General features: G+C 55.6%; 100 protein-coding genes (1 of these 100 cut by a window edge). 49 read left to right on the plus strand and 51 right to left on the minus strand.

The annotated features are described in order from the left end of the window. Positions 1-248: 248 nt before the first annotated feature. Positions 249-2,102, plus strand: a complete 1,854-nt coding sequence (locus J4P41_RS02900; RefSeq protein WP_226993245.1) for a ribonucleoside-diphosphate reductase subunit alpha — start codon at positions 249-251, stop codon at positions 2,100-2,102. Between the two features lie 73 nt (positions 2,103-2,175). On the opposite strand, the gene J4P41_RS02905 is transcribed toward J4P41_RS02900, so the two are convergent. After that, positions 2,176-4,737 carry a hypothetical protein gene (locus tag J4P41_RS02905; protein WP_426066043.1) on the minus strand — a complete coding sequence of 854 codons (2,562 nt, stop codon included), beginning with the start codon at positions 4,735-4,737 and terminating at the stop codon, positions 2,176-2,178. 265 nt (positions 4,738-5,002) lie between these two features. Here J4P41_RS02905 and J4P41_RS02910 point away from each other — a divergent pair, with 265 nt between their 5' ends. Further along, the gene (locus J4P41_RS02910; RefSeq protein WP_023945411.1) at positions 5,003-6,025 is read left to right on the plus strand and encodes a ribonucleotide-diphosphate reductase subunit beta; all 1,023 of its coding nucleotides are present in this window, start codon (positions 5,003-5,005) and stop codon (positions 6,023-6,025) included. A gap of 21 nt (positions 6,026-6,046) precedes the next feature. Here J4P41_RS02910 and J4P41_RS02915 read toward each other — a convergent pair whose 3' ends face one another. Next, positions 6,047-6,979, minus strand: coding sequence for a tRNA1(Val) (adenine(37)-N6)-methyltransferase (locus J4P41_RS02915; protein ID WP_426066044.1), 933 nt, complete (start codon positions 6,977-6,979; stop codon positions 6,047-6,049). Between the two features lie 48 nt (positions 6,980-7,027). Here J4P41_RS02915 and J4P41_RS02920 point away from each other — a divergent pair, with 48 nt between their 5' ends. Then, positions 7,028-8,083: a polyprenyl synthetase family protein gene (locus J4P41_RS02920; RefSeq protein ID WP_010502434.1), complete on the plus strand. Its 1,056-nt coding sequence runs from the start codon at positions 7,028-7,030 to the stop codon at positions 8,081-8,083. A gap of 59 nt (positions 8,084-8,142) precedes the next feature. On the opposite strand, the gene murI is transcribed toward J4P41_RS02920, so the two are convergent. Beyond that, positions 8,143-8,979, minus strand: a complete 837-nt coding sequence (murI, locus tag J4P41_RS02925) for a glutamate racemase (RefSeq protein WP_426066045.1) — start codon at positions 8,977-8,979, stop codon at positions 8,143-8,145. 5 nt (positions 8,980-8,984) lie between these two features. Then, positions 8,985-9,731, minus strand: a complete 747-nt coding sequence (locus J4P41_RS02930; RefSeq protein WP_010502438.1) for an orotate phosphoribosyltransferase — start codon at positions 9,729-9,731, stop codon at positions 8,985-8,987. A gap of 174 nt (positions 9,732-9,905) precedes the next feature. Here J4P41_RS02930 and J4P41_RS02935 point away from each other — a divergent pair, with 174 nt between their 5' ends. Next, a complete protein-coding gene (locus J4P41_RS02935) occupies positions 9,906-10,142 on the plus strand; it encodes a hypothetical protein (RefSeq protein WP_010502440.1) in 237 nt (78 codons plus the stop codon). A 28-nt stretch (positions 10,143-10,170) separates the two neighbouring features. Here the strand turns inward: J4P41_RS02935 and J4P41_RS02940 are convergent, their stop codons facing one another. From J4P41_RS02940 to J4P41_RS02995, 12 genes are all read right to left on the minus strand, one after another. Continuing rightward, positions 10,171-11,472: a citrate synthase gene (locus J4P41_RS02940; RefSeq protein WP_426066046.1), complete on the minus strand. Its 1,302-nt coding sequence runs from the start codon at positions 11,470-11,472 to the stop codon at positions 10,171-10,173. A gap of 125 nt (positions 11,473-11,597) precedes the next feature. Next, on the minus strand, positions 11,598-12,113 hold the full coding sequence (locus tag J4P41_RS02945; protein ID WP_426066047.1) for a SixA phosphatase family protein: 516 nt from the start codon (positions 12,111-12,113) through the stop codon (positions 11,598-11,600). Further along, a complete protein-coding gene (locus J4P41_RS02950; RefSeq protein ID WP_099181292.1) occupies positions 12,113-12,427 on the minus strand; it encodes a chorismate mutase in 315 nt (104 codons plus the stop codon). The genes J4P41_RS02945 and J4P41_RS02950 overlap by 1 nt, the downstream gene beginning before the upstream one ends. Continuing rightward, entirely contained in the window at positions 12,417-13,103 is a 687-nt protein-coding gene (locus tag J4P41_RS02955; RefSeq protein WP_023945424.1) for a metallophosphoesterase, read from the minus strand. Before J4P41_RS02955 ends, J4P41_RS02950 begins: the two co-directional genes overlap by 11 nt. A gap of 113 nt (positions 13,104-13,216) precedes the next feature. Further along, positions 13,217-17,740, minus strand: a complete 4,524-nt coding sequence (locus J4P41_RS02960) for an AAA family ATPase (RefSeq protein WP_426066048.1) — start codon at positions 17,738-17,740, stop codon at positions 13,217-13,219. Between the two features lie 28 nt (positions 17,741-17,768). Then, complete coding sequence (locus tag J4P41_RS02965) at positions 17,769-18,407, minus strand: thioredoxin domain-containing protein (protein WP_426066049.1); 639 nt, start codon at positions 18,405-18,407, stop codon at positions 17,769-17,771. After that, positions 18,408-19,037: a thioredoxin domain-containing protein gene (locus J4P41_RS02970; RefSeq protein WP_426066050.1), complete on the minus strand. Its 630-nt coding sequence runs from the start codon at positions 19,035-19,037 to the stop codon at positions 18,408-18,410. A gap of 58 nt (positions 19,038-19,095) precedes the next feature. Further along, positions 19,096-20,034 carry a hemolysin family protein gene (locus J4P41_RS02975; RefSeq protein WP_034881238.1) on the minus strand — a complete coding sequence of 313 codons (939 nt, stop codon included), beginning with the start codon at positions 20,032-20,034 and terminating at the stop codon, positions 19,096-19,098. Then, positions 20,031-20,519, minus strand: a complete 489-nt coding sequence (gene ybeY / locus J4P41_RS02980; RefSeq protein ID WP_023945430.1) for an rRNA maturation RNase YbeY — start codon at positions 20,517-20,519, stop codon at positions 20,031-20,033. Before ybeY ends, J4P41_RS02975 begins: the two co-directional genes overlap by 4 nt. Then, entirely contained in the window at positions 20,488-21,681 is a 1,194-nt protein-coding gene (locus J4P41_RS02985; RefSeq protein ID WP_426066051.1) for a PhoH family protein, read from the minus strand. The genes ybeY and J4P41_RS02985 overlap by 32 nt, the downstream gene beginning before the upstream one ends. Then, positions 21,675-23,039: a tRNA (N6-isopentenyl adenosine(37)-C2)-methylthiotransferase MiaB gene (miaB, locus tag J4P41_RS02990; protein WP_426066132.1), complete on the minus strand. Its 1,365-nt coding sequence runs from the start codon at positions 23,037-23,039 to the stop codon at positions 21,675-21,677. The genes J4P41_RS02985 and miaB overlap by 7 nt, the downstream gene beginning before the upstream one ends. Positions 23,040-23,339: 300 nt before the next feature. Further along, the gene (locus J4P41_RS02995) at positions 23,340-24,296 is read right to left on the minus strand and encodes a lysophospholipid acyltransferase family protein (RefSeq protein ID WP_010502463.1); all 957 of its coding nucleotides are present in this window, start codon (positions 24,294-24,296) and stop codon (positions 23,340-23,342) included. 214 nt (positions 24,297-24,510) lie between these two features. Between J4P41_RS02995 and J4P41_RS03000 the strand changes: the two genes are divergently transcribed. Then, positions 24,511-26,610 (plus strand): autotransporter assembly complex protein TamA, encoded by a 2,100-nt coding sequence (locus J4P41_RS03000; RefSeq protein WP_415514681.1) that lies wholly within the window; start codon positions 24,511-24,513, stop codon positions 26,608-26,610. After that, positions 26,610-30,749: a translocation/assembly module TamB domain-containing protein gene (locus J4P41_RS03005; RefSeq protein WP_426066052.1), complete on the plus strand. Its 4,140-nt coding sequence runs from the start codon at positions 26,610-26,612 to the stop codon at positions 30,747-30,749. The genes J4P41_RS03000 and J4P41_RS03005 overlap by 1 nt, the downstream gene beginning before the upstream one ends. Here the strand turns inward: J4P41_RS03005 and J4P41_RS03010 are convergent. The 5 genes from J4P41_RS03010 to J4P41_RS03030 all read right to left on the minus strand — a co-directional run bounded on the left by J4P41_RS03010 (position 30,743) and on the right by J4P41_RS03030 (position 35,199). Beyond that, positions 30,743-32,326 (minus strand): tetratricopeptide repeat protein, encoded by a 1,584-nt coding sequence (locus tag J4P41_RS03010; protein WP_426066053.1) that lies wholly within the window; start codon positions 32,324-32,326, stop codon positions 30,743-30,745. The genes J4P41_RS03005 and J4P41_RS03010 overlap by 7 nt on opposite strands. Before the next feature lie 11 nt (positions 32,327-32,337). Next, positions 32,338-32,718: a response regulator gene (locus J4P41_RS03015; protein WP_023945439.1), complete on the minus strand. Its 381-nt coding sequence runs from the start codon at positions 32,716-32,718 to the stop codon at positions 32,338-32,340. A gap of 3 nt (positions 32,719-32,721) precedes the next feature. Beyond that, entirely contained in the window at positions 32,722-33,522 is an 801-nt protein-coding gene (locus J4P41_RS03020; RefSeq protein WP_211567317.1) for an SDR family NAD(P)-dependent oxidoreductase, read from the minus strand. 159 nt (positions 33,523-33,681) lie between these two features. Then, complete coding sequence (locus J4P41_RS03025) at positions 33,682-34,269, minus strand: CarD family transcriptional regulator (RefSeq protein ID WP_010502469.1); 588 nt, start codon at positions 34,267-34,269, stop codon at positions 33,682-33,684. 54 nt (positions 34,270-34,323) lie between these two features. Beyond that, entirely contained in the window at positions 34,324-35,199 is an 876-nt protein-coding gene (locus tag J4P41_RS03030; RefSeq protein WP_426066054.1) for a bestrophin family protein, read from the minus strand. Positions 35,200-35,434: 235 nt separating this feature from the next. Between J4P41_RS03030 and J4P41_RS03035 the strand changes: the two genes are divergently transcribed. The 3 genes from J4P41_RS03035 to J4P41_RS03045 are packed head-to-tail and all read left to right on the plus strand — an operon-like array spanning position 35,435 to position 38,174. Beyond that, positions 35,435-36,550, plus strand: a complete 1,116-nt coding sequence (locus J4P41_RS03035; RefSeq protein ID WP_426066055.1) for an S-(hydroxymethyl)glutathione dehydrogenase/class III alcohol dehydrogenase — start codon at positions 35,435-35,437, stop codon at positions 36,548-36,550. Between the two features lie 2 nt (positions 36,551-36,552). Beyond that, positions 36,553-37,398 (plus strand): S-formylglutathione hydrolase, encoded by an 846-nt coding sequence (gene fghA, locus J4P41_RS03040; RefSeq protein WP_426066056.1) that lies wholly within the window; start codon positions 36,553-36,555, stop codon positions 37,396-37,398. Further along, positions 37,395-38,174, plus strand: coding sequence for a ribonuclease T2 family protein (locus J4P41_RS03045; protein WP_426066057.1), 780 nt, complete (start codon positions 37,395-37,397; stop codon positions 38,172-38,174). Before fghA ends, J4P41_RS03045 begins: the two co-directional genes overlap by 4 nt. Here the strand turns inward: J4P41_RS03045 and hisI are convergent. From hisI to J4P41_RS03060, 3 genes are all read right to left on the minus strand, one after another. Beyond that, complete coding sequence (gene hisI, locus J4P41_RS03050; RefSeq protein ID WP_023945453.1) at positions 38,162-38,572, minus strand: phosphoribosyl-AMP cyclohydrolase; 411 nt, start codon at positions 38,570-38,572, stop codon at positions 38,162-38,164. The genes J4P41_RS03045 and hisI overlap by 13 nt on opposite strands. Continuing rightward, a complete protein-coding gene (locus J4P41_RS03055; protein ID WP_426066058.1) occupies positions 38,569-39,378 on the minus strand; it encodes a YgfZ/GcvT domain-containing protein in 810 nt (269 codons plus the stop codon). Before J4P41_RS03055 ends, hisI begins: the two co-directional genes overlap by 4 nt. Positions 39,379-39,513: 135 nt before the next feature. Continuing rightward, positions 39,514-40,386, minus strand: coding sequence for a hypothetical protein (locus J4P41_RS03060; RefSeq protein ID WP_426066059.1), 873 nt, complete (start codon positions 40,384-40,386; stop codon positions 39,514-39,516). A gap of 277 nt (positions 40,387-40,663) precedes the next feature. Here J4P41_RS03060 and J4P41_RS03065 point away from each other — a divergent pair, with 277 nt between their 5' ends. The 5 genes from J4P41_RS03065 to J4P41_RS03085 are packed head-to-tail and all read left to right on the plus strand — an operon-like array spanning position 40,664 to position 46,298. After that, positions 40,664-42,982, plus strand: coding sequence for a cache domain-containing protein (locus tag J4P41_RS03065; RefSeq protein WP_426066060.1), 2,319 nt, complete (start codon positions 40,664-40,666; stop codon positions 42,980-42,982). Then, positions 42,979-43,794 (plus strand): MlaE family ABC transporter permease, encoded by an 816-nt coding sequence (locus tag J4P41_RS03070; protein WP_426066061.1) that lies wholly within the window; start codon positions 42,979-42,981, stop codon positions 43,792-43,794. The genes J4P41_RS03065 and J4P41_RS03070 overlap by 4 nt, the downstream gene beginning before the upstream one ends. 1 nt (position 43,795) lies before the next feature. After that, a complete protein-coding gene (locus J4P41_RS03075; RefSeq protein ID WP_426066062.1) occupies positions 43,796-44,524 on the plus strand; it encodes an ABC transporter ATP-binding protein in 729 nt (242 codons plus the stop codon). Beyond that, the gene (locus J4P41_RS03080; RefSeq protein WP_062015926.1) at positions 44,524-45,477 is read left to right on the plus strand and encodes an MlaD family protein; all 954 of its coding nucleotides are present in this window, start codon (positions 44,524-44,526) and stop codon (positions 45,475-45,477) included. Before J4P41_RS03075 ends, J4P41_RS03080 begins: the two co-directional genes overlap by 1 nt. Then, positions 45,474-46,298 carry a hypothetical protein gene (locus J4P41_RS03085; RefSeq protein WP_426066063.1) on the plus strand — a complete coding sequence of 275 codons (825 nt, stop codon included), beginning with the start codon at positions 45,474-45,476 and terminating at the stop codon, positions 46,296-46,298. The genes J4P41_RS03080 and J4P41_RS03085 overlap by 4 nt, the downstream gene beginning before the upstream one ends. Before the next feature lie 29 nt (positions 46,299-46,327). Here J4P41_RS03085 and J4P41_RS03090 read toward each other — a convergent pair whose 3' ends face one another. Together J4P41_RS03090 and J4P41_RS03095 are read right to left on the minus strand one after the other, a co-directional pair. Then, positions 46,328-47,632 carry an Hsp70 family protein gene (locus tag J4P41_RS03090; protein ID WP_426066064.1) on the minus strand — a complete coding sequence of 435 codons (1,305 nt, stop codon included), beginning with the start codon at positions 47,630-47,632 and terminating at the stop codon, positions 46,328-46,330. A gap of 115 nt (positions 47,633-47,747) precedes the next feature. Beyond that, complete coding sequence (locus J4P41_RS03095; RefSeq protein WP_234930781.1) at positions 47,748-48,068, minus strand: winged helix-turn-helix transcriptional regulator; 321 nt, start codon at positions 48,066-48,068, stop codon at positions 47,748-47,750. A gap of 197 nt (positions 48,069-48,265) precedes the next feature. Here J4P41_RS03095 and J4P41_RS03100 point away from each other — a divergent pair, with 197 nt between their 5' ends. Further along, a complete protein-coding gene (locus J4P41_RS03100; RefSeq protein ID WP_426066065.1) occupies positions 48,266-48,820 on the plus strand; it encodes a flavodoxin family protein in 555 nt (184 codons plus the stop codon). Positions 48,821-48,867: 47 nt separating this feature from the next. On the opposite strand, the gene bioB is transcribed toward J4P41_RS03100, so the two are convergent. After that, positions 48,868-49,893 carry a biotin synthase BioB gene (bioB, locus tag J4P41_RS03105; RefSeq protein WP_426066133.1) on the minus strand — a complete coding sequence of 342 codons (1,026 nt, stop codon included), beginning with the start codon at positions 49,891-49,893 and terminating at the stop codon, positions 48,868-48,870. Between the two features lie 116 nt (positions 49,894-50,009). Here bioB and J4P41_RS03110 point away from each other — a divergent pair, with 116 nt between their 5' ends. The 4 genes from J4P41_RS03110 to J4P41_RS03125 all read left to right on the plus strand — a co-directional run bounded on the left by J4P41_RS03110 (position 50,010) and on the right by J4P41_RS03125 (position 54,539). After that, positions 50,010-50,831 carry an acyl-ACP desaturase gene (locus tag J4P41_RS03110; protein ID WP_034881254.1) on the plus strand — a complete coding sequence of 274 codons (822 nt, stop codon included), beginning with the start codon at positions 50,010-50,012 and terminating at the stop codon, positions 50,829-50,831. A 94-nt stretch (positions 50,832-50,925) separates the two neighbouring features. After that, positions 50,926-51,558: a Dabb family protein gene (locus J4P41_RS03115; RefSeq protein WP_426066066.1), complete on the plus strand. Its 633-nt coding sequence runs from the start codon at positions 50,926-50,928 to the stop codon at positions 51,556-51,558. A gap of 14 nt (positions 51,559-51,572) precedes the next feature. After that, positions 51,573-53,732, plus strand: a complete 2,160-nt coding sequence (locus J4P41_RS03120; protein WP_426066134.1) for a M13 family metallopeptidase — start codon at positions 51,573-51,575, stop codon at positions 53,730-53,732. Positions 53,733-53,807: 75 nt separating this feature from the next. Continuing rightward, positions 53,808-54,539 (plus strand): glycine betaine ABC transporter substrate-binding protein, encoded by a 732-nt coding sequence (locus J4P41_RS03125; RefSeq protein ID WP_062502383.1) that lies wholly within the window; start codon positions 53,808-53,810, stop codon positions 54,537-54,539. 47 nt (positions 54,540-54,586) lie between these two features. Here the strand turns inward: J4P41_RS03125 and J4P41_RS03130 are convergent, their stop codons facing one another. Next, on the minus strand, positions 54,587-55,366 hold the full coding sequence (locus tag J4P41_RS03130) for an acetoin reductase (protein ID WP_426066067.1): 780 nt from the start codon (positions 55,364-55,366) through the stop codon (positions 54,587-54,589). Positions 55,367-55,795: 429 nt separating this feature from the next. On the opposite strand from J4P41_RS03130, the gene J4P41_RS03135 reads away from it, so the two are divergent. From J4P41_RS03135 to mltG, 8 genes are all read left to right on the plus strand, one after another. Then, complete coding sequence (locus J4P41_RS03135; protein ID WP_426066068.1) at positions 55,796-57,262, plus strand: carbohydrate porin; 1,467 nt, start codon at positions 55,796-55,798, stop codon at positions 57,260-57,262. Between the two features lie 118 nt (positions 57,263-57,380). Beyond that, positions 57,381-58,268: a class I SAM-dependent methyltransferase gene (locus J4P41_RS03140; protein WP_426066069.1), complete on the plus strand. Its 888-nt coding sequence runs from the start codon at positions 57,381-57,383 to the stop codon at positions 58,266-58,268. Between the two features lie 23 nt (positions 58,269-58,291). Further along, positions 58,292-59,038: a hypothetical protein gene (locus tag J4P41_RS03145; protein WP_426066070.1), complete on the plus strand. Its 747-nt coding sequence runs from the start codon at positions 58,292-58,294 to the stop codon at positions 59,036-59,038. A 71-nt stretch (positions 59,039-59,109) separates the two neighbouring features. Continuing rightward, positions 59,110-60,054, plus strand: coding sequence for an ACP S-malonyltransferase (gene fabD / locus J4P41_RS03150; RefSeq protein ID WP_426066071.1), 945 nt, complete (start codon positions 59,110-59,112; stop codon positions 60,052-60,054). A 12-nt stretch (positions 60,055-60,066) separates the two neighbouring features. After that, on the plus strand, positions 60,067-60,807 hold the full coding sequence (gene fabG / locus J4P41_RS03155) for a 3-oxoacyl-[acyl-carrier-protein] reductase (RefSeq protein ID WP_426066072.1): 741 nt from the start codon (positions 60,067-60,069) through the stop codon (positions 60,805-60,807). 204 nt (positions 60,808-61,011) lie between these two features. Beyond that, entirely contained in the window at positions 61,012-61,251 is a 240-nt protein-coding gene (locus J4P41_RS03160; protein WP_010502512.1) for an acyl carrier protein, read from the plus strand. 121 nt (positions 61,252-61,372) lie between these two features. After that, positions 61,373-62,656, plus strand: a complete 1,284-nt coding sequence (gene fabF, locus J4P41_RS03165) for a beta-ketoacyl-ACP synthase II (protein WP_010502513.1) — start codon at positions 61,373-61,375, stop codon at positions 62,654-62,656. An 18-nt stretch (positions 62,657-62,674) separates the two neighbouring features. Further along, positions 62,675-63,712, plus strand: coding sequence for an endolytic transglycosylase MltG (mltG, locus tag J4P41_RS03170; protein ID WP_426066073.1), 1,038 nt, complete (start codon positions 62,675-62,677; stop codon positions 63,710-63,712). Between the two features lie 43 nt (positions 63,713-63,755). On the opposite strand, the gene J4P41_RS03175 is transcribed toward mltG, so the two are convergent. The 3 genes from J4P41_RS03175 to J4P41_RS03185 form a co-directional block, all read right to left on the minus strand. Next, on the minus strand, positions 63,756-64,631 hold the full coding sequence (locus J4P41_RS03175; protein ID WP_010502517.1) for a lipid-binding SYLF domain-containing protein: 876 nt from the start codon (positions 64,629-64,631) through the stop codon (positions 63,756-63,758). A gap of 90 nt (positions 64,632-64,721) precedes the next feature. Next, on the minus strand, positions 64,722-65,510 hold the full coding sequence (locus J4P41_RS03180; protein ID WP_426066074.1) for an inositol monophosphatase family protein: 789 nt from the start codon (positions 65,508-65,510) through the stop codon (positions 64,722-64,724). Between the two features lie 11 nt (positions 65,511-65,521). Next, positions 65,522-66,049: an MmcB family DNA repair protein gene (locus J4P41_RS03185; RefSeq protein WP_026017481.1), complete on the minus strand. Its 528-nt coding sequence runs from the start codon at positions 66,047-66,049 to the stop codon at positions 65,522-65,524. 81 nt (positions 66,050-66,130) lie between these two features. Here J4P41_RS03185 and J4P41_RS03190 point away from each other — a divergent pair, with 81 nt between their 5' ends. Beyond that, a complete protein-coding gene (locus tag J4P41_RS03190; protein ID WP_426066075.1) occupies positions 66,131-67,021 on the plus strand; it encodes a glucosamine inositolphosphorylceramide transferase family protein in 891 nt (296 codons plus the stop codon). Here J4P41_RS03190 and J4P41_RS03195 read toward each other — a convergent pair. The 6 genes from J4P41_RS03195 to J4P41_RS03220 are packed head-to-tail and all read right to left on the minus strand — an operon-like array spanning position 66,987 to position 72,783. Beyond that, the gene (locus J4P41_RS03195) at positions 66,987-68,087 is read right to left on the minus strand and encodes a glycosyltransferase (RefSeq protein WP_426066076.1); all 1,101 of its coding nucleotides are present in this window, start codon (positions 68,085-68,087) and stop codon (positions 66,987-66,989) included. The genes J4P41_RS03190 and J4P41_RS03195 overlap by 35 nt on opposite strands. Further along, positions 68,084-68,839, minus strand: coding sequence for a nucleotidyltransferase family protein (locus J4P41_RS03200; protein WP_426066077.1), 756 nt, complete (start codon positions 68,837-68,839; stop codon positions 68,084-68,086). Before J4P41_RS03200 ends, J4P41_RS03195 begins: the two co-directional genes overlap by 4 nt. After that, positions 68,836-69,633, minus strand: a complete 798-nt coding sequence (locus J4P41_RS03205; RefSeq protein WP_010502528.1) for a sterol desaturase family protein — start codon at positions 69,631-69,633, stop codon at positions 68,836-68,838. Before J4P41_RS03205 ends, J4P41_RS03200 begins: the two co-directional genes overlap by 4 nt. Further along, positions 69,630-70,730: an LptF/LptG family permease gene (locus tag J4P41_RS03210; protein ID WP_426066078.1), complete on the minus strand. Its 1,101-nt coding sequence runs from the start codon at positions 70,728-70,730 to the stop codon at positions 69,630-69,632. Before J4P41_RS03210 ends, J4P41_RS03205 begins: the two co-directional genes overlap by 4 nt. Further along, the gene (locus J4P41_RS03215) at positions 70,727-71,878 is read right to left on the minus strand and encodes an LptF/LptG family permease (protein WP_211567294.1); all 1,152 of its coding nucleotides are present in this window, start codon (positions 71,876-71,878) and stop codon (positions 70,727-70,729) included. The genes J4P41_RS03210 and J4P41_RS03215 overlap by 4 nt, the downstream gene beginning before the upstream one ends. After that, positions 71,875-72,783, minus strand: a complete 909-nt coding sequence (locus J4P41_RS03220) for a metallophosphoesterase family protein (protein ID WP_426066079.1) — start codon at positions 72,781-72,783, stop codon at positions 71,875-71,877. The genes J4P41_RS03215 and J4P41_RS03220 overlap by 4 nt, the downstream gene beginning before the upstream one ends. A gap of 124 nt (positions 72,784-72,907) precedes the next feature. Here J4P41_RS03220 and J4P41_RS03225 point away from each other — a divergent pair, with 124 nt between their 5' ends. Together J4P41_RS03225 and J4P41_RS03230 are read left to right on the plus strand one after the other, a co-directional pair. Further along, entirely contained in the window at positions 72,908-73,858 is a 951-nt protein-coding gene (locus tag J4P41_RS03225; protein ID WP_426066080.1) for a diacylglycerol/lipid kinase family protein, read from the plus strand. Further along, complete coding sequence (locus J4P41_RS03230; RefSeq protein ID WP_426066135.1) at positions 73,851-74,789, plus strand: hypothetical protein; 939 nt, start codon at positions 73,851-73,853, stop codon at positions 74,787-74,789. Before J4P41_RS03225 ends, J4P41_RS03230 begins: the two co-directional genes overlap by 8 nt. Before the next feature lie 46 nt (positions 74,790-74,835). On the opposite strand, the gene spt is transcribed toward J4P41_RS03230, so the two are convergent. The 5 genes from spt to J4P41_RS03255 all read right to left on the minus strand — a co-directional run bounded on the left by spt (position 74,836) and on the right by J4P41_RS03255 (position 80,631). Further along, entirely contained in the window at positions 74,836-76,029 is a 1,194-nt protein-coding gene (gene spt / locus J4P41_RS03235) for a serine palmitoyltransferase (protein ID WP_023945511.1), read from the minus strand. Then, positions 76,026-76,280, minus strand: coding sequence for an acyl carrier protein (locus tag J4P41_RS03240; protein WP_007282203.1), 255 nt, complete (start codon positions 76,278-76,280; stop codon positions 76,026-76,028). Before J4P41_RS03240 ends, spt begins: the two co-directional genes overlap by 4 nt. 105 nt (positions 76,281-76,385) lie before the next feature. Continuing rightward, positions 76,386-78,194, minus strand: a complete 1,809-nt coding sequence (locus J4P41_RS03245) for a fatty acyl-AMP ligase (RefSeq protein WP_231868523.1) — start codon at positions 78,192-78,194, stop codon at positions 76,386-76,388. Next, positions 78,194-79,324: a sensor domain-containing protein gene (locus J4P41_RS03250; protein WP_426066081.1), complete on the minus strand. Its 1,131-nt coding sequence runs from the start codon at positions 79,322-79,324 to the stop codon at positions 78,194-78,196. The genes J4P41_RS03245 and J4P41_RS03250 overlap by 1 nt, the downstream gene beginning before the upstream one ends. Next, a complete protein-coding gene (locus J4P41_RS03255; RefSeq protein ID WP_426066082.1) occupies positions 79,321-80,631 on the minus strand; it encodes a lipopolysaccharide biosynthesis protein in 1,311 nt (436 codons plus the stop codon). Before J4P41_RS03255 ends, J4P41_RS03250 begins: the two co-directional genes overlap by 4 nt. 529 nt (positions 80,632-81,160) lie before the next feature. Between J4P41_RS03255 and J4P41_RS03260 the strand changes: the two genes are divergently transcribed. After that, positions 81,161-82,648 (plus strand): glycosyltransferase family 4 protein, encoded by a 1,488-nt coding sequence (locus tag J4P41_RS03260; RefSeq protein ID WP_426066083.1) that lies wholly within the window; start codon positions 81,161-81,163, stop codon positions 82,646-82,648. Next, complete coding sequence (locus tag J4P41_RS03265) at positions 82,648-84,060, plus strand: glycosyltransferase family 4 protein (RefSeq protein ID WP_426066084.1); 1,413 nt, start codon at positions 82,648-82,650, stop codon at positions 84,058-84,060. The genes J4P41_RS03260 and J4P41_RS03265 overlap by 1 nt, the downstream gene beginning before the upstream one ends. Before the next feature lie 21 nt (positions 84,061-84,081). Here the strand turns inward: J4P41_RS03265 and J4P41_RS03270 are convergent, their stop codons facing one another. The 3 genes from J4P41_RS03270 to J4P41_RS03280 form a co-directional block, all read right to left on the minus strand. Further along, positions 84,082-86,724 (minus strand): hypothetical protein, encoded by a 2,643-nt coding sequence (locus tag J4P41_RS03270; RefSeq protein ID WP_426066085.1) that lies wholly within the window; start codon positions 86,722-86,724, stop codon positions 84,082-84,084. 148 nt (positions 86,725-86,872) lie between these two features. Next, on the minus strand, positions 86,873-87,448 hold the full coding sequence (locus J4P41_RS03275; RefSeq protein WP_426066086.1) for an HD domain-containing protein: 576 nt from the start codon (positions 87,446-87,448) through the stop codon (positions 86,873-86,875). A gap of 78 nt (positions 87,449-87,526) precedes the next feature. Beyond that, positions 87,527-87,652 carry a hypothetical protein gene (locus tag J4P41_RS03280; protein WP_023945527.1) on the minus strand — a complete coding sequence of 42 codons (126 nt, stop codon included), beginning with the start codon at positions 87,650-87,652 and terminating at the stop codon, positions 87,527-87,529. Between the two features lie 194 nt (positions 87,653-87,846). Between J4P41_RS03280 and J4P41_RS03285 the strand changes: the two genes are divergently transcribed. The 6 genes from J4P41_RS03285 to J4P41_RS03310 all read left to right on the plus strand — a co-directional run bounded on the left by J4P41_RS03285 (position 87,847) and on the right by J4P41_RS03310 (position 95,179). Then, positions 87,847-87,993, plus strand: coding sequence for a hypothetical protein (locus J4P41_RS03285; RefSeq protein ID WP_426066087.1), 147 nt, complete (start codon positions 87,847-87,849; stop codon positions 87,991-87,993). A gap of 142 nt (positions 87,994-88,135) precedes the next feature. After that, complete coding sequence (cysG, locus tag J4P41_RS03290; protein ID WP_426066088.1) at positions 88,136-89,533, plus strand: siroheme synthase CysG; 1,398 nt, start codon at positions 88,136-88,138, stop codon at positions 89,531-89,533. A gap of 58 nt (positions 89,534-89,591) precedes the next feature. Continuing rightward, positions 89,592-90,530 carry a glutaminase gene (locus J4P41_RS03295; RefSeq protein WP_426066089.1) on the plus strand — a complete coding sequence of 313 codons (939 nt, stop codon included), beginning with the start codon at positions 89,592-89,594 and terminating at the stop codon, positions 90,528-90,530. Positions 90,531-90,914: 384 nt separating this feature from the next. Further along, a complete protein-coding gene (locus J4P41_RS03300; RefSeq protein WP_426066090.1) occupies positions 90,915-93,005 on the plus strand; it encodes a TonB-dependent siderophore receptor in 2,091 nt (696 codons plus the stop codon). Positions 93,006-93,290: 285 nt separating this feature from the next. Beyond that, positions 93,291-93,587, plus strand: a complete 297-nt coding sequence (locus J4P41_RS03305; protein ID WP_023945537.1) for a hypothetical protein — start codon at positions 93,291-93,293, stop codon at positions 93,585-93,587. Beyond that, positions 93,584-95,179 carry a PepSY-associated TM helix domain-containing protein gene (locus tag J4P41_RS03310; protein ID WP_426066091.1) on the plus strand — a complete coding sequence of 532 codons (1,596 nt, stop codon included), beginning with the start codon at positions 93,584-93,586 and terminating at the stop codon, positions 95,177-95,179. The genes J4P41_RS03305 and J4P41_RS03310 overlap by 4 nt, the downstream gene beginning before the upstream one ends. Before the next feature lie 5 nt (positions 95,180-95,184). Here J4P41_RS03310 and J4P41_RS03315 read toward each other — a convergent pair whose 3' ends face one another. Both J4P41_RS03315 and J4P41_RS03320 read right to left on the minus strand, forming a co-directional pair. After that, entirely contained in the window at positions 95,185-97,440 is a 2,256-nt protein-coding gene (locus J4P41_RS03315) for a TonB-dependent receptor (RefSeq protein ID WP_426066092.1), read from the minus strand. A 32-nt stretch (positions 97,441-97,472) separates the two neighbouring features. Beyond that, positions 97,473-98,858 carry an Nramp family divalent metal transporter gene (locus J4P41_RS03320; RefSeq protein ID WP_426066093.1) on the minus strand — a complete coding sequence of 462 codons (1,386 nt, stop codon included), beginning with the start codon at positions 98,856-98,858 and terminating at the stop codon, positions 97,473-97,475. A 142-nt stretch (positions 98,859-99,000) separates the two neighbouring features. Between J4P41_RS03320 and mntR the strand changes: the two genes are divergently transcribed. Continuing rightward, on the plus strand, positions 99,001-99,504 hold the full coding sequence (gene mntR, locus J4P41_RS03325; protein WP_023945545.1) for a manganese-binding transcriptional regulator MntR: 504 nt from the start codon (positions 99,001-99,003) through the stop codon (positions 99,502-99,504). Here the strand turns inward: mntR and J4P41_RS03330 are convergent. Further along, the gene (locus J4P41_RS03330) at positions 99,501-99,809 is read right to left on the minus strand and encodes a hypothetical protein (protein WP_426066094.1); all 309 of its coding nucleotides are present in this window, start codon (positions 99,807-99,809) and stop codon (positions 99,501-99,503) included. The two genes, mntR and J4P41_RS03330, sit on opposite strands and share 4 nt — an antisense overlap. A gap of 480 nt (positions 99,810-100,289) precedes the next feature. Continuing rightward, the gene (locus J4P41_RS03335; protein WP_034881268.1) at positions 100,290-101,108 is read right to left on the minus strand and encodes a DeoR/GlpR family DNA-binding transcription regulator; all 819 of its coding nucleotides are present in this window, start codon (positions 101,106-101,108) and stop codon (positions 100,290-100,292) included. Between the two features lie 274 nt (positions 101,109-101,382). On the opposite strand from J4P41_RS03335, the gene J4P41_RS03340 reads away from it, so the two are divergent. The 10 genes from J4P41_RS03340 (at position 101,383) to glpK (ending at position 113,684) form a co-directional block, all read left to right on the plus strand. After that, positions 101,383-102,975: an FGGY-family carbohydrate kinase gene (locus J4P41_RS03340; RefSeq protein WP_426066095.1), complete on the plus strand. Its 1,593-nt coding sequence runs from the start codon at positions 101,383-101,385 to the stop codon at positions 102,973-102,975. Beyond that, on the plus strand, positions 102,972-104,681 hold the full coding sequence (locus J4P41_RS03345) for an FAD-dependent oxidoreductase (protein WP_426066096.1): 1,710 nt from the start codon (positions 102,972-102,974) through the stop codon (positions 104,679-104,681). The genes J4P41_RS03340 and J4P41_RS03345 overlap by 4 nt, the downstream gene beginning before the upstream one ends. A gap of 3 nt (positions 104,682-104,684) precedes the next feature. Further along, complete coding sequence (locus tag J4P41_RS03350) at positions 104,685-105,668, plus strand: hypothetical protein (RefSeq protein ID WP_426066097.1); 984 nt, start codon at positions 104,685-104,687, stop codon at positions 105,666-105,668. A 183-nt stretch (positions 105,669-105,851) separates the two neighbouring features. Continuing rightward, positions 105,852-106,634, plus strand: coding sequence for a triose-phosphate isomerase (locus J4P41_RS03355; protein WP_211567273.1), 783 nt, complete (start codon positions 105,852-105,854; stop codon positions 106,632-106,634). Beyond that, the gene (locus J4P41_RS03360; RefSeq protein ID WP_426066098.1) at positions 106,631-107,455 is read left to right on the plus strand and encodes a DeoR/GlpR family DNA-binding transcription regulator; all 825 of its coding nucleotides are present in this window, start codon (positions 106,631-106,633) and stop codon (positions 107,453-107,455) included. The genes J4P41_RS03355 and J4P41_RS03360 overlap by 4 nt, the downstream gene beginning before the upstream one ends. A 112-nt stretch (positions 107,456-107,567) precedes the next feature. Beyond that, positions 107,568-108,509 carry a YncE family protein gene (locus J4P41_RS03365; protein WP_426066099.1) on the plus strand — a complete coding sequence of 314 codons (942 nt, stop codon included), beginning with the start codon at positions 107,568-107,570 and terminating at the stop codon, positions 108,507-108,509. 172 nt (positions 108,510-108,681) lie between these two features. Continuing rightward, positions 108,682-109,467: a DeoR/GlpR family DNA-binding transcription regulator gene (locus J4P41_RS03370; RefSeq protein WP_426066100.1), complete on the plus strand. Its 786-nt coding sequence runs from the start codon at positions 108,682-108,684 to the stop codon at positions 109,465-109,467. Between the two features lie 120 nt (positions 109,468-109,587). Then, positions 109,588-111,168, plus strand: coding sequence for a glycerol-3-phosphate dehydrogenase (gene glpD / locus J4P41_RS03375; RefSeq protein WP_426066101.1), 1,581 nt, complete (start codon positions 109,588-109,590; stop codon positions 111,166-111,168). 37 nt (positions 111,169-111,205) lie between these two features. Next, complete coding sequence (locus tag J4P41_RS03380; protein WP_211567268.1) at positions 111,206-112,108, plus strand: MIP/aquaporin family protein; 903 nt, start codon at positions 111,206-111,208, stop codon at positions 112,106-112,108. A gap of 25 nt (positions 112,109-112,133) precedes the next feature. Beyond that, on the plus strand, positions 112,134-113,684 hold the full coding sequence (glpK, locus tag J4P41_RS03385) for a glycerol kinase GlpK (RefSeq protein WP_426066102.1): 1,551 nt from the start codon (positions 112,134-112,136) through the stop codon (positions 113,682-113,684). An 85-nt stretch (positions 113,685-113,769) separates the two neighbouring features. Here the strand turns inward: glpK and mqo are convergent, their stop codons facing one another. Next, positions 113,770-115,266, minus strand: coding sequence for a malate dehydrogenase (quinone) (gene mqo / locus J4P41_RS03390; RefSeq protein WP_426066103.1), 1,497 nt, complete (start codon positions 115,264-115,266; stop codon positions 113,770-113,772). A 40-nt stretch (positions 115,267-115,306) separates the two neighbouring features. Continuing rightward, on the minus strand, positions 115,307-115,343 hold the 3' end of the coding sequence (locus tag J4P41_RS03395; protein ID WP_426066104.1) for an FAD-binding oxidoreductase. 1,382 nt of this gene lie beyond the right edge of the window; only the last 37 of its 1,419 coding nucleotides appear in the window; its start codon lies off the right edge, out of view; its stop codon occupies positions 115,307-115,309.

The following is a 115,343-nucleotide window of genomic DNA, read 5'->3' on the forward strand; positions in this document are numbered from 1 at the left end:
TGGATGACTCCAAATTCACAGGTCTCTCCATTTTGCAAGCGAAGAGTTCGCTTGCAGTGAGCCCGGCGAGTGTGGAATTGGAGGGTCATCAAATCGAAAAAAACAGACCGCCGGAGCAGAGCGCAATGACACTTCATGACGTGACGATGGACACGCCACACACGGCCGACCGACCGCATGACGTGCTACCGCCTGTTGACCATCCTGTTGGTGAGCCTGCTGTTGGGGAAGGGGACGAAACGCCGGATATGTTCGACGATGTCGTCCAGCTTCCCGGTCACCATGCCGTGCGGGTGGATCGTTCACGTGACGCCCTGCTGACGGATTTCGGTAAGGCGACGCTGGACAATCGCTATCTGCTGCCCGGTGAGCATTATCAGGATCTGTTTGCGCGCGTTGCGTCCTATTACGGTGCCGATCAGGGCCATGCCCAGCGCATCTATGACTATATTTCCCGTCACTGGTTCATGCCAGCCACGCCGATCCTGTCCAATGGTGGCACGTCTCGTGGTCTGCCGATCTCCTGCTTCCTGAATGAAGCTGAAGACAGCCTTGAAGGCATTGTTGGTCTCTGGAACGAGAACGTCTGGCTCGCCTCCAAGGGCGGCGGGATTGGGTCCTATTGGGGCAATCTGCGTTCGATTGGTGAGAACATCGGCCGTAACGGCAAGACGTCCGGCGTGATTCCTTTCATCCGCGTGATGGACAGCCTGACATTGGCCATCTCACAGGGCTCCCTGCGTCGTGGGTCTGCGGCTGTGTATCTGCCGGTCTGGCATCCTGAAATCGAAGAATTCACGGAAATGCGCCGCCCGACGGGTGGTGATCCGAACCGTAAGGCCCTGAACCTGCATCATGGCGTGCTGGTTACGGACGCCTTCATGCGGGCCGTCGAGGCTGACGAGGAATGGGCTCTGCTCTCCCCGAAGGATCACAGCATTATCCGCAAGGTCTCGGCCCGCGCGCTCTGGATCCGTATCCTGACGGCCCGCATGGAGCAGGGCGAGCCGTACGTCATTTATTCGGACCATGTGAACCGCGCCCGTCCGGAGCATCACAAGCTGGCCGGTCTTGAGGTCAAGACCTCCAATCTCTGCGCAGAAATCACGCTGCCGACCGGGATTGACCATCACGGCAAGAATCGTACGGCTGTCTGCTGCCTGTCTTCCCTGAACTTGGAAACTTGGGACGAGTGGAAAGACGATCCGCAGTTCATCGAGGACGTCATGCTGTTCCTCGACAACGTCCTACAGGACTTTATCGACCGTGCGCCGGATGACATGGCGCGTGCCAAGTATGCTGCTGCTCGTGAGCGGTCTGTTGGTCTCGGTGTGATGGGTTTCCATTCCTTCCTTCAGGCTCGGATGATCCCGTTCGAGAGCGTGATGGCGAAGGTCTGGAACAAGAAGATCTTCCAGCATATCCGCGCCCAGGCCGATGCAGCTTCAAAGAAGCTGGCGGAACTGCGTGGCCCATGCCCGGATGCCGAAGAATACGGCTTCATGGAGCGTTTCTCGCATAAGCTGGCGATTGCTCCGACGGCCTCCATTTCCATCATTACAGGCAATGCCAGCCCGGGCATCGAGCCGATCAGCGCCAACGTTTTCCTTCAGAAGACGCTGTCCGGCTCGTTCTCGGTCCGTAACCGTCATCTGACCACGATTCTTGAAGAGCGCGGCCAGAACACGGACAAAGTCTGGTCTGACATCACTCTGAGCAAAGGCTCAGTCCAGCATCTGGACTTCCTGACACAGGATGAAAAGGACGTCTTCAAGACGGCCTTCGAACTGGATCAGCGCTGGGTTGTCGAACATGCCGCAGACCGTGCGCCGTTCATCTGTCAGGCACAATCGGTCAATCTCTTCCTGCCCGCAGATGTGCATAAGCGTGACCTACACCAGATCCACTTCCAGGCGTGGAAGAAAGGCCTGAAGTCTCTGTATTATTGCCGTTCCCTGTCGGTGCAGCGTGCTGATGCGGTCTCCACGCTGGCCGTGAAGAGCGATATTCTGGAAGACGAGAAGTATGAAGCCACGGCACAGGCTGCTCCGCGCGGCAAGATGAGCAGTGGTGATTACGAAGAATGCCTCGCCTGTCAGTAAGGTCAGTCGACACAATCTGCTGAAAAATCCCAGTTCCTCATTCGAGGGCTGGGATTTTTTTGTGCAGGGCGTTTCAGGTCCGGTGAGTGCGGCGGCGGAACCCCATGATCAGCAGGATCATCCCCAACGCTGTGGCGATCCATGCCAAGGTTGCTCCGGGAGGGGCAAAATGGAAGTGGATCTGGCTGTTACCAGCAGGGAGAGGGATACGCTCAAACAATCCATCCCATGTTCCTGGAATGATGGAAGTCCCGTTTATGTCTGCTTTCCAGCCTGGCAGCATGATTTCCCGGCGGATCAGATGAGTAGGTTTCTCGCATTGTGCAGAAAGAGTCTCCCGGTCCAGCGGCGTTAAAGCGCAAGGCGCTTCGGTCTCGAAATAGGGAGCCGGGTTCTTCAGTCGGACCAGGTCTCCGGCGGCTGTCTGTAAAACGGGTATCATAGTTTCGCGCACTGCTTCTGTTTCGAAACGAATGCGTGGCCAGGCGATCTGATCTTTCACAGTGGACCAGATCATCACGCCTGTAGTTGCGTTCTTGAGACTCAATGTCAGGGTCCGGGCATCGGGCGGGATCATTCTGTCCAGCTCAATCGCTGCTAGACCGTTATCCTTTGCCTGTTTCAATGCAGCTTGACCCGTAGCGCATTCCTGATCGGAACAGATGGACAGGGCGAGAAAGCCGTCTGAATGACCGCTGTAGGTTCCCAACTGGAGGAGGGCCAGTTTGCTGGAAGGCTTTTCCCAGGAGGAAATGTCAATTCTGACGTCTGACGATGTTGGAATCAGGGGAAATCCACCAGGCTGACGATCTTTTAGAGAAAAGGGTGTGATGCTGGGCAGACCCTGCCCCGGCATGACCAGAAGGGCCGAGACGCCAAGCTTGGAAAATAGATCCGGGCGGTTTGCCAGAAAAGTTTCCAGAAAGGCGTCCCCGCTTTCGGTAAATGGGTAGGACCCATTGAAGGTTACGGAATCGACCTTGGAACCGAAATCCTGTCTCAGTCGCTGGATCCATGCTTTTGGCGTTGGGATGGCATTATGGTTGATGGAGGCGATGCCAAGATATGCACCATAATTTGGTTCGACCGGGCCTATAGTGACGAAACGTTGAAGTCCGGTTTCTGCTCGAAGGGCGGTGATGAGGGATTGATCGGGACGGGGGGCTTCCGGGTAGGCGCTGAGAAGAGGAAAACCGAACAGGGCAAGGCTTTCACAAAGGGCCATAAGTCCCAAGGCCATGGGAGGCTTTCTGCACCAGGAGAGTGCCAGAGCGGCAATGAGGCAAAGCAGTCCAAAAATTAGCGAGCCTGTTGCATAGGTGTGTGAGGAGAACGGGGGGGCGGAAAAAGAACGAAGTCGTTCCAGTGCCGAACGGTCCAGAAGATACGCCACTATAACCAGGGCACTGAGTATAAAAGCGGAGAGCACAAGCGCATTGCGCCGCCATATGCCCCGAAACATGTCATCCAGCGTAAAAGCCGCCAGCAGGATCAAACAGCTTTCCACCATGGGTTCGCACAGGCGGTAGAAAACCGTGTGTCCCACCCCTGGAATCAGATCCACAAGCTGGGTCAGAAAAGGAACGCCAGCCTGTTTGCTAACGACAGCGATGATGATGCCAAGTAGCAGGAAGCGCAGTGCACGTTCTTTCTTCCCCCCTGTTGCACACAGGGCCAGAAATGGAACAACAAGACCGCAATATCCCCCCAAGGCATACCATGCATCCAGTTCCGCCCCATAAAATATGGGGCCGTTGATGTAAGGGAAGAGCAGCATGGCCCATGTCTGATGAGGGAGCGCATCATCATTGATCCCGGCATGAAAGCCAACATCGGCATGAGGCAGAAAAGTCAGGAAAGCCAGAAGCTGTGGAGCAGCAATCAGGCCCGCCGTGATGCCGCCAAGGGTAATATGCAGGGCAAAGCGTAACTTGCCTGAGCCCGTCTGGAAAAAGCGGAGAACCGCCTGCCCAAGAGCGATCAGTCCAAGAAGAAAAGCCGTTTCCGGAAATCCCGCCAGAAGAAGATAGGCCAGCCCCAGAGCCAGCCAGCCCCAGTTTCCCGTGCGGGCGCGTTCTACCCCATAAAGCGCGAGTGGCAGAAAGGCGATTGGCTCGGAGGGGCCGTCTGAAGCCCAGGCGTAAGTTCCATTGAAGGCATAGAGAAGTGCGCCGATCAGGGCAGCGCGTGCATCAAGGCGAAGTTGTTTCAGGAGGGCATATGTTGAAAGTCCGGCGATGATCTGAAGCGTGCACTTCATCATCAGTAAGCCGTTCGGAAGGCCCAGAAACAGCACGAAAGGAAGAAAAAACGCGGCGGGTTGGTATTCGCCGGCCAGCGGCATACCAACCCCGCTATAGGGATTCCACCAGGGGATAATACCATGCGCCCAGTCCCGTGCGACCAGTCGCCCAAGGGCTTCCACAAAAACCCCGGCGCACCCGTCAATCCAACCAGGGTTGCCCGGAATGAGCGCTTTGGAAGCTGCCGCGGCATTCGAGACCATCAAGGACGTCGTCATCATCGGATCGGTAGAAAAAAATCCGAGCCATTCGGGCAGATAAACGGAGATGGGCAGAAGGACGAGCGCGAGAAGATGGGAGCGCGGCCAGAAGCAGCGCGGTTTCTGGGGCATGGAGGTTCCGCCTGGAGGGTTGCACTGCTTGCATAACCTTCGTGTTTTCGTCTCACAAGAGAACGGAATGTCGACTGATGCCTCGTCGGACGTTATGATCCCTCCCAGAATGATTCTGGATGACCGGGGTTGAGCAGAACTGCACCCGGATCATGGTCTCCAGATTGTCTAAGGTATTGAAAAACACGGATTTTCATGTGTCCGCCTTCCTTTTGGAGAGGGCGATTGGTCACAGGGGGAACGTGTCTTTGAGGAAAGTAAGGTCATGAGCAACCCGACCCCGACTGCTGGTGAAACGCCAGCACCCGAGCACTATGACCTGATGACCGCGAACCCGGTTTACAAACCGTTTCGCTATCCTTGGGCCTATGACGCATGGCTGACCCAGCAGCGCGTTCACTGGCTGCCGGAAGAAGTGCCGCTGGCTGATGACGTGAAGGACTGGCACCGCACGCTGACGGAAGCCGAACGCCATCTCGTGACGCAGATTTTCCGCTTCTTCACGCAGTCGGACGTGGAAGTGAACTCAGCGTACATGAAGTACTACAGCCAGGTCTTCAAACCGACCGAAGTGCTGATGATGCTGTCGTCCTTTTCGAACATCGAAACGGTTCACATCGCGGCCTACTCGCATCTTCTCGATACGATCGGGATGCCGGAAACAGAGTATTCCGCGTTCCTGAAGTACAAGGAGATGAAGGACAAGTATGATTTCATGCAGTCCTTCAACATCGCGAACAAGCGCGAAATCGCCAAGACCATGGCGGCTTTCGGTGCGTTCATGGAAGGGCTTCAGCTTTTCGCTTCCTTTGCGATTCTGCTGAACTTCCCGCGCTTCAACAAGCTGAAGGGCATGGGGCAGATCGTGTCCTGGTCGGTGCGTGATGAAACGCTGCACTGTCTGTCCATGATCCGCCTGTTCCGTACGTTCATTCGTGAAAACCCGGAACTGTGGACGGAAGATTTCCGCGAAGAACTGACCCAGATCTGCAAGACGACCGTTGAGCACGAAGATGCGTTCATTGATCTGTGCTTCGAAATGGGGCCAGTCGAGGGCATGACGCCGGCGGACGTGAAAACGTATATCCGGTTCATTGCAGACCGCCGTCTGACACAGCTTGGTCTGGACCCGGTTTATGGCGTGGAAGAAAACCCGCTGCCATGGATCGACGACATGCTGAACGCTGTTGAGCATGCCAACTTCTTCGAGAACCGCTCTACCGAATATTCCCGGGCCTCTACATCTGGCACATGGGAAGAAGCTTTCGAAGGAAGCGTCTTCGAGTAATTTACCTGGGGGAGGCCAGCTTCAGGGTAGAGCTTCCCCCAGTCTCAAGACCCGTTCGGCCGCAGCGGTAAAGCAGCCATCTTCTTCATGCAGGGTCATTCCTGGCTTCAAGCGGAAAATACCCTTTCCGCCATGGATAGCCTGAACCAGCACCAGCTTCGCCTCCCGTCCCTGTTTGGGCCAGAAGGGGTAGAACTGGATTGAGCCACACCCATTTTCCAGAAGTGTCTGACAGGCTCTGTCTGCGATTGCCGTGGATATGATGAACGTCAGTGTCCCACCGGGGAGAACCCAGCGACTCAGGGCTGAAATCCAGGCCTGTGGGTCGCTGTTTGCTGTGCTGAGGGCAAGGCGTCGTCGTTCGTCCGGGGACGGGGTGCCGTGGGCACTGTGCCAGGGAGGATTGGCCATCACATGATGAAAGCGGCCATTGGCTGTGGGAGCTTTTGCCCGCAGGGAAGATGGAATGTCTGGCAGAACGGCCTGAACGACAGACAGGTGTGTCCGCGAGTCTGGAAAGGGGTTGTTCAGGAAATTGTGAGCAGCGAGTTCCACCGTGTCGCCATCTGCCTCAAGGCCAATTCCGCTTACACCCGCTATACGAGTTGCAAGGCAGAGTAATCCGGCTCCAGCGCCGCAGCCCGCTTCAAGGACGGTCTCACCCGCTCTTGCGGGAATGGCCGCAGCCATCAGGACAGGTTCCAGCCCCGTGCGATATCCCTGCCGGAACTGCGTGTAGCGGAGTCGTCCGTCCAGTAATGTTCCGGTCCTTTCTTTTTCAGAAAGGGAGGAAGTGCTGGTCAGGGAGGTCTTAAGGGGCTGCAATGGGTTGACCGCCTTCCTGCTGCCGCTCATATGGTCATTCCAACCTGTCGTCCGGCGTGAACATGGCCCGGTCGCTTTTCCATACAGGAAGAACGAACGGGACTGCGCCATATCATATCGTGCCTGCATGGTCCTGGGCAGTCCCGGGACATTTTGCAGGAACTGGAGTAAAGACCCTTGGATTCTGCCGCACCGGATGCCGCCGTGACCGTTGATAAAGCTGTGGTTCAGGGTGCGGGGGGCGAGAGTGCGCTATCGGCGCTTTCTGCCTACCTTGAAGAGGATATGCTGGCCTGTAACCGTGCGATCATCGCCCGAATGGAGAGCCCGGTTCCCCTGATTCCGCAGCTTGGCGCCCATCTTGTCGCCGCTGGAGGCAAGCGCCTTCGTCCGTTGCTGACGCTGGCCTCTGCACGTCTCTGCGGTTATCAGCCGGGGCCGGATCATCAGCGTCATGTCGGTCTTGCAGCCTGCGTTGAGTTTATTCACACCGCGACCCTTCTGCATGATGACGTTGTGGATGAAAGCACGTTGCGTCGTGGACTGGCTTCCGCCAATGCCGTGTTCGGTAACAAGGCCTCCGTGCTGGTTGGGGATTTTCTGTTCGCCCGCTCGTTCCAGCTTATGACGGCAGACGGCTCTCTCAAGGTCATGGCGATCCTGTCAGATGCATCTGCGACAATTGCTGAGGGTGAAGTCCTTCAGATGGTTGTGCAGAATGATCTCACGACGCCTGTTGAACGGTATCTCGAAGTCATTCACGGCAAAACCGCTGCGCTGTTTGCGGCTGCCTGCCGCGTCGGTGCTGTTGTGGCCGAACGCCCGGATGCCGAAGAGGATGCTCTGGAACAGTTCGGCACCAATCTGGGCATGGCGTTCCAGCTTGTTGATGACGCCCTTGATTATGCCGCAGACCAGCAGGTTCTGGGCAAGACCGTTGGCGATGACATGCGGGAAGGCAAGATTACTCTGCCGGTCCTAGCCGCCTACGAGGCTGGTTCACCGGAAGACAGGCTTTTCTGGGAGCGCGTTATTGGAGAAGGCGAGCAGACCGAAGCTGATCTGCCTCACGCTCTGGAACTGATTGCAAAGACAGGTGCGATCAACACGACAATCGCCCGGGCGCAGGTCTATGCGGATGCGGCTGTTGAAGCCCTGTCCATTTTCCCGGATAGCGAACTGCGTCGTCTTCTGATCGAGACGGTTCAGTTCACGGTAAACCGGGCGCGCTGAGCGGGTTTGTTCTACGTCGACCTGTGCTTCATGCCGGGATGACGTAGAACTTGACTGCTTCAGGCCGTAACGGAAACGGACCTGAAAAGAGACCATCCCGAAAATCCCAGTCGACTGACAGCCTGTTCCAGGCGCTGTGCGTTGAACGGTGCGCTGGTCATGAGAAGGCGTTGTGGAGGGGGCATCTCAGGGCCGGGTAGTGAAACTGCGGTTTCCAGAACCGTGCGAACCTGCCGGGCGACGGCGGGAGCCGGGTCCAGCCAGTTCAGAGGGCGTCTGGCCAGCCGCTCGAAGGCAGGCAGCAGGAAAGTATAGTGGGTGCAGCCCAGACCTACGGTGTCAATTTCGTCGCCATTGGGCTGACTGAAAAGCGCAGTCAGTTCCTGTTCGACATCCGCATCCGGGATGTCATCTCCCAAAAAAGCACGCTCCGCCAGATCGGCCAGCCCCCGGGCACCATGCGTAATCAGGCGACAGTCCGAAGCGAACTGCCTGTGCAGATCCAGAACATAGGGTCGCCGTGCTGTTGCTGCTGTCGAGAGTAGTCCGACGGTGCGGGTGGTGGAGACACGCCCAGCCCAGCGGATGGGAGGGACACAACCCACAACAGGAATGGAAAGGCGTTCCCGAAGGGCGGGCAGTGCGATTGTGCTTGCTGTATTGCACGCAATGACGAGCACATCGGGTCTGAGTTCGTGGCAGGCGGCGTCAAGCAGAGTGACAATCCGATTGGTCAGCAGATCGTCAGGCTGCTCGCCATATGGGAACAGCGCGGTATCAGCCAGATAGTCGATCGTGAGGGTTGGGAGGGTATCGCGCAGAGCCTGCACGACACCCATTCCTCCAATCCCCGAATCAAAGGCAAGGCATCGATACGAAGGGGCAGGTGAGCCCACTGGCGTTAGCCTTCCGCTTTGGCCTTGAGTGCCAGCGCTTCTTCGGCGCTGCCAACACCGCCGTGCTTGCGGGACCAGCCACAGGGATCTTCAAGGAAACGACGAACCTCGGCGCTGTCCTTCTCGGAGAAGTAATCGCCGCCTGCACAGGCTTCGAGAACGTCCCACCAGGTGCACAGGGCGTGCAGGGAGATGTCCATGTCTGCCAGCGTTTTGTGCGCGCCGGGGAATACGCCGTAGAAGAACACGACGAAGGTGTGGTTCACGATGGCGCCTGCATCGCGCAGGGCATTGGCGAATCGGATTTTGGATGCGCCGTCTGTCGTCAGGTCTTCGACCAGCAGGGTGCGCATGCCATCGGGTACATCACCTTCGATCTGTGCATTGCGGCCAAAGCCTTTCGGCTTTTTGCGGACGTAAGCCATCGGCGTCATCATGCGGTCTGCAATCCATGCAGCGAACGGAATACCGGCTGTTTCGCCACCGACGACCGCATCGATGCTTTCATAACCGATGTGACGGCCGATTTTCTCAACGGCCAGTTCCATGATCTTCGTGCGCGCACGTGGGAAGAAGATGATCTTGCGGCAATCGATATAGACCGGAGACTTCCAGCCTGACGTCAGGGTGTAAGGCTCTTCCGGGCGGAAGTTGACGGCTTTGATCTCAAGAAGGATGCGGGCCGTGGTCAGGGCTGCGTCCCGATCCCACTGTGTGCGGCCTGCGATCGGGCTGTCTCCGTGCTGTGTCATGCTGCTCTCCACTGACGTCGTTTTCTGTGGTTTACCGGCCACAAGGCGTGAAGGGTAGTGCCAAATTCGCCCGCACTTGTTGCTGTCATAGGGGGAGCCAATCTATGCTTGCGGAGTCAGGTCTCTCCCCCTAAGGAGTAAGACCGTTTTTCCTCTTCTGAAGCAGGATCAAAAGTGAGCATCGAAACCAGCCGGATTGGCCGGAAATGCGAACGTGCCGTCGTAACAGCCTATCAGGAACTGCGTGAGGTCGGTCAGCCGGACATGCAGGCTTTTGCCGCATGCACCACGCTTTACCGTATCCATCACCCTGAGTCGTCCATCACGGAAGCACGCCGCCTTGTTGCGGAATGGATTGACCATCACGTCGTTCGCAAGGCCGAGGGCCAGACCCCCGGCTGTGATTGCTGATCAGACGATCTGAAAGGGCGGGGGCTTTTCAGCCCCGTTCGCTCATAGGGACAAAGTCCCGCTTCGCTTCCCCAACGTAAAGCTGCCGTGGACGTGTGATCCGTCCAGCAGGATCCTCAATCATTTCTTTCCACTGGCTGACCCAGCCAACTGTGCGCGCAACAGCGAACAGCACGGTAAACATGCTCGTCGGGATACCGAGGGCTTTGAGGATCAGGCCGGAATAGAAATCCACGTTTGGGTAGAGCTTGCGGCTAACGAAATAATCATCATCCGTCGCGACACGCTCAAGCTCCTTGGCCAGATCCAGCAGCGGATCATGCTCCAGGCCCAGCTCGGAAATCACTTCATGGCAGGTGGCCTGAAGAATTTTCGCCCGGGGATCAAAGTTTTTGTACACGCGATGACCGAAGCCCATCAGGCGCACACCGGAATTGCGGTCCTTTACCTTCTCAAGGAACGCCGGAATACCATCGCGGGTACCGATGGATTCCAGCATATTCAGAGCTGCTTCGTTCGCACCGCCATGAGCGGGGCCCCACAGCGCCGCAATGCCAGCTGAAATACAGGCATAGGGATTGGCACCCGTTGAGCCGACAAGACGGACCGTTGTGGTTGAGGCGTTCTGTTCATGATCTGCATGGAGAAGCAGGATACGATCCATTGCACGGGCCAGAACCGGATTGACGCGATAATGATTCCCGGGTCTTGCGAAAAGCATGTGCAGGAAGTTCTCGGAGAAGGACATTTCCTCATCCGGATAAATGAACGGTTCTCCGATGGAATATTTATAGGCCCAGGCTGCGATGGTTGGCACCTTCGCAATCAGGCGGCGCGCTGAAAGATCCCGGTCTTTGGCCTGAGAGATGTCCAGACCATCGTGATAAAATGCGGAGAGTGCTCCCACCGTGCCGCAAAGAATAGCCATGGGATGAGCATCTCGACGAAACCCGTTAAAGAAATTGCGGATCTGTTCGTTCAGCAGCCGATGTGTATTCATATCGGCCTGAAAAGCCTGATATTGCGGCGTTGTGGGAAGCTGTCCGTAGAGCAGCAGATAGGCCGTCTCGGTGAAGCTGGCATTCAGGGCAAGGTCTTCAATCGGATAACCACGATGCAGCAGCGTTCCTTCATCCCCGTCGATGAACGTGATCGCGCTGGTACAGGTCGCTGTACCCACTAGGCCCGGATCAAAGGAAAAGACCCCAAGCTTTTGAGCGGCACCGCGCAGATCAACGACGTCCGGACCCATAGTCCCCTTCAGAAGAGGAGCCTGCATGGAGGCTTCACCGGCTTGAAGGGTAGCGGTTTCGGGCTTGGGGTCGTGCATGAAAGGAGAGCCTGCCTGACAGGGTTACGGGAAGGCGCCAAGTTTAGGGTGTAGGAGTTTTCCCTGTCCAGAGACACCGATTGGAAGAGCGTTTCTGAATAGTGCCTATAGGCGGTGTTGACCCGTCAGGGTGTCAGAACGTGGAGAGCCTGTACGGTAGAGGGCCGGATGTTGATCCAGTCTTCCTGTATCTGGAAGACTGTCAGCGTTGCGGGGGGATACCCGTGCCTCAGGGCTGCAAAGGCGTCATTCTGCACGGCTGTGCCGGCCAGATTGTAAGCCAGTGCACCAATGGCCGGGTTATGCCCGATCAGAAGCAGCGTTTGAACATGGTCTGGAGTGCCGTGGATAAAGCCGTAAAGCGTATTGAGGTCTGCGCCATAGAGGCCGTTTTCAAGTTCTGGCGTTACGGTTTCCGGCAGAGCGGAAAGAACGCCGGCAGCCGTTTCCCGTGTCCGTCGTGCGGGGCTGCAGAGAAGTTGCAAGGGCTGGGGCAGAGCCAGTTGGGCCAGCTTCTGACCGATCTTTACGGCCTGTTGGCGGCCGGTTTCGGTTAACGGGCGTTCAATATCGCCCGCTCCGGAATAGAGATGTGGGCCTGCTTCAGCGTGGCGCAGAACAAGCAGCAGGCGCTCAGACATTAGTGCGAACCATTCGCCTGAGCGGCAATAGCCTCATGATGCCGAATAACTTCACGGATGACGAAGGCCAGAAATTTCTCGGCAAAGTCCGGGTCCAAATGCGCATCCCGCGCAAGCTGGCGCAGACGTTCGATCTGACGGGCCTCACGATTGGGATCTGCGGCGGGAAGGCTGGAACGTGCCTTCAGTTCGCCAACCGCCTTGGTGCACCGAAACCGTTCTGCCAGCATATGAATCAGGGCGGCGTCGATATTGTCGATACTGGCACGCAGGCGTTCAAGTTCTGCGAGGGCGGAAGAGCTGTCAGAAGTCATTAATGTCAATCCATGCAAGGTGGCCGCCTTTTCCAGCACCCAGATCCGTAAAGACAGCCGTGCCACCAAGTCTCCCCATCCGGCGCCATGGGCGTCCGTCAGTTGAGCGGCGGTCATGGCCGACATAAACTGTCATTCCCTCGGGAATACGGTTGATCCAGGTCAGGCGGCGTTCAGGATACCCATCCGGCTGCATGCGGCCGGTGGTTTCGCCAAACAGGGCGCGGGAGAGAGGGGCGGACATTTCGCCCAGGCCCGGAACAGGAGGCTCGGAAAGCATGGCGGTATGAAAGCCGCCATGAACGAACAGCGCTCGTCCCAGTCTGAGCCATGTTGGTGCAGCAGCAATCGCTTCATGGGCACGCTGCTGAAGCCCTTCATATTCCGGCAGGGAAAACTGCCGGAGCGTTTCTTCAAGGGGCGGATCACGCCTCAGACGGCGTCCTTCGAAAGCGCGCCCCAGTTTGCGATCATGATTACCAAGAATGAAAAGCCCGCGATGTGTTTCCAGAAGATCGAGCATCAGCTCCATCACGCCGGCACTGTCTGGTCCGTGATCTACGAGGTCCCCAAGTTGTATGACGAAGCGATCAGTGGCGGTCGCATGCCGGAAAGCATTCAGGTCGCCATGCACGTCTCCCACCACACGAACACCGTGTTCACGGATTCGCGTCATGATCGGGGCGGGGAGAGGTGGTTCGACGAAAATGGGCTCGGTCTTTCAAGGCGTTTTGTCTATCAAAAGGCTTCAACGCCTTAACGTCAATTTTCGATTGAAGAAAAAAGACGTCAGCCTTCGACGAGAGCCGCTGCGCCCCCCAGATCAACCGACAGAACCCGGCTTACACCACGCTCCTGCATTGTGACACCATAGAGCCTGTCCATATGGGCCATGGTGAGCTGATGATGGGTCACGACAAGGAAGCGCGTGCCCGCTTCCTTGGTCATATCCGCCAGAAGAGAACAGAAGCGCTCGACATTGGCGTCGTCCAGCGGCGCATCCACTTCATCCAATACGCAGATTGGCGCTGGGTTACAGCGGAATGTCGCAAAGATGAGGGACAGTGCCGTCAGGGCCTGCTCACCGCCGGACAGCAGGGACAGGGTGGAAAGCTTTTTCCCCGGTGGTTGGGCAAAGATTTCCAGCCCGGCTTCCAGCGGATCATCACTGCCGACCATACCCAGATGCGCACGACCACCTCCGAACATCCGGGAGAACAGCGACTGGAAATGTCGGTCCACCTCAGTGAAAACTGCTAGGAGCCTCTCGCGCCCTTCACGGTTGATGGTTCCAATACCGCCGCGCAGCCGGTTGATGGCAGCCGTCAGTTCTTCATGCTCGCGGGCGATGGTTTCGGCGGTCTGCTTGGCTTCCTGATATTCTGTCTCGGCGCGTAAATTGACGGCCCCGAGATCATCCCGTTCCCGGGTGAGACGGGAGAGCCTGCGGCGTGTGGATGTTTCAGCCTGCTCGGACAGATCAGACGGGTAAACGCCCCCTTCTGGCGGGTCGCTTTCCGTCAGCAGACGCTCACGCGCTGCCACGGCCTGTTCGGCCCGTTCCGTATGGCGGGCAATGGCTTCGCGTGCGGAGGACAGGGCCAGATCAGCCTCCCGACGACGTTCCTGCGCGGCCTGACCAGCCTGGTCAGTGGCCTCGTCTCTCGCGCGGGCTTCATCATAGGCCGCCTGAGCCTTTTCGAGATCCAGATCCTGCTGCTTTAGCGCGGCTTCGAGGCGTATCGGATTATGGGCTGCTTTATTCCAAGCGTTTTCCAGCGTGTTCCGGCGATCTTCCAGTTCCGCATGGGATTGAACGGCTTGAGAAATCTGTCCACCAAGGTCGGATAGCCGTCCTCTGAGCGCCGCGATACTTCCGTTCAGGCGCATGTCTTCAAGCGCGAGGCGAGACAGGGTTTCCCGAACTGTCTGAAGCGCCGTACGGGTTTCTTCCAGCTCCGCAGTGCCGTCCAGCACGTTTTGTTCCAGAAGCGCAGGATCCGGACGCTCTGCAATGGCAGCGTCCTGCGCCTGATGTTCCTTTGTGAGCTTCTCGACGAGCGCTTTGAGCTCTGCCGCGCGTGGAGCAAGCGCTGTGCGTCGGGCGAGGGCTGCTGTGGCGGACTGGTCCAGGGTTTGCAATTCGGCAGAGAGGCGATCTGCCTTCTGGCGGAGGTTGCTCGTGGTCTTGCTCGCGGCTTCAAGTTTCTGCCGGGCATCCTGATGCCGCTGACGGGATATGGCTTCACGGCGCTCCAGATCCGGAAGGTCCGGCCGGTCTGTCGCGGTTGTTGTCGCTTCAAGCTCAGTTTGAAGGGCATCAATGTCTCGCTCCAGCCTTTTCAGGGCCTCTTCCAGTTCCTGAAGGCGTGTCTGTGCCGTTTCATGGCGCAGAAAGGCCTGATCCAAAATGCGATCAGCCTGTTCGGCCTCTGTCCGGGCTGTCTGGAGATCCCGCGTCAATGCTGTGAGAGCCGTTTGAGCCCCCTCTACGACCTGACCCGCCTGTTCAGCCGTGTCGGTCAGGGCCGCCGGGGAGGGATGGGCGTCATAATCAGCTGTCGTTTTGTCCGCGTCCGAGAGTGCGCTTTTCGCAGCGGCTTCTGCGTCTGACAAACGACGTTCTGCTTCGTCCCAACGACTTTTTGCCAGCGCGGCCTGCTGTTCGCGTCCTGAAAACTGGGAGCGGGCTTTGCTCAGTTCAGGTTCCAGCCCCGCACGTTCCGATCGAAGACGCTGCAAGGTCTGTTCCGCCTCAATCCGTTGGCACTGGGCCTCCTGAAAAGCATTTTGTGCGGCCGGAAGATCTTTCTCCTGCTCCGTAAGAAGGGTGCGGGCCTGTGTCAGGCGCTGCCTCTGCTCCAGACGGGTGGCTCCGGCATCAGGTGCGTCTCCAGAGCGAATGAAACCGTCCCACCGCCACAGAGCGCCATTCCGGCAGACAAGCGCCTGACCGGGCTGGAGATGCGTTTGAAGTGCGGCTCCTTTACCGGGATCCTCCAGCAGGAAGATAGCGTCTAGGCAACGTTTAACAGCGTCGGGAGCTGCAACCAGAGAGGAGAGAGACGGGCAGGAATCAATCTGTGGGCTGGCTAGTGTTGTGAGCGCAAGCCACCGACGGTCGGCAGCAACGGTCGTGGGTGCGAGCGAAGCGTCCAGTCCATCAGCCAGTGCCGCAGCAACGGCTCGTGCCAGATCCGCAGGAATATCCAGCCTGTCTTCCAGAGGGTCCGGTTGCGCAGCGACGGCCGCGAGTGTCTGTTCCAGCCCTTCACATTCCGAACGAAGGCGCAGGATCATGCTTTCTGTGTGAGTCAGAGCCTCACGGGTAGAGGTCTCCGCTTCGGACACGGAAGAAAGAGTTTTTTCGGCTTCGGAAAGGGCGCTCTGAAGGGCGTCCAGTCTCGCTTCCAGACTCGTGACGGCTGCTCGAAGGACGGCTATGTCAGTGTCCGGCACGAGACTTTTCCCGGCGGTATCCCGTTCCCGAAGAGCCGTCTCTGCACGCTGGGCGGCCTGAGTGGCGGTGTGCTGGGCATTGTCTTTCGCACGGAGCAGGCCCTTATGACGCTGGACGCCTTCTTCGGCCTTGGCGCGCGCTTCAAGCCACGCCGCATTGGCCTCATCCAGAGCCTGCCGCGCTGCGCGTTCCCGCGCGGAAATATCTTCCAATGCCTGCAGGGTTTTTTCCCGCTGAGCCTGAAGCTCGGCGCGCTGTGTATCCGTCAGGAGAGCGGTGGCTGTCTGGGCATGAGCGGTGCGGTCCTGAGACAGACGGTCTGTTGCGGCCTGAAGGCGGCGCTTCAGATCCGCCTCGGTCTTTTCCAGAACCATCAGCCGTTGCCGTCCGTCTTCGAGGGTGTGGCTCTGCAACTCCATTGCCAGACGCGCATCCTGAAGCGTGGCAAGAGCCGCAGCTTCGAGCTGTCTGGCGTCCTCAGCCTCACTGATGGTGACCTCAACCTGCTGGCGCAGGCTTTCTAGGGCGTCATCGTCAGGTCGGTCTTTCTCCAGCGCAGTCAGTTCTGCTTCAAGGGCCTGAAGAGCACCTGTTTCAGCGTCAAGGCGCGTTGTCAGAGCATCCAGAGCGCTTTTCAGACCGTCACGACGGATTGCTTCTGCATCCCGCAGACGGACCGCTTCTTCCAGAGACGCTGCCTGAGTTCGCTCAAGTGCTGCGAGCCGGTTCTGCTCTTCGGTGGCTTGAGCGCGCTGCTCAGGAAGCTGGGCGTGTTCCTTCTCCTGCGCTTCCAGATCAGCAAGAGCGGCGGTCTGGGCGGCTCGATCCTGTGCGAGCCGTTCCGTGCTTCGGGTAAAATCTGCTTCGGCTTGCTGGAAGCGTGCCAGTGCTTCGGTTTCTGCTTCCCGTGCACGCGTGACGTCCACGCGTGCCGTTTCGGACTGGACTTTCAGGCGCTCCAGAGCACTGCGAAGCCGATCTGTTTCTTCTCGGGCCTGTGGTGTGGCCTTGCGGGCTTCGAACTCGGCAATGGTTGCGTGTTCGGCTTCCTGCTCGGCTTTGCGGAGGGCCTCTCGGGCTTTGGCCAAATCATCTTTGCTGCGTTGTACGGCGAGATTGGCACGGGCGTGCAAAAGGGCATGAAGCTGAACCTCGGCTTCACGCAGCTTTTCAGAGATCTCACGATATTTCCGCGCCTGAACGGTCTGTTCTTCGAGGCTGCCGAGTCGCTCTTCAATCTGAAGGCGCAGGTCTTCGGCGCGGGAGAGGTTGGTCTCGGTCTGGCGAAGTTTCAGTTCCGCATCATGGCGGCGGGCATGAAGACCCGTGATGCCAGCGGCTTCTTCCAGCAGAAGACGACGTTCTTCCGGCTTGGCCGCGATAAGCTGACCGACACGGTTCTGGCTGACGATGGCAGAGCTTCGTGCACCGGACGCCAGATCGGCAAAAAGCGTCTGTACATCGCGCGCACGCATGACACGGCCATTGATACGGTATTCGCTGCCGGAGCCACGCTCGGCGCGGCGGGTGATTTCGAGGTCTTCAGCATCCTGAAACGGAGCAGGTGCGAGACCTTTTGCGCCGGTCAGATGAAGCGTGACCTGAGCGATGTTCCGGGCGGAACGTGCGCCTGTTCCAGCAAAGATCAGGTCGTCCAGCTCGCCACCCCGGAGGGCGCGGGCGGAGGTCTCACCCATGGCCCAGCGCAGGCCTTCGACGACATTGGATTTGCCGCAGCCGTTCGGGCCAATAATGCCCGTCAGGCCCGGAAGGATGTCAACGCGCACCTCATCGGCGAAGCTTTTAAAGCCGCCGATCGTCAGGCGGCTGATCGTCGTGGTGTGGGTTGACATCGGTGTTTATGAAACGCCCTGAAAGAGATCAGGAGGCCTTGGATACCAGATCGGCAAACTTCTCGTAGGTTTCCGGGTCCTGATCGTAATGCGTGTTGTTGAAGCGGAAATAAGGCGTGCCCTGGATGCTGTATGTCTCCGCATCCTTTTGCACCTGATTGTACATGGCCTGCATGAATGCCGTGTCTTCGCTGATGCTCTTGAACTGAGCAGCGGAGACACCCGCCAGAGCCGACATCTGCTGCAGGCGCTGCATCGGGTCACCGCCGGAAGCAAAAGCCCACTGCATCTGGCTGGAGAGCAGCGCACCAATGAAGGGAACGTAACGGTCTTCGGGTAGGGAGCGGGCCACCATGGCAGCCGTCAGACCGACGCGGTCTCCGCAGAAATCATGGAACTGATAGCGGATTTTTCCGGTATCAATGAGCTGTTCCTTGATCTTCGGGAATTCTTCCGTGCCGAAATGGGCGCAATGTGTGCAGGTCAGGGAAAACCATTCTTGCACCAGCACTTTGGCGTTCGGATTGCCGATGATGCGCGGTCCCATGCGCGGGTCATTGGCGGGAAGGGCCGGTGGCACATCAGTGGCGCGGGCAGCAGTACCGGCCACGGCAAGAGCCGGGGCTGCGGAAAGAATAAAACGGCGGGAAATCATGGGACGGGTCATTCAGGAAGCCTTTGCAACTGCTTTGGCGAACGCATCATAGCTGGAAACAACATCCGGGGCCGGAGCGTCATTGATGCGGAAATAGGGAGTACCTTGGATCTGAAGGAACGCGCCATCGCGATCCTGCCGGTTCACGATGGCCTCACGCAGGGCATTATCAGCGTTGATCTTATCGAACTCAGCCGCTGAAATACCCGCCATGGCGGCGCGCTTTTTCAGTTCCTGCACAGGGTCGATGTTCTGCGCGAACGCCCATTGATCCTGCGTGCGGAGCAGATCATCCACGAAGGGGGCATAATGGTCTGCTGGCAAGGAACGGGCGAGCATGGCGGCCAGAAGCGCCACCTGATCGAGTGGGAAATCGTGATAGCGATAGCGGATCTTGCCCGTGTCAATCAGGTTCGCCTTCACCTGCGGGAAGATGGTCTGCGCGAAATGTGCGCAATGAGAACAGGTGAGGGAAAACCATTCGTCAACCTGTACCTTGGCGTCCGGAGAACCGAGAACCCGTGGTCCCATGCGGGTATCTCCCGCCGGGAGGCCGGTGTCTTCTGCGAACGCAGAAGGCAGGGAAGTCACTGCCACAAGGGCAGGGCCAGCGATAAGGAACGCGCGGCGGCCAAGGGTCATGGATGGGTCTCCATTACGGACAATCTCAATTACTCAGAACGATGAACTGACGCGGGCGTCAAGACCCGCGCTCATCATCCTGCTGCCCGGTATCGGGGAGAGGCTTCTTTTCCCAACCTTCCGGAACCCGCATCCGCAAGGCACGGATATGACGCGCATCGGCGTCGAGAACGCGGAATTCCAGGCCGCTGTCATGGGTCAAAACTTCATCGCGGGCTGGAACATGTTCCGCCATGCGGAACACCAGCCCACCAACCGTTTCAATTTCCGCTTCCCGTTCCGCATCTGTCAGAACAGCGCCGAGCCGCTCCTCAAGCTGTCGGACTGGCAAGCGGGCATCGATATCGAAGGAGCCGTCAGGGCGTTCGACCCACGGTGTTGTGACCGGATCATCATGTTCGTCTGAAATATCGCCCACGATCGTCTCGATCAGATCTTCGATTGTCACGAGGCCATCAATGCTGCCGTATTCGTCAATGACGAGCGCCATATGCATCCGGCGCTGACGCATTTGCAGAAGCAGATCCAGAACCGGAATAGTTGGCGCAATCATCAGAGGCTGACGCAGGAGCGGACGAATGTCGAACGCTTCGGGGTCGTCCACATAAGCCACCAGATCCTTCACATGGATCATGCCAGCGATATCGTCGAGCTGCCCGCGATAGACTGGCATACGGGAATGATTTTCCCGCCGCATGTGATCCAGAGCATCGTTGAAGGAGATGCTTTCCGGCATGGCAATGATGTCTGCGCGCGGGATCATGACGTCATCCGCCGTGATGTCCCGCAGGCGCAGCACGTTCATAATGAGCGCGCGTTCCTGCCGATCGAGTTCAGGCTCGTCGCCCGTTTCCTCAAAAGGCTGCGCTGCTTCCTGAACAAGCGTGGCAATGGATTCGCGCAAACCCTGATCGCGGCCACGGCGACCGAACAGTCCGAACAGGCCTCGGGAATTCTTCCTACCGTCGTCTGAACGGTCAGTAATGTCTTCGCTCATGCCCGTCTTCCTGCCTGTCGCCACGGATCGCCAAAGCCAAGCTGACGCATCGTGCGGGTTTCCACGCCTTCCATGTCCCGGGCTTCGCCGGGCTGATAATGATCGTATCCTGCCAGATGCAGGGCACCATGAACTACAAGATGGGAGAGATGGGCACGCATGCTGCGATGGGCAGCATCCGCTTCCTTCCGGACCGTCTCGTAACCCAGGATGATATCTCCGCCATGGACGGGGGACACCGGCTCGAATGTCAGAACATTCGTGGGCTTGTTCTTGTTGCGGAAGCGGGCATTGAGCCGCTTTACGATCCGATCTGTCGAGAGAAGAATCGACGGAGCAGGAGACCGGCTGAAATCCGGGCCACCCTGGCGGGCGACGGCGGTGAGCGCACGACGGATCGCGCGCTCAGTATCAGGAACCGAGGAGCGCCATCTGGCGTCCTCGATGATGATGTCAGTACCGGCGTGACGACTTGGAGGTTCCATTGTTTTCCCGGCGCGGCCGATCCCTGAAATTATCCAGAGGGGCAGGCGCTTTCTGTTCATAGGCATCGACGATACGGGCGACCAGTGGATGGCGCACCACATCGACGGATGTAAATCGTGTAATGCCGATTCCCTTGATGCCTTCGAGGGTCTCGACGGCTTCCCTTAGCCCAGATGATACCCCGTTGGGCAGATCAATCTGGCTCAGGTCGCCTGTAACAGCCATGCGTGTGCCTTCACCCATGCGGGTCAGGAACATCTTCATCTGGGCTGGTGTCGTATTCTGGGCTTCATCCAGAATGACGAAAGAGTGGGCAAGGGTTCTGCCACGCATGAAGGCCAGCGGCGCAACTTCAATCTCGCCCGTACCCATCCGGCGCACAACCTGGTCGCCCGGCATCATGTCATTCAGGGCGTCGTAAAGCGGACGGAGATAGGGGTCGATTTTTTCCCGCATGTCACCGGGCAGAAAGCCCAGACGCTCGCCGGCTTCCACTGCCGGACGGGAGAGAATGATACGATCAACCTGTCCGGCCAGCAGCATGGCGACGCCCTGCGCGACTGCCAGATAGGTCTTGCCTGTTCCCGCTGGTCCGATCCCGAAGACCAGATCGGTGCGTGCCAGCATTTCCATATAGGCCGCCTGACCATGAGACCGAGGGGCAATCACGCCCCGTTTGGTGCGAATGGCGGGCAGGTCCGTAAAAGGAGCGGAGGACGGAGGGACCTGCTGTGGAGAGCGGGTATCCGTCCGCTGTTGATTGTCCCGGCGTGGATGCTGCTTCTGAGAATGCTGTGGTGGAGATGGTGGGGGGACGGCAGCGCGTTGCCGCTCATGATGACGCGTTGGGAGGGCCGTGAGACGGATCACCCCATCAACCTGTGAACTGTCGATGGTGCCGCCTTGTTCGAGCTGATTGTAAAGTGCGACGATGGCGGCCTGCGCCCGGCCCACGGCGTCCGTCTCTCCTGAAATGGCGATCTTGTTGCCGCGACATGAGAGCCGGACATCAAACCCTTCCTCAAGTCGGGCGAGATGTCGGTCGTGGTCTCCCAGAAGTCTCTGGAGAAGAATGTTGTCGTTGAAGCGCAATGCGACGGTGCGATTGCCTTCGGTGCCACCAGTGGTGGCGACGGAGCGCGTCGGGGGTGTTGTCAGCAAGCGGAGGCTGTCTCCCGGATGAGGGTTCCACCAAGTGAGTTGGTCATGCGAGTTGTGATGGCAACCTTGGCGATGGTGCCAATCAGATGCTCCGGCCCTTCAAAATGAACAGGCTGGAGATACGGAGACCGGCCGGAAAGCTGACCTGGTTTGCGGCCTTTCCCCGTAATGAGAATATCCTGAACCGTCCCGACCATGTCAGCGTTGAACGCATCCTGCTGTTCACGCAGGAGCGCCTGCAACTCGGCGAGGCGACGGTCCTTTACGTCTTCAGCTACCTGAAAAGGCTGGCCAGCGGCTGGCGTACCGGGACGTGGGGAATATTTGAAGCTGTAAGCCATGGCGAAGCCGATATCGCGTACGAGTTGCATCGTGGCTTCGAAGTCTTCATCCGTTTCACCCGGATGACCGACGATGAAGTCTGACGAGAGAGCCAGATCCGGCCGCGCTTCCCGCAGGCGACGAACGCTCTCGCGGTACTCGTCTGCGGTATGCCCACGGTTCATAGCTTTCAGGATACGGTCTGAACCGCTCTGAACTGGTAGATGCAGGAAGGGCATCAGGGCGCGGTTATCGCGGTGAGCGTCGATCAGGGTCTGATCCACGTCACGCGGGTGAGACGTCATGTAGCGGATACGATCCAGGCCCGGCAGGCGTGCCAGTTCTTCGGCCAGTTCCGCCAGTGTAGCACTGCCACCCTGGCCATTATCGCCATGATACGCGTTGACGTTCTGGCCCAGCAGCGTGATTTCACGGACACCAGCGTCCACCATGCGGCGTGCTTCCGCCATGACAGAAGCAACCGAACGGCTGCTTTCCGCGCCGCGTGTATACGGTACGACACAGAAGGAGCAGAACTTGTCGCAGCCTTCCTGAATGGTCAGGAACGCTGTGAGATTCCCGGCGGACTGAGGGGCGGCCTCAGTGGGGAGGAAGTCGAATTTCTGCTCGGCCGGGAAATCCGTCTCGATGACCGCACCACCAGCGCGCGCTGCACGGGCGACCATCTCTGGCAGGCGATGATAGGTCTGCGGGCCAAGCACCAGATCAACATAGGGCGCACGACGGAGGATTTCTTCGCCTTCTGCCTGCGCCACACACCCGGCAACAGCAATGATACTGCGTTCGCGCCCGTTCTCCATCCGCTCGTCACGGATTTTGCGAAGGCGACCCAGCTCGGAAAAGACCTTTTCCGTGGCGCGTTCCCGGATATGGCAGGTGTTGAGGATCACCATGTCCGCCTCTTCAGGCGTTTCAACCGGCCCATAGCCAAGCGGACGCAGGACATCAGCCATGCGGGCGCTGTCATAGACGTTCATCTGGCAGCCCCATGTAATGACATGCAGCCCATGACGCATACGGTCAGTCGGGGCACGATCAGCAGGGGCAGGCGCGGAGGCGGAAGTCTCGGTGGTCACAGTCTCGATCCGGGATTGGCAAAAGCAGGCACACACATCGGGGCAGGAGACCGCGCGGTCAAGCCTGTCCAGACAGGGGAGATGTCAAACATGGGGCGGTATCGGCATGTCAGACTGGCCTGAAGTGGCATCACCATCTCCGGACGGACGCTGGATTGCTCCCATCAATGGCTATGAAAGTGACGCGCTGACGGCGGGCAAGTCAAGACAAACCTTGTGAATTGCAGAAGAATAAGGCGCTTAGTTCTGTCCGTCTGGCACAAGTCCCTGCCGAAGCTGGGCGGCACCATCCCGCACGGCCTTGAACGTTGCGTTGGCCAGTTCCTTGCGGGATTTGAAATCCTCCGGGTTCAACGGTGGATGCAACAGAACGGTTGCCCGCATTGAGCGCCACTGGCCGAACGACCAGATATGTGGCGTCAAGTCCATGTCCCCATACCATGAGAAAACGGACCGCCGACTGCGCCCGACTGGCAGGCCTTCCAGTCGGTCATAAACGATGGAAACGGGCTGGATGAGGACCGGAGGGGGCTTTGGCATCCCTGCCTGCTCAAGGCGGCCCGGCTTGGCCACGGCAAAGAAAGACGAAAGGAAGGGCAGGACGCGGCTGCCATCTGAAGACGTGCCTTCCGGGAAAAGTACGATATCGTCTCCGTCCCAGAGGCGATCCGCCATGTCATGCAGTTCCTTCCCCGTGTTCTGGCGGTTGCGACTGACGAAGATCGTGCGCCCGAGGCGTGAGATGGTGCCAATCAGTGGCCAGGTGCCGACTTCGCCCTTAGCGACGAACACCGTATGGAGAACACCGCCAACAGCGATGATATCCAGCCAGGAGCAATGGTTGGCGACATAAACGATCGGGCGTTCACCATTTTGGACATCCCTGGCGGTTCTGATGCCACCGGCAGGTGTCCCGATGACACGAAACTGAAGCCCTAGAATACGCCCAATCGTATACCAGAAAACGCGAGGAAGCCGGATCTTTGCTGGACCAGGCAGACGTATGAAGAGCGCCTGCAGGCAGCCTGCCCAGAAAGCCCATATCAAAACGGCTGTCAGTCGGCCGATACAGCTCAGCCGGCTGAAGAGCGAGGACTGCGTTGTTGCCTGATTGACCGGAAAATTGACACTTTCATCAATGATCGGTCGGTTGTGGCGTCGGCGGCCGGACGGTGAAGGAGCATCACGATGGGACATGGGTGCTGAGTGATACGGTTTTCAGAAGACCTAGACAATCTTGTTTGTCTTTCAGGCGTATCTATCGGCTATAACAGGGAGGGTCTTCGGTGGACTTGGCGTGCGTGTTCAGGATAGAGCCAGAAGAGTATGCGGCCGTCTTTTGCGGATCCGCTCCAAAGGGTCGACCCTTCCCGGTTCGATCCCTCCTCAAAACGGATTTTCAGGACCTCCGGTGAAGCCAGGCCATCGCTCGTCAGTTGTTTCCTTTTCCCTTGCTTTCGGCGTCATGGCATCCTGCTGTCATGTTGAGAAAGCATGGGCAGATGCGCCCTCCAGCGGGGAGGAAGCCGAGAAAACTGTTCCGTATTCTGTTACCCTTCAGCCGACTAAAAATGCGGAGGTCGATGGCGCCATCCAGGCCTCGTCCCAGCTTCAAACACTGAAGACGACCCATGCTGTTGGACCTTATGCGTTAGCGGGACGTATCCGTGCGGATTACGACCGTGTGGACACGGCATTGCAGTCCCAGGGCTACTATGCGGGGACGGTTACAATTCGTATCAAGGTCGGTAATCGGGAACTGGATGGACGTGATCCTGCACTGCCGGATGCTCTGAATGCGCTTCCCAAAGGCGGAAAGGTCAGCATTACCCTTTCCGCTGCCATGGGACCGCAATTCCATCTCGGCAAGATTAGCCTGACAACACCGCCACCCAAAGCAGTTCAGCCATCTGATTCAGCTGCAAAGTCACCGTCTCCAAAAGGAAGTGCGGCTCCAGCGAACAGTAAGGCTCAGACAGCAGAGAAAATGGGCGCGCCAGAGACAGCGGGAGACGCTACGGCTCAGGGTGAACCCGTGGAACTGACTGCGGCAGAACTGAAAGCGTTCAAGCTGAAATCCGGGCAGCCAGCAGTGGCTTCCGATGTGCTTGCCGCACAGGGAAATCTGCTCACCCAGTTGCAGGAAGAGGGGTATGCGGTCGCGGATGTGTCCACGCCGCTTGCCTATCTTCAACCGCATGACAATACGCTGGATATTGTCTTCCGCGTTGGGAAAGGTCCAAAGGTTGTCATTGGTCCCGTCGGGATGGATGGCTTGCAACGTGTGCACCAGTCGTTTCTTCGCCGCCGTCTGACGATCAAGGAAGGCGAGCTGTATCAGCCGTCTAAAATTGAGGCGGCTCGTCAGGATCTCGCGGCTGTGGGCGTATTTTCGTCGGTTCAGGTTCATAATGCGCCGCCGATCGTCACGCTTGGACCGGGTAAGACGCTGGTGCCTGGAGTTTTTCAGGCCATGCCGATCGACTTCGATTTCAAGGAAGCCAAGCGGCGCACCGTTGCGGTTCAGGCCGGGTACTCGACCGATCTGGGTGGACGTGCCGGTGTCACCTGGACGCATCATAATCTTCTGGGGAATGCCGAGCAGCTCAAGCTGACAGCTCTGCTGACAGGCCTCGGCGGCTCAGCCCAGCAGGGTCTGGGCTACGATGTTTATGCAGATTTCAGCAAGCCGGACTTCCTGCATAAAAACCAGAACCTGAGCCTGCGTGTGGAAGCGGTGCGGCAGCTTCTGTATTCCTATCATCAGACGGCCTTCATTCTTCGCGGAGGAATTGGTCGGCGTCTCGGCAAGTTCTGGTACGTGTCCGGCGGCCTCATGGGGATGCAGGAGCAGATCCAGCAGTTTGGCGATACACGGAATTATTTCATTGTATCCGCGCCATTGAGCGCGACCTATGACAGCACCCAGCTTTCCAATCCGATCGACCCGGCAACACATGGTATTCGGGCCGCCCTGTCCGCTACGCCGTCCGTATCTTTGGAAAATGGAACGTCCTTCTTCACCCTCCTGTCTGCGCAGGTCTCAACATACTTTGACCTTGCCCGGATCGGGCTGACCAAACCCGGTAAGAGCATCATTGCGGTGCGTGGCACGGTTGGGTCGGTTCAGGGGGCATCCACCTACCAGATCCCGCCGGATCAGCGGCTCTACGCGGGTGGACCTGCGACGGTTCGTGGCTTCCGGTATCAGGGTGTGGGACCGCAGTATGGCAGAACGAAATATGCCATTGGCGGTACGTCTCTGGATGCGGGAACGGTCGAGTTCCGCCAGCGACTGCCAATGAATCTGGGTGTGGCGGCCTTCGTCGATGCCGGTCAGGTCGGGACTGGCTCGCGTCCGGGGCAGGGCACGCTGCGTGTTGGATATGGCGGGGGTGTTCGTTACTTCACGCCGATCGGCCCGATCCGTGTTGACGTTGCCCTTCCCATGAACCGCCCGGCTTACGGCGACAAATGGGAACTCTACATTGGTCTTGGGGAGACTTTCTGATGCGCGCCCGCAGGATCATTCTCTGGATCGTTGGTCTCGTTGTCGGCGTTCCGCTCGGACTGGTTGTTCTGGCGCTCGTGGTTGTGCTCATCGGCATCAATATCGGGCCAGGGCAGCGGCTGATCGAAAGCAAAGTCGGCCCACTGACGGGTGGCATGGTGCAGATCGCCGGGCTGTCCGGCGCGCTTCCGCAGCATCTCACGCTGGCGGAACTTCGCGTGAAGGACAGCAAGGGCGTCTGGCTGGAGCTGGATCATTTTGAACTCCGCTGGTCTCCGCTCTCGCTTCTGCGCATGGATGCGCACGTCAAGGTTCTGAGTGCCAGCCGTCTGGCGCTGCTCCGTAGCCCCGTTTCGGACACGACGCAGGCGACGACTGAAACACAAACGAAGTCCAGTCCGTCGAAGCTCAATATCAAAGTGGATCTGGATGCCCTGAATGTCGGCCGTATTGAAATAGGGCCTTACTTCACGGGTAAGCCCACGGTCTTCACGCTGAATGGTCACGCCCATATTGCGTCAATCGCGCCATTCCTGAATGGCGTAACAATGCAGTCGCTTCCGAAAATGGATATCGCGCTGCAACTGAACCGTCTGGATGCGCCGGGTGGCATGACGCTGGCGGCTCAAACCCCCAAAGACCGTATTGCGCTGGCGCTCACCTATAAGGAAGGCGTCAATGGGTTTGCGACCACGCTTGGGCAACTGCCGCAGCTTGATCCTGTGGACACGCATCTGAATCTGTCCGGACCGCGCACCGCTGCTGCTCTTGATTTCGGGCTGAGCGCCGGGCCGATTACGGCGTCTTCGACCGGTCAGATCAATCTCTACACCAATGTTGCCACCCTGCACGTCAAGGCCAATGCGCCTGCCATGACCCTGAAGCCGGGAATTGGCTGGAATGCGATTGCCCTGAACACCGATCTGCACGGACCGCTGAAGGCTCCTGCAGGGCAAGGTCTTCTGGACATTGACGCTTTGACCGCTGGTGGTGCTTCCATCGGGCATCTGCACGCGACATTTGACGGGAATGAAACCCCCAAGCCTGAAGATACGGTTGCTCATCTTCAGGCCGCCCTGACGGGTCTGCGTGTGCCCGGACCTCAGCCCACCCTGTTAGCGTCCGCCCCGTTAACGCTGGATGTGACCGCGCACCCGCTCGCGGCGACCATGCCGGTTGTGGCGACCATCAGTCACCCGTTGATCCATATGGCCGCAAACACGACGCTCAAGCCTGCAGCATCCGGTCACGTCACTCTGACATTGCCGGACCTCCACCCGCTTGCTGCCATGGGCAGCACGGACCTGAGTGGAAACGCTGCACTGGCGGCGGATTTTGCAATGCCGGTGACGGATCATGATGACCTGACGCTCCAGAGCACAGGCACGATTTCTATCACGGGCGGCCAGCCACAGGCTCTAAATCTGATTGGTAAGGACGGTCATCTGGCTCTGCAACTCAGCAAGTCCTCGGCCAATGTTCTGACGGTGAAGAATTTCGGGCTGGATGGTCAGGCGCTCCATGTTCTGGTGTCGGCCATCGTGGATATGGCGCATGGCAACCGGATGCAGACAAAAGCAACGGTTGCGCTGCCTGATCTGAAACAGGTCAGCCCGACACTTCTCGGGAATACGACCCTGACGGCCACGGCGGACGGGCCGACCGATGATCTGGCGGTCAAAGCCGGGCTGGAAGGTGAGTTCGGGACAAAGGATGTTGCGAAGGGGCCAGTGGCACTGGATGCGGATTTCCAGCATCTGCCCTCACATCCTCAAGGCACGCTGACGGCTCACGGAACGCTGGATCACGCGCCGCTGGTGCTGGATAGCGCCGTGCAGAAAACGGATGACGGCGCATTTCATGTTGATCTGAACAAACTGAGCTGGAATAGCCTCACCGGGCAGGGCAAACTTCGGCTACCCAATGGTGCGAAGGTGCCGTTGGGTGATCTGGATCTCAGCATCAGGAACCTTGCAGATTTCCAGCGTCTGATCGGTCAGGCCATCAAGGGGCATCTGGCTCTTTCCATTCATACGACGGAAACGGAAGGCGCACCGCCGCAGGTCAAGCTCGGGCTCGATGGTGCGTTGGCCATGGCTCAGGCGAGCGTGCAGTCCCTGACATTGAAGGGCCTGATCTCCAATCCGATTGATGATCCAACCCCGGACCTGACGCTTGATCTCGCAGGCGTTCGCTCGCAGGATATCACGGGTAAGGCGCGGGCAACGGTCAAGGGGTCGCAGTCCGCCATGACCCTGACGCTGAATGGTGCTTTTCAGAACGTTATGGGTGCACCGGCCAATGTCGATACGGCGGTTTTGCTGAATCTGCCTAAAAAGACCGTCCGCATTGATCGTCTGACGGCGATGGCGAAAGACGAATATATCCGCCTGGGTGGGCCAGCCAATGTGTCCTTCGGTGATGTCATGGGCGTGGATCATCTGCGTGCGACGTTGGCCCCAAAGGGTGTGGCGCCGGCAACGATTGATGTTGCAGGCTCGATCAAGCCTCGCCTTGCGTTGACGGCAACGGTGGACCGTCTGACGCCTGCGATTGCCAAGCCTTTCGCCCCGGATCTGGCAGCCAGCGGCACCATTTCCGCCAAGGCCAATCTAGGTGGAACGCTGGATGCCCCGACCGGAACCGTGTCTCTGACGGCGCATGGTCTGAAAATGCAGACCGGTTCCGCAGCGTCGCTCCCAGCTGCGGAAATTCTGGCGAATATCGGCTTGGCTGGAAAAACGGCAAAGGTGAATGCGACCCTTGCGGCTGGCCCGAAAGTGGCTCTCGCGGTTCGTGGAACGGCGCCTACGTCCAAGGATGGCGCGATTGCCCTGAACACGACTGGCCACGTAGACCTGTCCGTTGCCAATGGTGTGCTGGGTGCGAGCGGCATGGCGACGAAGGGTCAGATCGGGATCAATCTGAATGTCGCTGGAAACGCAACCCAGCCTCGGGCAACCGGACAGGTTGACCTGCACAATGTCTCTTTCGATCATTACGCACAGGGCGTCCGTCTGACGGACATCAACGGTGCGATTGTGGCCTCAGGTGACACTCTGACGCTTCAGAACGTTCTGGCCCACGCAGGTCCGGGAACGATTGGTCTGACGGGAACTGTCGGTGTGTTCCGACCGGGCCTGCCGGTGGATATCAAGGTTATTTCCAACAAGGCGCGGCCGATCTCTAGTGATCTGGTAACGGCCACGATCAACACGGACCTGCATATTCATGGACAGGCCACCACCCGTGTCGATGTGGACGGGAAGATCGTTCTGCCGAGCGTGACGGTCAATATCCCCAATTCCATGCCAGCTTCTGTGGCGCAGCTTGATGTAGTGCGTCCGGGCCAGAAGGCACCCGACACGACCAGCACACTGATTATTGGTCTGGCGATTGATGTGATTTCGCCGGGCCAGTTTGTGGTGCAGGGACATGGTCTGGATGCAGAAATGCAGGGCAAGCTGCATGTTGGCGGCACCAGCAGCGCGCCATCTGTGACGGGCGGGTTCGACCTTAAGCGCGGTAACTTCAACCTTGCCGGGATCAACCTGAATTTCACGCATGGACGCGTCGCGTTCAATGGCACGGGCGTGAACCACAAGCTTGATCCGACACTGGATTTCCGCGCAGACCGTAATGCCAAGGGAACGCTGGCGAGCCTTCTGGTGACTGGCTATGCCAGCGCACCAAGGATCGACTTCGCATCAGTGCCGACACAGCCTCGGGATGAAGTTCTGGCCATTCTGCTCTTCGGAACAGACGCACATTCCCTCTCGACCACGCAGCTTGCTGAACTTGCTGCTGCCGTGGCTCAGCTTGCAGGGGGCTCGTCTTTTGACCCTCTCGGGAAAGTGCGGAATGCGCTTGGGCTTGATCGCCTGGCTGTAGGTGGCGGTAGTGGCGTCGATAACGGGGGGACCAGTGTGGAAGCCGGAAAATACGTCATGAAGGGCGTCTATGTGGGGGCGAAACAGGCCACATCTGGTTCGGGTACGCAGGCGCAGGTTCAGATTGACCTGACCAAGCGCCTCAAGCTTAACACGACGGTCGGAACAGGCGGGCAGGTAACGGGCTTTACAACGCCAGAAAACGATCCGGGCTCAAGCGTTGGTCTGTCTTACGGGTTCGATTACTGAGCGCTGACTGCGTCTTCAAGCAAAGACCTGACCCGGGTTACAACGTCCGACCAGTCCCGGAAACGGGTCTGGCGGACGATTTTCATTTTCGGATACCACGGGCTGTCGTCCCGGCCATGAAGCCAGCGCCAGCAGTTGTTGAGCCTGTCCATCATGATGACAGGTTTCCCAAGCCCTCCTGCCAGATGCACCATGGATGTATCCACAGATACGACAAGATCGAGGCATGAGACGAGGGCCGCCGTATCATCCATATCCAGACATTGCGGCATGAAGTCGATCAGAGTGCCCGGGAAATCGAGCCTTTGCAGGGCAGGTTCGTCTTTCTGAAGAGAGTAAAAGCTGATGCCCTCCAGGTCGGCCAGAGGCGCAAGCGCGGAGAGCGGCATGGACCGTTGACGATCCACCATCTGTGCACCTGTATTTTCAGGGCGCGCACCGCCCGCCCAAACCAGGCCGACACGCAATTTGCGGTCGGAATGCAAGATTTTCTTCCACTGGAGGACTTTGACTGGATCGGCCTTCAGATAGGGAACGGGTGCGCCCATGGCGTCAGGCGTTGCGGAAAACGCACGGGGAAGGCTGATGAAGGGGCAGTGGTAGTCATAGTCCGGCGTCTCTCCACCATGTTGCACGATGGCTGTGCCTTCGACACGGCGGCAGAGGCCAGCCAGTGTGGATGTACCCCAGATATGAACAATAGCGCCTGTTCGTGCGAGAGCCGGGATATATCGGAGATACATCAATGTATCCCCCAGACCTTCCTCCTGCGTCACGAGGACGCGCTTGCCTTCAAGGTTCAGAAAAGGCGTGATATTGGGCAGGAGACGGCTCTGCGGAAGGTTGGTGTGTCCAGGTAAACCGAAACGCCATTCATGCTCGGCCCACCCTTGGGCCATGCGACCGCTTTTAAGCATCGCTATGGAATGATTCAGCCTGAGCGCAGCCTCGTTGGGCGCGAGAGGAATGGTCTCTCGATAAATGTTTGCCGCGTCTTCAAGGCGCCCGATATTGTTGAGAATAGCAGCCATGTTGCAGCCTGGCCCCCATTCTTCAGGCGCGCGCTGACGGAGGCTATCCAGAATGGCCAGAGCTTCATCGAAGCGTCCCTGTTCCGTCAGATTCATGGCCAGAAGATTGAGAGTGCCCTTGTCATTGGGGCGCCGTTTAAGGCCTTCCCTCAAGCACACGTCTGCTTCGTCAAAGCGTCCAAGGTGCATGAGGATATTCCCCTGTGCATCCAGCAGGCGCGGGTCATGCGGAGCAATTTTTCGGCTTTCCGAAAACAGATGCAGAAGGTCGGATCTGCGACGCAGGGACACTGCTTCGTCAATAATAGCTGTAACGGCATGACCCCCAAAGGGATGGGTCGCTTTCTCAAGCTCCGCCGCCGCATCCTGATATCGGCCTAGCCTAAAGAGCGCACGTCCTCTGTACAGATGGACGGCATGGCTGTCTGGAAGGGGCGCAAGCAAATCCAGTGCTTTTGAAGCATCTCCGGCCCGAAGGCTCTGATCGGCTTCGTTCAGGCGATGCTCGACTGGAGAAGGGGAGGACATCTCACTGGGGCTGTTCATCGTAGCGGTTCCTAACCGGAAACCGGCTCTGCCATCTCCTGAAGAGCTTTCAGAATGGCAGCGAGCGAATAAGGTTTGGAGATGAACCGGTCCCGCGCTGGATCTCCGGATGTTTCGTTCCGGCGAAGATCACCATGACCACTGATGTAAATGACCGGAAGATCCGGCCAGCGCTTGCGGGCCTGATGGCTTAGGCTCATGCCATCGCCATCAGGAAGCGCCATATCTGCCACTAGCGCATCAAGACGAGGCTCTGACGTGAGGCAGGCGACAGCCTCTGCGCATGTTCCAGCTTCCCTCACGTCCAGTCCGCTATCCTGCAGGAACTCTACAAGACAGGTTCGGATCAGAAAATCATCTTCGATGATGAGAACAGTGAGGGAAGGTGTCATGGATTACGAGGACCAGTTCTTTTCAAAGTCACCATACAACGTCAGACCACCATCCACATAGAGGGTCTGACCCGTAATATAGGTGCTGTCTTCGGCGGCAAGAAACGTGACGGCATCAGCAATTTCGCGACTCTCACCCGGACGCTTCATCGGGATGTGATCGGAAACGGCTTTATACTGCTCCGGATCATTGATCCACGACATGTTGATTGGCGTTACGATGGCCCCTGGCGCGACTGCATTTACACGGATGCCGCGGCTTGCATATTCCAACGCCAGTGTGCGGACGATGTTGCCCACAGCGCCCTTGGAGGCGGAATAGCCGAGATAGTGAGGCTTCGGGATGATCTGGTGAACGGAAGAGTTCACAATAATTGCACCCTTGATACCGTTTTCGAGCCAGTACTTGATCGCTTCGCGACACGGTAGCATCACACCCGTCACATTGACGGCCATCACGCCTTCAAAGTCTTCCAGCTTGATGTCTTCAGACGGAGACGGGATCTGGTAACCAGCATTGCAGACCAGAATATCTAGTCCACCCATGGCTTCAATGCTCTCGCGCATCAGGCGGCGGACGTCTTCTTCCTTAGAAATGTCACCCGTGGCGATCGGGTGTTCGCCGCCGGAAACCTTTGGAAGCTTGTCGCGGACAGCAATCAGCTTGTCTTCCTTGCGGCCATTCAGTGCGACCTGAGCCCCTTCTTCTGCAAAACGAAGGGCTGTGGCCTCACCGATACCTTGGGACGCACCCGTAACGAGTACTTTTTTTCCGGCGAAACGATTGCTGTAAGGGGCGGGCATAGGTCCTCACCTCTCCTTGAACGTCAGGGATTTTGAATGATGGAGTAAAGCATCCTGAAAGAGCTTTCCGTGTCGCCAACGCGGAAGAAAGGGGAAGGATGCTTTTCAGACTGCGATGTTTTCATAATTAAAGGAAAACATCGCAGAATTGGGGAAGGCTCAGGCGGCCTTCATGGTCTTGGTCAGGTTCTCGAGAACCGTGGCAGGGTCCGTGTTTTCAAGAACAGCCACTTCAGCCACAAAGCGCTCCTGTGCAGCTTCAAACAGCTTGCGTTCAGAGAAGCTGCCATCAAGGCTGTCTACGTTGCGGCGCAGGTCGCGCAGCACTTCTGCAATCTGGATCAGATCACCGGAGTTGATCTTTTCCTGATAAGCGACAGCACGGCGAGCCCACATGCCTTTGCTGACATGCGGCTTGCCCTTGATGACCGTCATCGCCTTGTCGACGATGTCACGCGTTACGATTTTACGCAGACCTGCCTTGCGGGCTTTGGCCAGCGGGATACGCAGGGTCATCTGGTTGCCAGGGAACGAGATCTGGATCATCTCGATCATGGTATCGGCCACTTCGACCATACCGATCTTGTCCACCCGGCCTACGCCATGCGCTGCGTAAACGATGGAGTCACCCTCGCTGAACGGATCTGAACCGTGCTCGGGATCTGTCTGACGGGCGGTATTCTTGGCTGCGGCACGAGCCATTTCGTCGGTCATGCCGCCCTTCGGGGGGGTCTTGAAGGTGTTCATAGCTCTGGACAATACCAGAAAAACCCCCTCCTGTCCTGCATTATCCGATCTGAATCATGCCTGCACCCCGTGTTTGGGCTGGATGGGAGCGGGCGCAGGCTCTCCAATGGGTTGCAGAAGATCCCGCTCAATGGTCCGGGCCATGGTGTGCATTGGCAGGGCATGGACGCTGGCGATGAACGGTTCCTGAAGGTCGCGGCCGCTGCGATCCAGCATCTGGAACAGCAGACCGATCACACTGGAGCCAAGCGGCGTGATCCAGCCCAGTGTCTGAACGGCTGAAAGGGGCAGAATGATGCAGAACAGATGCGTGGCCAGTTCAGGAATGACGGAATACTGCACCGGAAGCGGTGTGTTACGGATACGCTCAAGACCGCCCTGTGCGTTGGCAATATCCGAAAGAATACGATCCACCGTGCCATGAACGGCACCGTCAATACCCTTGAGTTCCACTTCCTGCTGTACGCCAAGGCCGATTTCGTAAAGCAGGGCGTTCGCTGTGTTGGAACAGGCAAAGATCTTGCTGCGTAAGTCAGCCGGGAGCAGTCTTTCGACTTCCTCACCGGTTGAATCTCCCCGCAGTGCTGCTCGCAGGACGTGCGGGTAGGCAGCCATATACCGTGCAAGATCGGGGCGACCGCCCAGCAGGGACGCCGCTTCACGGCCAAAGGACCGGCAGTTGTTGGTGATTGAACCCCAGAGGGTCCGTCCTTCCCACCAGCGTGCATAGGCAGCGTTGTTACGCATGCCAAGAAAGATGGCCAGCGCAGAGCCCATCAGGGAAATGGGGAGAGCAGGCTGGTCCATCCATTCCTGATGGTAAATCTGGAAAAGGATAACGACTACAAGATCCCAGAGGGCCAGCAGAAGGATAGGTGGCAGGGATTCTCTGAAGAGAATAGCCAGGCCGTGTTGGCGATTGACGATCAAGCAGAAGGCTCCTTGCCTGAATGCGGTATGACCTCTGAAACTAACCGTGAAAAGTATGACCGGCCAACACCAAAAGATTTCTGATGTTTTGCGCAGTTTTGCCAGTCAAAACGGGAAAGAAACTTTCCCGCACAACAGCTTTGTTTCACGAGGCTGCAGGAAAGCATAACGCGCCTCTTGCGTCCGGTTTCCCGAATGCGACACCTTGTCGCAACGCATCAGGGAGTCAGTGCACATGGACGTCATTGCAGCAATCGCGTTTGAAGCGGGCAAGCCGCTCGAAATCGATACCGTTCAGCTCGAAGGGCCAAAGGAAGGCGAGGTTCTGGTCGAAATCAAGGCGACAGGTCTGTGTCATACTGACAAGTACACGCTGTCGGGGCAGGATCCTGAAGGGCTGTTTCCTGCCATTCTGGGGCACGAGGGTGCCGGGATTGTTCGCGAAGTCGGGCCAGGTGTGAAGCATCTGAAGCCGGGAGATCATGTGATCCCGCTTTACACGCCGGAATGTCGGGAATGTCCATCCTGCCTGTCTCGCAAAACGAATCTGTGTACGTCCATCCGCTCCACGCAGGGCAAGGGTGTCATGCCGGACGGCACATCACGTTTTTCTTACAAGGGGCAGCCAATCCATCACTATATGGGGTGCTCTACCTTCGCGAACTTTACGGTTCTGCCAGAAATCTCACTGGCGAAGATCCGTTCGGACGCCCCTTTTGACAAAGTCTGCTATATCGGCTGCGGCGTGACGACGGGCATTGGTGCTGTGATGTTCACGGCGCAGGTCGAACCGGGGTCAACCGTGGCGGTTTTTGGTCTTGGCGGGATTGGCCTGAACGTGATCCAGGGCGCAAAAATGGTGGGTGCAACCCGTATCATCGGCGTGGACGTCAACCCTGCTCGAGAAGCCATGGCGCGTCAGTTCGGCATGACAGACTTCGTGAATCCGAAAGATCTGGGTCCGAATGGTGATCTGGTTGGTCATCTGATTGAAATGACTGGTGGCGGCGCAGACTATACGTTCGAATGTGTGGGGAATGTCACGCTCATGCGCCAGGCTCTGGAAAGTGCACATCGTGGCTGGGGTGTGTCCTGCGTCATTGGCGTTGCAGGAGCCGGACAGGAAATCAGCACCCGCCCGTTCCAGCTTGTGACCGGTCGTCGCTGGATTGGGTCTGCTTTTGGTGGTGCGCGGGGTCGTACCGATGTCCCGAAAATTGTAGACTGGTACATGAACGGGCGGATCGACATTGATTCCCTCATCACCCACAAACTCAAGCTTTCCGAAATCAATCACGGTTTTGATCTGATGGCGCGTGGCGAAAGTATTCGCAGCGTTGTGGAGTTCTGAGCATGTCGATTGAGACATTATCTCAACATGCCTGTTGTGGCGGCTCCCTGCGTGTTCTGAAACATCAGTCAGACGTGCTGGGCGTGCCTGCCACGTTCTCGATCTTTCTGCCTAAAGAGGCGTTGGCCGGACAGAAGGTTCCGGTCATTCATGTGCTCGCCGGTCTGACCTGCAATCATGAGACGTTCCTCATCAAATCCAATGCCGTTCGTTTCGCCGCGGAGCATGGTATTGCTCTGGTTGCTCCGGATACGTCACCTCGTGATACAGGCACTCCAGGCGAAGACGACGCATATGACCTTGGTTCAGGAGCGGGGTTCTATGTGGATGCCACGTCTGAACCATGGAGCCGACATTACCGAATGGAGAGCTATATCCATCGGGAATTGCCCGCTCTGACGGAAAAGCTGTTCCCGCTGGATGGGGACCGTCGGGGCATCATGGGCCATTCCATGGGTGGCATGGGCACGCTCGTTCAGGCGCTTCGTTATCCCGAGTTCTGGAAAACAGTTTCCGCCTTTGCCCCGATTTGTCATCCAAGTGTGATCCCGTGGGGGCAGAAGGCCTTTGATGCCTACTTCGGCGGAGACCCGTCGAAATGGCGCGACTGTGACCCCACACTGCTGTTGCGGAACGGCCATAAGCACCCGTCTACAATTCTCGTGGATCAGGGATTGCAGGACCAGTACCTCTCCGATCTGCGGGCGGATGCTCTCGTCGAAGCGGCCAAGGAAAGCGGGCAGGCGCTCGAAATGCGCCATCACGACGTTTACGATCACTCCTACTGGTTCATCCAGACCTTCATCGCCGATCATCTGATCCATCACGCCAAAGGACTGAAGGCATGAAGCGCCTGGTTGTCGCTGCCCTCCTTGTTCTCGGAGGATGCGTTTCTTCACAGGCACCTGTAGGCCCATCCCTGACACCCGTCACGCATACGGATTTTAGTCACGACACGCTGGCCCTGACCTGGCAGCCAGGCTTCTGCGCAAGTGGCGGGGGTTGTATGGCCACTCAGTCGCATAGTCATCTGATTGGTTTGCATGGCCTCTGGGCGTCCGAGCCGCATGCCCTTGAAGCGCAGAATGTCCCGGTTCAGCAGTGGTGGATGAAGGGATGTGACATCTACGATCACGATGACACACCGCCCAAGCTCCAGCCTGCGACGGAAAATGCCCTTGCGAACGTGGTTCCCCATCTGAAGCATCCGCTGCATGTGCATGAATATACCAAGCATGCCCGCTGCTTTGGATATGATGCAGACCAGTTCTTCGTCACATCCATGCAGTTGCGGGATCGTTTTGCGTCATCCGCCTACGGGCAATGGCTGGCGCAGCATAGCGGTTTTCAGGTGAAGAAAGACGACATGCTGGCGATGTTCGTGCAACTGACCGGTGTGCGGGAAGAGCGGGCGCTCCAGTTCCAGTGCGAACACGATCATGATGGGAAAGTCGTTCTGACGCAACTCTGGTTCACGCTTGATCCGCAGAAACTCTCGACCTTCCCGGCCAATGGGTCTTATCGGTCATCTCCGCAGGTGCAGGATAACTGCCCGGCAACATTCATGATGCCGGGCTGGCCGCTCCCTGGAGCACAGGCAGCGGTGACGGATCAGCGTCCGTAAAGTTCTTCGGCGCTGATTTCGGGCTGCGAGGTGTCACGCAGCCCGTCCGGAGTGACACCATGATAGAAGCAGCTTCGACGACCCGTATGGCAGGCCACGCCCGTCTGATCCACGATCATCAGAACCGCGTCCATGTCACAATCCAGTCGGGCTTCCAGAAGATGCTGTTGCTGGCCTGACGTCTCACCCTTCCGCCATAGGGATTTGCGACTGCGGGACCAGTAGCAGACGCGGCCAGTCAGCAGCGTTTCCCGCAGGGCATCTGCGTTCATCCATGCAAGCATCAGGATAACGCCCTTCGTGTCCTGCGCGATGGCGGAAATCAGGCCATTCGCATCGAACTTCGTCTGGCTGATAATATCATCAACGACGGCGGGGGCAGGCGGGGTGTAGGTCACGAACGCATCTCCAGCGGGAACCAGTCAGGCCAGACAACGGAGACCCGTTTGCCTTCAAAAGCAAGTTCCGGAGACGACCATGCTTCACGGCGCAGCATAGCCAAGGCGCGCGATCCCTGACGGGAGCGCAGTTCTCCGACCTCCTTGTCGCCCATAACGAGCGTCCCGCTTGCTTCAGGAAAAGCCCCATCCTGGATCTGAACGGGCAGGAGGCGACGGCGTAGAAGCCCACGATAATGCGTCCTGGCCGTCAGTTCCTGACCCATATAGCAACCCTTTTTCCACGATACACCGTGCAGAAGGTCCATATTGGCCTCAAGAGCCAGCGTCTTTTCGCTCTCAAAGTCGACAGCTTCGGGGAGGCCTTTTTCAAGTCGTCTTTTTAACCAGACGTCTCCATGCCCTGCCTCTGTCGGGGTTTGTTGTACCACGGCCCGCCACCCTGCACCGTCACAGCGTGGGTCGTTCGCTGCACAAATGGCATTTGCAGGAGCCGGACTGTCTTGGTCGACGATCACCTTAAAATCCGTTGCTTCGATTTCAACGTCAGCGCGGAGGCGGAAGCGGGACAGCTTTTTAACCAGCATATCGGCGTGATCCGACGGGCAATCCATCAGAATGCTGTCTGACGTACTGAACAGGAAAAACTCGCTCAGCCACCGTCCCTGTGGCGTCAAAAGTGCACTCCAAAGAGCCGTGTCAGATGTCAGAAGCTGGACGTCATTCGTGATCAATCCCTGCAGGAAGGAAAGGCGATCAGCCCCTGTGAAGGCCAGAACGGAACGGTAGGACAGCAGATCAAGCATGGAGAAGCACCGGAGTTCTTGAAGGGTGACACGCTCGGGGAAGGCCTTGAGTGGCACATGGGACGCAGTGAAACTGGACCGGTATGATACGGATTATAGTCTTTCTGTACAGTGTTAGGAATTGACGAAATTTTATTAATATGCCAAATATTTAGCCACTTCATTATGGGGGATTTTATCATATATTTTTCCTCTTCCAATAATATATGAAATATTTTCATTGGATCTAATCCACTTTATTTCTGGGAATTTATAAAAAATATACCTATTATCCCATATTGGGAGTAAATTTATGTCATTTCTTTGTTTTGGGTTTAAAAAACCTAGCATTGGAAGGTGTATTTTTTGATTCTTTTTTGATAGCCAAGCGGCAATCCACGAAAATGTACTAACGCTGAGAATGATATTTTTAGAATTTCTAATTAAATCAAAATCTTCTTTCACTGATGAGTGATTTATTATTCTTGAATGGGGAATTCTTTTTTTTAATTCCTCTGAATAAAAATCATTTCCAATTTGTCCCATAATAACAGGAGAGAGCCCTGTTTCTTTTAACACCTGTTCTATAAAATCAATTGGAACTGGAACATAATCTGGATGAATGGCCTTTAATATTTCGGATCCTCTTATATTAATGAGTATCTCATCATCACGAATTATTGATGTAGAAATGGGATTAGGAAATAGGCTGGAGCAAAAATCGACGCATGGATAATACTCCATTCTTTGTACGAATCCATGAAAATAAATACCGTCATATATTTTATTCTTAGCAAAATACGCAATATTACTCATTGAGTGTTTATGTCCGCCATTTATAGAGAGTATCCTGCCATGCATTTTTTGTGATCTGCAATCAATTCCAAATTCATTAATTGAAAAGTTAACTATCTCTGAATTGGGTAAATATAAATTTTGTAAAATTCTAGCATACATATACATAAACATTCTATTTCCAACATTTCCAGAATTTTTATCCATTATAGAAATATAAAATGGGTCCAACATTATAGTTTTCCTTTGTTTGTTTTGAAAAGTATTAAATCAATACTATGCTCTCGAGTGAGGGAGATTTTAATCGTATTATAAGGCATTGTTAATATGTTAATTATAGAATTAAAAACGTCAACAGGATATGTTTCGCTAGATTTAGGTTCTTCTGACTTTGGAGAGGGGTTGAATTCAATCTTTTTGAAAAGCTAAAGGTTAAGGGATTTTCCTGATGGCCGAACAGATAAAATCTTTGTGTCAGTTTAGAGTATCCATCATCCCGGAGTAAAAGCCCTTGTCAGCCGCTGAGATTGTTGACCCTACGCGGAGTCCTGCCAGTAGCCGGCAGAAGGTCCTGCAGTTTCTAGGTCCAATTATTGGCGTTCTGCTTGTTATTGCGGCAATTATTACCATCAGCCTTCACAATTACCGGATCACCCGTCAGGGAGCGATCTCCCTGTCCAGCGATCTGCTGCGAAGCCAGCAGAAATATGTGACGGAAGAAGTCAGGAATTATCTTTCTCCTGCTTCAGACAGTGCTGCCATCGCGCAGGATATGTTCCGTGAGCCACTCACGGACGCTTCGCCAGACGCTTTCATGCTCTATGGACGCTCCATGCTGGCGCACATGCCGCAGGTCGACAGTTTCTATCTGGCCAGTGATCAGAAGCAGTTCTGGATGGTTACCCGGCACGGCAAGGATTACGAGCAGACCCATTTCCAGATCGAAAATGGCCATGGTGTCTATCGTCACACTTACGTTGACCAAAGCGGCAAACCCATCGGGACAGGATTTGATCCGGCGGAAGGATATGATGTTACGGTCCGGCCATGGTTCCGGGGAGCCATCAAACGGATCGGGCGCGGAGAAGGGGCCCTCTATTGGACGGATCCCTACGCCTATCTGGCCGCTCGGGAATTCACCATTACGGCCTCCATGGCCTTTGAGACGAGCGACGGTCATCAGGCTGTTTTTGCAACCAACATTGCCCTCAATCGACTGACCTCCTTCCTGAGTAACCTTCAGGTCGGGCGAAGCGGGAAGGCAGTCATCGTCGATATGCATGGTCAGATCATCGCCGGTCAGACAGCGGGTGATGACGGCACGCAGCCGACCTTTGATCCTGCCAATATGCATCTGGACCCCAAGACGCAGCCGGTTTTCATCCGCGCCCTGAATACCTTCAAAGTGAAAGGCCCTGGTCCGGGGCTCGTGGCAGCACGAGGAAAAAATTACGTCACCATTGCGACAGCGTTGCCGTTCGTGCATCGCCGATGGGTATTGTTGCTGAATGCTCCGGAGAACGATTTCTCGGACTTTGCCATTACAGCGCGTCGGCAGAATATGTGGTTTTCAGCGCTGGTCGTCGGGCTTGCATCATTGCTGGCTTTGGGGCTGATCATTCAGGGGCGGCGCATTGAACGCCTTCGCAAGCGCATTGAAATCGGTCGTGAGCAGATGCGCGCGGAAAATGCTTCGCTTTACGAGATTGCCAGTACGCCGGATCTGTTCGAAGCGTCTCATGACGTCCCGATCCTGACGGAGGCCCTGGCAGCTCGCACAAATTCGCGTCGTGCCAGCCTGTGGCGACTGCTCCCCGATGGAGAGCGGCTGCTCTGTGAGGATGCTTTTGATCCTGTCCGGGATGTTCACAGTACGGGCATCGAGATTACGAAGCGTGAGAACACGCTGCTGTTCGAAGCCTTGTTTGAAGGACATTCCCTGTCCATTGATGATGCGCGACAGGATGAGCGCAGCCAGAATTTCCAGCGCATCGTCATGAGGGCCGTTGAAGCCACATCGCTGGTGTTTCATCCCGTCATGCGTGGTCATCAGGCTGTGGGTGCCATCGTGCTGGAAAATCCCTCCAGAGCGGATGCGATGGAACATATCGTAGCGATTGTTTCGTCGGTTGTAGCTTTGCGCTTTTCACAGGCTCTGGATCAGAGCGATCATCAGACCGATGCCCGCCTAGGCGTAACCCATCAACTGAAAGACACGCGTTACGACGAAGGATTTCTTCTGCCGCCAGCATCCGGTGTTCAGGATGAAGCTGTGCCCAGCGGGATTTATCCGCAGGTGCCTGTCATGGTCATTTCATTTGCAGACCCTTATGCCATGGATCGTCATAGCGCCGAGCGAGCGATGAAAGTGGTGTCGTCGCTCAGTGAGGATATCCAGCGTATTTCACGGGAGACGGGGCTTTTTTCCGTACAGGTTGTCAGCAACCGTCTCGTGCTGGTGGGCGGTTGCTCACAAGAGCCGGACCTGAATGCCGTATTGCGCCTTGCAGATGCGGCAGTCTCTATCCGTGAGGCGTGTCTGTCTCTTCTGGCGTCGGTGGATATTGATCCGGTCTTCCGCGTGGGCATTGACGTCGGGCCTGTAATGGCGGCCATGCTGGGCCGTGATCCTGCCGTTTTCAATCTGTGGGGCGAAGCCATCAATGTTGCCGAGTTGCTGGCTGCGAGTGCACCGGATGCGGGAACAATTCAGGTTTCCGAGCAGGCCTATCTCCAACTTCGGGAGCATTTTCTTTTTCGCGCACGCGGGATGTTTTATCTGCCCAATAGCGGCGTAACGCGTAGCTTCATTCTGGCGGGGCGGCGATGAGAAGCCGCTTTGAGCGTATTTCCCGAATTCAGAATGCACTTGCTTCTCTGGGACGGGTTACGCGTGCCCAGATGCGCTTTACGCTTATGGTCATCGGGGCTGCGTGGGGAGTGTTGCGGCTCGGGCTGTCACCGACATCCTGGCGTAGAACCGTTCGAATAGAGTTCTGGCATTCGCTCCAGCAGGCGACCGGCGGCGGGTTGCTGAGTGTTCTGGTCACTGCGACCTTGACCGGGTTCGGGATTGTGGCTCAGGCGGTTTACTGGCTGGGCTTTGCTGGTATGGCGCAGATGACCGGCTCCATTCTCTCAACCGTCATGGTTCGTGAAATTGCGCCGGTTCTTGTGGGCGTCATCCTGTTGGGGCGGTCCGGGATGCTGATGCTGACGGAACTGGGAACACTCACAACGGGTGGTCAGATGCGGGTGCTGACAGGGATGGGTATTGACCCGTTCGTGGCCTTTCTGCTGCCCCGAAGTCTTGCGATGACCATCAGTGGCTTTACGCTGGGGATTATCTTCAGTCTGACAGCCCTATTGGTAGGATATGCTGTCTGCCGGGTGGAAGACGTTATTACCATGCCGGTGTGGGCTTTTCTGGATCAGGTCGTGAGCAGTATGCACCCGGTGGACTATTTTGCTATTCCGGCAAAGTTCATTTTCAGTGGGTTTGCTGTCGGTGTGTGTTCCTGCCTGTCCGGCATGGATGCCACAACGGAAGATGATCTTACCTCTCTTTTGCCGCGCGGTTTTGCACGCGGCATTCTGTCCATCATGACGATCAACGTCGTTCTGAGCGTCTGGCTGGATTGATATGGCAGACGAAAGCAAAGCACCCATCACTGAACTGACCATTCTTGATCCGGTTCTCGAACTGGTGGACGCGCGTCCCCGCTTCGACGGGAGTGGGCTGGCTTCCGTGCGCTACAATCTGCGCCTGAATCCCGGAGACTGCGCCCTGATCGAATGTCGCGATATGCAGCAGGCCAGTCTGTTCGCGGATATGTGCGTTGGCCTGGTCGATCTGGAAGACGGACTGGCTAGGTGCATGGGTCTCGAATGGAGCGATCTGGATGAGCGCCGGGCCGCTGCCCTTCGTGGGCGCATCGGCCGGATGGTGGCCAATGGTGGCTGGATCGATCTGTACGGCACGCACATGAACATTCTCTGGCCGCAGTTATATCATACCCGCGTGCCCGAAGAGCACCTGATGCAGCGGGCGGTTCAGCTAGGCATGCAGTTTGGTCTGCCCGGACTGCCTGTCGTCTCTCCGGGGAAGTTATCTCCACTGGATCGCTGTCGTGCGGATTGTGTACGGGCCTTCCTGGGGGAGCCGTCCTTACTGTTGCTTGAGAACCCGATGGGGGACGCCAATCCCCCCCTTCTGAACGCTTTTCTGTCGGCTCTGACCGATGCGCGGGATCGTGGCTGTGCGGTTGTCTGGCTCGCACCGGATGACACCAGTTGGCGGGCCTATGAAACGGATGCGAGCATACGCCTGCGTCTTTACGATGATGGACTGTTTTCGATGCGAGGGTCTTGATGTTTCGCGTACGCCGCCCCGACACTGCCCGCCCGCTTTTCCAGAACCGCTATGCGGATGAGTGGGTTGGGCTGCTTGTTCTTGCGACCATCATTCTTTTTGCTGTTGCCGTTGCGGAAGCTGGCTTCCTCAAGCAGTGGCTGACACCGGAAAAAAAGATCCATTTCGTTTTGCCAGAAACAGGGGTTGCTGGCCTCGCGATTGGCGATGATATCGAAATTATGGGCGTTCATGCCGGTGAAATCCGTCATCTGGACCTGAACAGCACAGGGCGCATGTACGCAGAAGGCTATATCGAACCGCAGTTTGTCCCCTTCATCAAGCAGGACAGTTCCGCCGTCATCCGGCACCGTTTTGTTGTCGCTGGTGCAAGCTATATCGAGTTGGGGCGAGGGAGAGGGGAAGACATGGACTGGGGCTATGCCGTTCTGAACGCGACGGTAGAAGCCAATCCGGCGGACGTCATCACCCAGACTGTCACAGACGTTCGGAACAAGCTGGTCCCTGCCATGGACAGCGTTCAGGCCATCACCAAACAGGTCAACGACATACTGACGGATATGCGGGCAGGTAAGGGCACTGTCGGCGGTCTTTTGTCTAAGGATGACACGCTTCAGCGCGCCAATCAGGCGTTGGAAAATCTGAACGAGGTCATTGCGCGTCTTCAGCCAATCGAGAAACAGCTTGGGGGGGTTATGACCAAGGCTGATGGCACGATGGAAAACGCCCGGTCTGCGTCTGCAACACTGAAAAAGAGCATGCCGCAGGTTCAGGAAACGATCGCCCATACCAACGCAGCTACGGCCCAGATCCCGGCTTTGATTTCACAGGCGGAAGCGAGTGCAAACAGTCTGCGCAAGCTGACAGATCAGTTGCGGGGCCTGTGGCTCCTCGGAGGAAGTGCACAGAAAACGCCGTCTCATCGTCTGCCAGCAGAGGCCGTTCGACCATGAAGCGCATGATGGTTCTGTGTTTGTTGATGGCCGGATGTTCCTCAGTCAGCAAAGGCCCTGATCCGGATCAGGGTTATGAAAATGCGATGGAAACCGGTCGGAGCGCTTTCGAGCTTGGTCATCCCGATCAGTCCGAAATTCAGTATCGAACCGCCATGGATCGTGCCCTGATCCGGGATGATGCTGCTCAGATTCATGATGCGGGGTTTAATCTCGCCACTGCGTTGCTGGAGGAAAACAAGCCTGCGGACACCTTGGCGGCTTTGGATCGGACGGAAAAAGCTCTGAAACTTCGTCAGTATAGCCAGACCAGTGACCTGGAACTTGTCAGAAGTGCAGCCCTGTACCGGCAACATGATCTGACGGGATCGGAGGCGTCTGCTCTGGTTGCGCTTCAATCACCGGATGTGCAGGTCCGGAACCGGGCGGCTTATCTGGCTGGTCTTGGCGCGGCCGATCAGAAAGACGCAACACAGTTGGCCCGGATGGAAGCATTATTGGCGCCTTCGAAAGAGACTGCCGCGATGTTGGATCATCAGGATCTCGCGGCCCGTCTGGCACTGCTCAATCATGCTCCAGCCCTTGCTTTCGGTCAGGCCATGTCCCTCACGCAGAAAAGACGGGATGCGCAGGATTATGAGGGGATGCGGCGCGCCCTTCTTGTGGCGGCTCAGGCCGCCGAGGTGCAAGGAGACATGAGCACTGCCGCAGCCTTGCGGCAGCAGGAGCTATCTAGCCGCAGTGTGCAGGAAACCGGGCATGTGGAGAAAGCGTCCATCACGGTCTCCACCACGAGTGTCCGCGCTGCCACTGCTCGCTGATCGTGGCTGAGGCAGCAGTTTTGTAGCCTTTAGGCTGTGGCGCTTGCTTCTACTTCAATGAGCGCAAGACCTTCGGCAACGGACACGAACTCCGAGCCTCCGTCGACGCGGTGTGCCCCGAAGCGATCGATGAACAGTTGACGCACGGCAGGCACGAACGACGTTCCACCCGTTAAGAAGACGCGGTCGATGCCGGCTGTTCCCAATCCAGTTCGCTCAAGTGCGTCATCGATAGCGGCGGCCAGCTTATCCAGATCCGGGCTGATCCAGCTTTCGAAATCGGCACGTGTGATTGTCTGCTCGATTTTAAGATCTTTGTGTGCAAAGCGCAGAACGGTGCTGTCCTGCCGGGAAAGTTCGGTCTTGGCCTGACCGATGGCTCGATAGAGGTTCTGCCCTTCCTGATCTTCGATCAGACGTAGCAGATTGCGGAGCTTCTTCGGGTCTGACGCTGTCTTTGCGACATCCTCAATGCTGCGGAGGGTCTGTGGCGTGCGCATCAGGGACAGGCGGTGCCAGCGGCCCAGGCTCGCATACCATTCGATCGGAACGGGGAGGGGCTGCCCACCCATGACGCGGTAGGTCGTGTCGCGTCCGAGGGCCGGGGCGATGACATTGTCGATGATGCGAAAGTCGAACTGGTCTCCCGCAATGCCAACGCCTGAATGCCCAAGCGTGACTGTGCGGGGAGAACCGTGTGGGTCGAAGCGCATGACTGAGAAGTCACTGGTCCCGCCCCCAAAGTCTCCCACCAGAACAGTCGCGGGGGCATCGAGACGCTGCATGAAGCGCCATCCCGCACCTTCCGGTTCAAGCACGACATTCGGTTCGGCAAAACCCGCTTCGACAAAGCTCTCTTTGAGACGTTTTACGCCCAGTTCGTCATCTGCGAGTTCACCGGCAAAACGTACCGGGCGTCCAATCGTGGCGCTGACCTGATCCGGGCTGATACCAGCCTTGTCCATAAGGGAGCGAAGAAACCGGGCAATCAGGTTCTGAAGCGTCATGGTGCTGGAAAACACGCGGGTTTCGCGGAAGGAACTCTGCGCCAAGTACGTTTTCATGGACATGATGAGGCGGCTTTCCGCCGGATCGTCCAGATAGGCTTCGATCGCATCGAGCCCAATGGCGTCCTGAAGAACGCGCTTTTTCCCATCCTGATCGAGCCAGAGGCAGAGCAGGGTTCGACAGGTTTCGGAAGACGGGCTGTCAATGAAGTTGAAGACGGCAGGCTGCGTCGTGCCCCGCTCGTCTGCAATCACCACAACGCTGTTTGTCGTGCCGAAGTCGATGCCGACGCGAATTTTTGGCGCTGTGGAAGAATGCGTCGTCATGCTGGCTGGTCCCGTCCCAAATTCGCGAAGGGCGAGGGTTTAGGAAAGAACGGCAGCCGCGCCAAGAGAAAAATAAAGTATGATCTGGGAGAGGCGTGAAGATTCCCAGGGATGATCAGCCTTTTGATGCGTCGTAGAGGTGTTGGGCAGCCTGGATTTCTGACATGTGCGTTTCGGCCCAGTGTGTCAGGCTGGAGACTGCCTCTATCAACGTCGTTCCTAAGGGTTTGAGGCTGTACTCCACTGTCACGGGCACCGTTGGATAGGCTGTTCGTAAAATCAGTCCATCCCGCTCAAGATTTTTCAGAACCTGTGACAGCACTTTCTGGGAAATTCCATGAATATCCCGTTTGAGCGCGTTGAAACGCACAACATCATTCTGAAGTCGGTCAAGGACGAGAAGCGCCCATTTGTCTCCCAGCCTATCCAGGACCATCCGCGTGGGGCAATCCTTGGCATAGACGTTAAAGCAAAGGGATTGGGGGCGTGACGCAGGTTTCTCGGAGGTGACCATGTGTCTAAAAAGTGCCTTCTTGCTTCAGAATGTATGAACGATCTACCACGACTGGAGCGTTGGTATCAAAAAGAAACCACGTATCAAAATGTGTTTTTGCTATGTGAAAGGGCAAAACAATGTCGAAAGTCTTGGTCGTCTATCATTCAGGATATGGGCACACGAAAGTTGTTGCCGAACATGTTGCAAAAGGCGCTGAGGCGCAGGTGGTGGCCATCAGTGCGGAGGGTGAAATTACCGATGCAGAATGGGCAGCCCTCGATGCGGCAGATGCCATTATTTTTGGTACGCCCACCTATATGGGCAATGTGAGCTGGCAGTTTAAGAAGTTTGCTGATGCCACGTCCAAAATCTGGTTCACGCGTGGATGGCAGGACAAGGTATTTGGCGGCTTTACTAATTCGGCGAGCCCGAATGGAGACAAGCAGGTCACACTGCTTACCCTGCAGACGCTTGCGTCCCAGCATGGAGGGATCTGGGTCAGCCTTGGTATGCCACCATCGAATACTCTCGAAGCAACAGCGGATGATCCGAATAATCTGGGCGGTTCAGTCGGTCTGCTTGCGCGCTCTCCCGCAAATGCGGGCGTTGATGGTGTTCAGAAAGGTGACCTGATCACAGCTGAACATTATGGCAAGCGTATTGCTGATATTGCGGCCCGTTTGAAGGTCTGATCAACTGGTTGGAGGTTGCCGGGAAACCGGGCAACCTCCTGCTGCTTTCAGGATAAAGCAGGTTCGCAGGCAGCAACGTCCGGAACGGCAGGGCGCAGCGTGCCCATTTCCGCTTCGGACTGCACCATTGGTGTCATGCCCAGAGCCGACAGAAGCTGACGGTCCCGGTGTTCTGCGGGGTTCGGCGTCGTCAGAAGCTTTTCACCGCAGAAGATGGAGTTCGCACCAGCCAGGAAGCACAGGGCGTGGGCTTCATCCGTCATATTCTCACGGCCAGCAGCAAGACGGACATGGCTTTGCGGCATCATGATCCGGGCCGTGGCAATCATCCGTACGAAGGTGATCGGGTCGACGGCTTCGGCGTCCCCCAGAGGTGTACCTTCGACGCGCACCAGCAGATTGATCGGCACGCTTTCCGGATGCTTCGGCAGATTGGCGAGCGTCATCAGCAGGCCAGCGCGGTCAGACAGGTCTTCGCCCATACCGACAATACCGCCACAGCAGACATTGATGCCCGCATCCCGCACGTTGGACAGCGTATCGAGACGCTCCTGATAGGTACGGGTCGAGATAATGGAGCCGTAGAACTCTTCGGACGTGTCAAGATTGTGGTTGTAATAATCCAGCCCGGCATCCTTGAGGCGCTGGGATTGCGTGGAATCCAGCATCCCGAGCGTGACGCAGGTTTCGAGGCCGAGGGATTTGACGCCTTCGATCATCTGGCAAACAGAATCGAGATCATGGTCCTTCGGGGAGCGCCATGCCGCGCCCATGCAGAATCGGCCTGCACCCGCTGCCTTGGCGGCACGAGCTTCTTTCATGACCTTGTCGAGCGCCATCAGGCGTTCGGCCTTCACGCTTTTTTCGTGGCGCGCGCTCTGCGGACAGTAGGCACAGTCTTCCGGGCAGCCACCCGTCTTGATCGAAAGAAGCGTGGAAATCTGCACTTTTGTGGGGTCGAAATAACGACGGTGCAGTTCCTGGGCGCGGAACATCAGGTCCGGGAAGGGGAGGTTGATTAGCGCTTCAACCTCAGCGCGCGTCCAGTCGTGGCGGACGTCTGGCTGTGTCATTTTCTGAGCCGTCACGGGGCTTTCTCCAACGTTGTTGCGTCACACCTACCCAAAATGGCCCCGGCGTGTCATCTCATCGTCATGATTATGAGCCGGAAAACGGACGAGGCAAAGCAATGAAACACTGGCGTATCGAGCAGATGGACTGGGATTCCTTTGATCCATCCCGCGTGGACCCGGATATCATTCCTCTGGTGAAGTCTGCTTCAGTCGTGGAAAAGAACGGTCTGGACTATGCGGAATATTTGCGTCGGGTCTTTGTAGGCGATCCTGATTTCAGTGCCGCTGCTGCCAACTGGGCGGTGGAAGAAGTGCAGCATGGTGATGCGCTGGGTCGCTGGGCGATGCTGGCGGACCCGACTTGGGACTATGAAGAAGCCTTTGATCGCTACAGGGCAAGTTACAAGATTGATGCAGACGTTGATGCGTCCATCCGTGGGTCCCGCACAGGCGAACTGATCGCGCGATGCATGGTCGAGACAGGAACATCCTCATTCTATACGGCTCTGGCGGATGCGACGGATGAGCCGCTTTTGAAAGCCATCTGCAAACAGATCGCCGCCGACGAATACAGGCACTTCAAGCTATTTTACGACCATATGCATCGTTACCTGAAGCGTGAAAAGCTGAGCGTCTGGGCGCGGACCCGTATTGCGCTGGGCCGTGTGACGGAGAGCGAGGATGATGAACTCGCCTCTGCTTACCATACGACCAATGAAGGGGAGGACGTTCCCTACGATCACAAACGCTGCATCGCGGCCTATATGTCCAAGGCAATGGGGTTTTATCAGCAGAAGCATATCGATCGTGTGACGGCCATGATCTTCAAGACGATCGGCTTTACGCCCCACTCAAAGCTTCAGAAACTTGCGGCCAATGGCGTTTATCGCCTGATCCAGTGGCGCAAGCGGGCATTCCAAAAGCAGATCGCGGCCTGATAGACAGAGTACCTTACTGAAATTCACAAGACGGCAGATGCGTTTTCATGTCATGAAGAAGCGCATTTTCTGTCTTTAATACTGGAGCTTGAGAATGGATGTTCGTTCACTTCTGTCCCGTCGCTTCATCTGGGGGGCCGCAGCCCTGCTGTCTGTGGTCGGACTGTCCCAGGGATTCGCCGCAAAAGCGGACCCATATTCTCTCCCGATTGCAACGTCTGGCCCGATCAAGACTGACGCGCCTGCGGTCGCAACTGTGGCGAGCCAGCAACTGGCACGTCAGGTCGGGTACGCCCAGTTTACGGCTGCGGACTGGCATGTTGGCACGGTGCGTCACATGGTCATGTTCAAGTACAAGAAGGACGCGACACCCGCCCAGCGCGCCGAAATAGCAGCCCGCTTCCTGCATCTGGCGCAGGACAGCCGCCGTCCGGATGGACGTCCTGTTGTCGTGAGCCTGGAGACAGGGTTTCAGAACAGCGGCGAAGGCGTTGAAGGCGGTCTACAGCAGGCTTTCCTTGTGACGTTCCGTTCTGAAGGCGATCGCAATTACTATGTGGGCAAGCCTGTTGTGACGGACCCGGCCTTCTTTGACCCAGCACATGAAGCGTTTAAGGAGTTTGCAGGCCCGTATCTCGATAAGGTCATGGTTTTTGACTATGATGTGCTGGCTGTGTCGACACCGGCAGAAAAGGCCTGGAAGGCCTCCCGCAGAAGCGGAAAGTAACAAAAAATCTCGATCTGTATGGACGGCTTTTTGACGACGTGATCTTTTATGCCTCATGCTACGGCAACCGCCAGAACATGAGGCATAATGTGAAGACTACAGTTTCTGTCAAACGTCGCCTGACGCAGGGCGCGAGCTTACTTGCGCTGGCCATGGGTCTGACATCTGTCAGCGCGCAGGCTGCCGGTTACAATTCAGGCTGGGGCTTCGATGAAGCCGGCATGAACCGAAGCGTGAAGCCGGGCGACAACTTCTTCGAATATGCCAACGGCACCTATCTCAAGAACCTGAAAATCCCAGGGGATATGAGCAGCTACGGCCCGTTCCGTATTCTCTATGAGCTGTCCATGGAGCGTCAGAAGGCGATCCTGAGCGAAGCTCAGAAGCACGTCTCGGCAGAACCGTCTGACGATATGGGCAAGATTGGCACGTTTTACGCCAGCTTTCTGGACCAGAAAGCTGTAGACGCGCTTGGTGCCAAGCCGCTGGCGACCGATCTGGAAAAGATCCGTAAGGTCAGTGACGCCAAGAGCCTTGCAGAAGCTTTTGGATCGTCCCTGAAGTCCATGGCGTTCTCGACGTTCCAGATTGGCGTCGAGCAGGACCAGAAGGACCCGGAACACTACATGCTGATGCTCGATCAGGGCATGAGCATCGGTGTCAGTGGCGGTCTTGGTCTGCCGGATATCAGCTACTACACAGACCCCAAACTGGCCGACAAGAAGAAGGCCTATCAGGCGTATATCGCCAAGATGCTGACGCTTGAAGGTTGGCCGGACGCTGCGAAGAATGCGCAGGCTGTGGTGGATCTGGAGACGGCGCTAGCCAAGGTTGAGGTCCCTCGTGACCAGACCCGTGATCCGCTGAAGATCTACAACCCGATGCCAGTGTCCCAGCTTCAGAAGATTGCACCGGACTTTGACTGGGCGGCGTTCCTGACCACAGCGGGTCTGCCGGCTGAAGGGCTGGCGGATCGCAAGGTTGACGTGCGCGAGCCAGAAGGTATTGCGGCCATGGCCCGCGTTCTGAAGGCCACAGATTACGGCACTCTTCAGGCCTGGCTTGCCTTCCATCTCGCCGATAATGCAGCAACCTATCTGTCACACGACTTTTCGGACGCTTCATTTGATTTCAACAGCAAGACGCTCTCGGGTGTTGCGCAGCAGTCCCCTCGCTGGAAACGTGCAACCCGTGTGACGAATGGTGCCATGGGCTGGGCGATCGGCAAGATCTATGTGGCTCGGTACTTCCCACCGTCCGCGCAGGCCCAGATCACGTCTTTGGTGCAGGAAGTGAAATCTTCCTTCCATGATCGCCTTGAGCACAACACATGGATGGACGAGCCGACCCGCAAGGCTGCTCTTAACAAGCTGGATCATTTCGCCATTCAGGTTGGTTATCCGAAGAAGTGGTGGGACTACAGCAACCTCGTCGTTCGCAAGGGTGATGTGTACGGCAATGCCGTGCGTGGTGCTGCGTTTAACTGGCAGCATGAGCTGAACAAGCTCGACAAGCCGGTGGATCGTGACGAATGGGGCATGACGCCGCAGACGGTAAATGCCTACAACGACCCGACGATGAACGAAATCGTCTTCCCGGCAGCTATTCTTCAGCCGCCGTTCTTCGATCCGAAGGGCGATATGGCTGTGAACTATGGTGCCATCGGCGGCGTGATTGGCCACGAGATGAGCCATGGCTTTGACGATCAGGGTCGTCATTACGATGAGCATGGTCGTTTGAACGACTGGTGGAGCAAGGCGTCTTCGGATGCATTCCAGAAGCTCGCGGACCGTCTGGGCGCGCAGTATGACGCGCAGGAGCCGCTGCCGGGCACGCATGTGAACGGCAAGATGACGATGGGCGAGAATATCGCAGATTCTGGTGGTCTGAATCTTGGTCTGCAGGCGTATCATGACTCCCTGCATGGCAAGCCGGAAACGACCGTCCACGGGCTGACGGGTGATCAGCGCGTCTTCCTGGGCTGGGCGCAGGTCTGGCGTGAGAAGGATCGTCCGGATGCGCTGCGTCAGCAGATGCTCTCCAATGAGCATGCTCCAGCGGTAACGCGCGTGAACATGCCAGCGCATAATATCGACGCCTGGTACGATGCATTCGGTGTAAAAGAGGGTGACAAGCTCTATCTGGCCCCGGATCAGCGCGTAAAGATCTGGTAAGGGTCGTGACAAAACGAAGCGTGGGGCTTATTTCACGGTCTCACGTTTCAACTTTTTGACTGACGGACCTGCCTCATGACGCAAATGACGATCGGCCATCTGTACACCTCGCTTCATGCCGGGTGCGCCAGTGCGGTCGCGCGTGTTCTCGAAGCGCATGAGGTGGAGGTCGAATTTGTCGATCTTGATCCGGAAGACATTGAAGATGCGCTGGAACAGGGAGAAGTCGATCTTCTGGTCTCTGCCTGGTTCCCGCGAGACGAAAAATTCTCCGGGCCTGGTTCCCGCGTTATCGGAGACTTGTACCAGCCACAGATTTCCTTTGCTGCACTGAAGGCTCTTGGTCCGGTCAATACCCTGACCTCTGCTGACGTTGATCGGGTGATCGTTGCCGATGACAGCCGGGAGGCTCTGGAAAAAGCCCTGAAGCAGCTTCCCGCGCTGTCCGCTCTTCCGATGGAAGTGGTCGGGGAGGCGGCTCTGATTGCCCGATTGGAAAAAGCACAGTCTGAAGGGGAAGCACCGCTTGTCGTGGCCACGCAGCCTCATGCCGTGTTCCATGCGTCTTTGCTGACACTGGTTGAAGATCCGGGTCAGTTGTTGGGCGGGGAAATGTCCGCCCGCATGATCCTGCGTGAAGACGTAGCCCGCAAAGCGGACACGGACCTGCTGGACGAGCTTTCCGAAATGATGCTCGGCAACAAGGTCATGAGCGCGTTGGATTACATGATTGGGGTGGAAGGGCAGGACCCGGATGAAGCCGCCGAGGCTTGGCAGCGTGGTCGCCTAATTCCGCGGGATGCCTGAAATAAAAAAGGGCCGGAGAACATCCGGCCCTTTTTTATGGTCCTGGATCAGCGGTAAACGAGGCCACCATCGATCAGAATGGACTGACCGGTAATATAATCGGAGTCCTTGCCGGACAGGAACGCGACGAAGCCTGCAACGTCATCGGCGGTCTCAACGCGGCCGAGAGCAATCCCTTCGACGTATTTCTTGTAAGTCGCGCCTATGTCGGCCCCCGTGATTTCAGACATGCGCTTGTCGATCTCGACCCACATGTCCGTTCCGACGATGCCCGGGCAATAGGAGTTTACGGTAATGCCAGAAGATGCCAGTTCCTTGGCTGCTGACTGCGTCAGAGCTCGAACGGCAAATTTTGTGGAAGAATAAATACCGAGGAGAGGGAAGCCTTCATGTCCTGCAATGGAGCAGGCATTAATGATCTTGCCCTTTTTGCCACTGGCCTGGAAGATCTTGGCCGAGGCCTGAATGCCCCAGATAACGCCTTGCACATTGATGCGGAAGATCTTCTCAACTTCTTCCGGCGTCACGTCCAGAATGGGCTTTACCTGACAGATGCCAGCGTTGTTCACCATGATGTCGAGGCCGCCAAGCTGATTGGCGGCATCTTTCAGGGTTGTCTGAAATGCATCGCGGTTACTGATGTCCGCAGTCAAAGCGATGGCGCGACGACCAAGTGCTTCTACTTCTTTGGCAGCTTGCTCAACGGTTTCCTGTTTGACGTCGAGCAGGATGATGTCTGCGCCTTCACGGGCTAGACGGAGCGCAATAGCTTTGCCAATACCCTGAGCCGCTCCGGTTACAGCGGCAATTTTACCAGAAAGAGACATGCAGAAATTTCCTCTCTCTTCATATGCCACGACATGTGGTTCACATGAACGATAAACTTCTTCTGCCGCCTGTCTTTGATTTTCCACAAAAAAAGACACGTTTTCGGAAATAACCACAAAAATGTGTTTCGTATGACAGCGATATTACATCCTGTTCACGTTTAGATTTCCATGGGATGTCATTATTATTTTCTATAAGCCTCTAATATAAAAATATATATACTTCGTTTTATTTGGAAAATAATCTATAAAATATATTTTATTTTTTGTAGGGTTTTCCTTTGAAAATCAATTCCACGATAGATGTTGAAAATAAAATTCTCTTATTCTGAGAATTTGTCATTGTATTTCTGCATCTTCTGGGTGGATCTCCATAATATTGGATGCAAGAAATTGTGATGTAACGATTGCGTTGTATTGGCTGGAAGGATGAGAAGCTTGCGCGTTTGTGTATCTGTTGCAAATCTTCTCCGTATTGCAGGTTTTTTCTTGTTGGGAGGTGTTTTCGTCTCAGGTGCGGCATCAGGGCAGGTTATGGATCGTGATGTTGGGTCTGCTCCAAGCCTCCTCTTATCGACGCCTTTGTCGGAAAATGCTTCCCGTAAGACTGGCGTGCCAGCATTTTCCCATCCTGAAGCCATTGTTTCCAATCCGTTATCCGATTGGCTGCGCAAGAGAGGAATTAATTTCCTCGTCGATAATACCAATGAATTTGCTGGCGCTATTACCAAGCCGACGCAAGGCAGTACTCCGGGGTTCGAGAACTACAAGCAGGGTGCGAGTAATGCAGGCCAGTATGCGATGCAGCTTGATATCGATTGGGAAAAGCTTGCGGATCTTCGTGGATTTGCCACGCACATGATTACGGTTGGGCGTTACGGTACCACCGCGAACCGTATGTTCGGTGACTGGCTCAATCATGCTTCCGAAGATTACGGCGGAGGCGGCAATGTCGTTGTGCATCTTGTTTATATGTATGGCGAAGAGACGCTTTATGGCGGCCGGCTTGCCATCGCTGCCGGACGGATGTCGGAAATCTCGGATTTTGCTGCCAGTCCGTTGTTCTGCAATTTTCAGAACGGAAGTTTCTGCGGCCGCCCCAAGGGTATTACCGATACCAATTTTGATGCCGGTTATCCGGCAGCGACATGGGGCTTTCGCGTGCGTGGAAGGCCTGTGCGGTCTGTTTATGTACAGACGGGCGTGTATCCGATCGAAAACGGCATTTATCAGGTCTATCAACATCGGACCGGCTTTAAATTTAACGGCGCCAATATTATTGGTTATGCGGCCCCGCTCGAAACTGCTTGGGAACCTGTGTTCGGACAGGGGAAACTGCCAGGGCATTACAAGTTTGGCGCTCAGCTTTTTAGTACGCCACAAGTCGATAATTATCGCGATCTGTATGGTGGATCTTATGCGGTTACGGGGCTTGCGCAGAAGAAACGGAGCGCTTCCTGGTCTACATGGGTCATGCTGGATCAGCAGTTCCTTCACTATAAGGCCAAAGGGTCCGGCCTCACTGGAATGGCTGGTCTCATTTACAATGATCCTCATACCTCGCTACGGCGCTATCTGGTTTACGGGGCGCTTATAAATCGCGGTTTCTTTGCATCCCGTCCTTACGATACGCTTGGCTTTTCCCTGACTTATACGAAGATTGCGTCTGGTGTCAGTCGGACCGAAGCAGCTCTCATTCGGAAGGGAGGGACGCTCCCCAACCATGCGACCGGGGTGCAGCGGGACACGGTCGTGATGGAATTCAACTATGCAATTCATGTGGTGAGGGGTGTTATTTTCACGCCGCTCTTCGAATATTACATTCATCCGAATGCCCAATATAACCTTCGGGATGCGGCTTTGCTGGGGTTCAAAAGTCATATCCAGTTCATGTGAAAAGGATTTCTGGACGGATTGAGGTAAGCGAGTTGCCCCGGAAAGCGTCCTCGGCCGGTTCTCTTGTTGGAGAAGATACGTTAATTAATCGTTACTGACATGGTGTAACGGTAGAAGAATGACTCATTCCGACAGGACGGATGCGGTTTTTGAGGCATTTCACAGTCTCAGCGATGAAGAATGGCTGCATGTTCTGACGGCTTCCGTTTCAACACGGGAGGTTTGTGGTGTTCGGATGCCCGACTTTCCTCCAGACGATACTCAGCGTGAAATTCATGGTCATCATGGAGAAGTCTCTATCCATGAAGCTCATGTTTTCTACAGGGAAATCAAGGCTTACTGTGCCTATGCCGGTCGGCCTGTTCGGCCTGTTCGGCCTGAGACAGCTCTGCTGGATTTCGGGTGCGGTTGGGGGCGCACGGCGCGTCTGTTCATGAAGGACGTTCGCCCACAGTCTCTTGTGAGTGTAGAAAATACGGATCGTTTTCTCATGGCCGCGCGTCGTGCCAATCCGTTTCTGGGCTTTCTTCAGGCTGGGCCCGTGCCTCCACTTCCGATGGTGTCTGAAAGTCTGGACCTGGTGACGTCCTGGTCCACCTTTTCCCATCTGGACGAATTTTTGTCTGGTCAGTGGATGCAGGAGTTCCACCGTCTCCTGAAACCTGGCGGATTGGTTGTCATTACAACGCAAAGTCGGCGGTTTTTGGCGTTCTGCGCAGAGCAGCGCTTGCGTCGGGCGTCTGGGATGCGGCTGGAACATCCCTGGCACGAAGCCTGTGCGGACAGTTTCGTCGACGAGGCCCGTGCCAATTCGGATTTCGAGGCCGGTCGGTTTTTGCATGCCTCTTCCGCAAAGCCTCCACATTTTCAGGCGCATTATGGCGAAGCCATTATTCCTCGGAATTATGTTCTGAAGGCATGGGGCGGTCTTTTTCGCATGATCGAATATCTGGATAATCCTGTACGATTGCCGCAGGTTCTGATTGTCTTGCAGAAGATTGGATAAGACATCATTTGTCATGAATGGGTATGATGATCAGCATCTTTCGGACATTCGGTCTTGTAACCGCTTTCTTCTGTCTTCCGGTGCATGCTGTTTACGCTGTTGATGAGCATGTGACCGTCTCGGGAAAACCTGTCGTTCGCGTGGCCACCTACAAAGATGTCGCGCATTTTTATGAACGCTTCGAGAAATTTCCGGCCGCGGCGCGTGAGGGAATATCGCTTCATTTCACGGGTGAATTGCTGCCGGATCATGAGCTTCCGTCAAAAGCGCGGCTCGTCATCCACAGCAAGCAGGGTGATATTCCACTATTTTTTGGAACAGATCGGGAGATGCACTTTCCGCGTACCGTCCAACTCGCGGCAGAAAATCCGCCAATTCTTCAGACAGAGTCGATTGGTCATAACGTCCGGACAGAACTGTCTCTTCGCGTGGAAGTGCCGCAGGGGGATAGGTTTACAGGCGTTCAGGCACGCCACTGGCTGACGCAAATCAATGCCTGCATTCGGGATCTGACAGGCGTGATCCTGTCCTGGTTCATGCCTGATGCGCATCGGCTCAAGATTGACCTTGCTCCCGGTGCGCGTTTTGAGGCCGTGACCAGCGGTCATGTGATCATGCTGGCCAACAACGAGGGGAAAGAACCCATGACAGTCCTGTTGCGTCCGCAGGATTATCCGGAAGACACGATTTTCCGCTCCAGCAAGCCTTTTGCTCAGGTTCGCGTCAGAATTCCGGGAGACGCGTATCTGACGTTCACGCCGGACAGATAACGCAGGATTTGACAGAACGCGCATGAAACAGCATCACCCTGAGCCTGTTTTTCATGCCAGCAGGGGGCTCCATGTCCGTTCACGCTTTTGTCTTTCCCGGTCAGGGCAGCCAGTCAGTTGGAATGGGGCAGGCCCTGCATGATGCCTTTGCCTCGTCTCGCGCCGTCTTTCAGGAAGTTGATGACGCTCTGGGCCAGAACCTTTCCAAGCTCATGTTCACCGGCGACGCTGATGAACTGACCCGGACCGAGAATACGCAGCCAGCTCTGTTCGCCGTTTCTTTGGCGACTGTTCGTGCTCTGGAATCCGAAGGGGGTTTTGCCCTGACGGACAAGGCGGCGCTGGTAGCGGGTCACTCACTTGGTGAATATTCCGCACTTGCGGCTGCCGGGACGTTGGGGATTGCGGAGGGTGCACGTCTTCTGCGTTTGCGCGGTCAGGCCATGCAGCGTGCGGTTCCGGCTGGTGAGGGCGGCATGGCTGCTCTGCTGGGTGTCGAAGCCGAGCAGGCCCAGTCAATCTGCGATGATGCCGCTCAGGGGCAGATCCTTGAGATCGCCAATGACAATGGTGGTGGCCAGATCGTAGTCTCCGGCCATATGGACGCAGTCGATCGCGCAATTTCCCTGGCCAAAGAGCGCGGAATCAAGCGCGCTGTAAAGCTGCCGGTCTCCGCGCCGTTCCACTCATCCCTGATGGCTCCGGCTGCTCGGGAGATGGAAGAGGCTCTGGCCAAGGCAACGCTGAATGCGCCCAGAGTTCCGGTGATTGCCAATGTTACTGTGGCCAAGGTAACCGATCCTGAAGCAATCCGTGATCTGCTCGTCAAGCAGGTGACGGGGACTGTTCGCTGGCGCGAGAGCGTGCAGGCCATCGCTGCCATGGGTGTGACGACTATGCACGAGCTGGGTTCAGGCAAGGTTCTCTGCGGTCTGGCTCGTCGTATTGCGCCGGATCTGGCAACAGACAATGCTGGCACCCCTGCTGAAATCGAAGCTCTGCTCAAGGCTCTGTAAGGACAACGACCCATGTTTTCTCTTTCTGGCAAGACCGCTCTCGTCACCGGCGCATCTGGCGGTATCGGTGCAGCTATCGCCCGTCAGCTTCACGCTCTTGGTGCAACGGTTATTCTCAGTGGCACGCGTGAAGCAGCTCTGAAGGAACTGGCAGACAGCCTTGGTGAGCGCACGCATATTGCGGTTGCCAATCTGTCAGAGGCGTCCGAAGCTGATGGTCTCGTTGCCAAGGCTGAGGAAGTGGCCGGGGCACCGTTGGATATTCTGGTGAATAATGCCGGTCTGACGCGCGATACGCTTGCCATCCGTATGAAGGATAGTGACTGGTCGCAGGTCATGACGGTGGATCTGGAAAGCCCGTTCCGGCTGGCTCGTGCGGCTCTTAAGGGTATGCTGCGCCGTCGTGCCGGTCGTATCATTTCCATCGCATCCGTTGTTGGAACGACAGGGAACGCCGGTCAGGCCAACTATGCGGCTGCAAAGGCTGGTATCGTCGGCATGAGCAAGTCTCTGGCGCAGGAAGCTGGTCCGCGCGGTGTGACGGTCAATGTCGTGGCTCCTGGTTTCATTGAAACGCCGATGACGGATGTACTGTCCGAAGGTATTCGCGAGAAGCTGGTGGGCTCCATTCCGCTCGGTCGGATGGGAAACCCGGATGACGTCGCTGCGGCAGTGGTGTATCTGGCTTCTGACGAGGCTGCATGGGTCACCGGGACGACCCTGCACGTCAACGGTGGCATGGCCATGGTCTGAGACGCTTGGCGTTTCAGGTCAAAGCGTGCTAATCGCGCGCTGCTTTGCCCGGTCTGACGAAGGCCGATGTCCGGTTCGGCCGGTGGCAACGCCTTTCCGGAAGGAGAGGTGGCCTGCGCTGGAAGGTTCGAAAGGGCTTGCCGGACTGGCAGACGGCAAAACGAGTTTTTTGTAACGCCCGGCACGGGCAAAAGGAATGAACAGATGAGCGATATTGCTGACAAGGTAAAGAAGATCGTTGTCGAGCACCTCGGCGTTGAAGAAAGCAAGGTCACGCCGGATGCGTCTTTCATTGACGATCTGGGCGCAGACAGCCTCGACACGGTCGAGCTGGTCATGGCTTTCGAAGAAGCTTTCTCCGTCGAAATCCCGGAAGATGCAGCCGAGAAGATCGCCACCGTCAAGGATGCGATTGACTACATCGAAAAGCAGAAGGCTGCCTGAGGCGCTTTCGGGACTGGCTTCAGGCTGGTCCCATCCCGCCCTCCAGAGTAGGGGCGGATAAACGGAGCAGCCTTGAGGCTGCGACGTACTGGTCGTTTACAACGTGAGACATGAGGCATCGATGAGCGGGAATGCAAACAACGGAAGACGCGTCGTCGTTACCGGTATCGGTGTTGTCAGCCCACTTGCGGTGGGTGCGGAACTGACGTGGAAGCGTCTGATCGAAGGGCAGTCCGGTATCGGGCGTATCACCCATTTTGATCCTTCCGAACTCCCTGCGCAGGTCGCTGGTCAGGTTCCTGAGGGACCGACCGAAGAAGGCGGTCTCACGCTGTCTGACTGGGTGCCGGTCAAAGACCAGAAGAAAATGGATCGCTTCATCCATCTTGGTCTGGCCGCTGCCATTCAGGCCGTCGAAGACTCGGGCTGGAAGCCTGAGACGGAAGATGATCGCTGCGCCACTGGCGTGATGATCGGCTCCGGCATCGGCGGTCTGCAAACAATTTATGAAGGTTCTTTGACAGTTTCGAGCGGCAAGGCCCGTCGTCTGTCACCGTTCTTCATTCCATCTGCCCTTATCAATCTCATTTCTGGTCACCTTTCGATCCGTTACGGATTCAAGGGACCGAACCATGCGGTCGTGACAGCCTGCGCAACGGGCGTACATGCCATCGGTGATGCGTCCCGTCTGATCCAGCATGGTGATGCAGACGTTATGATCGCTGGCGGTGCTGAGGCAGCCATCTGTGCTCTGGGCATTGCTGGTTTCTGCTCGGCCCGTGCGCTCTCCACGGGGTCCAACGATGACCCGACCAAGGCTTCTCGCCCGTGGGACAAGGACCGTGACGGTTTCATCATGGGTGAGGGCGCCGGTGTTGTCGTTCTGGAAGAGTACGAGCATGCCAAGGCTCGTGGTGCCAAGATTTATGGTGAAATCGGCGGCTATGGCCTGTCCGGTGACGCTCATCACATCACGGCCCCGGCTGAAGGCCACGAGGGCGCATTCCGCGCCATGAAGGCTGCGCTGAAGAACAGCGGCCTGCAGGTGTCGGACATCGACTACGTCAACGCCCATGGTACGTCCACCATGGCTGACGATCTGGAACTGGATGCGGTTGAGCGTTTCTTCGGCGATCACGCCAAGAACATTGCCATGTCCTCCACGAAGTCTGCCATTGGTCATCTTCTGGGTGCCGCAGGGGCCGTGGAAGCGATCTTCTGCCTTCAGGCCATCCGTGACGGCATTGTGCCTCCCACGCTGAACCTTGAGAACCCGGCACGCGAGAGCGTTATTGATCGTGTGGCTCTCAAGGCTCAGAAGCGCAAGGTCGACGTGGCTCTGTCCAACAGCTTCGGGTTTGGTGGCACGAATGCCAGCATCATCCTGAAGCGCTGCGAGGGCTGAGCGGAGTTCCATTGGTCTATGCCTGACAGCCAGCCGGACGGCGAAGAGAACAAAACACCACTTCTTCCCCCCAAGGCTGGCCGCAAGCTGGCAATCTTCATGGTTCCGCTGCTCTGTATCGCAGCAGCGGTAGCCGGATATGGGCATTACACTGACCCCGGCCCTCTTCCTGAAGCCAAAGCGTTCGTGATTCCTCATGGCAATAACGCCACGGTTACGAAGGCACTTCAGGCAGACGGTATCCTGTCACCAACATGGGCTTCTGGCGCATTCTTCCGTATTTCGGCCTTTCTGACCCACCGTGACGGTCAGATTCATGCGTCTGAGTTCCAGTTTCCCTCCCGTGTTTCTGTCGCGCATGTCCTTGAAATTCTTCGCCATGGTAAGCCCGTCTCTCATCCCTTGATGGTTCCTGAAGGTCTGACGGCCAAGGAGATTGAGGACATCATCCGTAAGGCCCCCGTGCTGACGGGTGATGTTCCTGAGATCCCCGAAGGAACAGTTTTGCCCCAGACCATCGCCTATGTGTGGGGCACACCCCGGCAGGCCATCGTGGATCGTCTGCGCCGCATGATGGACAAGCAGCTTCAGGCAAGCTGGGAAAAGCGGGATGTGGAAGCGCTGGATGGCCTGATCCAGAGCCCACAGGAGCTTCTGACGCTGGCCTCCCTGATCGAGCGGGAGACGGGCGTGCCCTCAGAGCGACCGATGGTGGCACGAGTTTTTTTGAATCGTCTCAAACTCGGAATGCGTCTTCAGACGGACCCAAGTGTGATTTATGGCCTGAGTGACGGGCTTGGAACGCTGGATCGTCCGCTTTTGCATGAAGATCTGCAAACGCCGGGGCCGTATAATACCTACCTTGAGGCTGGCCTGCCGCCGGGGCCAATCTGCTCTCCTGGGATCACATCTCTGGAAGCTGCTGCGCATCCTGCAGAGAGCAAAGCTCTTTATTTTGTCGCGACAGGTGAGGGCGGGCACAATTTTGCGGAGACGCTGCAGGAGCAGGATCAGAATATAAGGGCTTATCGAGCAAAAACCGCTTCACCTCAATGAGGCGAGAAACCCCGTTTTCCAAGGAAGGCGGGGTTTTCTGTTTTTAGTGCACGGGCGCAAGAGACGAGCTCTGTACGCCGCGCGTCTGTGTGCTGTAAGGGCGCGACGTATCGTAGTTGCTCGGATATGGGCTGCTGCTTACAGGATCAACGTCTGTTGTGGCGCTCTGTGAAGCCGGAGCTGTGGCGGCTGTAGCGTGAGCAGTCGAAGCGGTTGGCAGCTTGGCGACATTCATCAGCATACGGCGGAGCGGATCTGCCGATGGATTGTTGACGCGCATGGTGATGATAATGTCTTCGGGCCCGACGGTCTGATTGTAATACGCCCGGTTTGCGCCACTATCCACTGTCAGCTTCGAGCCGCCAAGAGAAAGCCCTGCATAAAGGCCCTGTGCTTTCTGGGCGGCGTAGATATCCGTATTTTTGGCGCCTGCCGTGCTGCTTTCAGCACCGGTTCCGATGGTTGCGAACGAAGCGGAAGCCGTTGCATCAAACTTGAACTGGCTGTCCAGCAGGGCCTGAATCCCACGTTGCGACATGATGAAGAAGATCATTTCGGAACTTTGCACGCCGGCCTGGATGCCGAGCGAACCTGAGCTCAGACGATAGAATGCCGGATCAGACCAAGAACCACGCGCATCCCGGCTCATGAGAACGCAGCGACCACCCGAACCGCCGAGCCCGAAAGACATATTCAGCACGGAGGGGCACACCATCACAGCCTTGGCCTGAGCGAGTAATTGCTGGGACCGGGAGGTTGACGTGGTTTTTGCAAACAGATCCTGAAGGGCGATTGTCGCCTTGTCGACAACGATCTGCTGTTCGCTGGCTGTGGTGGTAGATGTACCAGAGCACGCCGCGAGCGTTGCACACCCTGTGGCGGCAAGAACGGTCGAACGCAGGAGACCGGACAGGGTCATAAAGCTTACCTTCTGCTAACGGCAAAATTGAAGTCTTCCCGCATTATGCGGGAAATACGGCCAAATCACGAACAGGGAACGGAGGAGGGGTCAGATTTCCACCTGAACCGCATCTGAAAGCACTTTGGCAATTCCGGGAGCGGCCGCAAGAATAGTGGCTCCACCCGTAAGGCCACCAGTCTGGAGGAAGGGGGAAACAGCCGCGCCTGCTTCTTCCAGAATGATGAGAGCCGCCGCGACATCCCAGAGCTGGATCACAATTTCCAGATACCCGTCACTGCGGCCACAGGCGACGTCTGTCAGGGCCAGAGCGCCGGAACCGCCAGAGCGTGGCATGGCGCCAAGGGCCATGATCGCGCCGATCTTTTCGCCGAAAAGTTCGGTTGAGACGCGGCAGGACCATCCCATTTCAATCATTGCTTCCTGAGGGTTGCTGATTGGGGAGGCCTTGATAGGCTTACCGTTCAGGAAGGCACCCTTGCCTTTCTGGGCTGTGAAAACCTCACCGAGCGCAGGCGCCTCGATAATGCCTGCAACGGGTTCGTCTCCCTTGAGAAGCCCCAGTGAAACGCACCACCGGTCACGGCCGCGCGCGAAGTTGGACGTTCCGTCAATCGGGTCCACAACCCAACGGAATTGTCCTTCGCGCGTGACGCCACCTTCCTCGCCCTGAAAACCATCTTCCGGGAAAAGGTCCTGAATACGTTTGCTGACCAGAGCTTCAACGGCCCCGTCAGCTTCCGTCAGGTAGTCCTGCCGTCCTTTCAGAGTCCCCGTTGGTCCACCGGGAGCCGGGCGCATCGAGAGGGCAAGTGCGGCAGCATCGCGAACAACGCTGCGAGCAGCTTCAAGACGTACGGCGACAGGATCGAAACTCATTGGGGCATGTCCTATTCTGTGCGGCGCGCGGCACGCAGGGAGGCGGTAAGGGCGGGGTCTTCAAGAGACATCAGGCGGCTGGCGGCCGTCGTTGCAAACAGGTGCAGGATGGTCCTTCGACGGGCCGCAGCAAGCTTGTGCTCCGCGGGTTCCCGGATGACGGCGCATTCCGCTACGATGCTGTGAAATAGGCTGTCCGGAACCATGCTGAGGCTGACCGTGATGATGCCAACGTCTTCGGGCAGGACGTGAAGTGGAAAGCCGTCATCCACGGCAAAGAACAGTCTGTCCGACCAGCTTCGATAGTCAGACCATTTCTGGTCCGTCTGGAAATCACGGATGCCCGATTTGATCTCGATACAGGTCAGGCTGTGATCTGGCAGAAGCGCCATGACGTCCGCCCGACGCCCTGCGGACGGAAGGGAAAATTCATTGATCGCGGCCCAGCCCATGGTACGGCAAAGTCCCAGAACAGCCCGCCTTATGGCGAGTTGCCTTTCTGGAAAACCGGGTGTCATCTCGGAAAGAACCGAACTCATGGTTCCATATTGCCCCGATCTGCGCTTTACGTCTGCCCCTGTTCTCGTTTTTCCCTGTTTGTATGTTCAAGGAGAGTCGGCATGCCGTTTCTGCGCACGGACCACTGGCGTTGTGCCATCATCCACGCTCCCCTGGCCGATCTGATCCGGGCGGGAAGCCTGAACGGATTTGAGGTTACAACGCTACCAGACATTGGAGATCACCGGTTTCTCGCAGATCCGTTTGGATTATGGCGTGGCGGAAGGCTGCATGTTTTTGCGGAAGCCTATGATTATCGCAATCCGAAAGGCGTTATCGAGGTCCTGGTCTATGACAGCACCGGACGGCTGATCGAGCGCGAGGAAGTCCTGCGCGAAGATTGGCATCTGTCTTATCCCTATGTGTTCGAGCATGAGGGAGAGACGTATCTGCTGCCGGAAGCCAGTGCGTCCGGCCGATTGACACTCTACCGGGCAACACAATTTCCCCTGGGATGGGAAAAGGTCGAGGCGTTCGATTTTCCCGACGCTGCCATCGACGCGACGCCTTTTTACCATGCCGGGCGCTGGTGGATGTTCTGGACGCCTGCCGGTACGCGGGAAGAGCGCCAGTCAACGCTGCATCTTTCCGTCGCCGATGACCTCATGGGCCCTTGGACGTCTCTTGGCCTTTTCCTGAACGATCGTGCAGGGGCACGGCCAGGCGGTACACCCGTCGTAGTCGATGGAGAAATCTTCCTTCCGACCCAGGACTGCCGCGGCACATACGGTCGGGGTATCCGTCTGTTAAAGATCGAAGGACTGGAACGCGGATTGCCAAAGGTTACGCCCGACGCAGTTCTGGATGCGCCTGCCGTGCTCCGTCGCCGCTTCCCGGATGGTTTCCATACGCTGTCTGCCGCAGGGCAGGTGACTCTTGTTGACGTGAAGCGTGTGGGGTTTGGTCCCAAGCGGGACCTTATGAACGTGAAGCGTCGTCTGGGGCTGGGCTGAAGCCTGGCAGCCGGTCCAGAACCGCATTACCTTGTCGTAGGAAGGCGTCTGGGCCAAAGCGGTCCAGCACTAGCTTGCGGGACAAAGTGCCCATGGTATGCAGTTTCTTCGGCTGCATGATGAGTTCTGCAATGGCGCTGGCCAGAACAGGGGCATTGTTGAAGGGAACCACCAAGCCGGAGTGCCCGTCCTTCATTGTATGAGGGATCTCACCAGCCGGAGTAGCAATTACAGGCAATCCGCAGGTCATTGCTTCATGGGCGGCCACGCACATGCCCTCCCAATGAGAGGGCTGAACATAGAGATGCAGGGTTGGAAGAAAGCTGAAAGGGTCTTCACAGTGGCCGAGGAAATCGACTGGTAGTTTCTTGTCCTGTACGACCTTCTCAAGGGAGTCTCGTTCAGGACCATCACCTGCCAGTACGACCCGATAAGGCGGCAGATCCGGATGATCGCGGAGAAGATCCAGCGCCTCGAACAGTAGGTCATACCCTTTGACGGCATGGAGTCGACCAAGACTCCCGATCCGGATGATTTTTCCCTTCTTCCATGCTGCGGCTTTCGGGCTGGCGGGGTCCGCCCGGAAGATGGGCCAGGCCATGACCTTGCTTCGCAGGCCAAGACATTTGCGAGAGAAGCTTTCAACCGTAGGAGAGTCCGCAACCCAGAGGGCGGCTTTCCGACATAACAGGCGCAGCAGGATGCTGTTGGCCTTCTTCAGGCGGGCGGAGTGCTGCCAGTGAACGGCAGGGACGCTCAGCCTGTTAGCTGCCCGCTGGCCCAGAAGGGTTGCGCGCGTCAGGGACGTCCAGATCAGATCGGGCTGGAAAGCATCCATTTCAGCGCGCAGCCAGCGCCATGCTGCCAGATGGTCTTTCTTGCCGCCGGAGCGGACGTGGACCCTGATACCCTGCTTCTCCAGAACGGGGATAGCAAGACCGTCACGCTTCTCAAGGCTGAACACCGTGACTTCGCCGCCCCGACTTTGGAGAACGGAGATGATGTCAGGGATGGGAAGCTGCGCCCCTCCACATTCCAGAGAATTGATAACGTAGGCAATTTTCATGAGGATCGCTGTGCCAGAAGCTCTTCGGCCAGAATCAGATCGGCTGGCTTGTCGACATCCACGGCGGCCTGACCGTTCGACAAGGGTACAAGACGGACGCGTGCGCCTGTCAGGGTTTCGATGCGCTGACAGAGTGCTTTGGAATCCAGACGGCCCAAGAGGGCACGAAGAAGGGTTCCGAACCCAAGTGTCCGTGCCATTTTTAGTGGCCGTTTACGGTCTTTCTGCAAGCGCTTCCAGAGTTCTACGACGGCTTCGGCGCGTGATGTTCCCATCCAGAAAAGATTGCATCCTGAAAAGCTCATATCCGACAGTCGGATATAGGTACGCTTCGTATTGGGAACATCACGTTCGACTGTCTCTTTGAAGGCAACACCGACGGCCAGATCGCAGTCCTGGGTTTTTCCAAGAAACTCAGTGATCCATTCGGGCCGCAGCAGCGCATGGTCTGCCGTGGTGACAAGGCAGGGGGTACCAAGGTGGTCTAACGCCTCGGCAACACTCTCACTGGGGGAGGCGGCGGCTTTCAGAATGTCAGCCGTACCAGCAATGTCACGGATGCGGTCGGGTGCTTCAATGCTGATGGTAATCGAGCCGAGATCCGGCGTGAGTGCGAGTGTTCTGAGAACACGCCCAAGCATGGGCTCTCCAGCAACGGGGAGAAGCGCTTTGTGAGACACTTTTCCAAGCTGGGCGAGAACGTCCCGTTCACCATCACGGGAACCGGCAAGAACCAGAACCGGAAGAGTCACGCCGTGCGACTGCGATCAGAGGCAGGGCGAGCCCCGTCTGGGCGGTCCTTCGGGGGGGACCCTGTGAGATCCATCACCCAAGGGTAACGCTTGGCTTCTTCAATATCATAGCCGAGGTTGAAGACGTGCTGGCTGCGGGCGCGATCACGGGCTTCACGATAGAAACTTCCAAACAGGCGATCCGGCACGTAGTTCGTAATGCCGTAATTGCCGTCTTCATCGTGAAAATGATGCAGGACATGAAGCTGCTTGATATGCGCCACCCACTTCCAGCGTGGCTTGTAGGCCAGGTGCTGGATGCAGTGGAAGAACTCGTAAATGCACGTCATGACCAGCGCTGTGGAAAGAGCACAGAACGCACCGCTCCAGCCGCTGATGAGATACCCGATTGGCATGGTGATGATCGCCATTGTCGGAACCGTGTTGAGCGGTGAGCCGAACAGCACATCCAGAAGATGCGGGTCCTGATGATGATCGAAATGGATGCGCTTCCATAGCGCCGCGGTCCAGTGGTTCCGATAGAGCCAGCGTCCATGGAGGATATAGCGATGGATCATGTACCAGGCCAGAGGATACACGGCGATGACGACTGGTACAGGGATCAGCGTCTTCCAGAGACTATGCGAGAAATGCAGGGCGCCGAAAGCGGCGGCAAGGATCAGCGCGAAGTACAACAGGATCGTAGGGTAGGTGAGATAGGCAATCCACAACTGGGGTAGCGACATCTTGCCAAGATCAAAACTGCGACCTGTGCGCAGGGACGACATGTTATGCCAGGGTTTGGACGTGCTCATTTTCCCTCCAGCCGCAGAATCCAGGTCAACCCGAGGAGGGCGCCCAGCAGCGGTCCCGCACTGGCCGCCAGTGGCGCGGCAAGCGTCCCGGCGTTTCCGAGTGCGGAAATCATTCCTTGCAGGATTACAAAACCCATCCCGGCCGCCAATACATAGACCGGAAGTGGATTTCGAAGTCCTGCCCGTGGAGGGATATAGATCACTGGCAGCGCCAATAGAAGCATTACTGCAATCTGAAGAGGAAGAATAATCCCGCTGAACAGGGCCATACGATAGGTCGCACGCGGCAGACTGGCAGGCGCGCCCTTATGAAGAATAGCTCCGATCTGCGCTGGGGTAACAGCAGCATTGTCTTCGGAGAGGGTCATGATCATTCCGGGGGTAGCCGGGATATCGAAGCGATTGTCGCCTCCCGTTACTTTTACAAACGCACCATTATCCGTCACCGTCAGATCCTGCGCCCCTGTAGGGTGCCAGAACTGACCATCGTAAGAGAGGGTGGCCGCATGCTCTGTGCCGGTCAGAAGACCTGTCGCATCCCGGTGATAAATCGTGACGTCCCGCAGGAACGATCCTCCGTGCGCATACTGTCCGATGCGCACAAGGGTCGGTCCTGCGCGAAACCAGAGAAGGCGTTTTGTCGGTGCATCTGGTTTTGCTGCATCCGGATCGGTTTTGTTCCACCACGTCGCAAGAGCATTTTCGCAGGGAGGAACAACCCAGTACTGAAGGGTTGTCGCTGTGAATCCGACAATCAGAACGGCTGGTAAAAGCCGCTGGTACAGACCTACGGTCGAGAGGCCGGATGCGCGAAGTGCGGCCATTTCCGACGAGAGCGTCATCTGCATGAGCAGAAACAGCGCCCCGACCATGAAAGCCAGCGGCATAATCTCTACACTCAGTGCAGGAAGATGCAGGAACGCAAATGTTAGGATACCACGAAAGCCCAGATTCCGGTTCAGAATGAGCGTCGTTTTTTCAAGGAGTGCCAGAATTTCGAGCAGGGAAACAAGGACTGCACCGCATAGCATGAAACGGCCCAGCAAGGAGCGGTTCAGATATCGGTACAGCACATGTTGTGGAGCATGTGCAGTCATGAGGGACGAACCAGCTTGCGACGCCTCCACGACCCGCGCGAGCGGCGAAGAAGTGTGGCGGGACACGCGATACAGAAAAGAGCCAGAGGTACCCAGATGGCCAGCCAGATCGGAAGACGCCCTGTAGCTGCCAGACTATGGCCGAACATCAAGGTTTGATCGAAACCGACGAGAATGGCGGACACAGCGATCAGTCCCCAGACCGATCTGCGTCGTCTTGAGCCAATGGCCAGCGCTACTGCCAGAGGCGGGATGAACGGAATGGCCAGAGCGTGCGCAACGCGGAAATCCATTTCTGCACGAAGCGTGCGATATTCGATGCCGGGTACGCCGTATCGCAGATCATGCGCCAGTTCAAAGAGGGTCAGTTCGCGTTCGTCCGCGCCTCGGGAGCGGAAGGAGTTTTCCTGTGTCGGCCGATCAATGATGCGAACGACATGGGAAAAATGCGTAACTGTGGGTTTGAAATTTCCGCTGTTGGGGAAGGGATCATCAACGATTTCCCCATTCCATAAATCAAGCTGAGTGCTTTGAAGCTTGTTGGAAATGGTCAGTTCGCCTGTTTTTGCTGTGATGATGTGAGCAACACCGTTTTTGTTAACTTCCCGAATGAAGATCCGCTTCATCCTTGTGCCAGCATGGCTCACATTATCGGCTGTCATGACAGCCGTGCTGGATGTCGATGCGAACATGCCAGCCTGAAGGTGGGGCGCCCACCCCGTATGAGCGGCAAAATAGAAGCCCGCCCGATAATCATAGCGGGCAACAGGCTGGATATACCCATAAAGCAGGACGCTGGCAGCTCCAAGCGCCAGACCTACAAACATGAAGGGCCGACTGATCCGCAGAAGAGAAACACGCCCGGCCTCAAGTGCATCAATTTCGTTATGATCACTCATTCCACGAATAGTGAGAAAAACCGAAATGCAGAGCGCGGCGGGGATCGCAATTCCAAAGTAATGCGGAAGGAGGTCTGTCAGCAGCTTGATGCAGGTTGCCAGAGAACTGCCCGCGGAAGCCAGATAATCAAACAGAACCAGCAGCCGTTCCAGCAGAAGAGCGACCAGCATGGCAACGAGGGCAATGATGAACGGCGGTATCATCTGTGTCAGAAGATACCGGTCCAGAATGGTTGCGCGCTGCTTCATGCCTGGCTGTTCCGGGGGCGTACCCAGGATGCCTTTTCCGTAATCTGGCCATCTGGCTTATGGCGTGACATGCCAATGGCCCAGCCATCACCTTGCGGATGAATAACAAGGTGATTCCAGCAGGCCTGACGATGTTCGCGTTTGTCAGTGAGGGAGGCTGACGCTACGCCGAGTAGGGGAATATCTGTTCCGGGAATATGGGTCAGGGTCGCATCATGAGAATGTCCGTGCAGAACGATTTCTGCTCCCGTCCGCTTCAGAACCTGCGCAAACGCTCTGTAGTCGTGCAGCGATTTCCGCCAGGTTACCAAGCCGCGTCTTGGGGGATGATGAATCATGACCACGCGGCATAACCCCGCATTTCCAAGTTCGGTCAGGAGAATTTCAAGCCGTGCAAGCTGTCTGCGGCCAACCCGGCCATAGGCCATGAAAGGCAGCGTCGGCACGCCTGAATTCACGCCGATAACGGCTACCCCATCCTGAGTGCGGGCGTAGGGGTACGACGCGGCAGACCACGACTTCCATTGAAGGAGGCCTTTTTCGGCTGGCTGACGAATCATGCAATCATGATTTCCAGGAATGACCATGGCGGTTGCTGGAAGCTGCTTCAGCCAGTTCGCAGCGAGGGCAAATTCATCGGGTGTTCCAAAATTCGTTAGATCGCCACTGACCAGAATGGCATCCACATCATTTCTGGCAATGTCTTCCACGATGGCCGAGCAGGTTGCAGCCAGATGCACATGGCGTCGGTGCTTTTTCCAGGACAGAAGGCTTAGAGCCCGCTTGTTGAGAGCCTGACGCCAATGCACGGGTGGTGGTGGAAGATGAGGGTCTGACAGATGGGCCAGCGTGACGGCACGCGTGTTCCGCGGACTGCGTGTTTCTGCGGGACGTGTATGGGACATTTGAGAAACGTGGCCTTAGTCAGTCTTTCCACCAGAAGGGAATACCCATATTCTGGTGGAAGCATCATAGCCGTGCTAGACCCGCCCGCATAGCTCCGAACATAACACGAAGAATTCTCTCATAGTGCGATTTGCTCTTATCCATAATGCTCGCAGCCGCAAGAACAGGCGCGGCGGCTCCGTCTTTGCTGCGGAAGCCAAGGCTCTTCTGGGCGAAAATTTTGTTCCGTCAGACAGTCGGGAGGGCATGACGGAGCATGTTCGCCATCTTTGCGAAAGGGATGTGCGGACGATCGTGATTGATGGTGGAGATGGCACTGTCAGCACAGTGCTGACAGCGATCGCTCGCGCCTATCCTGCAGACCGCTTGCCGGATATTGCTGTTCTGGCTTCCGGGAATACCAATCTGATCGCCAATGATGTCGGGTTCGGGCTGCGCGGGATGGAGGCGATCCAGCGCCTTCAGCAAGGGGCCGCCATGCGCTCCAGTATCCGTACGCCGATCCGGTTATCGTGGCCGCAGACAGATCGTGTTCCGGTTCTGGGGCTTTTTGGCGGCTGTACAGGGTATGCACGGGCCGTCAGGATTGCGCATTCCCCGACAGTGGTACGTTTCGCTCCCCATGATCTGGCTGTTGGCTTTACGCTGCTGAGTACCGTTGTCAGTCTCATGTTTCGTAAAAGCCGGGAAAGCTGGCTCGAGGGTGAGCCTCTCAGGGTTGAAACGTCCGGTCATGCCTATGATGGAAACAGCTTCATGTTCCTAACGACTGGCCTGTCCAAACTTTCACGTGGGATCTGGCCTTTCTGGGATGCAGAACCGAATGTCGAGGGGCTTCGCTACCTTGATGTCGGCGCTCATCCGGAAAATCTCTCACGCGCAACTGCTGCACTTCTGTGTGGTCGTGCACCCCGCTGGCTGCGTCGCCATCCGGACTATGTCAGTGGTCGGACGGATGACATGATGCTGACGACGAAAAGCGATTTCGTTCTGGATGGAGAGGTTTTTACTCCGCCCGAGCATGAGCAGATCCGCCTTGAGCGCGGACCGGCATTCCGTTTTCTCCATGCCTGACGCGCTTGAAAAGTTCCTGATCAGGGAACTGACGACCCCGGTTCACTCGGATGTCGTGGCTTTTGCGGACGCTTTGACATCGGCTTGCCCGCAGGCGCCTCTTGGCGTTCTGTTTTACGGTTCTGTCCTGAGGACGGAAGACTTCGAAGGCATTCTCGATTTCTATATTGTCACGGAAGATGCCTCTGGCTTTACAGGCGGACTAATCTCCCGAGCGGGCAATCTTCTGTTACCGCCCAATGTGCGTTATGCGGAGTTTAAAGTCGGGCAACGCACTTTACGTGCCAAGATCGCCGTTCTGTCACAACAGCAGTTTAAAGAGCGTACAACGCTCGGCACACTGGATACGACTCTGTGGGCCAGGTTTTGTCAGCCTGTCAGGCTCATCTGGGTGCGGGATGCAAAGGCAGCTGATACGCTGCTTGATCTGATTGCCCGATGCGTGACGACGGCGTCTTGCTGGGCGGCTCTTCTGGGGCAGCCGGGCATGACGGCTGTTGAATACTGGCAATCTCTTTTCGCGCGGACATATGCCTCTGAACTACGGGTTGAAAAGAAGGGGCGAGGGCACAGTCTGATCGCTGGTCAGGAAGAGCGGTTTGCTGCGATGCTTCCGCTGGGATGGGCGCGGGCTCATTTGCGTTACTCGGCTACTGGGAACAGGCTGGAACCCGTTTTGTCTTTCTCCGCTCGTAAGCGTGCGGCTCGACGATGGGCCCTGGTCGGACAGACAGGGAAACCTCGGAATGTGGTACGCCTGGTAAAGGCAGCTTTTACTTTTGAAAACGGCGCATCGTATCTCGCCTGGAAAATTCACCGCCATACAGGGTTGGATCTCAACCTCTCCGAAGCGGAAAGAAAGCATCCACTCTTATTTCTGCCCATTCTTCTGAAACGGATGCAGCGTTTGAGGAAGCAGTCTCAGACGTAAAAAAAGACCTCCGAAGAGGTCCTTTTTTATGCCTGGATGAGTAATTTCAGGCTTGGAAGTGTTCTGCTACAGCCTTGAAAACAGCCGCGGCTTTGTCAATTTCCTCAGCACTGTGTGCTGCCATGACGGAGCACCGCAGAAGAGGGCGGTTATCAGGCGTTGCTGGCGGTAGCGACAGGTTTACATACACGCCGTTTTCCAACAGGGCATTCCAGAAGCCAACGGCCTGCGGAATAGTCTCAAGCGTCACAGCCACAACCGGAGAAACATGCTCACCTGTCTGGAGTCCGGCAGCCTTTAAGCCTGCGTGAAGGCGGGCGGCATTTTCTTGCAACTTCACGCGCAGTTCCGGATGCGCTTCCATATCATCCAGGGCTGCAAGAGTGGCTGCAATGATTTCCGGAGGGAGGGATGCCGTGAACATGTAGGGGCGTGAGCACAGACGCATGAGGTCCACGCCGTCATGGTCCGTGATGCAGTAGCCGCCAACCGTGCCGAGTGACTTCGAGAACGTGCCGACAATGAAGTCGATCCCGTCTTCACAGCCCTGCATCTCTGCAACGCCACGACCATGCTCGCCGAGTACGCCGAAAGAGTGCGCCTCATCTGCCATCAGGTAAGCGCCGTAACGCGTCTTGATGTCCACGAACTTGTCCAGCGGGGCGACATTCCCCGTCATGGAATAGATGCCTTCGGCAATGATCAGCTTCGCGCCCGGATGATCTTTCAGGCGTGCAAGACGCTTTTCCAGATCGACCGGATCATTGTGGCGGAACCGGATGACCTGCGCGCCGGACAGCTTTGCGCCATCATAAATACTGGCATGGCTGTCGGCATCGAGAAGCAGGACGTCGTCCTTGTTCACGAGCGCGGAGATCGTTCCCAGATTGGCCTGATATCCGGTCGAGAACACCATGCAATGCTTGCGGCCAAAGAAAGACGCAAGGCGCTGTTCAAGCCGCTGATGCAGGCCGAACGTGCCATTGGCAATTCGGGAACCTGTCGTGCCAACACCCATGGTACGGGCAGTTTCAATGGCAGCCTCAGCTGCGCGCGAAGACTGGCTAAGACCAAGATAGTTGTTCGTACCGAACAGGAGTGTCTCCCGTCCTTCGATCAACCCTACGGTTGCCGAAAGCGGCCGTTCAATCACGACTTCAAAAGGATTACGGGGCGAGACCGCCGTCAATCCTTCATAAGCAGCGCGAAGTGCGGCATGTTTGGCAAAGATATCGATCACGCTTGGCTGGCCTTGAGAGTGTGCAGGCATGCTGCCAGATCGTTAATGGTCCGGATATCGGCCAGTTTGTCGAGCGGGACAGAGACGTCCAGCTCGTCTTCAATTTCCATGACGAAATTCATGACAGCGAGGCTATCGAAAGCCAGATCTTCGACGATCTTGCTGTTGCCATTGATGTCCCGCGGGACTTTCGGGTTGGCGAGCAGTTTTTCGATGATCATGCCGGAGATGCCGGCGACGCTGTCAGTCATGAAATTGAACTCTCGGTCTTCTGTGCAGTTTTGGGGACGCTTTATGCGTCAAAGCACGTCAGTCCGCTACCCCCTCTGTGCAAGGGAGAGCGGACTGACGTTTTTTCAGGCTGCTGAACTTGTCTCTTGTTCCAGATCGAACTGACCCGAGAGAAGCATTGCCTTCGCGCGGGCACGCGTCAGCTTTCCGGAGGATGTCTGGGGCAGTGTGCGTGGGGGAACCAGAACAACTTTCACATCAACGCCGTGCAGGCGACGGAAAAGGCTGGTCACCTCATCACGCAGACTGTTGCGGTTTTCTTCTTCGGTGGCGCGGCATTGCACCAGAGCCACGATGTTCTCACCTGTTTCTGTTTCAACCGAAAAAACAGCAACGTCCCGAGAGCGCAGGGTGCTGATTTCGCTTTCAGCAGACCATTCGAGATCCTGAGGCCAGATATTGCGGCCGTTAATGATGATGAGATCCTTGGCGCGGCCTGTGACAACAATCTGTCCGTTCAGGTGATAGCCAAGATCACCGGTATTCAGCCAGCCATCAGCGTCCAGAACGGCTTCCGTTTCTTCAGGGCGCCGGAAATAGCCACACATCAGGCTGGGGCCACGCACAAAGACGCAGCCGACATGGCGGTCAGGCAACACTTTCCCTGACGGGTCACGAACTTCGATCTCATGCTCAGGCAGAGGTTCGCCGCAGAGGACGAATGTTCGGAGAGCATGAGACGGATCGTTGGAAGGCTGGGCAAGCCCGTCCTTTTCCAGAGTCCGCAGGTCGATCGTATCGGTTTGGATGCCTGTGTCCAGCGGAGCAAAACTGATGGCGAGTGTGGCTTCGGCCATGCCGTAGCTGGCAACGAAAGCGCGTGCATCAAAGCCATTTGAAGCAAAACGCTCGGCAAATCCTTCAAGGATATGATGGCGGATCATGTCGCCACCAATGCCTGCAATACGCCAGCAGGACAGATCCAGATCGGCCTGACCGCTACGGCGCGAGCACAGCTCATACCCAAAAGAGGGGCTGTAGGCGATTGTGCCGCGGTTGCGGGAAATCAGATCCAGCCAGACATGCGGACGGCGTGCAAATTCGCGTGTCGGGAGAAGATCGACCGTCAACTGGCATGTCAGTGGCGTCAGGAAGAACCCGACCAGCCCCATGTCATGATAAAGCGGCAACCAGGACACACAGCGGTCATCGCGGGGATCTTCTGCCGGATGAACCTTCAGGCCATCCCGGGCAATAGCGCGGGCATTGGCCATACCGGCGGCCTGCGTGACGGAAACACCCATCGGGAAGCGTGTGCTGCCCGACGAGAACTGGAGGTAGGACAGGTCTTCAGAGCTGATTTCCGGCAGGTCGACACTGGCCTCGGCATGGCGATGCAGATCGGCGGGAGAGCCACCAAAGATCAGGTCCAGACCGTCCACGATATCGGACGTCCAGCTTCCAATAACATCCGGCACGACCACTGCACGGGCAGCGGCAACCTGAATCATGCCACGAAGCGTGGAGACATAGCCTTCCTTGCCGCCAAAGGCGACCGGAAGAGGCAGGGGAGCAGGAACCAGGCCCGCATACTGACAGCCAAAGAAAATGCGTGCGAAATCGCCGTCGCTTTCCGCGACAATCGCGACACGGTCTCCAGGAGCCAGTCCGAGGCCCAGAAGGCGTCGGGCCATCGAGATCGCCTGTTCGCGCAGGACGCGGTAGGGCAGGGCTTCCAGAAGCTGTCCACGTCCGGAGTAGATGTTGAATCCACTCTCGCCCTGGGCTGCATAATCAAGCGCTGCGGCGAAGCTTGGGAAATCTCCGTACCGTCTGACCAGACCTGAACGGCTTGGCGTTGGAGCGGGATGGGCGATGGGGTTCTGGTTGTCCTCGGTCAAACCTAGACTAGCTCCATTGGGGTCGCCGGACATCAGGCGGCTTTCTGTAAAAAATCGACGATGGCATCCGCAGCAGCGGGCGCCGTAGGCTGTTCGCCTAGAGTTTCGAATGTCTCTAGTACATATTGACGCTGAATCTCAAGGAAACGTGAGTGCGTCTCAAACGCCTTAACAATTTCATCAGCGGGATGGGTGATATTATCCGTAACAGGCCCGAGCGTCCATGACTGATAATTCGGGTTATTCTGCCAGTCTGCCTCATGAGCGTTCAGAAACAGACAGGGACGGGGTTTTATCATGAATTCTGCAACCTGACTGCTGACATCCCCGAGATAGAGATCTGCACCCATGGTGTAGGTCATATCGATACTGCGTTGACTGCCAGGATCAACGATAAGGTGCGAGACACTTTCATAATCCCGTTTGAGAGCTTCTCCCTCATCACGATTATTGTCAAAGAGACGGAAGTGCGGCGCGAAGATCACATTGTACTGGTCCTGTCTGGCGAAGAAGTCCAGAAGGTCGCGCCCCATGGCTTTCCAGGATGAGAAACGCTGTACGAAATGCGGGTTATATAGAACGGTTGGGCGATTATTGCTGAACAGCGGCTGTCTGCGGGCATGCATTCGCCGAACCAGATCAAACTTCGCGTATGTTCCACGATGATAAAATCCCGGGCGGATAATACCGTTCTTCAGCATGCGGTCTTCGACTTTTCTGCCTGGCACAAGCAGGTAATCAAATTTCCGTAGATGCTGTGCAAAGCCGATAGCCCGATCACCTGCGCCATGGCCTGTCCAGATCATGCGAGGTGCGCGCACACCCATGTTGCGAAGCTGCAGAGAGGTTGCTTCAGGGACGATGATTGCTTCGAAGCCACGGAAATACCGACGTGAAAAGAAAAGGCCCAGCAGTCTGTCCAGCACACGGAGGCCCTGAGCTTCAATGCGATGGCGCAAATTTTCCGAAATAGGGAGAAGGTCGAACTGGACGCGCGATTCCGGATAGAGAGCTGCCAGTGACCGGGCCAATTCAAGATGGCTGCTGGTCAGGCAGGCGACGTGCACGGATATTTCAGGGTGCCGCGCGGACATTTCCAGCGCGATCGGCAGGGCGTGCAGCGTCTGATGACGCTGTGCAATCAAGGGAAAGACGACTTTCATAGTCCGTTTGCCGTCCGCAATGTAGGGGTTCGAAGGACAAGGAAAAGCTGCAGACCGATCAGGAGTGTGACGCCCAGAAGAGTCATGGGGCCAACACCGTCCAGTCCATAGCGGCGAACAACCAGCACAAGCCCAGGGAAAAACACGAGGCAATCCAGAAGGCGGACAGACGTGGCCGCTCCCGAGCGATTGGTTGTGAAAAGCAGAGGCTCCAGCGGAAGCCCCCAGACAGCGACGACTTCTGCAGCAAGGAGCCACAGGATCACGGGGAGTGTCTGAACCGCTCCGCTATGGCCAATATAGAGTTGGAGAAGTGGTTTTCCAGCCAGCAGCGTCGCAATTAGCAGGCATGTGCCAATGCCGCCGGCTGCCAGGGTCACCTGAAGAGCCAGTCGGTACAGACGTGTCATGGCATGTTCACGCCACAGGCGGGCCATTTCCGGATAGACGGTTGTCTGGATGATAGAGGCCGGTTTGGCGATACCAGAGGCAATCTGGCTGGCAATGCGACAATAACCGGCACTGGCAGGCCCAACATAGGCTCCAACAACCAGTGTTCCGATATGGTTGAAGGTCAGAGCTAGAGCGGAATTGAGGTTCGTGGCCAGCGCGAACCGGCGGATGCCTGGATGAGCTTGAAAAAAAATTCCGTTGGAAAGGTCCGGGAGAAGCTTCCAGAGTTCCGTAGGGAGACCTTTGATCAGGTTGCGACGCATCAGTTCGCGCAAAGCCATGACGCTCAGAGTCGCCCATGCGGCAACTTCTGCCAAAATCCAAACCGCAGCGAGCGCCATGACAGAGGCGCCAGTGACGGTCAGAGCGGCCGTACCGATTACGCGGACAATCGTGGCGACAACCCCCTGAATGGAAATCAGATCATACCGGTTGAAGACGCTGAGCAGTCCTGTTGGGGTCGCTGAGGCCATGAAGAGGATCGAAACACAGAAAACGACGCCAATGACATGGATTTCCGGAGGCCAGCCTAGGAGTGTCATGCCGGACAGGCTGATGGCGATCCCTCCTGTACAACCTATCAGGCCGCCAATGCCGTCCAGAAGAAAACTAAATGCAACAACACGTTGAAAGCCGGAAAAATCCCCGTCGGTCAAAGGATGCAGTCCATATTTCAGAACAGTCTGCCAGGATTGGAAATCCACAAGGTCACTCATTGTCCGGGCAAATGCATACATCATGGCCACTAAACCAAACCCGTGACTGCCGAGAAGATGGGTCGCCAACCAGATGTGAACGAGGCTGAGCGGGGCATTGATGGCGCGCCCTCCCAAAAGAACGCTCACATTTTTCATGACACGCCGGCCGCCGACCGCTTTTAGTGGCTGTAGAGACGGTTGTTCGTCCGACATCAGGGGAGGGAAACTTTCATCACTGTCAGATCGTTGTAACTTATCGGCCTCAGAGATAGGCTTTTATGCGAAAATCAAAACTCACATTTTATGACCGAACGTTGCATTTTCAAGAATGCGCCGGGATTCCGTTGTGAGATCATGGATTAGAACGAAAAAAAATTTCGGGTAACAAGAGCACCCAAAGCTGGAGGCAAGGGGGAGAAGCCTCTTAAATCTTGTGAAATTTCGGCAGGCAATGCGATGTCAAGCGACAGCGAGTTTCTCAGGAATTGGCCTGACGGTTGTTGATCTGTGCAACTTGTAAATCATTGAATATTTCAAAGAATTTCATGACTTCAGCAGGGGCGACGTCTCAACTGCCGGTGCCATATTGTATTCTTGAGGAGCGTGCTCCATACCACCGGCCAACTGAGTTAAAAAACCATTAATGAGCAGGTGATCGGGCGGCTGCCTGAGAGCAGGGAGAAGCATGGCAGCATATACCATCTGGATTGATATGCAGGATATCTTCCAGTACGCGGAGCATAATCGCAGACCGAGTGGTATACAGCGTCAGGTCTATGAAATTCTTCAGGTTTTGCATGGATGCATTCCTCAGCCGGAGGAGGTGCATATCGGGTATGTGCGCAAGGGCGTTGATGGGAACCCTGCCTGTATCGTGTCCGCTCAGGATATCGAAAATCTCTTTGCCTCACTGGCGGATGATGAAGCGAACGCTGTCACCGCGCCTGTTCGGAAAAAGACGAAGAGAAAATCTCTTCTGAAGTCACCATCTGCGAAAGCAATGGTGTTCAGACAGTTCAATAGAATACGGCACGCGTTGATTCGAAACTTCGAGCAGATGCCAGAGCCGTTGGGACGACCATTGTTGCGAGCCGGCACTTTGCAGATGCGCGTCCTGCGGATGGTAAGAGATTTAAGGAATCGGTCCGTTGTCCGACACTCGACACCTTCGAAAAGGATACCCGTTCGGACAGCGGAGCCCGTTTATTACGAAGGAGGCATGAAGCCTGGGGATATCTTCCTCGTCATGGGGGCGGCATGGGCGGATGCTGCTTTTGGCGAGCGGCTTCACGCGATCCGCAAGACGTATGGCCTCAAGCCGGTATTGCTGATTTACGATCTCATTCCATTGACATGTCCAGAGTGGTTTCCCCCGCAGGTGGTCTCAACATTCTCTGGGTGGCTGGAGAATGTGGTGCCGCAATGCAGTGATATCATGGTGATCAGTGAGGCCACGAGAAAGGATGTTCAGGACTTCCTGGCCCAACGCAGGCTTCATCTGAATCAGGCACCGTGGGTCGTGCCTATGGGTGGGGGGTTCGGAGATATGACGGTTGCGACCAGAGAGGCAGAGGCTCCGGGGCTACCTCCTGCCGGGAGCTATGTTCTCTTTGTTTCCACCCTTGAGGCGCGCAAGAATCATATTCTGATGTTTCAGGTCTGGGCGCGGTTACTGCGGGAAAAGGCTTACGAAGATATTCCCACGCTGGTTTTCGCGGGGCGGCCTGCGTCCATGGTGGAAGATCTGATGCAGCAGATGGAGAACACGGAGTATCTGAACGGCAAGGTTCGTTTGATCCGCGAACCAAGTGATGAAGAACTGCGAGGCCTCTACAGGAACTGCCTCTTTACGGTGTTCCCGTCGCTATACGAGGGATGGGGATTACCGGTAACGGAAAGTCTGCTTTTTGGGCGGCCCTGCGTTGCGTCCAACGTGACATCCATTCCCGAAGCTGGAGGCAAATTTGCACGGTATTTCGATCCGTATGATTTCGAGGATGTCTATCGCACCATTCGCCAGACCATTGAGGATCGTGAAGGCTTGAAAGCTTGGGAAGAGCATATCCGTAGGGATTTTCAGCCGACACCGTGGTCTGATACGGCCAGGGCTATTCTGAAATCCTGTGAGGTCGCTCACCGTTCGTCACAACAGCCTGAGATGAGGGCCGGCTGATGAACAGGGTTTGGATTGATGTGGATGTTCTGTTCACCTCGCCTTCTTTAGAGGTTTGTTCGGAGGATGTTCGACGCTTTCTTGTTGAGGTCTGTCTGGCATTACAAGCCTGTGCGCCAGATCGGACTGGGTTCGTGCGTCGAAAAGGTGGTCCGCAGGACTGGATTTCTGTGGACTGGGCAGATGTGAGGGATCTGCCTGTCGTCACACAGTATCGGACAGGGGCTCTGCATGTGATCGGACGGCAGAGTGAAGCAAAGAAACATTCTAAGGCCCGGAACGGGGCTGCCCCCCCACACGTCGCGGGTATTGCAGATGTTCTTAGAACACAGTTTCAGGTTCTGAGAGCCGCATCGGGCTGGTTTGGAGCAGCCGCAAGATACGGTGCTCAGCAATGGCAGGAAAACCTGGCCCGTCGCTCTATCTTGTCTAAAAACGATGGAGCAACCGGAAAGAGCCGTCATTCAGCGTTTCTGAACGGAGCCCCTCTTAAGGATCTGGCACGTCCGGGTGACTTTTTCCTGGCGCTGGGACCAAGCTGGAATCGACCGGATTATTCTCAGACCATACGTTGGCTTCGGGATGTCATGCGCGTGCAATTCGGTCTTTTCGTGCATGATCTTCACCCTGTTCGATATCCTGAATGGTTTGCGAAGACGACGAACACTCATTACGAAGCCTGGCATCGCACTGTTCTGCCTTTGGTTGACCAGGTATTCGTCAGAAGCGATGCTGTCGCCGAAGAGGTGACGGGCTATCTGGCGCATATCAAACGTCCGCTTCTGCAGCCAATTGTGACGGTTCCCGTGGGAAGTGGGCCTACTCCGACAGAAGGAAATGTGTCCCGACAGGCTGCCAGGAAAATACCCCTCGAAGGGAATTATGTTCTCTGTGTGGGAACGCTTGAGCCGCGCAGGAATCACGAGCTTCTGCTGCGGGTGTGGCGCCATCTCCGAAAGGAAATGGCTGAGGGCTCTCTTCCGAAACTTGTTTTTGTCGGACAGGTTGGATGGCTGGTAAGTGACCTCATGCAGCAGCTTGAAAATTCCGACTGGCTGAATGGGCAGGTATTGCTTGTCAGTGCGCCATCCGATGCGCAACGTGACGCTCTTTATCGGAATTGTCTGTTTACTGTGGATCCTTCGCTGGCAGGCGATCTCAGTCTCCCGGCTCTCGAGAGCCTTCAGTATGGCAAGCCCTGTCTGGCTTCGAAACCGCTGGCCGAAAGGACGGGTGACCAAGGACTGGTGCGATATTTCGATCCGTTGAATCTGCATGATGCGTCACGCGTTATCGGGAAGGCTATAGAAGATCGCGATGAGCTGAAATGCTGGGCTGATGAGATCGAACGTCGCTTCAAGCCTGTGTCCTGGCAACACTCGGCTCAGACGATCCTGCAACATACACTCTGAGTCTCAGAATCCTTTCCTGTGTCAGAGTGTCTTGCGCAGGGAAAGACCAATCGTTCGACCCATTGGGTCCATGAATGCAGGCTGGTAGCCTGCAGGTGTAACGCCCAGACCGTTATGCACATGGATCCGTGTGTTCGAGACGTTATCCAGTGACAGCATGATGCGAAAGTTTTTGGCCCAGTTCCGGTTTTGCCAATGTGGAAGATCTCCCAGTGTTACGAAAACGGAGAGATCGAGTGTTGCGAGGCTGCCAAAATACAGGCTTCCTGCCGACGTGCTTCCGAGCGTTGAACTCCCTGACTGCCACTTCCCATCCAGCCTGACGCCGAGGCCATTTTTGTAAGCTCCGGCCTGAAGTTCGACTTCATGTTTGGGTTTTTCACCCAGTCCGCCAACCGTGCCACCATTCAGTAGGTCAATAGCAGGAAGTCCTGCCCTTAGTCTGACGGTATCATTCAGGCCCCAGACTTGTGTCAGGACGATATAGTACCGTCCTTTAGTGCCACCATCATTATGTCTTTTATGGCCGGATGTTTCATGATCGTCTCCAAAAGAACGTGACAAGGAGAAGGTGGCATTCCATTCGGTACGCTTCTCACTTTCGACATTTACAGGACGTAGATCGACTGTTTCCAGAACGCCGTTAGCGGCTCGCTGGTAATTCCCGGGGAAGGCATCCTGAATGGCTGCTGTCGGGCTTGGGAGCGAAAGAACGGGATGGTGTGTGTTGTCATGCACATAATTGAGATGCAGACGTGATCCTTCCAGAAACGGCGGAGAAATAATGGCGCCCAGACTGAGTTCATGGCGGTCTGCAGAGCGCAGGTTTCGGTTGCCGCCGGAAATGGTTGTGACCTGTACGGACTCGCCCCGGACATAGTCATAGGTTGTGACGTTGGGGGTCTCGATCGTTGGTGCGACGAGAGAAGAGGCGGCTGGAGCTTCTGTCTGTTGCAGGACCGAGAAAGGAAGCTGGATCCATCCTGTGGGAGACCATGTGACACCACCGCCAAGCGTACCGAGTGTTCCGAAATGGGACACCTGAGTGACTGCTCCATTCACATTGGCATCAAGTTTGCTAAGAAATGACAGAACATGCTGCTTTCTGTTGGCGATTGGCAGATCACCGTTAAGTCTCAGAGTACCGACATCCCGGCTGATTGACGAACGAGACGTTGTTCCATTCACCGTGGATGTTGCGTTCTGTTGGCTGAGTGTTCCGGTCGCAGCAATGCTTGTTGAAGCGTCCCCTGCGGGGAGAGAAAAAACCGGTCCTGATAGTAGGCCGCTGATCTGCCCCTGATTGCTGGTTGTTTGGCCATGATTGACAACCCGACTGTTCAGCCATGAGGGAGCAATGGTGGACCACGGGTCGAAAGACAGATCACCACTGTTCAACGCCGTCTGTGCTGCCATGAGGGAGAGGCCGGTCTGGCTTTCTGTGACTGTTTGGGCGTAGTCGTAACTTCCTTTCCCATTCCATTTCCAGTCCCCGAGATCACCGTTGAAATTCAGGCCTGCATGACCTGTCTCGGTGTGCCCGGTTTGCTGAAGAGGCCGGACGCTGCTGAAACTTCGATACAGCAGAATATCTTGCGAAAAGGGCGAATAGGCATTCCCCGACGGTATCGTGACGATCCCCCGCGCCGGGCCTTGAAGACTGATCTGATCCTGATGGTCAAAGCTCAGATTGAGGGATGTGGTGATGTCTTTCGTTAGGTGATCAGCATAAACACCATTCAGGGAAAGCTCATGCTTGCGCGGTTGCAGGGTATAGGCAGACGCATTCGTGCTGCTGGTCAGTGAATTTGCGGACTGTAGAATGTCATTCAGTGTCGCGGCCTGTCCGTAAGGTAGGGATGGACTGCCTGCTGTTGTAACGCTTTCCCCGGCAAGGTTGTCGAGTGCCGGGTCAAGGCTTTGACCATCGGGGGAGGTCAGGTTTCCCTGTGTGGAATAAAGTGAATTGGCTGCGGGCGGCACCACGCCACGCTGGCTGTCCCGCAGCCATGCGCTGGCAGTGTAACGGGCGCTGAGGTTGATGCGTCGATCATCATGCAGTTTGGTGAAACTAAGTGAAAGGGCTCCGTTTTCGCCCCCGCCATCAGTTGAGGTCTCTCCGTAGGTACGGGCTCTCACGGCACGGAACTGCTTGACGGTGATGATATTCACGACGCGCTGATCTGCGGCATAGCCGTAACGCAGGGCTTCTTCTTCCGTAAAGATCTCGACGCGCGATATGGCCTCGAACGGGAGATCGTTGACTTCCTGAAGGCCCGAGATCCGTTTACCATTCAACAGGATAACGGGCGCATTTCCGGTAGCACCACGGCCAGACCGTGTTTCTGGAGAAATAGTCGTGAGCAGATCAGTAACAGTGTCGACGCCATAGGAGCGGATCTCATCCGCGCTGATCTGCATAAGTGGTTTAGGAGCGCCAATGACTGACCCCTCAGGCTTGTGCCCTGTGACGACAATTCGCTCTGTGGTGGAGGGAGTCTCTGTTTGCGTGGATCGTGTAGGCGCACTCTGTGAAAGAGACGTGTCTGTCTGTGCCAGGGTGGTTCCGCAGGACAGAGCGGCTCCAAGGCCATAACAGGAAAGCTTCCGTAAAGGGAAACGAGATGCAGCGGCAGCAGGTCGGCCATGAAAGCGGCTAGTCATTGTCGCTCTGCTGATCTCCGTGGAATAGGACCTTAAAGCTTTTGGTACGGTTATCGGGCGGAAGCCTTTGTCGTACCAACGGGAGGAGAGCTTTGTTGTGACGGATACAGTCCGTTTTGTCGAGCAACAGAACGATAGTGACGGGGTATCAGAGGAATGCTTTTTCTGACTTCCGCCGCGTTTCCCGATCAAGAACGTCTCTTATCGCCCGGGTGAGAGAGGAATGATCTGTGTAACGTCGACCATAGGTCAGATTGAAGCCATGATCGAAATCTGGGGGATTAACACCGTTATTGTGCTGCCAGATGGTCTCGATCTTGTCGAACGCTTTGGCCATGCGGGCTTCAGGGCTGGACGCGTTTTCATACTCGTCCCAGAGTTGGAGAAACTCGGCCCTGAGTGTGTCAGGTAGCGGCGCCATGATGGTCAGGAGATCTTCGCGCTCCTGTTGGGATTTGTTGAGAGAGGCTTCGATGGAGATTGCCGGAACATCTCCATGAATGGCCTCCCCAAGATCATGCAAAATACAGATTTTCAACAGCTTCAGCAGATCGAGGCCTTCAAGATAATCTGCGAAGGTCATGACTAGAAGGCACAGGCCCCATGTATGCTCTGCTGTGCTCTCTCGCTGGCCATCGTGTGTAAAGGAACGACGGAGAACGTCTTTCAGTTTGGACGCTTCACGCAGGAACTCGAGACGTCTTTCGATCTCGGTTGTGGTCATTCAGTCAGTTCCGGTCAGTGGGTATCGTGCGCCCCTGAAGAGCAGGCGATCAATAAAATTCAGACTGTCGTTGCGAACTCATGTGAGCAGTAGAGACAGGACGAGGTATCCGATGAGTACCAGGGCCGCCAGAATACCCAAAAGAACCGGAAAACCAACTCCGTCCTGAAGGGACTTAAAGGCTTTGACGAGGAACTGGGCCATGGCGCACTCCGGGCTGGGCGGTACACGAAAGAGATCTCCCGGCACGTATTGGGACTATAAGCCAAATCATTGGAAAAGATAACGCTCCTTTCAGAAAAGACTTTCTGTCCCGGTTATCCATCCTTCAGATTTCGCCTGAATCAGGCCATATTGCCGAAATAGTTTTCCGTCAGTTCTGAAGGAGGGCATGGTTGATGAAGCGTCTTGCGACATTATTTCTGGGTTTTGGTTTAATGCTTCCCCTGATGGCCTGTTATGGATCTCGCGATCATGACTGGCATCACCACCACCATCATCATGGTCCATACATGGGTGGCGGAGGTGGATATGGTTACCGCTAAAAAACACTTTCTGCCCATGTAAGCGATGTTGCCTTTGTAGCCATCCGTACTCTGACTGGCTTTGCCTCTCAGGAGCGGGCGTGTAGTGAAGAGAAAGGTGTTCCTTTCCGGAACCGTTTTCTGAAAGTGTATGGATACAGAGATGCCCGCATCCGGGGTTGAGACAGGCTGGTTTCCCATTTCCCTTCGCCTTGAGGGCGCACGTGTTCTGCTTGTTGGGGGGGGCGAAGTCGCCGTCAACAAAGGGAGGCTTTTGCTCGATCATGGAGCAGGGATCGAGATCGTTGCGGAGGCATTGAACCCGATTGTTCAGAACTGGGTAGATGAAGGTTTGGCCTGGCATGTGGGTGGCCGGGTTGACGATGAGATGCTCAGACAGGTTATGGCAGGATGCCGTCTTGTTTATGCCGCAACGGATGACAGGGCGGTTAATCGGAGTGTGGCAGCGCTTGCCGAGAGCCTGAATATTCCTGTCTGCGCAGTGGATGATCCGGAGCCTTCGACGTTCATTACGCCCGCACAGGTCCGTAGAGGGGCAGTGCGGGTTGCTATTTCTACGGCAGGTGGCGCACCGGTTCTGGCTCGTCGGTTGAGGGAGCAGATTGAAAGCTGGATGCCGGAAGGGATTGGCCAGCTTGCCGCTTACATGCAGTCTCGCAGAAGCCGTGTTTCTGCTCATTATCCGGCTGTTCAGGATCGCAAACGGATCTGGGAAGACTTTCTGGATGGCCCGGGCGCTGAAGCTGCACTTTCCGCTGAGGATGCTCGCGCTGATCGTGTGCTGGATCAGCTTCTGACAGAGCAGAAAAAGGCCGGAGAGGTCTGGCTCGTCGGTGGTGGCCCGGGCGACCCGGATCTTCTTACGCTTAAAGCGCTGCATCTCATGCAGAATGCTGATGTCGTCCTTTATGATAACCTTCTTCCAAAAGTCCTTCTGGAGCGTGTGCGTCGGGATGCTGAACTGATTTTTGTGGGCAAACAGCGTGACCGTCATGCCATGCCCCAATCGGCGATCAATGCAGAGATGGTTCGTTATGCGAAGGCAGGGCAACGCGTGCTGCGTCTTAAAGGGGGTGACCCGTTTATTTTCGGGCGAGGGGGAGAGGAAATTGAGTCTCTTATAGAGGCTGGTGTTTCATTCCGGGTCGTGCCGGGTATTACTGCCGCCAGCGGGTGCGCCTCCTATGCCGGTATTCCATTAACCCACCGGGATTGCGCGCAGGCCTGTCTTTTTGTCACGGGGCATGCGCGGGCTGATGGCGTTCTGGATCTGCCATGGGACGACATGGCAGATCGGCGTCAGACTGTGGTGATCTACATGGGAATATCCACGTTGCCAGCCCTGATGACGGGTCTGATCCAAAATGGTCTTCCCTCAGACTGGCCAGTCGCCATTGTCGAACGGGGCACTCAGCCTTCCCAGCGGGTTCTGACGGGGACGCTTTCGACGATTGCCGATCAGGCAGCGACTGCGTCGGTATCTTCTCCAGCATTGGTGATTGTTGGTGAGGTCGTCCGGCATCGTGTGATTTCACCGTAAGAAATAAGTGTTCCTGAGGCGTGACGACAGCGCCCAATCTGCTCTGGAGAAATATTCCATGACGTCACTGACCGCTACGATTGCAGAAATCGCAGACGAAATGCGTGCTGAGACAGATCGGGGGCAGGTGGCGAACTATATTCCCCCTTTGGCGTCGGTCGATCTGGGGCGGTTTGGTATGGCCATTGTTGATGCAGAAGGTGCCAGTCATACTGTGGGCGATGCCGAAGAGGCTTTTTCCATCCAGAGTGTGTCCAAGGTTTTCGGTCTGACGCTGGCTTTGAATGCGGTAGACGCAGGCTTGTGGAGCCGCGTGCGTCAGGAACCCTCCGGGAGTGCATTTAACTCGATTGTTCAGTTGGAAAACGAAAACGGCATTCCAAGAAATCCATTCATCAATGCCGGAGCGATCGTTGTTTCGGATATTCTGGTTTCACATTATGGGCTGGAAGGTGCCCAGAGTGAGCTTCTGAACCTTCTTCGTCCATTGAGTGCAGATCCTGATACCATTTTTATCGACCGTGATGTGGCCAGTCAGGAAGAAGAAACAGGGTTCCGTAACAAAGCTCTCGCCAATTACATGCGAACATTCGGAAATATTCACAATCCGGTTGATGAAACTCTGGCATTTTACTTTCATCAGTGTGCCCTCACCATGAGTTGCCGTCAGCTTGCTGAAATAGGAACTTATCTAATGACCGGCGGGGTTAATCCCCGTACGGGAGAGCGCGTCATCTCAACCCGTAATGCCCAGACTGTTTTGGCCCTCATGATGATGTGCGGCCATTATGATGGATCTGGTTCTTTCGCCATTCGTGTCGGTCTTCCTGGAAAATCGGGTGTGGGCGGCGGCATTCTTGCAATTACTCCGGGGGTGGCGTCCGTCGCAGTCTGGTCGCCGGGCTTGAACATGCAAGGTAATTCCCTGCTTGGGACACGTGCGTTGGAGCGGCTTGTTCAACATACTGGATGGAATGTTTTTCGGGCCAGTCCCTGAATGTATCTGATTGCGGATACGTAATATATTGATTTCCAAGGGGTATCTCATTGTGTGAAGGCATCTGAAAGCGCTCAGACGCTTTTTGATGCAATTCAAAATGCGCCTTTCAATTGACACTGATTATCAATTGCAAATATGAGGCGGCATTTCCGATTGCATCTCGGTGGGCCGCACATGTCTTTTCCATTCGCCAGACGTACTTTGATTCCTGTTCTCGTTTTTGCTGGGTTGACCTCGGTTTCCGCAGGCGCGGAGAGACCTACCACTTCAGATGACGTTGACGGGAAGAAGCAGAAAACGTCCCAGAAAACTCAATCACAAACCGCCTCCCGGGCAGTATCGAAATCCAAAGAAGAGATCATCGTTGTGACTGCGACAGGCATGTCACACGCATCCTCTGCGACAAAGACACGAACGCCCATTATTGAGTCCCCCCAGTCAATTTCGATCGTCAGTCGTGAGGAAATTGAACTGCGAGCCTCGCCGACGATTGCCGATGCACTGGCGTACACAGCAGGTGTTCAGGCTGAGCCATCAGGGATTGATAGCCGTGTGGATGAAGTGTCAGTCCGTGGGTTTGGTGCGGGCGGGTTCTCATCAAACAATAACTTCGTGGATGGTCTCCGTCTGCCCTCTGGTGGCCAGTGGACACGAACATCATTTGACCCCTTTGCGCTTCAGCAGATTGAAGTTTTGAAGGGGCCGTCCGGCGCCCTTTATGGGCAGACGGCACCAGGAGGCGTGGTCAATCTCGTAACCAAACGCCCGACTGAAAAAAGTGAGGGTGAATTTTTTCTTCAAAGCAGTGGCTTTACCAACCTGTCGAACTGGCAGGGACAGGCTTCCGGTGACGTTTCTGGCCGCCTCAACAAAAGTGGCACCGTTACAGGACGTATTGTTGGATTGGCTCGCTATGGAAATACGCAGGTCAATGAGGTCCGGACCGGGCGTTATTACATTTCTCCCAGCCTGACTTGGAAAATTACACCGCGCACAACTTGGACGCTTCTTGCTCAGTATCAGAGAGATCAGGGAGGATCGACCTTCCAGTTTCTTCCTGCAACCGGTACACTTTATTCTTCTAAAGGCCGATATATTGCAAATGATGCCAATATCGGCGAGCCAAGCTGGGATACGTTCGATCGTAATCAGGCTCTTGCCGGGTCGTTTTTCGAACATAAATTCAACCGTTACCTGACGGTACGAAACAATACGCGTTATACCTATCTCAACACACTTTATCGCGCCACGGTTCTGTCAGGCGATACGATATCGAAATGTACGGCGGCGATTGCCGGATGCGTTGCAGGGGAAACGGTTAGCCGGCGTGCTGTAGAAGGGCGAGGCCAGTCCCAGGGCGTAACAACTGATACGCAACTTGAGGGGCACCTTCAGACAGGTCCTGTGCGTCATCTTCTGTTGGTTGGAACGGATTATTTTTACACGAATTGGCGGCATAGTCGCGACCTTGTAAGTTCTTCGCTTGTTTTGCCTGTACTGAATATTTTCAATCCGCAGGCCAGAGGCAGTGCGGGGTATTCTTCTGGGCTGAATCCTCAGGTTTATTCAGCGACAGTAAGTGAGCAGAACGGTATTTATTTTCAGGACCAGCTCAAGTTCGATCGTCTGCGCGTAACGATCGGTGGCCGCCAGGATTGGGCGCGTGATGACACTCTGAATGTTCTGACGAAGTCTCGCTACATCACCAATTCAAACGCGTTCACATGGCGTGCAGGGGCCGTTTATCTGTTTGATAATGGCCTTGCTCCTTATTTCAGCTATGCGCAGTCTTTCCAGCCTCAGGTCTCTGATCCGTCAACATCTGTGGATGGTAAACCATTCAAGCCAACGACTGGCGATCAGTACGAAGGCGGCATTCGCTATCAGTACGGGAAAAGCATCTACGTCACGTTTGGGGGCTACCAGATTACCCAGAACAACATGACCACTTCCGATCCCGCTGGTCGTCTGTGTGGCACAGCCACATGTCTTGTACAGACAGGGCAGGGACGTGTCCGTGGACTGGAACTGGAGGGGAAGGCCAATCTGCCTTGGGATATGTCAGTCATCTTTACCGGCACCCGCAGTGACGCCAAAATTACCCGATCCAATACGGCTTCCCAGGTTGGTAATTATCTTGGTCAGGCCCCGAAATGGATGTCATCCCTGTTTCTGGATCAGCGTATCCAGCATGGAACTCTGGCAGGTCTCGGATTGGGTGGCGGCGTTCGTTATACAGGTACGAGCTTTGGTGATACGGCCAATAAGCTTCGTATCCCGGATTACACGTTGTTCGATCTGTTTCTGCGGTATGATTTTGCTCTTGCTCACCCTCGATACAAAGGGCTGTCATTTTCGTTTAACGCACGAAACATTGCCAACAAGAGGTTCGTAGCGACCTGTACGGCTGTTTCCGCCTGCTATTATGGGCAGGGTCGCAACCTGACGGCGCGTTTGGAGTATCGCTGGTAATATGATCGGCACCAGCATGATGATGACGTTGCTTGCAGTACTGATCGGTTTGGCTGGGGCAATTTTTCTGTATCTCGCAGCGCCAGCGCAACAGCTATGGAAATGCCCTCTCTCGAAGCGGATATGTATCCTTGCCGGGAGCGGACTACTCTGCCTGTCCTTCCTTTTTCACCTCATGATTTACGGGAGTGGAACAGCATTTTTCGTTCTGCTGACACTCTTAATGAGTGTCTGGAGCCTGTTGCCAATTGGGGTGGCTCTTTTGAAGCAGAGGCCTAAAACGCAATGACGTCCACACCGCTTTCCAGCAAGAACTGGTTTCCTAAAGCCAGTGCCGGTTTGGTACTTGGACTGGGGCTGTCGCTCGCACTCGTGGGTATCGTCGGATTGCTCTGCCACACGAATGGAGACCCACGTTCCCCGGCATCCCAGTATCTGATGTGGCTTGTTGCTCCGGTCTGGACGGCTGTTTTGGGGGTGTGTTTCATGTTTCGAACAGGATGGAGGGCCTGGGGGGTGTTGGGGGCCATCAACATTCTGCTCTGGGGCGCTTATATGGGTCTTCGGAGTGTAATGTCATGAAAATCCGTGCCGACATCGTCCGGATGTATCGTGAAATCCATAGCTGGGTCGGGATTGTCTGCGGTCTGTTCCTGTTTGTGGCATTCTATGCAGGTGCCATAACGATGTTTGAACGCCCTTTGCAGGACTGGGCCTCTCCACCAGTCTCTTTGCCGCCTCCTGTTGCATTGGAGCGTGTGCCAGAACTGTTGGGAAAAACTTTTGCACAGCATCCTGAAGCCAGAAATTCCTATACAGTTGTTCTCCATCCAACGCCGTCTCAGCCGGCCACTCTCGTATGGGGCGTGCCACAGAGAATGCACGGACCTTCAGCAGCAAATTATTCCGCCCTGGCAGAAGACGGATCTCTGGTAACCATAAAGCAATCTCCCTCCGAAGCCGCGCATTTCATCAATATTCTGCATCAGCAGGTGGGCTTATGGATGCCCCATGAAGCTGGGCGGTTATTTATGGGGATAGTGGCGCTTTTATATGCGGTCGCACTGATTTCAGGCACGCTTGTTGTTTTGCCGGGCCTGATTAAAAATCTCTTTGCAATTCGACTTGGGCAGAATGCCAAACGCATGTGGCTTGATTTGCATAGCATGTTAGGGCTGTTCTCGTTGCCATTTCATATCATCATGGCTCTGACGTCCGTTGTATTTGCATTTCATGATGAAATTTATGTTGCTGAACACGCTCTTCTGGGCCGATCAGTCGTGCACCAGCAAATGCATGGGCATTCACCGAGTGATCAAACTGAAGGGCGTCAACAGCAACGAATTTCTGGTGATCTTCGTGTTCCGCTGGAGCCTGCTCAAATTGTAGTCGCTATTGCCAAGCAGGCTCCCGGCTTTTCGCCGGAAACCTTGATCTACGATCGCTCTCATGGCGGGCATCTTGCGTTGCGTGTGACGGGCTCTGATCCGCGATATGGTGCCCGAGGAGCGAGTGGAGGTTTTGCCGGGATCGATCCCTATAGTGGTAAATTGCTGTCAACGGATTATCTGCCAGGGCATCAAACCTTTCCGATGGCTGTTCTGACGTCTTTCTTCGTTCTGCATTTTGGCAGTTTTGGAGGAGAAGGCGTGCGTTGGGGATATGCTGTTCTGGGACTGGCTGGGGCATTCATGTTTTATGCCGGAAACCAGCTCTGGATTGTCTCTCGTAGACGAAGGGAACGGGGGAGTGGACGGGTGGAAGATACGCGTGCAACCCGTGTTCTTTGTTCGCTGACAATCGGTTGCTCTCTCGGATGTGTCGCGGGTGTTTCTGCTGTTCTGGCTGTGGCGCCATTACACTCTGTTGTGGGAAAAATGTTGCCAGTTCAAATTGTTTACTTTGCAACTTTTCTTTCCTGTGTGGTTGTCTGTTTCTGCTTTCGGGAACGGCTGGCAATTCGACTGCTGCTGGTCGCGTCGGCAGTCCTGACATTTCTGATGCCGGTCTCGGCCGCTTTTGTAATGCCTTTCTCTCATGCGACGACATCAAGTCTCATCGTTGATGGTGTTGCCCTGCTTTATGGTGCTTTTCTGATGATCTGGGCTGTCCGACCTCAGGCGGGACAGCCGCTTTTTCGAAAGGAGGGTGTTTCAGGCTTGAATCGAGCCTGAAGGTTTCAGAAATCCGAGACGAGTGAAAAATATGTGCCCCGGCGTTGGCCGTACTGCGCCTGGTAAATCCCGACGCCGCTGCCATCACGAAGCTGATAACGTTTGTCGAAAAGGTTCACGACGTCAGCACGGATTTTCAGATGCCGTCCAAGCGGAACGTGGGTGAGGGTGTACTGGTAACCAATATTGAAAATTGCGTACTGGGGCTGCTTGTCCAGATTGGCAAAACCACTACGAAGACCGTAACCGTATAGGAAATCGACATAAGCAAGATGATGCTTGCTACTGTAGGATGTTCCGGCGCTGGCCGTATATTCCCCTTGATGGTCCAACTGGATGGCATGTGAGCGGATATAGGCCAGTTCTTCGGGGGCAAACTGGTATTCGGCGGAATTGATGTCCCGCGCTGCGGTTTTTACATATGAGAAATTTCCAAAAACAGACCATGGGCCATGACGCCACGCACTGCCGAACTCTGCGCCATAAACATGGCCCCGTCTGTAGCTGAAAGGCGCCAGAATAACGGCGCGTCCGAACTGCCCCAGATCCGTCAGATTATGAGCCCATTTGCTGTAGGCATCGATTGTGATCTGGAGGTCAGGGGTAATGTGTTGCAGAATACCTGCATCCACATAATTCGAAGTTTCGACTTTTGTTGCCGTATCGGTCAGGTTGGCCGCGGCATTTGTGGTTCCCGCAAAATGAGCGAGCGTGGACGGATAGACATATTGCGGGGAAGGCGGTGCGAAGTATCGTGAATATCCGATATGCAGAGTGGTGCTTCGGAGCGGCTTCCACACCATGTTTGCGCGCGGACTCAGTTGTCCTTCATTGCCAAACGAGGATGCAAAGCGATCATAACGCAGACCGTAATTGAATGTTAGTTTTCGGTTGATGCGGTACTCGTCCTGAATATAGGCGCCGGCTTCCGCAGACCAATTGCCAGTGTTGTCAATTAGGCGGAGCGGAGTGGATGCGGTTTGATTTCCTTCTGAATCTATTGGAAACACGAGAGAGTTCGTATCCAGACGTTCCGATGTGTATTGTCCTAACAGACCGGCGCGGATCGTATGATCCGAAGTCACGTCGTAAGACAGGTCAAACTGTGCGCCACCCGTCGTGAAGTCATTGACCTCATGTTCTGCCACACCCTGAAACACAAGGTCGCGCACAGGATCAGGCGTATAGTCAATCCGACCGTAACGGAAATAAGGAGAAAGCTGGAGGTTCAGTTTTTCGGCGCTGTGCTGGTAGGACACGACGGCATAATAATTCTGTTCCGTCTGGCTATCGTTCAAAAAGCGGGATTGGACGGATGGATCGTTCCAGCTTGTGCCTTCCAGTTGATAAACCGGCTGTAAACCCGTGGTGTTTGGCAGTTCAAAATCAGCATAGGACGCGCTGGTCAGAAGCGAAATTCGATTGTTGTCGTCCAATCGCCATGAAAAATAACCAAAGCCTTTACCTTGTTGTGTCAGGTCGTGTGTGGCTCGGAAGGATGCTGTTGGGTTCTCAATTCCAATGGTGTTTCTGTTAAAGGAGAACGTGGTGAAATATTCAAATCGTCCTTTTGATCCACCAAGTTGCAGGGAGGGAGCGAATGTATTGTAACTCCCTCCATAAAGGGACAATTGATTGCTCTTGAGCGTTGATCCGGTCTTTGTGTGAACATCCACAATGCCGGCGGTTCGAAAACCGAACTGTGCAGGGAGGGTGCCGGTAAGAAGGTCAACGGATTGGATAATCCGCGTATCGAGTTCCTGACCAAAGCCATTCAAGCCTTCTGGGAGAAGGACGCCATTGACGCGGTAGGTCAGGCCACCATGTTCGCCTCGCACATGCACTTCGCCATAACTGTCCTGCACCACACCAGGCATTCTCAGCATAATCTGGCTGAAGGACGCATTCTGGCCTTGAGGTGTGGCTTGGATCTGGCGCTGATCAATGCCGTAGGATACCGCCCCCAGTCGTGGAAAAATGCGACCACGCGCCTGATCCAGGTGGCCTGTAACGGTAATCTGCTCTTGCTTGGAGGCTTTCTCTGCGTGTGCCTGTTTTTTCTTTGAGGCTGCGTCATCGCGATCCGTAGTGGATATCGTTTCTGACGCCTGTGCGGTGGACAAGAAACCTGCAAGGAGGGCTGTGCAGAGTGTAAACTTCTTGAATGATCTGAGGGGAGAATTTTCAGAATGTATATGCTGATAAATATAGCAATTGCTATATAAAAAAGCGCGTCTTGAGGACAGAGATCTATTGGTCATGAATGTAAGAAATCCGTGCGATGTGGCGGGATTTATCCAGCCAGTGTGTCGTAGAGAAGCTTGAAATTGAGAATGAGGATCAGCCCGGCGACGCTCCAGGACAAGACGGTCATAAAGGGAGAAATTGTGAACTCTCCCATTTTGCGTCGATTGGAGACAAACATCACCAGAGGAATGACGGCAAAGGGCAGTTGCAGCGAAAGGATGACCTGGCTGGCCAGCAAAAGTGTACCCACACCGTGCCCGCCATAAAGAACCGTCACCACGGCAACGGGAATAATGGCCAGGCCTCGCGTCAGGAGGCGTCGGGCCCAGTGTGGAATACGCAGGCGCAGGAAGCCTTCCATGATGATCTGTCCGGCAAGGGTACCTGTGACAGTTGAATTTGTTCCTGCAGCAAGTAAGGCAAGGGCGAAGAGTGTGGAGGCAATTCCCAAGCCAAGGATGGGGGAAAGAAGCCGATAGGCGTCTTCGATTTCGGCGACGTTTTGATGGCCGGTGTCATGGAATGCCGCGGCCGCCACAATCAGGATGGCAGCATTGATGAACAGTGCCAGCATCAGGGCGATTGTACTGTCCCAGGTTGACCAGCGGATGGCCTCACGTCGTCCGGCAGGTGTGCGTTCATAGGCGCGGGTCTGTACAATGGACGAATGCAGATACAGGTTATGAGGCATTACGGTTGCGCCAATGATGCCAATAGCAATGTAGAGCATTCCGGGTGTGGTAATAACCTGCGACGTAGGAAGAAGCCCTTTTAGGATGCTCGCAACGGGAGGGGCCGCAGCCACAAGCTGAACGGCAAAACAGAGGGCGATAATAGTGAGAAGCCCAATGACAAAGGCTTCCAGATATCGAAATCCCCGCCCCATCAGCAGCAGGACGATGAACGCATCAAAGATTGAGAGGAGTGCTCCTCCGAGAAGAGGGAGGCCGAATAGCAACTGCAATGCAACAGCAGTGCCAATCACTTCAGCAAGATCGCAGGCAATGATGGCCAGTTCGCAGGCAAGCCAAAGGATAATATTGATAGCTGGGTGGTATTGGTCCCGACATGCTTGAGCCAGATCCCTGCCTGTTGCAATGCCTAATCGGGCTGAGAACGCCTGAAGCAGAATAGCCATCAGATTGGAGAGCATGATGACGCATAACAGGGTGTATCCGTACTGAGCACCTCCCTGAAGGTCTGTGGCCCAGTTTCCGGGGTCCATATACCCTACGGAAACCATGTAGCCTGGTCCCACGAATGCCAGAAAGCGCTTGAGCCACGAAGTCTGCCCACCGGGAACATGAACGGTAGAAAACACTTCCGGAAGAGAGGGTCGCGTTCTGTCCTCATCGCGCGCAAAGCGCCAGGCTGAAGCCTTGCGAGGAAGATCAGTGAGGGCAATTTCAGGCGTGGAAGGATTTTCTGGCATCAGAATGCCATTCAAACGTGAATCTCAGAATTATGCAATATGCTATATTCATAAGATGAATCTCTATTCTCAAAAGCTGGAAATAATTTGTGGAATATTTTATTCCCCTCTGAATATTTGAGGATGGAACGGGTTTCGAGGCGTGGAACGAAAAAAGAGCAGGCAGAAAGCCCTTCTGGACATGGCGACCCATTCGGAAGGGTTTCGTGCCAATCGTGCTGCGCGGCAAAAGGTGCTGGTTGAGGATTACGTCGAATTGATCTCTGATCTCCTGTCTGAAGGTCAGGAGGCGCGTCAGGTCGATATTGCTGGAAGGTTGGGCGTGTCTCAGCCGACGGTTGCGAAGATGCTGGCCAGACTTTCAGCCGAAGGGCTTGTCACGCAGAAGCCTTATAGAGGCGTGTTTCTGACGGATGACGGGCAGGCGATGGCGAACAAAGCACGCCATCGGCATGGGATTGTCGAAGCGTTTCTTCTTGCGTTGGGAATTAGTGAGGAAAACGCTCGCATCGACGCCGAGGGGATCGAGCATTACGTCGGAATGGAAACGCTTGCAGTTTTTGAAAAAGCGCTGGGCTATGGGCTGGCAGGCTTTATGAAGGTCTCGTCAGAGACAGAACAAGAAACTAGGAAGTCAGATTTTTAGTTCTTGAGCGTTCGGGATGCTCTGCATGTTGCAGCGAAGCGACAGACAGAGCAGACAACCGTGATGGATGGATCATCATTGAAAATGCAGTCCTCTGAACGCTCCATGGCATAGCCTTTAGGGGGCGGATTGTTTCGAAAGGCATCGACAATCTGGCTCATCCACGCGGTCAATCGTTCAGGGACATGCTCCTGATGACGGAGCCACCATTCGATATCATCCTGATCACGATCAATCTGGGCTGCAAGTTCAGCGGGTGTCCAGCGTGTGACACTCAGGAAATCGTTTAACGTTATGCCGGACATTTCAGCATCTCCAGTGTCTCAGGGAAGCGGAAATAAAGGGTTAAGCTTTTTGCTGAACAACCGTCAATATATCGTTAATTCCATTGTGGACACAAATGATACTAATTGAAACTTTGGGGCAAAATTTGGCCATATTTCAACAAAAACGGGTTATTCTACGCATATACCCGCTACCCCTATCAGTATGTGAGTTTTTCAAGGAAAACTGATCAAAGATGTAGTGAAGGAGATGGAAAAATCTTATTTAACTCAATATAATAGTTTATTAATAAATTTTTTGTGTGCCCGGCTGAAACGGACGTAGAAGGCTCTGTTGGGAAAGATAAATGCTGAAATTTTCTCTTGAATCGCGATTCTCGGCAAGCAGGAGGATTGCTTCAGACGAGAGGGCGGTGTGGGCTTTGCTTAAGTTCGTTTTTTTTGCGGTGTGAACAGCAGTGTTGCGGGAAATTCTTTCACTGGAATTTCCCTGAGCGGAAATTATCCGCAAATTTCTATATTAATACCGTCCTGAACTAGAGCTTTCCGGAGTGATGGTTTGAGTTGAGAGTCCGTCAGGACGAGGTCAAACTCGTTTAATGATGCCAGTCGATGTAGGCCGCCTTTGCGGAATTTTGTGCTGTCTACGAGCAGGACGGTTTGATCCGAGATCTGCATCAATGCCTGCTTGACCTTCACGACGTCCTGATCGTTCTGAAACGCCGTTTCATTGTGAATGATGGACGTCGAGAGGAACATCGTATTGGCACGCAGCGACTTCGCGGCCTGCTCGCATACAAGGCCAAAAAATGCATTGCGGGGTTGATTGTAGTCTCCCCCCAGGCAGATGATCTTGAGGTTAGGGTAAGGAGAGAGTGCCTGAATCACGCCAACAGCATTTGTAATGATTGTCAGTGGCGCGAGAGCGGGAAGAAGCGGCAGCATGGCTGCGACTGTTGTCGAGTCATCCAGGACCAGAATTTGCTCCGGTGTAATCATCGAGATTGCGCGATGAATGATGGATTCTTTAAGGTCTGGCGCGCGGGATCTGCGGAAATTGACTGTTTTCTGCGTTACGACCCGATTTTTGAGAACAATACTGCCGTGAAGCTTATCAATCAGACCTTGAGCTGCGAGAGCGTGTGCGTCGCGGTGAATGGTCATGCGACTCACGCCAAAACGCTCTGAAAGGGTCTCGATCGTAGCGCTTCCGGTTTCCAGAAGCACGTCAAGGATCTGCTGTTGTCTGGCACTGTTGTCCCGACGCTTGCTGAGAAGGACGCCAGGAGAGGCAGTTGTCACGCCCGAACCATCAGTCATCTGTCAAAAAGATCCTTGTCTCTCGGGAAGGCCGTTTTACGGCAAAGCAGGCTTCTACATACCAGCGCTGACGAGATTTGTAATGTTCGGATGTGCCGTTTGATGAGGTTTTGGCAGGAAATATCACACAGGCCATCCTTTGATATTGAAAGTGATATTTATCACATTGACGCCGATATATTAACACGTATATCACCTGTTAATAACATTTTCTGTGTTATGGACCGTATTTTTCGCGCGGGCCGATAACAAGAAAGCGTCCGGAGAGCCAGTGATGCGCCAGGATTTCACAATCGGGATCGACTGCGGTTCCACGACGACAAAGGCCGTTGTCTTTTCGGGGACGGGTGAGATCGTAGGATTGGGCCGTCGACGTGTTCCGCAGCATATGAACGAACCGAGACACGTCGAGCGCGACATGTATGAAGCATGGCGTGCTGTGGTCGAAGCTGTCAGGGATGCGCTTGAGAGTTCCCGCGTTCCTCCGCAAGCCATAGCGGGTGTGGGTGTAACAGCTCACGGGGATGGACTTTTTGTTCTTGACCGCTCAAGCAATCCTCTGGGACGTGGGATCATGTCGCTCGACAGTCGTGCGACTGAACTGCATGAGGAGTGGAAACGGGAAGGGCGGCTTGAGAAGGTTGTTCCGATTGCCGGGCAGCGGCCTTATCCGTACTCTGCCAGCGCGCTTCTTGCCTGGATGAAGCGTCATCAGCCGGACCGATATGCTGAAATTGGCACTGTGTTTTTTGCCAAAGACTGGATCCGACTATGTTTGACCGGCGAGATCGCGACGGATCTGACGGAAGCCAGTACGTCCTTCACGGATCTGTATACGCAGGATTACAGCGACAGTATCCTCGACGTTCTGGATATCCGGGAGATTCGTCAGGCGCTTCCGCAGATGCTGCTGTCCTGTGACCAGGGAGGGGTGATTACCCGCGAGGCCGCTAAGGCAACGGGGCTTCTGGAAGGAACGCCTGTTTCGGCCGGTTTGCACGACGTCACTGCTGCGGCTGTCGGGCTGGGTTACACTCAACCGGGTGACCTTTCCATCACGGCAGGGACATTTTCCATCAACGAAATTTTCCGGAGTCGTCCGGTCATCGGGGATGGGTGGTCCTGTCGTGCGGGTTACCGAAAGGGATTGTGGAACTGCATGGCGATTTCGCCAGCATCATCGAGCAATCTCGAATGGCTGGCACGTATGCTGCTGCCTGAAGAAAAGGAAGCCGCCCAGATTTTGACAGGTGAGGTCGAAGCCAGGCTTGGTCGCTCCCGGGCAGAGCGGCCAGTTCCTCTCTATCATCCTTTCCTGTTCGGTTCCCCTTATGAAGCTCCTGCGAGTGCGTCTCTGTTCGGGGTGCAGTCCTGGCATGACCGGGCGGATCTGTTCCAGGCCATGATCGAAGGTACGATCTTCAATCATCGCGAGCATGTTGAAACTCTGCGGTTGACTGGTGCTGTCCGTCGTCTCGGTGTTTCGGGAGGTGGAAGTGGCCAGGCGTCTATTGCTCAGATGTTTGCAGATATCCTGAATGTTCCGGTGGAAATCTCGACTGTCCGGGAAGCTGGCGCGCTTGGGGCGGCACTGACGGCCAGCGTGGCTGTAGGGTTGCACAGTAGTCTCGAAAATGCTGTCGCCGCTCAGGATATTCCGATGACCGTTTATCAGCCTGAACCAGGCCGGGTTCGGGTTTATGAAAGCATTTACCAGCGTTACGTGGCGCTGACACAGGCCATGAAGCCGTTCTGGTCGGGTTTGTATGCAGGAACGGCCGATTCAACGCTGCAGGAGGAGGCTGGACCGGCATCTGTATCGACTTTTCTTGTTGCCGCTAAAATGACGCAGGAGATCAGGCCATGAAATCCGTTTCCGTTGTGTCGGATAACACTGAATTTGACGTGGTCATTATTGGAGCGGGAATTAACGGAGCAGGTCTGTTCCGCGAACTGGCGCTGCAGGGCGTAAAGACGCTCATTCTTGATCGGAGCGATATTTGTACGGGAGCATCATGCGCTCCCTCTCGTCTGATCCATGGCGGCATCAAGTATCTGGAGACAGGAGAGTTCAAGTTGGTGGCACAATCCACCCTTGAGCGGAACCTTCTTCTTAGAAATGCCCCGCATGTGGTGCGCCCATTGCCGACTGTTCTACCAATCCGCACATGGTTTGGGGGAATCGTCCCATCTTTCCGTCGCTTTCTGAATTTGGGCGGTAAGATGACGGATCGAGGAGCTCTGGTTCTGGAAGCCGGACTTCAGATCTATGATTTTCTGGGACGGCGTGCCCGCGTCATGCCGAGACATTCCTTGTTTCTGGGAGGGCGGACGCGTCGTGAATGGCCACATATGGCCAAGGATGTTGTCGCCACAGCGCAATACTACGACGCTGCCATTACCCAGCCTGAGCGGCTTGGTTATGAATGTGTGCAAGACGGGCTCGAAACGGCACCGAGTTGTGAAGCTCTGACATACACTGTGCCTGTTTCCTTTCAGGACGGACAACTTGTTCTGCGCGATGTGCAGACCGATGAAATACGGACCGTAAAGGCGCGCGTTATCGTCAATGCGGGTGGAGCGTGGATTGATCAGATCAATGCAACTCTTGGCCTATCCACAAAGTATATCGGCGGCACCAAGGGGTCTCATCTGCTTTTGAAGCATGATGACCTGCTTCGGGAACTGAAAGGGCGGATGGTCTATTTCGGGACGCCGGATGGACGGATCTGTCTGGCTTATCCGTTTTTTGGCCATGTGCTTGTCGGGTCTACCGATCTGAGGATTGATGATCCGGACAAGGCCGTTTGCACCGATGAAGAGCAGGATTACATGCTTCGCATGTTGGCGGATCTGTTCCCCGGCTTCTATATCGTCAAGGAGCAGGTCATCTACCGTTATAGCGGCGTGCGGCCATTACCTGCCACAAATGCGGCGGATCCAGGCGCCATCAGTCGAGACCATATTACCCATGAGGACAATGTTGCAGGGATACCTCTTCTGTCTCTCGTGGGAGGAAAGTGGACGACATTCCGTGGCTTGGGCGAAGAAGTGGCTGACCATATTCTGGCATTACTTGGTTATCCCAGAAGCACGTCCACGAAGGAACTGGCGATTGGTGGTGGTCGCAGTTTCCCTTCCGTTGAGCAGCATACGGCTTATCTCGACAGACTGGCGATTTCCTGCGGGATTCCTCGCCCGAGGGCAGCAGACCTTCTGGACCGATACGGAACGCTTGCTCGCAAAATTGCGGTCTTTTGCCAGGAAGACGCAGATGCGCCGTTGCGGACACTCCCGTCATACACGCGTCGTGAGTTGGCGTTTATTGCCAGAAATGAACTTGTGCGGCGGGTGTCAGATGTCTTGTACCGTCGCACACCCATCGCCTTGAGTGGCCGAATGACACCCGACGTGGTGCAGGAGGTGGCTCGCGTTGTTGGAGAAGAGCTGGGCTGGAGCGAGCGGGATATTGCTCGGGAAGCCCAGGCTGCCTGGAAGGAAGGGTGTGAGCGCCACAACCTTCAGGGTGACTTCCCTGTTTCGTCTGAACCCCAGAAAATTCTGAAGGCTTGAGCCATGAACCGTTACGAAGAAAAAATTGCACGCATGGTGGCCGGTAAGGACACGCGCTACGATTTCATCCTGGCAGACGCCAAGGATTCAGACATGGCTGCCGGTATCAGCGCCATGGGACGTCGCCGTAATCCACGCCCTGGGCAGTCTGTTTTTCGGAGCCGGCCAGAATATCTGTCTGAAATCCAGTCCATTATCCGTCAGGATATTGTGGATATCATGCTGACGTCAGCATCCATTTTGGAAGATCTTCTGGAAAAGGACGCGTTCAATGGCACGAGAGTGCAGACAGCTATTCGTGCAAACGATACGACTGATCTGTGGCGGGGACGGGGAAGCGATTATCGCTCCCAGAAATCCGTCCCTTTTCGTTCCGCATCTCTTGAGCGCGCCCAGACGGGGCTTGGACTGTATTCCATGACGTTCAACGGAGACGTCGAACAGGATACGCTGGCTCTGGAAGAGTTTGTGCGCTTTCGTGAAGAAGCCCAAGTTCACCGGTTCTCGTATTTCCTGGAGGTGTTCAATCCTAACGAAAGCCGGATTGCATCCAAGGATTACGGGGTTTTCCTCAACGACATGATTACCCGTTCGCTTGCCGGGCTGCGCAAGGAAGAAAAACCTGTTTTTCTTAAGGTCCCGTTTAATGGTGGCGAAGCTCTGAGCGAACTCTGCCATTATGATCCGGCTGTTATTGTTGGCATCATGGGGGGCGGAAGTGGCACGACCCGCGATTGTCTTGAATTGGTGCATCAAGCACAGAGTAGCGGGGCCCGCGCTGCACTCTTCGGACGCAAGATTGTGGATGCTGACGACCCGCTGCTTCTCATCGAAGCAATGCGTCGTGTGACTGATGGAGATCTGTCTCCGAACGAAGCAACCCATTTCTATCATGACGGGCTGAGCAGAAAAGGAATCTCCATGCTTCGTCCGGTGGAAACCGATAGTTTGGTCACGGAAAGTGTTCTGCTGGAGCAGGCGGCCTGATTTTAAGCAGGCTCTTTATTTCATGCTTTCCGCGTCTGGCTGTGAACGTCAGGCGCGGAGAATTGAATGGAAAATATCATTCATTTTGCACATTCCTGTGTTTGGAGTGTTAGAGTTTATCGCTAAAGCTAGCTTATGTTGAGCGATAAAGAATCGGTGATCGCTCTTTTTCTGTGGAGATGAATGGTGACTCGCAAGACGGTCTGGATCGGCACGAACTGGAAAATGAACAAAGGGCCGTCAGAGGCGCTTGCGGCCGCAGAGGCTCTGAAGGGTTATCACCCTCCAGAGGGTGTAAAGCCTTTCATCATCACACCTTTTACGTCTCTTCAGGTAGTTGCAGAAACACTGAAGACTTCAGACGTTCTGGTAGGTGCACAGAACATGCATTGGGAAGAAAGCGGTTCATGGACCGGGGAAATCTCACCCGGCATGGTCAAGGAATGTGGAGCCGAGATTGTGCTCGTCGGTCATTCCGAGCGCCGTCAGCATTTTGCTGAAACGGATTGGACGGTGAGTCGCAAAATGGCTGCTGCTTTGCGTCATGGTCTGAAGCCGCTTCTTTGTATTGGCGAAAGCCTTGATGAATATGATTATGGCGTCACGGATGAGACGCTGGCGCGGCAACTCAAGATCGCTCTGCATAATGTTGCGGTTGAGGATCTCCCGAATATCCTCATTGCTTATGAGCCTGTCTGGGCCATTGGGGCAGGGGGGCGTGCTGCCGATACGGACTGTGTGACGCGTGTTCATACCAGTTTGCGGCAGGTGCTGAATGAGATTGCGGGTGTGGAGATCGGGGAACGCGTACCGTTGCTTTACGGTGGCAGCGTTACTCAGGACAACGCACGCAGTTACGTCGAACAGCCAAATGTCGATGGCGTGTTTGTCGGACGCGCAGGGTGGAATGTCCCTGATTTTGAAAAACTGATTGACCGGGTTATCGAAGAAAGAGCACCGGCATGATCCCTGATTGTCTTCCCGGAAGTCGTGGTCTTTCAGCGCGCAGGCAGGCTGTGCTGGACTATGTGACGGCGCAGGGCTGTGTCCTCATTCAGGACATGCTTGCGCATTTCACCATGACGCGCGCTGCCATGAATCGTGATCTGCACGCACTCGCAGTGCAGGGGCTGATCCGTAAGGTTGGTGAGAGTGTTACGACGCTGTCTAACGCAGTTGCCGTCAGTAGCATCATGCACAGGGCGCGACAGGCCGTTCAGGAAAAGCTCGGCATTACGGCCATCGCGGCAGATTTGATTGAAGAAGGCGATACAATCGCGCTTGATGATTCCACCACGTCCCGTTTTTTGTCTGAACGCCTGAGTGCGATCGGGCAACTGACCGTTGTGACGAATAGTCTTGGGATCAGCACTAGAATAGGTCAGGCGAAAGATATCAGTCTCATAGCCTTGGGCGGGCATTATAACCCGACGTTTGATGCTTTTCTTGGTGTGTTGTGCGAGAGAAGTGTTACGTCCTTGAGGATTAACACGCTCTTCATGTCGACTTCCGCCATTCATGGCCTTTCAGCGTATCATCAGGATGAAGACCTGATTAAGGCCAAGAGTGCATTGATGAATATGGCTGATCGGCGTGTATTGATGGTTGATAGTCGTAAATTCGGCATCAGTGCACTAAACCATCTCGCCAATCTGTCAGATTTTGATACCGTAATAACTGACTCCGGGCTGTCTGAGGATATGACTGATCGTATAATCAGGGCTGGGATCAACCTTCGCGTGGCGGATATACGCGGTACTGCATCACCAGAATTGGCCATGGCATAATTCTCTTGGCTTTTTCGTGATTTCAGATCTGCGGAAAGCGGAAAAACTGACTGTTCCATAGCTCGTTTTTCAATGAGAAAACCCTTTGAAAACGAGTTTGAGGATAGCGACCATGATCAGTATCTGTCGCAGTAACGGACTTATTGCCGTTGATAAGAAAGCTGCTCAGGTTCTTTTCCTTGATCCCGATACGTTGGAAACGCTTTCTTATATTGGCAATATGCCAGTTCTTCCTCATGAACTGGCAATTGATCATGAGCGCGGGCTGGCGTTTATTCCGGCTTTCGGGGATGGCGTGCATGGGGATAATCCTAACCCCAATCATTTTGTTTCAATTATTGATCTTGAGCGTCGGACGCGTGGTGCGGATATTGATCTGACTCCCCTGCAAGCCCCTCATACCCTGCGCTTCGGACCTGACGGGTTGTTGTATGTCTGCTGTGAAAACAACTCGGCGGTGGCTGTTATTGACCCGCAAGCCAAAGTCGTAACAGCAGTTCTCTCTACGAATTCCAGCAATTCCCACCGTTTGACTATTCTTCCCCAACGTCAGTTGATCCTGACCGAGAATGAGGAGGATGCGACGCTTTCCGTGATCCGTATCGGAGAGGATGCGGCTTGCCGGATGATCAATCTTCCTGCGCCCGTTGCGGGAATTGAACATTTGCCGAATGAGAAGTTTGTTGTCGTGACAAATGCCCTCAGACCGTCTCTGTTTCTGATGGACGTCGAAGCCGGAGAATTACGGCAGGAAATTTCGCTCAAGCATCATCGGAAGCCGGCTCAGGTCGTGCGTCTCAGTCCTGGAGGGCAATGGCTTCTTGTTGTGGGCGGTCTCGAGCCCGTGGTCACTTTGATCAGTCTGCCGCAATGGGACCAGTACCCTGTTACGGTAGGTAAAAAGCCTATGGATGCAGCCTTTCGACCCGATGGAACAACAGTCATTGTTGCGAATGAAGAAGATGGCACTCTGACCGAGATCAGTCTTCTGACTCGAAAATCTATTAGGACAGTTAAAGCCGGGTCAGGTTGTGAAACGCTGGGTTTTTTCTGAGTGGCCATGAGCAATCAGGGTCAAAAATGTGCCATGGCATCGGATGGAGAGAGGAAGAAAGTACCTTGGAGCAGTGAGGAGGTGACGACGGAAGACGGGAAGGAAAGTTCGTGATTGCGCGTTTTTGTTCGGATTGTCACACTGACTTAAAAATCATGTCAGGTCAGTTCCTATGAACACTCTTCCCGTTCGGATCAATCCTCGCCAGGACCAGATCATTCGCCTTGTCCGGAGCCAGGGGTATGTCTCCAATGAAGATCTGGCGCAGCAGTTTGATGTCGCTGTTCAGACCATTCGGCGCGATATTGGCTTTTTGGCCGAACAGGGGCTTCTGACCCGACATCACGGGGGTGCCACGCCGAACTCCACAATTGAGAATATTGCCTATAACGAGCGGCAGATCCTGAATCTCAAAGCCAAGGACGCCATTGGGCGATGTGCGGCTGCCCTTATCCCGGATCGTTCGTCTCTCTTCATCAATATTGGCACAACAACGGAGGCTTTCGCTCGGTCGCTTGGGGAGCATCGTGATCTCCGGATTGTAACCAATAACTTGCATGTCGCCTCTCTGATCTCTGGGCGGCCCGACTTCCGGACTGTGATCTGTGCAGGGGAGCTGCGTCCGAAGGATGGAGCAATCCTTGGAGCTGCGGCCATCGAAACGCTGGATTCCTTTCGAACGGAATATGGCGTGATTGGGATCAGCGGCATTGCGGAAGACGGAACACTCCTGGATTTCGATCTGTCTGAAATCCAGTGCGCCCGCACGATACTCCGAAATTCCCAGCGCGTTCTGCTGCTGGCCGATCATACAAAGTTCAGTCGCCTGCCCATGGGGCGTGTGGGTGGTCTTGCGGATATTGATGATCTGATTACGGATCGTCCGGTTTCTGATGAATTCAAAGCCCTTCTGGATGCGGCGAACGTCACACTTCATATTGCCCAAACATCACAGTAGAGCGCGAAAAAAAGAACACTAATCTGTTATAAAACGAATAAGGCTCTTTACTTTATCGTTCAATATGCGCGAAAACGAACATCAGATGCTCGTTTTGGAGCGTGGTGACAGGAGAGTGTTATGTCATCGATTCGTGAAGTTTCGCCTTCGAACCGTGAGAGCGCGCCTTATGACGTGCTTGTCGTCGGTGGAGGCATCAACGGCTGCGGCATCGCGCGTGATGCCGCAGGCCGTGGCGCTAGTGTTCTGCTTGTGGAGCAGGACGATCTGGCGAGTCATACCTCTTCTGCCAGCACGAAGCTGATCCATGGTGGGCTTCGGTATCTGGAATATTATGAGTTCCGGCTTGTTCGTGAGGCTCTGATCGAGCGTGAGCGATTGCTGAAGATCGCACCGCACATCATCTGGCCCATGCGCTTTGTTCTGCCGCACTCCAAAATGTTGCGGCCAGCATGGCTGCTGCGTACGGGCCTGTTCCTTTACGATCATCTCTGCACGACCATGACGCTTCCCAAGACACGCGCAGTCGATCTGCGGACTGATGTGACGGGTCGTCCGCTCAAGAGCGACTATGTCCGTGGCTTCGAGTATTCCGATGGCTGGGTGCAGGATAGCCGTCTGGTTGTACTGAATGCGATGGACGCAGCGCGTCTTGGTGCCTCGATCAATACACGCACGCAGTTGATCAACGCAGAACGTGGATCGCAACTCTGGACAGCTACTCTTCTTGATCGTGTAAGCGGCGAGACGCGGACAGTTCAGGCGAAGACAATCATCAACGCTGCTGGCCCATGGGTTGCGGAGCTGCTTCAGGATCGCGTTGGCGTTGCCAGCAAGAACAAGGTGCGCCTGGTCAAAGGCAGCCACATCGTTGTGCCGCGCCTGTTCGAAAGCAAGCAGGCTTACATCCTTCAGAACCCAGACAAGCGCATCGTGTTTGCCATCCCGTATGAGCAGGACTTTACGCTGATCGGCACGACGGATGTTCCCTGGGAGCAGGATCCGGGCAAGGTCGAGATTTCGAAGGACGAGATCCAGTATCTCTGCGAGAGCGTGAACCGCTATTTTCAGAAATCCGTTAGCCCGGATGATGTGGTCTGGACTTATGCTGGCGTTCGTCCTTTGTATGACGACAATTCCGGCAATGCGTCTGCCGTGACCCGCGACTATGTGCTGGATGTCGACGCATCTGGTGCACCCATCCTGTCCGTCTTTGGTGGCAAGATCACAACGTTCCGTAAGCTGGCAGAGCATGCGCTTGAAAAGCTGGTAACGTATCTTCCCGTACTGGGTGGTCCGTCCTGGACAGCAGACACTCCGCTTCCGGGTGGTGATTTCGCTTCTGCGGAGTTTGATCGTCAGGTCGCGAAGCTTCAGGCTTACGCACCTCACCTGACACCGAAAACGGCATGGCGTCTGGTGCGTAACTACGGTCTGCGGGCGTTCGATATCGCAACGGCTGCCGAGACCGAGATGGGGCAGTGGTTCGGTGCGACGCTGAGTGCTCGTGAAGTCGATTATCTGATCGACAACGAATGGGCGCGCTCGGCTGAGGACATTCTGTGGCGTCGGTCCAAGCTTGGTCTGTTTATAACCGATGCTGAGAAAGCTGCGCTTCAGACTTATATGGAAGAACGTGTCGGGGCGGGTCGTCCGGCAGGTTCCGAAGCATCCCAGACATGGCGGCAGGACGTCGCCTGATCTTCTTCTCTTCACTTTTCATGTCGGATATCCGGTCATGTCAGAGAATAAACGCTACCTTGGTGAACTCCTCGCTGAGTTCTTTGCCGTCGCCATCATCATCCTCTTCGGAGATGGCGTTGCTGCCATGTACTCGCTTTACGACCCCAGCCCGTACAAAACGGCATACTGGGGCGTCTGTATCGTCTGGGGGCTGGCTGTCACGGTTGCGATCTACGCGACCGGTGCGGTCAGCGGAACACATGCCAATCCGGCCGTGACGTTGTCACTCGCGCTCTTCCGTGGGTTCTCCTGGAAGAAGGTCGCGCCCTATATCGGCGCGCAGGTGCTGGGTGGACTGGCTGGCGCAGCGCTGGTGTATTCAATGTATGTACCCGTCATTGATCACTACAATGCTGCTCATGGCCTGACGCGTGCGCTTGATGGTGGCTCTGCTGGTGTGTTCTTCACCCATCCAGGTGACTTCATCAGTGTATCGCATGCATTCTGGGATGAAGCCGTTCTGACAGGTATTCTTGTATTCGGTATTTTTGCCGTAACATGTCAGTATAATACGCAGGCTCCACAGGCGAATTCCGGTGCGCTGATTATTGGTCTTCTGGTCGCTATTATCGGTGCTTCTGCCGGTTATCTGGAGGCATGGGCCATCAACCCGGCTCGTGACTTTGGCCCGCGTCTGTTCTGCTTCTTCGCAGGTTGGGGGCAGGCCGCTATTCCGGCTCCGTCCAATTACTGGTGGGTTCCGATTGCTGCGCCTATGGTGGGTGGTCCGATCGGTGCTGCGATTTATCAGTACGGTCTGCGTCCCTTCATGCCACGGGTGTCTCTCGTAACAACTGCGTCCGTATCTGAAGCGCTAAACACGTCCGAACCTGTTCTTGTTGTCTCGAACCCTTCCGCGCCTGCTTCAACAGGCCCCGTCATCGACAAGGTCTCCTGATCTGTCCGTTTCCGGAGTAAGTACCATGACACAGAAAGACTGCATCCTGGCAATCGATCAGGGCACAACTTCAACCCGCAGCATTGTTTTTGATCGCAATGCCAAAGCTCTGTCGATCTCCCGCAGTGAGTTCCCTCAGCACTATCCCGAACTGGGCTGGGTGGAACACGATGTGGAGGATATCTGGGAAGATGTTCTTGAAACGGCGCGTGAAGCCATTTCCACAGCAGGCGGCGTTGGCCGGATTGCAGCGATTGGGATTACGAACCAACGCGAGACGGTGGTGATCTGGGACCGCAAGACGGGCAAGCCCATTCATAACGCGCTTGTCTGGCAGGATCGCCGCACGGCCAGTGAATGTAACCGCCTGCGGGACCAGGGAGCCGAAGAAGTGGTCCGGGAGAAGACCGGTCTTCTGCTGGACCCGTATTTCTCTGCCAGCAAGATTGCTTGGACGCTGGATCATGTTCCGGGAGCACGTCAGCGTGCCGAAGCTGGTGAACTGGCTGCTGGTACAATCGACAGCTTCCTTCTGTGGCGCCTGACGGGTGGCAAGAAGCATGCCACTGACATCACAAATGCCTGCCGCACGTCCCTGTTCAATATTCATACCCTCCAGTGGGATGATGAACTGCTGAGCCTGTTTAACGTGCCGCGTGCGCTTCTTCCGGACGTGCAGGATAACAGTTGTGAATTCGGTCGGACCGATCCGGAACTGTTCGGTGAATCCGTTGTCATCGGCGGTATGGCTGGCGACCAGCATGCAGCACTGATCGGACAGGCCTGTTTTGAGGAGGGTATGGCCAAGGCAACCTACGGAACGGGCTGCTTCATGCTGCTCAACACCGGAGAAAAGCCGATCCAGTCCAACAACCGTCTTCTGACGACGATTGGTTATCGGATTGGCGATAAGACGACTTATGCCCTTGAAGGCTCCATTTTCGTGGCTGGCGCTGGCATCAAATGGCTGCGCGATGGTCTGCAACTCATCACCCATGCCTCCCAGACCGATGACATGGCAACGCGTATTCCTGACAGTCATGGCGTGTACATGGTTCCGGCCTTCGTTGGGCTTGGGGCGCCTCACTGGGACCCGGAAGCGCGTGGCATGATCTGCGGCCTGACTCTGGGCTCAACGCAGGCTCATATTGCCCGTGCGATGCTGGAATCCGTTGCTTACCAGACATATGACCTTGTTCATGCCATGCGTCAGGATGGAGCCATGCGGGCCAAGACGCTGCGCATTGACGGCGGTATGGCTGCCAATGACTGGTTCGCCCAGTTCCTGGCCAGCATGCTCAAGGCTGATGTCGAGCGTCCGGTCAATGTTGAAACCACGGCGATTGGTGCGGCTTTCCTGGCGGGACTACATGTGGGGCTGTGGAAAGATCTTGATGAAGTCGCTGCAACCTGGGCACAGGAGCGTCTGTTCTCTCCGAAGATGGACCCGGCACAGCGCCGCATCATGATCGACGGTTGGCACAATGCGGTTCAGCGTACACTGACACCACATGCAGCAAGCGCTGTAGCCGCACGTTCATCAGCATCGAAGGTTAATACAGTTCAGGCAGCCTGATCGCTCTCCAGGTCTGTCTGATATGGCCGGTTAGTTCGTCGGGGGACGATAACCGGCCTTTTTTGTTAAGATTGTCTCGAAGAAATCAGTTCTCGATCTGCAAGGTCTGAGCCGTCTTCTGGCGAAGCTCACGGCAGAGTTCCGAATTGGTCTTCAGATCTACGCCATAACCCGGGAAGATTTCTCGAAGGCGCGGCAGCCATCCCGAAGTGGTCACGTTCTGCGGAAAGCATTTCTCAACGACCTGTAACGCGACTGACGCCGCGATGGACGCGCCCGGCGAGGCACCAAGAACGGCAGCAAGAGATTGGTCGGAACTGCGGACCAGCTCTGTTCCAAAGCGCAGGGCACCGTGTAGCCCTCCGTTATCGGGCTTGATGATCTGAACGCGCTGACCTGCCACCACTTTTGTCCACTGGTTCTCGTTGGCGCGAGGATAGAAGTTCAGCAGGGAACGAAAACGTTTGTGATCACTCTGCGTCACTTCCCGGACAAGGTAATTCATCAGAGACAGATTATCTTTTGCAGCCGTAACGGCGGGAATGATGTTCCCACCATTCAGGGATCGGAAATAATCCATCCATGAACCGCTCTTAAGAAATTTCGTGGAAAAACCAGCATAGGGCCCAAAGAGGAGGCAGGATTTTCCATCAATCACCCTTGTATCCAGGTGAGGGACGGACATGGGTGGAGACCCAACCGGTGCTTTTCCGTAAACCTTGGCATGATGGCGTTGGGTGATGGCCGGGTCGGTGCACTGGAGCCATAGTCCACTGACCGGGAAGCCCGCGTATCGGCGCGCTTCCGGGATGCCGGATTTTTGAAGCAGGGGCAGAGCCGCCCCGCCGGCGCCAACAAAAACAAAGCGCGTCAAAACGGAGCGCCTTGCACCCGTTTGCGTGTTGATTGCTGTCACACGCCAGCGACCATCCGTTGTTTTGACGAGATCTGTGACACGGTGGCGATAAAAACTGTGAAAGCCTGTTTCCTTTTCAAGGCTGGAAAACAGGTTGCGTGTCAGCGCGCCGAAATCAACATCCGTTCCGCTTCGGATGCGCGTGGCAGCGACCGGAACGGATGGATCGCGCCCTTCCATCGCCAAAGGAGCCCAGTCCGCAATCACAGCAGGATCTTCGCTGTATTCCATTCCGTCAAAGCAATGATGACTGGCCATCGCGACATATCGAGCCTTCAGGAACGCGACATCTTTCTTACCCCACACCAGACTGACATGCGGACAGGCATGGATAAAGGAGCCAGCGTCTGCGAGACGCCCGTTGCGGACCCAGTGTGACCAGAGCTGTCGGGAAATATCAAATTCCGTATTGACCGCCAGAGCCTTGGAAATATCTACACTGCCATCCGGACGCTGGGGCGTGTAATTCAACTCGCAGTTGCCTGCATGGCCTGTCCCGGCATTGTTCCAGGCTTTGGAGCTTTCCTGCCCACAATGTTCCAGTGTTTCGAACATTGTGATGGATAGTTCTGGAGACAGGTCTTTCAGCAGTGCGGCAAACGTCGCACTCATGACACCGCCCCCGATCAGGACGACATCAGGAAACGTAGCGGAGGCTGAAGGCATTGCAGGCAGGGTCCGTAAAAGCAGAACAGAAGAGGGGGTCTTATCCTCTATAAACGGGTCCGTTGGGAAGCAATTTG

This window comes from Gluconobacter sp. NFX36 (assembly GCF_049887835.1).
GTDB lineage: Bacteria > Pseudomonadota > Alphaproteobacteria > Acetobacterales > Acetobacteraceae > Gluconobacter > Gluconobacter japonicus_A.

Coding starts and splice junctions, on each gene's coding strand:
- J4P41_RS03215 (WP_211567294.1), bottom strand. CDS start 71,878: ATGAAGCAGCGCGCAACCATTCTGGACCGGTATCTTCTGACACAGATG.
- J4P41_RS03320 (WP_426066093.1), bottom strand. CDS start 98,858: ATGCCAGAAAATCCTTCCACGCCTGAAATTGCCCTCACTGATCTTCCT.
- J4P41_RS03250 (WP_426066081.1), bottom strand. CDS start 79,324: ATGAAAGTCGTCTTTCCCTTGATTGCACAGCGTCATCAGACGCTGCAC.
- glpK (WP_426066102.1), top strand. CDS start 112,134: ATGACACAGAAAGACTGCATCCTGGCAATCGATCAGGGCACAACTTCA.
- miaB (WP_426066132.1), bottom strand. CDS start 23,039: ATGCGTCATGGGCTGCATGTCATTACATGGGGCTGCCAGATGAACGTC.
- J4P41_RS02910 (WP_023945411.1), top strand. CDS start 5,003: ATGAGCAACCCGACCCCGACTGCTGGTGAAACGCCAGCACCCGAGCAC.
- fabG (WP_426066072.1), top strand. CDS start 60,067: ATGTTTTCTCTTTCTGGCAAGACCGCTCTCGTCACCGGCGCATCTGGC.
- J4P41_RS02945 (WP_426066047.1), bottom strand. CDS start 12,113: ATGTCTGAGCGCCTGCTGCTTGTTCTGCGCCACGCTGAAGCAGGCCCA.
- J4P41_RS03085 (WP_426066063.1), top strand. CDS start 45,474: ATGAAGCGCATGATGGTTCTGTGTTTGTTGATGGCCGGATGTTCCTCA.
- J4P41_RS03245 (WP_231868523.1), bottom strand. CDS start 78,194: ATGTCCGGCGACCCCAATGGAGCTAGTCTAGGTTTGACCGAGGACAAC.
- J4P41_RS03355 (WP_211567273.1), top strand. CDS start 105,852: ATGGTGACTCGCAAGACGGTCTGGATCGGCACGAACTGGAAAATGAAC.
- fabD (WP_426066071.1), top strand. CDS start 59,110: ATGTCCGTTCACGCTTTTGTCTTTCCCGGTCAGGGCAGCCAGTCAGTT.
- J4P41_RS03185 (WP_026017481.1), bottom strand. CDS start 66,049: ATGAGTTCGGTTCTTTCCGAGATGACACCCGGTTTTCCAGAAAGGCAA.
- mqo (WP_426066103.1), bottom strand. CDS start 115,266: ATGCCTTCAGCCTCCGCTACGTTTCCTGATGTCGTCCTGATCGGGGGC.
- J4P41_RS03135 (WP_426066068.1), top strand. CDS start 55,796: ATGAGAAGCTTGCGCGTTTGTGTATCTGTTGCAAATCTTCTCCGTATT.
- J4P41_RS03265 (WP_426066084.1), top strand. CDS start 82,648: ATGAACAGGGTTTGGATTGATGTGGATGTTCTGTTCACCTCGCCTTCT.
- J4P41_RS03260 (WP_426066083.1), top strand. CDS start 81,161: ATGGCAGCATATACCATCTGGATTGATATGCAGGATATCTTCCAGTAC.
- J4P41_RS03175 (WP_010502517.1), bottom strand. CDS start 64,631: ATGACCCTGTCCGGTCTCCTGCGTTCGACCGTTCTTGCCGCCACAGGG.
- J4P41_RS03110 (WP_034881254.1), top strand. CDS start 50,010: ATGAAACACTGGCGTATCGAGCAGATGGACTGGGATTCCTTTGATCCA.
- J4P41_RS02995 (WP_010502463.1), bottom strand. CDS start 24,296: ATGTCCCATCGTGATGCTCCTTCACCGTCCGGCCGCCGACGCCACAAC.
- J4P41_RS03315 (WP_426066092.1), bottom strand. CDS start 97,440: ATGACCAATAGATCTCTGTCCTCAAGACGCGCTTTTTTATATAGCAAT.
- J4P41_RS03195 (WP_426066076.1), bottom strand. CDS start 68,087: ATGAAAATTGCCTACGTTATCAATTCTCTGGAATGTGGAGGGGCGCAG.
- J4P41_RS03180 (WP_426066074.1), bottom strand. CDS start 65,510: ATGAGTTTCGATCCTGTCGCCGTACGTCTTGAAGCTGCTCGCAGCGTT.
- J4P41_RS03035 (WP_426066055.1), top strand. CDS start 35,435: ATGGACGTCATTGCAGCAATCGCGTTTGAAGCGGGCAAGCCGCTCGAA.
- J4P41_RS02970 (WP_426066050.1), bottom strand. CDS start 19,037: ATGACCCTTGGCCGCCGCGCGTTCCTTATCGCTGGCCCTGCCCTTGTG.
- J4P41_RS03115 (WP_426066066.1), top strand. CDS start 50,926: ATGGATGTTCGTTCACTTCTGTCCCGTCGCTTCATCTGGGGGGCCGCA.
- J4P41_RS03025 (WP_010502469.1), bottom strand. CDS start 34,269: ATGAACACCTTCAAGACCCCCCCGAAGGGCGGCATGACCGACGAAATG.
- J4P41_RS03280 (WP_023945527.1), bottom strand. CDS start 87,652: ATGGCCCAGTTCCTCGTCAAAGCCTTTAAGTCCCTTCAGGACGGAGTT.
- J4P41_RS03255 (WP_426066082.1), bottom strand. CDS start 80,631: ATGAAAAATGTGAGCGTTCTTTTGGGAGGGCGCGCCATCAATGCCCCG.
- J4P41_RS03275 (WP_426066086.1), bottom strand. CDS start 87,448: ATGACCACAACCGAGATCGAAAGACGTCTCGAGTTCCTGCGTGAAGCG.
- J4P41_RS03080 (WP_062015926.1), top strand. CDS start 44,524: ATGTTTCGCGTACGCCGCCCCGACACTGCCCGCCCGCTTTTCCAGAAC.
- fabF (WP_010502513.1), top strand. CDS start 61,373: ATGAGCGGGAATGCAAACAACGGAAGACGCGTCGTCGTTACCGGTATC.
- J4P41_RS03160 (WP_010502512.1), top strand. CDS start 61,012: ATGAGCGATATTGCTGACAAGGTAAAGAAGATCGTTGTCGAGCACCTC.
- J4P41_RS03070 (WP_426066061.1), top strand. CDS start 42,979: ATGAGAAGCCGCTTTGAGCGTATTTCCCGAATTCAGAATGCACTTGCT.
- J4P41_RS02930 (WP_010502438.1), bottom strand. CDS start 9,731: ATGACACAGCACGGAGACAGCCCGATCGCAGGCCGCACACAGTGGGAT.
- J4P41_RS03140 (WP_426066069.1), top strand. CDS start 57,381: ATGACTCATTCCGACAGGACGGATGCGGTTTTTGAGGCATTTCACAGT.
- J4P41_RS02900 (WP_226993245.1), top strand. CDS start 249: ATGTTCGACGATGTCGTCCAGCTTCCCGGTCACCATGCCGTGCGGGTG.
- J4P41_RS03220 (WP_426066079.1), bottom strand. CDS start 72,783: ATGTCCCATACACGTCCCGCAGAAACACGCAGTCCGCGGAACACGCGT.
- J4P41_RS03345 (WP_426066096.1), top strand. CDS start 102,972: ATGAAATCCGTTTCCGTTGTGTCGGATAACACTGAATTTGACGTGGTC.
- J4P41_RS03190 (WP_426066075.1), top strand. CDS start 66,131: ATGCCGTTTCTGCGCACGGACCACTGGCGTTGTGCCATCATCCACGCT.
- J4P41_RS03380 (WP_211567268.1), top strand. CDS start 111,206: ATGTCAGAGAATAAACGCTACCTTGGTGAACTCCTCGCTGAGTTCTTT.
- J4P41_RS03125 (WP_062502383.1), top strand. CDS start 53,808: ATGACGCAAATGACGATCGGCCATCTGTACACCTCGCTTCATGCCGGG.
- J4P41_RS03015 (WP_023945439.1), bottom strand. CDS start 32,718: ATGACACCTTCCCTCACTGTTCTCATCATCGAAGATGATTTTCTGATC.
- J4P41_RS03365 (WP_426066099.1), top strand. CDS start 107,568: ATGATCAGTATCTGTCGCAGTAACGGACTTATTGCCGTTGATAAGAAA.
- J4P41_RS03020 (WP_211567317.1), bottom strand. CDS start 33,522: ATGCCCGCCCCTTACAGCAATCGTTTCGCCGGAAAAAAAGTACTCGTT.
- J4P41_RS02905 (WP_426066043.1), bottom strand. CDS start 4,737: ATGCCCCAGAAACCGCGCTGCTTCTGGCCGCGCTCCCATCTTCTCGCG.
- J4P41_RS03300 (WP_426066090.1), top strand. CDS start 90,915: ATGTCACACGCATCCTCTGCGACAAAGACACGAACGCCCATTATTGAG.
- J4P41_RS02960 (WP_426066048.1), bottom strand. CDS start 17,740: ATGTCAACCCACACCACGACGATCAGCCGCCTGACGATCGGCGGCTTT.
- ybeY (WP_023945430.1), bottom strand. CDS start 20,519: ATGGAACCTCCAAGTCGTCACGCCGGTACTGACATCATCATCGAGGAC.
- J4P41_RS02955 (WP_023945424.1), bottom strand. CDS start 13,103: ATGACGCGAATCCGTGAACACGGTGTTCGTGTGGTGGGAGACGTGCAT.
- J4P41_RS03205 (WP_010502528.1), bottom strand. CDS start 69,633: ATGAGCACGTCCAAACCCTGGCATAACATGTCGTCCCTGCGCACAGGT.
- J4P41_RS03210 (WP_426066078.1), bottom strand. CDS start 70,730: ATGACTGCACATGCTCCACAACATGTGCTGTACCGATATCTGAACCGC.
- J4P41_RS03095 (WP_234930781.1), bottom strand. CDS start 48,068: ATGGTCCTGGATAGGCTGGGAGACAAATGGGCGCTTCTCGTCCTTGAC.
- J4P41_RS03310 (WP_426066091.1), top strand. CDS start 93,584: ATGAAAATCCGTGCCGACATCGTCCGGATGTATCGTGAAATCCATAGC.
- J4P41_RS02940 (WP_426066046.1), bottom strand. CDS start 11,472: ATGCACGACCCCAAGCCCGAAACCGCTACCCTTCAAGCCGGTGAAGCC.
- mltG (WP_426066073.1), top strand. CDS start 62,675: ATGCCTGACAGCCAGCCGGACGGCGAAGAGAACAAAACACCACTTCTT.
- bioB (WP_426066133.1), bottom strand. CDS start 49,893: ATGACACAGCCAGACGTCCGCCACGACTGGACGCGCGCTGAGGTTGAA.
- glpD (WP_426066101.1), top strand. CDS start 109,588: ATGTCATCGATTCGTGAAGTTTCGCCTTCGAACCGTGAGAGCGCGCCT.
- J4P41_RS03055 (WP_426066058.1), bottom strand. CDS start 39,378: ATGCTTGATCTGCTGTCCTACCGTTCCGTTCTGGCCTTCACAGGGGCT.
- J4P41_RS03350 (WP_426066097.1), top strand. CDS start 104,685: ATGAACCGTTACGAAGAAAAAATTGCACGCATGGTGGCCGGTAAGGAC.
- fghA (WP_426066056.1), top strand. CDS start 36,553: ATGTCGATTGAGACATTATCTCAACATGCCTGTTGTGGCGGCTCCCTG.
- J4P41_RS02915 (WP_426066044.1), bottom strand. CDS start 6,979: ATGCAGGCACGATATGATATGGCGCAGTCCCGTTCGTTCTTCCTGTAT.
- J4P41_RS03360 (WP_426066098.1), top strand. CDS start 106,631: ATGATCCCTGATTGTCTTCCCGGAAGTCGTGGTCTTTCAGCGCGCAGG.
- J4P41_RS03240 (WP_007282203.1), bottom strand. CDS start 76,280: ATGACTGACAGCGTCGCCGGCATCTCCGGCATGATCATCGAAAAACTG.
- J4P41_RS03340 (WP_426066095.1), top strand. CDS start 101,383: ATGCGCCAGGATTTCACAATCGGGATCGACTGCGGTTCCACGACGACA.
- J4P41_RS02950 (WP_099181292.1), bottom strand. CDS start 12,427: ATGACTTCTGACAGCTCTTCCGCCCTCGCAGAACTTGAACGCCTGCGT.
- J4P41_RS03005 (WP_426066052.1), top strand. CDS start 26,610: ATGCGCGCCCGCAGGATCATTCTCTGGATCGTTGGTCTCGTTGTCGGC.
- J4P41_RS03045 (WP_426066057.1), top strand. CDS start 37,395: ATGAAGCGCCTGGTTGTCGCTGCCCTCCTTGTTCTCGGAGGATGCGTT.
- J4P41_RS03130 (WP_426066067.1), bottom strand. CDS start 55,366: ATGTCTCTTTCTGGTAAAATTGCCGCTGTAACCGGAGCGGCTCAGGGT.
- J4P41_RS02975 (WP_034881238.1), bottom strand. CDS start 20,034: ATGAGCGAAGACATTACTGACCGTTCAGACGACGGTAGGAAGAATTCC.
- J4P41_RS02965 (WP_426066049.1), bottom strand. CDS start 18,407: ATGACCCGTCCCATGATTTCCCGCCGTTTTATTCTTTCCGCAGCCCCG.
- J4P41_RS03145 (WP_426066070.1), top strand. CDS start 58,292: ATGATGATCAGCATCTTTCGGACATTCGGTCTTGTAACCGCTTTCTTC.
- J4P41_RS03295 (WP_426066089.1), top strand. CDS start 89,592: ATGACGTCACTGACCGCTACGATTGCAGAAATCGCAGACGAAATGCGT.
- J4P41_RS03010 (WP_426066053.1), bottom strand. CDS start 32,326: ATGAACAGCCCCAGTGAGATGTCCTCCCCTTCTCCAGTCGAGCATCGC.
- J4P41_RS03270 (WP_426066085.1), bottom strand. CDS start 86,724: ATGACTAGCCGCTTTCATGGCCGACCTGCTGCCGCTGCATCTCGTTTC.
- cysG (WP_426066088.1), top strand. CDS start 88,136: ATGCCCGCATCCGGGGTTGAGACAGGCTGGTTTCCCATTTCCCTTCGC.
- J4P41_RS03335 (WP_034881268.1), bottom strand. CDS start 101,108: ATGACTGATGGTTCGGGCGTGACAACTGCCTCTCCTGGCGTCCTTCTC.
- J4P41_RS03305 (WP_023945537.1), top strand. CDS start 93,291: ATGACGTCCACACCGCTTTCCAGCAAGAACTGGTTTCCTAAAGCCAGT.
- J4P41_RS03100 (WP_426066065.1), top strand. CDS start 48,266: ATGTCGAAAGTCTTGGTCGTCTATCATTCAGGATATGGGCACACGAAA.
- J4P41_RS03230 (WP_426066135.1), top strand. CDS start 73,851: ATGCCTGACGCGCTTGAAAAGTTCCTGATCAGGGAACTGACGACCCCG.
- J4P41_RS03370 (WP_426066100.1), top strand. CDS start 108,682: ATGAACACTCTTCCCGTTCGGATCAATCCTCGCCAGGACCAGATCATT.
- J4P41_RS03075 (WP_426066062.1), top strand. CDS start 43,796: ATGGCAGACGAAAGCAAAGCACCCATCACTGAACTGACCATTCTTGAT.
- J4P41_RS03330 (WP_426066094.1), bottom strand. CDS start 99,809: ATGTCCGGCATAACGTTAAACGATTTCCTGAGTGTCACACGCTGGACA.
- J4P41_RS03060 (WP_426066059.1), bottom strand. CDS start 40,386: ATGTTGGACCCATTTTATATTTCTATAATGGATAAAAATTCTGGAAAT.
- J4P41_RS03285 (WP_426066087.1), top strand. CDS start 87,847: ATGAAGCGTCTTGCGACATTATTTCTGGGTTTTGGTTTAATGCTTCCC.
- J4P41_RS03090 (WP_426066064.1), bottom strand. CDS start 47,632: ATGACGACGCATTCTTCCACAGCGCCAAAAATTCGCGTCGGCATCGAC.